The sequence below is a fragment of the Erwinia papayae genome (assembly GCF_058241465.1).
Genome location: NZ_JBZCHT010000009.1, coordinates 1 through 112210, shown reverse-complemented (window position 1 = coordinate 112210; position 112210 = coordinate 1). Strand labels below are relative to the sequence as shown.

Here is a 112210-nt window from a genome sequence, read left to right as displayed (position 1 = left end):
TCTGATGTCCGGCCAGCGTATTCTGTCCAGATACGCAGCTGCTCAAACTGTCCGTGGATCTTACAGACGGAAGAAACGGTTTCCTGCTGGTCAAAGCATTTGTCGATGGCCGGCACTTTACCGCCAGCGAATTCCAGTTCTTCTTGCAGGTTGCCCAGCTGTGCATTCAGTGAGGCGATTTCGCGGTTATGGTTGCTGTAGTTCACTTCTTCCCCCTTCCCCATACTGGTGTCTGAGTTTGTCCGTAGTCACGGCTGCCGAAATTGCTGTGTTTTTGCTGGGATGGTGTCTGGCGCTGTAGTGCTGGCGGTGCCTGCCAGGGTTCCTCAAAATGCCGATCCGGTCCGAAGAATGTGCAGGTCTGTTTGACGTACTCTGTCCCGGCTTTGCCAGTAGCAACGATGAAGGCTGCATAGCGCTGAACGCCTGCCAGCATGGTTTCAGGTGTTACCCCTTCACGAATACGGGCTGACCAGTGTTTCCAGGCAGTGGACTTCGGATTGCCACCTGCCCGTTTTGGGTAGGTCTGCCATGCCGTTTCAAATTCAGGTGAATACTCCTGAGAAGATCGCTTCGCAGGTGTACGGGCTTCAGCCTGTGCACCAATATCTTTTGTTTCAATGACAGGTTCTTTGACTGGTTCAAAAGAGTGACTGATTCTGGGTGCAGCTCCTGCACTACCCCCTAGTGAATCTCCTGCACCATCTAGTGAACGTGCTGCACTACGGGCTGCAGCTCCTGCACTACCCCCTAGTGAATTTCCTGCACCATCTAAAGCCAGGTAATAAAGATTGCTAGAATTTCCTTTCTTACCAGGACGCAGCTCTTTTTTCAGCAGGCCAAATTCACAAAGAGCATCAATGTGATTTATGACTGAACGGCGACTTATCTCACATTGATCGGCAATGTGCTGAAGACTGGGCCAGCATTCGCCTTTGTCACTGGCGTTGTCAGCCAACTTAAGCAGCACGAGCTTACGCAGCGGGTTACCGACCCTAATCTTCATTGCTTTGACCATCATTTCCATACTCATTGCAGGGACTCCTGAAGGTCGGTGTCGTGGGTGAATTTGCCGTCCCAGCTCTTTTTCATCGGCAGATTGCCTTTGAGGTAGTGCCGGTACAGCCAGACAGCGCCCTTACGCTTCAGAATTGGCTTGTAGGAATCGAAGCTTCCTTCATCGTCAGGTTCGATGCGCTGGCGGGTTTCACGCAGATACAGGTCACGCGCATAGGATTTCACGCGCCAGCCTGCTTTACGGGATTCAGGGCGCTCGTCGTAGAGCCAGTTATGTTCTGCCAGGAATGCGTTAACCTGGCTGACGTTCACGCCGTTAAGCAGCTTGCAGAACTGGAATGGTGACATACCCGGCTGAAACAGGTTTTCGAGGTGGGTGATATATTTGGCCTGGCGGTCAACATAGCCAACAGCACGGCGTTCGGCCTCTTTCGCATCTGCCCATGCGCGGGCAATGGCAACCGGATCATTGAAGTCAGGAATATCAGACGGCAAACCAAGACCATATGAACCAGTGGCACGGATGGAAGTCAGCACTTCGGCAGTGACCCAGCGTTTAAAGCGCTTGGCCTGCTTTTTGCGGCTCTTCAGGATGAGGGTGTAAAGGCCAGACTCATTGACCAGCATGGGCTTTCGACCCGAACCCGAATACTGTTCGTGTTCGCATTTGTCTTCAGCGTCAACGGTCAGCAACGCTTTGTTGGTATCGCTTAGATCAAGTGCCTGGCAGACATCGACAGCGAAGAACCACGGCGTGTTATCGATCAGCACCGTGCGAACCGATGCCAGCAGCTCACCAGCATCAGATTTGAAGTCGAAAGTTTTGATTGCGTTCACTGGCTGGCCTCCTGTGCGGGGGCTGGGCTTACCGGGTGGGGGAAGAGTTTTGGTTTATCAGGGCGCAATTCATGAGCTGGAACTCCAGTTAAAGCTGCAACATCAGGAACATGATCTACTCCAACAAGTCCAACCTTTCTCCAGCGAGACACAGAGGGTTGTTTAACGCCAACAGCACGAGCCAGAGCGTTCACTCCGCCAGCAGCATCAATAGCTCTTTCAATTGCATTTCTCATAGTTTTGCCAACTCCGCTAAGGGTCAATTGAAATATAATAGCAATTGCTATTGAAACGAGCAATAGACTTGTTTATCTTGCAGGGATAAAATGTAATAGCGGAGGCTATATACCATGCATGAAAGTACATTAAAGACGCTGGCAGACAGACTCAATTATGCAATGCATGAAATGGGAATGAGTCAGGGGCAACTGGCTAAAGCTGCTAACATGGCTCAGCCAACCATATGGCGCATTGCATCTGGTAATGCGAAAGGAACAACTAAAATATTTGAACTTGCGGATGCGTTAGGAATAAGGCCTGAATGGCTCTCTTCCGGCGCTGGTCCTATGAGAAATAAAGAGCAGCCCAAGCACCATCCTGACTCCACTATCCCACCAGAAAGCGAATGGGTAGGGGTTGACGCATGGGATAGCAACACTCCACTCCCCTCTGACGAGGTAGAAGTGCCATTTCTCAGGGATATTGAATTTGCTTGCGGTGATGGGCGCTGTACAGACGAAGACTATAACGGATTCAAGTTGAGATTTTCAAAAGCAACCTTGCGCCGGGTTGGCGCTAAAACGGATGGTTCTGGCGTTCTCTGCTTTCCAGCTCGTGGTGACAGCATGGAGCCAGTAATACCAGACGGAACAACAGTGGCGGTAAATACCGATGACAAAAAGCTCGTTGATGGGAAAATTTATGCCATTGCTCAAGATGGCTGGAAGCGTATCAAGATAATCTATCGCACGGGACCTGACCGCATCAGTGTCAGGAGTTATAACACAGCAGAACATCCCCCGGAAGAGTGTGATATATCAGCGATTGAAATCATAGGGCGCGTTTTTTGGTACTCTGTTTTGATTTAACATTCCAGGACTGATTCTTTAAAGCCGCCATCGCGGCTTTTTTTATAATTAAATCATAAACATAAATATCAATAGCAAAATAAATAGAATATGCTATTGAATTGATCGATAGCATATTCTATTATCATTTCATCGGCAAACAACGGAGCCTGTGAGATGACCAATAACGAAATCCAATCTGGAAATTCAACTCAAATAAAGAACCCCAAGGGGCTGGAGTATTATTTACTTTTTCAAGAATCAATTATTGCTGATGAAAATGATATCTCACCCTGGAAGATTTTATTTAGCAGAAGTCACAAATTATTCGCTTTATATCTTCTTTTTTCTGATGATGAAAAAAATAAATTTTATTTCTTACAAGATGTTTTTCACAACTACTGTGATGCAAGCCACCATACAATGTCAATGATTGACAACAGTCACGGAATGAAAGAAAAAATCAATAACTTTTTTAATTGATTTAAGTCGAAGCAAATTACAGCGCCTGCGCTGGGGAAGTCCGCATCAATTTAATGGGGTAATAGAAAATGAATGAGGAATTATCAAAAGAGATTCAATATCGCATGACCCAAATTTGCGATGCATTTTCAGCGCTTGAATTTGCGTACAGGAACTTTGATGGCAATAAAGATGCGTCTGATATGGTCTCAATAATAGGAGTTTCGACTAATTCCGGGATGGCAGCTTTCGAACATCTTAGTAACGCTCTGGATAAGGTAAAATAAAAATGAAAACTTCATTGAGTCCTTTAAGCCTAGTCAATACCAACGACGCCATCATCAATGTTGAACAGGACGGCGTTTATATAAATAGATCTGTCAATACGGCGCGTGTTGCAGCGAAATACGCCAGCCAGTTGAGCCATGAATATCACCATATATTGCACAGTCAACTGAAGAAATCCGCCCCTGATTTAGCAGCGAGATTTACACCACCCATTACCGAACTTACAACCATGACCGATGCCACTTATGAAAATGTGAGGTTAAATCGAAAATGAAAGTTATCAGCCGAAAGAAATATCAGCAGGCCTGCGCTTGCTTCATGGTTGGTCACTCCGTGATTGCCAACCTCTTTCTCCGTGCCGCTTATGGGATTAAATGATGGATATTTTTAAAACCAGACTCAATCTGGAAGATGCCGGGCGAATGTCTGAATCATTATCTGACCTTTTATGTGTATGTATGCGCAATGTGGACAGGACTGAGGATAGCGAAATCAAGTCAATTCTCCACATTGCATTTAAGGTCTCAGACGGTATTTCTCAGGAAATTAACAAAGCCGTTACAGATATTATTGAGGCAAATAAATGAACAGCCTTATTGAATGTACCCGTAACCGCCTCGTATTGGCTACCCTGTCAGACCTGATTGATAAAACGGGTAGCTATCACACAGCGGTAAAGCTATCAGATGGCTCTGTACAGACCGTTGAACTTGACACGGAAATTTTAACCAAGGCGCTAAAGAAGCTATTTGAGGCGCGAGTGTATGACATAAATAAACGTGCAGTGGCTGAGAAAGAAATATCTGACGTATACAGCGACTGCGTGAAAATAAAATCAGGGAAATTATCTGATAAGGGAGAAGGTTTTATAAATGCTGTTATTGAAAATCTGGTTGAGCTGGCATTTTACGAGCAGGTTCCATTTTCAGGCCGGGTAGATAAATGAGCCTGTCAGCATTCAAAGCGCCTGAATGGGTAATTATTCAGGCAACAAAGAAACTGAATCAATACCGCAAGCGCCGCGTATTTCCCTGCCGGATTATCAGTACCGGATATCTTAGTCTTGCAGTTAATCCACGCTGGAGGTTGCTCTCCCGGAACGGCGGTAAAGACTGGCAATTAATGACTCACGAAAAATATAACGGCATAAAGGACGGAAAATGAAACTTTCAGTAATCAGAGAAGATGCAATTGATGAATCATTTCGCATCATGCAATCACCCGTATTTGTTGTCAGCCGTCATGGTTATTCCAAACGCTGCCTGAGTCGCAGTGCGGCCATTAATAACCTTGCGCATTACATGGTGACAAAGACTTTTCGTCGATCTGGTATTTCAACGAACGAAGATTGTGAGCCTGTATTCGTTAACGGTGTGTTTGCCTATAAAGCTGGCGACCACACAGAGCAATATAACCTCGCCCACGACCGCACAGCCAGACGCATACGCCGCATTCTGGAGAAAAAACGGAAATATAAAAAATGGGAGCGCAGGCACGAAGCGTTAAAAAAGCAGTATGCCGAATTACTCAGCAATAAACCGTTTTGAGGTGAATCTCATGGATAACGCAAAGAACGCACAGGCAACTCCTGACGGGGTTTTAGATAACGGCAACGTCACAGGTTATTCGGCAATCATCCGCGCCCTGAATGACGGGAAATATGATGCAAATACTGTCAAAGCCCTTCGACTTCTCGCTTGTGTATGGGAGGCCGCTGAAAAGGGCTGGTACCGTCTCAGCGTTGCCAAAGAAATCATTCTCTGGCGATGGCTGGTAGTGACCGTTTTTGTCATTGAGCAGCGCGAACTTAATGGAATCGTAGATGTGCAAAATGATTCTGGCGGTACCGACAAGGCAATTATATACCGCAGCAAAAAAGGCGGCATGAGTATCTATCCCGGCCCGGAACGATTCTGTATGGCCAGCAACGTTGAAAGCGTCGCTATCGAGAAATACGGAGCCGATGTTGGGCTGGAGAAAGCTCTTCAAATCTATAAGGCAATGGTCGAATACGGTTCAAACGGATTCGAGCTATCAGCGTGGGGCCGCGATGCATTCCAGATCCTACATGACAGCTTCATCGAACAACTTCAAACCGAAGGTATGCCAGACATGCCGGTTATGCACTGAGGGATAAATAATGGAAAGAACAAAGTATATCGTCACTTTGATGGGCGACTACCCATGTGGACATCGCTATCCGGTGATTGTTACCACAACCGCAATCAACGCTGAGGCAGCGATCGAAATTGCGAATGACGCCATCAAAGACGATCGCATTGAATCCACCAGGCACGAGCTGATTTCAGTGATGCCGGAAAGCCCTTCACAGGCTATGTATGGCGATAACACCGATGGTGCACTGCTGCCCTGTCCGTTCTGTGGAAATCCTGAGCCTAAGCTGATGGACGCGTATTTTAATGGCGAGACGCAGTATTACGTCAACTGTGGCTGCTGCAATGCCACTCAGCACCCCGATAGCCGGGAGCGCTCCATCCATGACTGGAATCAGCGCAGTGAAGTGGGGGCAAGGCAATGAAGCCCACCAAGCATAGCGGGCTTATCCAGACTGTTGAGCAGGGCCATCAGCGGGCACTTGAGTTGCTTTCCGATGCTTATCTGTTTCACCTGGTCAGCCTGCATCGTCGCCCGGTCTACCGTCATCAATACGGTGATATCTCGCTTAACCAGCCATCAGTTCAGGGTTTCATTGACTCTTATCTTGCGGATAAAGGCTGGAATATTGAGCGCCGCTGGTATCGCTACATGCGCATTCTCGACCTGAGTGCATACATGCAGCGAAAAAACTCTGACTTTATCGACTGGGGAACAGTGCCAAAGCTAAAGGCCAGAGGAATCAGATGGCTGAATGCGTGCTTCCAGCAGTTGGGTGAAATGGTCAACGAACATGGCGGATGGGAGGCACATTTGAAATTACAGGAGGGTTTCCGCGATGAAGAAGGTATCTGAGCTTGTGATGCTCACCCTTTTCTTCTCCAGTCTGTCAGGGCTGGGATTAACAACGGGATTCTTCGCCTTTATTGGTGTGGCCAGACTGATAGCGAGGTTGATCGGATGAAGTTTAACTATCAGGACTTCGGCGCTGTCGCCAGTCTGACAATCACCAGCACAGCTTTCGAGTTCCGCTCTCACAACCGGGCGGTCGATGCCGCTCTGCTGTCCACCAGCAGTCTGATTGCTGAACGTAAAGGCTGCTTCTTCATGAAATCAGTGCTGTCCGGAAGAACGCCGGAAGTAATTAGGGCTTATAAAGTGGCAGGACGGGAGGCGGGACGATGAGCAACGAAGACATTTTTACGCTGACGCGGATTATCAAAGAGGCATGGGGAAATCCGGGTGATATTACCGGTGCTGTCTGGGGTGCGGGATACAGGAGGCCAGAACCAACAGCTGAAGAAGCTGCGATGCTCACCATCGACAGGTTGGGTGATTATGACAGTAACGGCATTCCGCGTGAGCACTGGCCTAAAAGCTATCAGGAAATTTTATCTCATGAGTTAAATAACCTGATATTTGACGCGACTTGGCCCGAACATACTTCTCCTGTCAGCGTCGCCAGAAAAATCATTGAAGCAGGATACCGTGAGGAGCCAGCCAGTGACTGATCACAATATGGCAGACCTCAACGACACGCTGGTTAAGGCCAGCGTCAATATCGATGACGGGCGGGACTGGTCCGGTTATCTCGCCTGGAAGATGAAGTCAAACTACAGGCGCAGTAACGGCATTGATACACCACCACCAGCGCGGCCACAGGTGGCAGCGGTAAGGATCCAGCCAAAGAAGAAGCCACGTAAACGTGGTTATCGTGTGGTTCAGCAGGCTATGGGGGCAGTATGAGCGACAGATACATGACAGAAAAAGAGGTCATGGATGAAATAGGCAAGGCCAGGACAGCATTATGGCGGTTGCGAAAAAATCACGGCTTCCCATCCCCGGTTTTAACACACCCAGCCCGATACAGCCGCCAGGCAGTACTAAAATGGATTGATGATGGTGGTGTTAACCGATCTGTTTAACGTGCCAAAAGACTTTATCAGCGTAAAGCTCATAAGCTTTGCGCTGGTCTTCCAGCCAATCATGCTTGTTATAGACGGCCATTACGCCTCCAAGTTCATGCCCCAGCATCTTTTCGGTGACATGGGGCATAATCCCCTCGCCAGATAAATTCGTGACCAGTGATCGCCTGAAGTCATGGGTTCGCCATTCAGGAATATCAATTTTACTCCTCAGGTTTTTCATATACAGATTCGATGATGAACGATCTATTGCTTTATCAAGTTCCTGCCCCGGAAACATAACCGGATTTTTCATAGCCAGCAGCCGCTCTACAAATGGCAACATCTGTTGAAATATAGGACGCCTGATAACATTACCCATCTTTGAATGAACAGAGGGCGTTGTCCAGATAAGATCTTCCATATTGAATTCTGTAGGGGTGGACAGGCGTAATTCTGACAATCTGGACCCCCAAAGTAAAAGCATCTGGTGAAGCAGCTTATTAGATGAAAATACTTTGTTATTTTCCAGTGCCAGCCAAATTTTTGCCAGCTCAGTATAGGTAAGCACCCGATCCCCTACATCCGGCTTTTTGCCAATATTTTTAACGCTGAGTTTCAGCACATCACACGATGGGATTAACTGCCTGCTGATACACCAGTTCATAACAGAGCGCAGTTGCAGCAAAAGCACCCTGGCTTTTTTCTTATTGTTCTTTTCGTGTTTGTCAAAGAACTGAACCCACAGTGATACGGGGATGCTTGCCACAGGCATATCGCGGAATTCTGTGTACATGGTGTTGTACACGACAGACCTGTAAAGAATGCGGGTGTTTTCTTTTAGCCCGGTAACATATTTTTCCCACCATTGATCCAGACATTCTCTGAGCGTCAGCTCTCCTGTGCTGCTGGCGAAATAGGTTTTTGGGTTAATACCCTTCATGTACAATGCCCGCATCTCACCAGCGGCAATCCGCGCATCCTTCAGCGTTTTCGACGGATAGCGACCAACAGTTATCCTCGTAGGGGCACCTTTCCAGCGGAAACGATACTGAAAAGTGATTGTCCCTGCTGGAGTTATGCGAACGCTAAGACCGTCCCCATCGGTTATTTCTGACGGGCCGCTGTATGGTTTGCCGTTGATGCTGCGAAGCCTGGTATCGCTGAGAGCCACGTTATATATCCTGTACACATCGTTATTTTGCATTCTGTACTCAATATGTACGCTTTGGCAAGTGAACGAAACGATAGCAAGCGGGGACACACAGAAACAAAGAGAAATGAAAAGGAACGTAACACTTGAAAAAAACTGAGAAATTACGATAAGATAGAAACACAGGCGAACGATTTGAAACGTAGCCGCTCAATGTCTCCTTAGTTAAATGGATATAACGAGCCCCTCCTAAGGGCTAGTTGCAGGTTCGATTCCTGCAGGGGACACCATACACACCTCTCCTGACATCTACCAAATTCAATAAAACCCTATTATAATCAGTGATAAACCCTCTATTTTGGCTATGCGACGTCAACTGATGTCTACCCATTTCAACGTGAATCAATAAACACTTGGGGGCCTTAGTGGGGGCTTATCCTGTTCAATGAAAAATGAGGCCCCCAAAAATGACCTTAAATGCCCGTCAGGCCGAGACTGCAAAGCCCAGAGACAAAGCCTATAAGCTCGCTGATGGCGGAGGGCTCTATCTCATGGTCAATACTAACGGTTCAAAGTACTGGCGCATGAAATACTGATTTGCCGGGAAAGAGAAAAAGCTCTCATTCGGAACCTACCCGGACATCTCACTTGCGGAAGCTCGCACTAAACGAGATGAGGCAAGAAAGGTATTGGCGAATGATAAAGATCCCGGAGAGGTCAAAAAAGCCACGCAATTAGCTAAAAAACTCTCGGTTACCAACACATTTGAAGCAATAGCTCTCGAATGGTACAGTGAAAAATTATCTGGTTGGTCAAAGAGTTATGCTGATTACGTCAAGCGAGCTTTTAAAAATAATGTCTTCCCCTATCTAAATAAGTGATCCTAATATCGCTACACTTTTACCCGTCCGTGTTTGCCACCCGGGAACAGACTGACGGTTTTCATAAATTGGCGTACTTTTTTCAACAACCGCCACATTGACCGGCACTGATGATTCCGGGTGATAGTTTCGTGCAGCGCCTGCCATAGCCTTTCAATGTGATTAACCCACGGCGAGTAAACAGGTTGATAAATGACTCTGAACTTTGGATTGCGCTTCAGCCAACGCAGCGTTTCTCTGCTCTTGTGAATAATATAGTTATCAACGATTAACGTGATGGTTTTTGCCCCCCGGTAAGTCGCTTTCAGGTGCTTCAGCAGGGTGATGAACAGCACCGAACTTTTACTGCTGCCACCCACATAACTGACCCGGCCGCTACTGCTGTGGAGTGCTCCCGCCAGATAATATTTTTCGTTCTGCCCCGGCGTGATAACGCGTTTCTGCTGGCCCCGTCTCTGCCAGTCTGCACCGATTTCAGGATTGAGATGGATATCCACCTCATCTTCGTAAAACACCGGATGCTCTGCACTGCATTCGTCCAGCGCTTTGTGGATTGCCGCCATTTTTTCATCTTTGTGCGGGTCGCGAATATGCAGTGTGGGCGCGGCTCTACGCCACACCAGACCGGCGGCGGGTAACCAGCGACGCACCGTAGAAGCATGCAGACAGCAGCCCGTTAACTCTCTGATTTTTATTGCCATCAGTTCCGTACTCCAGCGGGAACGCTGATAACCAAAATCGCCCGGCGTGTGTTTTATCAGTTCACGTAATAATGTGCAGATATGCTCAAATGGCCAGCGACGGGAACGTCCTGCGGGTAATGATTTCAGGCCTTCAACTCCTGACAGCGTGAACCAGTTAATCCGGCGGCCGACGGATGAACGGGCGCAACAGAGCGTTCTGGCTACGTCACTGACACGATCGCCCCGGTGCAACATCAGCAGGGCAGTGAGTCTGCGTGCATGATTTTTGTCACGCGTTTTAGGGATAGTTTTCTGCATCAGGCGTCGTTCAGTGCGGGGGATGGGTGTTATGATCGGCATCGCTCAGTCCGGTTGGTGGTTTGTTTCTTTTTGGCGATTGAGCAGATCGCACAATCCGGGCTGAGTTCCCCTAAAGTGATCTACTATTTGGAACGCTTATTTTGTCTGGCGGCAATCTCCTTTGTAGGCAGATTTCTGTAATGTTTTCCAGAAAGGCCTTCTCTTCACGGCCCCAGCTATTGCGACCGGTGATCCCTGCCAGGGAGGATTGTCGGAAAATAGCTTTGCGTGAACGCCCGGGTAACAGTGACATGACATACTCTATGCCTTCTGTATAGTGGGTCCGGAGCAATGCCAGCTCCTCTTCCGACCAGGGTGGCGGCATCCCCCGGGACAGACCGGAAAGCTGAAGAATCCGGGACACCCCATTGGCAGACCGGCCAAGTCGCTCCCCGATTTCACGGGCAGACAGCTGACCATAATGTTGTTCCACAAACGTAATTTCATCGACCGTCCACTGTACCCAGTGATTTCGGGGGGGTCCCTTTTTATCTGACATGCCCGACCTCCCTGCTGTCAGTCACGCTGTTTTTCCTGTGCCAGAGTAGATATTTGCGCCCGGAGTCGCTGCTCAGCCTGTTGGACCTGCTGCTGACGCTGCAACGAGTCTTCAGGGAGCAGCTTCAACTGCCGAAGCTGTTCTTCCACCGGCACGGTCTGCCGGAAGCTTGTCAGCATGCCAAAGACCTGCGATTTAAGTTCACTGACGGTGATGTATTTTCCCCTCTGACCATCAATCTTTCTCTGCCACCAGGTCCGCTTTAATAGCCTGACTGTCGGCTTTAAACAGTGACGGGTAGTCCGTGCTGTCGAAGGTCTTGCGGTCCTTCAACTGGTAAATACGCACCACTGTCGAAAGCGCAACCCCACCCGCATTGCTGTTAACGGCCTCCCGGGCGCGAATATCAAGATGCAGGGTTTTTACCTGCTTATAAAAAATCGATTTGGTCACGGCAACGGTGCCGTCTGTCACTTTTTGAGTCAGCCCGCACCCCGCCAGCATCAAGGTGATACCAGCGGCCAGTACAGCCAGAGAAAATTTACCAGCGGTAATCGCCATCGTCATCGGTCTCCCTGCGGTGAATATTTTCCTGTACCCGCTCATAGCGGCCAAGATTGATGGTTATAGTTTTGGGGTGCGTGAGGGTGTTTGCCGCATTCAGCGGCCGCATCACGGCGGTACGGCCCAGTTGCACTGCTCCGGCGTTGGGTTTAGTGCTCATTGTCGCGTCCGGCAGCAGGCTACGGTCGACACACAGCTGTAACCGCACATCGAGGCGGGAGCCAAGATAGATATGCAGCAGCGCCATTAAGTCACCGTGCAGTTCACCGCCGGGTAACCAGCCTTGGACTTCAACCGGGTTTGAGGTGGTCAGGCGCATCAGCACCTGGCTGTTCACGTCGGTGGCATAACTGCCCATCACCGGACGGTTTGTCAGGGTGACAGGCTGGCGCGCGCTCATGGTCAGGGGCTTCTTCAGGGGCACACGGCGTTTGTCATGGTGCCATATTTTTGCCTGCGTGCCGGGTGCCAGCAGACGCACCAGCGAAGCCATACCTTCGGCGGTATGTCCGGGCAATAACATTACCGGCAACAGCGCCAGAAAGCGTGAGGCCGGGGCCGCTATGCTGTCCGTGCAGCCGTCAATGCCGAGCCCGGCCAACGACCACTAAAAGCGCTGTTCCACTCAGCCACCACCGCCTGCTGCCACTGGGCATTGAGGCTCCCGGCCGCCGGGGTCAACACCTGCTGCCAGGCCTGTTCCATCGGGTTCACAAACATCGTGCGGCCAAAACCGCTCCACTCCTGACCCAGACCGGCGGCAATCAGGCTGCCGTAGTCGCGGGTTTCGGTCAGGTCCACGGCTTTTCCCTGGAATACCGTCTGGGCAATGGTCTGGGTCATCACCTGCGGGTCGGCGGCGTTGGTCACCTGCTGCAGACGCAGACGGACCTGGGTCACGCGGGTCAGGTACGACTGCAGACTCAGCGCCTGTACTCCGGTGTTACTTTTATCCATCAGCGCCAGTACCGGACCAAAGGTTGCATCCAGCGGACCATGGGCCCCGGCGCTCTGGTCAATGGCATCCTTGTTGTCACCGCTCAGCAGATTCTTCGCGGATTTCACCAGTGAGTCGGAAATCGCTTCACCAGTCTGTCCGGTACGCCCCTGCACGTTCAGGGTGTTCATCAGCGCCACCAGAGGTGACTGGCGCACATCGGCCATTAGCGTCAGCTGGTCAATAGAGTCCGACAGAGTCGCAGCCGGGTTCCAGCGCAGGCTGTTGAGAAACTCCAGCCAGGCACCGCCAAAATCGGCGAAGTAACGCTCCGTCAGGCGCTGCTTCAGCGCTTCCGGTGAGGTTTCATCCTGTTTATTCACCTGACGCTTACTGTCCGTGAGCACCCAGTCGAGTTCGTCCCGGCGTGCTTTCACCACTTTTTCGATTGCAGGCTGTACGGCCTGCTCCCAGGCCTGGCGGGTAAACATGCCCGGCACAATTTCAGTGGTGCTGAACAAACGGGATGCGTCGGTATCACCGGTCATGTCTTCCAGGTGCATATCGACATACAGGTGTGACACCTGTGAGAGCATCTTCTGGTACAGCGTTGATTCGCTGTTACGCACGCCCATCAGGCGAACCAGCAGGGAGCGCGCCTGGCTGACCATGTTTTCATCGGCACGGAGTTTCCACTCCGGGTGCGCAATCAGCTGCGCGCCATAGAACGACAGCAGCGACGGAGCCATCCCCTGCCAGACGCCATCTTTCACACCGTTACGCTTCGGCCAGTCATTCAGCAAAGCAGAACTGAACCAGGCGGCATCCATATGCTCCGGGCGCGTCAGCATCAGGTAGAGTTTGAGTTGGTCATAAGTGTTCTTTGCCATCTTCTCGCGCAGTGGGCTACCCGGTGGCAACGCATTAAAGGCATTCAACCGGGTCTGTAAATGGTCAGCTGTCGCATCCCGCAACAGCGGCAACGCGCTGTCAGCCCTGAAATTTGGCATGTCCAGCAGCATTGGTCGCAAGATGCGGGCAGAGTGAGGAAGATGGTATTTTTCAGCAACATCATCGCTGGTAAGTATCAACGCCGCGAGTGCATCGGAATACTGTTCAGCCCCCTGATTCTGCAATATCAGGATCAAATCAATATCGAAAACGGGATTTTTAAGGCGCTCTTCGATCCAGGCAAAAGAAAGGGCTTCACAACATGAAATCGAACCTGTCAGCGCCCGCCCTGGATAAATTTTTTCCCATGATTCACGAAACCGGGTCTCGAAGTTTGACGAAATCATGTCGCTCACAATGGTGACGTTGAACGGCACTGTCGCAGGCAACATCGCGACCGCGTTTTGTACACTGGCCAGACCCAGTCCGAGCAAGGAGGTGGACGTCGTCGATTTCGCATCAAAATGGCTGGTCAGTGAAAGAAATTGCGGCGCATCTGCAGCATCAGATTTAGCAATGGCGTCAGAGGTTACTCCGGAAGGTAGCAGTATGCTGCTTCCAAGCACAGCCAGATAACGTCCTGCCCAAACTTCCCACTGTTGCTGCCCGTATTCAGCTTCCTTCTGCAAAAACTGATGTTCGCTGACTGTTCTGCCCCACAGCCACCCTCGCAAACAAAACAGGAAAAACCAGCCAAGAACCGGGCTGGATTCCAGCCACCAGATATTGAATACAGCCAGTGCCTTAACCATGTCTGACGCATGCAGAATAAACAGCAAAATACCCGTAACCGCGGCAACACCGCCTGCCAACAGCCATCCCGTAAAAGATGGCTCACCAGGCAACTCCATTGTTGTTGCTTTCGTCCTTTCCCAGCCCATTGATTATCCTACTGTGCTGTTCTGAGCACTTGAAATTACAGTACAGCCGCACTGACATTTGCAGCCATCGACGACAACAGCGCGACCGTTAAATGTCCGGTGCGGTGATCCTTCCACGATAGGATTCGTTCCATGTCCTTCTATCGGGCAACTCACCATATCACCAACTAATGCGGCTTTTTTTCCGTCGACAGTAATATTGGAAGAGGCAGAGATCACTTTTCCACCGTGAGAAGTTTTGTCACCAAGCAAAACCAAGCCTTTTGTCATGTTGAATTCTCGAAAAAAATAAACAAAAATCATTTAACTTTCATTTTATCGATCTTATCAAAATCAGGGAAAAACGTTCTTTCAGGAGCAATACTTCTATCCGTACAAATAACATTTAGAGATTCACCTTTCATTTTCTTTTCTAACCCAACAAACCTTGTTATTTCCTCCTTATCTATTTAAGGGGGGGGGGGCATTGAACTAACATCACCAACACGCAATGATAGAAAGTCTCTCTTACCAAATAGCTATAAGCCATTCTCCCCCTCAACTTTTCTTTTTATATAAGGATAATGTTTAGGGGATAAATCTACATCCTCAATGACAAAGGTAAATTATCCATTGCGAGAAGCATAATTATCAAAGGCGAGAGTCACCCCCCCCCCACCGTGCTAGGAACAAGATCTTTGCCAAGAAGTATCGCATCTATATACTCGATACCGAAATTGACCGCACTCAACGTCCATTTACATGAACCACCACCAGCCATAGCAACTTTTGCTATCAAAATATCCCCGCTATCTTGCCGCATGAGGCCCCCAATAACGTTATAGCTTGGCTCTGTGATAATTGAGCCATCAAATCCACTGATTCTTTTTTTCATGCATTCATGCGAGATGTATCTGACCTCAAGCGGAAACTGTTTAGTGTAATGAAAGGGATTGTGAACTTCTATGGCTATAAAGTTGGCATCTACAGGCGGCAAGAGTACTCAATTGGTCACTCGACTGCCCCCTCCAGCCATAAAAACGGCCAGAAGCAGCATCATTAACTTTATCTTAGTAAGCAAAATCACGTCTCCCTCAAAGAGGGAAAACAAAGCTGACCAGCAGATTATTTCCCACCAGATCCGTTGACTTTGCTAAAATCAGGTGTTGTGTTTTTTGATGAAATGACGCTCCCATCAGGATAGACAAAAGAGTACATAGCATCTTTCCCCTTCTTATTAGGGAATATCATCAATACTTTTTTACTTTCGTCTATAGAGGGATTGTAATTTATTAAAACATTTTCGTTAGGTTTATAGTCCAACTTCACTTTCCAAAACGCATCTTCCTTACCGAAAAGATATAATTTAACCCGCATAGTAGACTGTGGGCTATCATTCCATTTTTTTATAAAAGGATAGTATTTTGGAGTGTAATTAAAATCATTCCGCGCCACTGTGTCAAATTGTCCATTCCGCGCAGCATCAGCATCAAAAGCAATAGTTACACCAACCGCAGTTCCAGGTACTAAATCATTCCCAAGATGTGTAGCATCTATATATTCAATACCCACATTGATTGCGCTTAAGCTCCATGCACACTCCCCCCCGCCAGTAATAGCGACTGTACCTTTCCATTTATCACCATTCTGCTGTTGTAAAGGTACTTTAATAACGTTATAGCTTAATTCCGCATCCACAGAACCATCAAATCCGTTTACTCTTTTTTTCTGGCATTCACGTGAAATATATCTAATTTCAAGAGGAAATGGTCTTGTGTATTTTGAAGGATTACTAACCTCAATAGTCACCCATTTGGTATCCGCTGGAGGGGAAATTGCATTGCTTGTGGCATGACTACAACCTCCGACTATAAAAAAGACAAGCGGTAAAAAAATGAATTTGTTTTTATTAAGCATTTTCAATCACCTCATCACCATAAATGGCAAATCGAACTAGCGCATCATTCCCATAAGATTCAGACAGAGTAGGAGATAGTGATGCCTTCAATAACCCTTCTATGTCAAGGAACATCTCATTTCTTTCATATTCCTTTTCAGGAATTTCATCTTTATGTTCCGACATTTGCTCTTTAAAACGATCTACATTATATAGATGCTCAGTAAAATTCCGGTTCTCAACCAATCCTTCATTATCTATTAGTTCCAATAATTTATTATTCATATAAGGCATATACGACGTCATGAAATGATCGCCAAATGTTAAATCTGCTCCACGGTCGGGGTTTTGTCCTTCAGGAAAAATCTCTTCCAGCTTGCTAGCCGTTAGTGACCTTCTGAACTCCTTTTGTTTACGGCCTGCAGTTTGCATCTCTTGGTCCGACAAAGAAGGAACAAGATATAATTTAGCTTTTATCGGAAGAAGCCCTTTTAAATTTATGCAACCAGCAGGTACGGGCAAACTTGTTTTACACTCTTGCCACTCACGACTTTGTGTCGCAGTTAGAAATACAACTGGATTACCATGGTGCCAAAAGCAATCCCCCCAAGATATAGCTTGGTAAGCCAGAAGTTCTCCAACAGACCACAGCATCCCTAAAGTTTTCCCAAGTGGTCCCCAGAGGTTATATAACGCATTATCTAGACTCGCTTCTGGTGGAACTGCTGGAACGGGATCATTATCATTTACATGACGGAAATGGGTGATTTCGGATAACTGCTGAACTGCCTCTTTGGTAAAGGTACGGGGCATACCATATGTGTAGAGCAAAGGTTTTTCAGACTTTAGTGCAGCAGAGTAAATTAATGCAATCGCTCCCCCCAAACTATGGCCGCAAACAAATAAATTTCGAGCTCTAATTAAAGTTAAGAGCTCATCAAACTCAGAAGAAAAAAGCCGTTCAGATCTACTATATCCACTTAGGAATCCATCGTGCACTTTTCCAGCAGGACTCAAGTTTGTGCACATAGTTTTATTTACATCACATACCTCAGTGCTAACAGGACTAAATGCCAGATCCGTTCCGACATCATACAACCCTGCAGTCCCTCTCCATGCGACAATGACTTTATCTGTATTGTAAACATAATACAGTTGAGTATCGCCTTCTGGTTTTGCTGAGTTCCCCCCTCCAGAGGTGCTGCCACTTTTATTATCAGTCTTCGAGGTGTCTCTAGAGGTATCCATGAAAACAGGAGGATTATATCGCTCGCTAAATGGTACATCCTGCACTAGTGTATTGTAACTAAAACCGCCTTTATGGAGCTGAGGTAAACGCGATAAATCTTGGCACTGGTTTATATAAAATCGTGTTATTGATTCCGGCCGGAGTGCTTTATCATCGGCATAAGCTAGAGAGGCACTTGCTCCGAGGTTGATGGCATTTGCCATTGAATATTCATCCTGGTGATGTAAAACCAATTCCCATGCTCTAAAAGGGCAAATTTCAATAATATGCCGCTTTTCAAGTTCATTTGTCCGGACGGTAAGCCCTTTGAAAGACTTGTTAGGTGGAAAATGGAAGGATGGTAAGGTTTCGCCTTTATGCAATTCGATATTAGGATAACCTGAACTAAGTTCACCGACTACGGCGTAATGCCAGATATGACCGGCATCTACTGCAGGCTGTCTAACTAAAGAATCGATTTCTGCATCTCTACCTAGGCGAAGCGCTCTCTTCTCCATTTCATTTACTAAAGCAGTCGATTCTAATTTCAGAGCCAATTCAAGTCCATGCGGCATATCAATGCGAATAAGCCCATCTGAGTCACTTTGACCTGTATACGTAAAGTTATCGACTGGCCCGGAAACAGGGTGTGAACTTTCAGCAGTCCATGGCATATTCGCCACAGGTTCGCCCTGCTCATCAACCAGTTGAAATTCTACCCAGTAGGGCTTCTGCTCTTCGCATGGAGCATGGGGGTTTTTACGGCAGAGTGAGGATACAGCTGTAGTCATTTTATTCGCCCTCCTGGCTATCAGCTATATTTCGCGGATATTCAATTTTTAACTGCGATGGCATAGAAGTAAATATTGGAGAAGTCTCTCCTTCTGCACCGGAAATGCCCTCATAAACGCCCCCTTCAGCCGTCGTAATTTTATATGTGGTGAAGGGCTTGACTGCCCCACTGGCTGATGACGTTGTGGTAAACCCTTCGCTGTACCCTTTAGGAAAAGTCACAGGTGGTGTATCTAAACTGGCAGGTCCGGTCTGATTGACATTGGCGGCTTTCAGTAAAATATTCCCCGGGCATCCCAGTTCAATATTCCCGCCGCTAAGCTTTATATAAGCGCCTCCACAACTTAAAACCAACTCCTGGCTGGCATTCACCTTTACACTCCCCTGACCACTGATAATGGTGATGTCCTGTAGCGCCGAGACATTCATGGCATCCGCCTGCGCCTGAATATCAACCTTCCCTGCCCCGGCAAACATTTTCATTCCTGCAGCCTGAGCAAACAAACTTACAGCCTCGCTGGCCGCAACAGTGAAAGATTTGCCTGTACTAATATCCGTATTTTTACCTGACATCAGGCCAATACTTGCCCCGCCTGAAGCAAGCCGGACAGCCTCAGGACTTAGAATGCCTATACCAGCAGGTGCACTGGCCAGCATCCCTGGCATTTTCAGATACTTCAGTGAGCTGTTAAGTGTCTTCTGGCTGTCGATGTCAGATACTGTTGCCTGTGCCCCTTTCGCAGCAGCCTGGAGGCTTCTTGCCAGCGTGAGAGCCTGCTCCAGTTGTTCTACAGCCCTGTCCATTTCAAGCATTTTACTGCCGACGTCAGGCTGAGCATCTGCAGTAATCATTACTCCCTTACCACCACGAACGCTGACCCAGTCGTTAGTGCGCAGCTCCGCCCCTTCGCCGCGAAGAACCCTTGAAGCATTGACGTTGTGTCCTAAATTAAGTTGGGTCTTACCCCCGTATTCGGTACTGAGCTTAATGTGCTCTTCGCCGCGCTTGTCCTCCATCCGCAGCTTGTTCAGTCCCGCGGTCCTGACAACGTTACGCGTGCTGTTGGCTTCAGTGACGTGGTCTACGTGGCGGGAGTCGTGGAGGGCATGGGCAATATACGGACGATCCGGATCACCCTCATGGAACGCAATAGCGACTTCAGTGCCCTGTATCAGCGGGAAGTGGAAGCCGTATTTGTCACCGCCATAAGGTTTGGCAAAGCGCACCGGCATACTTTCCATACCCTGGCGTTTCTCGTCGCGGTCAGCATCAAATTTCACCCGGTACATGCCCGATGCATCCTGCCAGGCGTAGATGTCGTTATCTTTGGCGCTGGTAACACGAGCCGTTAACGTTCCGCTGACCACAGGGCGCTTTTTAGCGGCAGGACGCCAGCAGCGGTTCTCGTAGTACGGCATGGCCGCCCATTCCACTTTCAGCGCGTTCTGACGGCTGGCGGAGTAACCCGCGCTGATGATGACAAGACCGTTTTCGGTTTCTCGCGGCAGCGTCGGCGGGATAGCTGTTTCGGTGATAGTCAGCACCTGAGCCGGGCCCAGGGTATGGTCGTTACTGCTACCGGTCACGGTAGTCTGGGTGGACAGAAAACGTTCATGCTCCAGGCGTGCCCAGAAGTTGCCTGTTTCCGCTGCGGGGGTAATTTTGTCTCCCCGTTCAAGGTGACGCGGGCGATAATGGTACACATCGCCGTAGGTGTTCCCTTCCCCGTCCCCGCGGGTCATGTCCGCCGGCACGGACGTCAGGACGTTCTGGGCTTCGCGGTGGTTGTAATCGCTGGCGGTGACCGAGCGCTCCACCACGTTATGCCACACGTGCACGTCCCACACCGAGTCGACCGCATTGTCATTCGCCCCTGACGGGCTGTTCAGCGGGAGTTTTTTACCAAACGTCCAGGCGCTCTGCTTGTCCGCAAAGTGCACTACTTCGGTCTGGGTATCAGGCTGCAGGGTGAAGAAGTAAAAAATCCCCACCTCCGCCAGCAGGCGTTCAATGAAGGCGAGGTCGTTTTCCTGATACTGGTTAATCTGCTCACGCTTTGGATAATCGGCTTTGAGGGTAAACTCAAACTCCCAGCCTTTCAGGCCATGCTCCGTGAGCACCTCTGCAACCACTTCCGGCACCGATTTGTTGACGAAAAAGCGATGAGTACGGAACTGATTCCCCAGTAATGCCAGGAATGGTTCCAGTACAATGCAGTACTGCGCTTCATCTGCTGAACCACCGGTACGCCCGAAACGGGTCACCACTCCGTGAACCACCTTACGCTCCGTCAGGGAAAGCAAATTGCCCGCGCCCATGGTCAGGGTCGCCGGCTTGCTCAGCATCTGACTGGCATCAATGTTCTTATCGGCACTGGTGAAGTTGATGGTGTAGCAGTAAAGCTCGCTCATCGCTTCTGAACCGCTGAAGTCCTCCACGTCGATATCGGCCGTGCAGGAAGGGATATCGAGGCGGCATCCGCTCATTACTCTCACGGCGCATGGCCATCAGACGCTTACGTCGTGCCTGCAGGCGAACCAGCAGATCACCCAGTTCGGTGGTCAGCAGCGGACTTGCAGAAATGGAAAGCATCGGCGGGATGAAAGCCGGGTCCCGGCTCCACTGTCCCTGCGCATTACGCACCAGACGGGCGACCGGACAGGTCAGGTATGCGGTATTTTCCTGCGTGGACAAACGCAGCGTGATGGCATTACGCAGAATGGCCAGTTCACCACTTTCATGTCCGGCCAGCTCCTGCACCACCACACGTTCGGCTTTCCAGCGACGTGGACGTTCACTGTCCTGTCCGTTATCGAGGTTGCCACCACTGGCGCTCAGCAGCGGCAGTGCGGCAACCACATCAACAGACTCTGAGCCGCTTGCGGTGGATAAATCACAGACTGGCGGAAGATTATCCGCCAGATCCGTGTCAACAATCGTGCCGTCCTGGAAACGTCCCACCAGACGGGTGGCATTCAGGCGAGACAGCGCCAGAGCGGCATCATCAAACTCTGCCGCCACCACGCCCCAGGGATGAGAAATACCCATCCGGGCGACCATGCTGGCAACGTGCTCACTCCAGCGGGCCTGCTGCTGGAACTGTTGCGGGGCCAGAGCGGCCCCATCCTCCCAAAGTGGGCGGTAAATTTTCATCCCTGATTTCCCCTTGCCTTACGATTTGGCTTTCGGCATCTGGGAAACCAGCGACAGGTTGACGTCCATGCCTTCTACCTGGAAGTGCGGCACGGCGTACAGCTTCACGCGGAAGAAGCCCGGGTTATCTTCGATGTCTTCCACCACCACTTTTGCATCACGCAGCGGGTGAGAGGCCTGCAGCTCGTCGCCCGGGTCGGTCATTTCGGTCACCAGGCTGCGTACCCAGGTGTTGAGCTCAAGCTCCAGCAAACGTCGGTCCTTGGTGGTACCAATGTTTTCACGCTGAATCAGCTTCAGGTAGTGGGCAATACGTGACAGCAGGAAGATGTACGGCAGACGGGCATTGATGCGGCTGTTTGCTGTGGCATCGGCGGTATCATAGATAGCTGGCTTCTGGGTAGAGTTTGCACTGAAGAATGCGGCAAAATCGCGGTTCTTGTAGTAGGACAGCGGGATGAAACCCAGATTGGCAAACTCAAATTCGCGGGTTTCCGGGATCATCACTTCTGACGGGATCTTGACCTGATTGCCGGTGCCCAGATCGTACAGATGGATAGGCAGATCCTGAACGGCACCACCGGCCTGCGGGCCACGGATCTGCACACACCAGCCGTTGTTGATGAAACTGCGTACCATATTGGATGCAAAAGCAAACGAGGCGTTGGTCCACAGGTATTTATCGTGATCCGGGCCTTTCACTTCTTCGACGTAGTTGAAGCTGCGTACGGGCACGGTGTCCGGGCCATACGGCAGGCGCCCCAGCACGCGCGGCATCACCAGACCGATATAGCGGGCATCGTCCGTCTCGCGGAAGGATTTCCACTTGATGTACTCCGCACAGTCAAAATAGTTGCCGATATCCTTGATGGCTGCCACTTCCTCCATGCTGTCTTTCAGGAAGAATTTCGGGCCAGCGGAGCCGATAAACGGCATATGCGCAGCGGCAGAGACTTTAGAGATGTTGCGCAGCAGCGTGACATCCTGTGCTGATGCATCAAATTCATACGCGGAAATCAGCGCCGCAATCGGCTCTCCACCCGGCGTATCGTACTCATCGATGTAGGTGTGTTTATACAGTCCGCACTGGATAATTTCCGGGCTGTCTTCGAAGTCCTGACGCAGGTCTTCTTTAGACATGTCCAGCAGCTCCACCTTTACGTTCTGGCGGAAATCGGTTTTGTCGACCAGGGATTTCACGCCGCGCCACAGGCTCTCTACCGCCTGGAACTCTTCGCTGTGCATGACCGCATCCAGCTGACGGCTAATCTGGTAGTCCAGCTCCGCGATATGGTGGTCAATCAGGTTTTTGTCGAGTTTTTCAACTTTTGAACCCGCTTTCGTCAGGCATTCCAGGAATACCTGCATCCCCGCCGTTAGACGCTCATCCGCAGTCGCATCCGACATCGCCTGTGCATCCTGCCAGATATCCAGCGCGCTAAGCTCGGACACCGGGTTCAGGTTGATTTTTTCAAACAGGGACGCATAAACGCCACCTGCTGCAGGACGTTCCAGCACCACGCTTTCGCCACCAGCCGCATTCTCATTTTTTACAGACATCAGCATCTTGCTTTATAATCCGTTAAATCATCGTGACCGTTATGGCTGTTTAGGTGCGAGAGCAGACAGCTCTGAGCGGAGTTCTAAGCTTAGTGCCGGGTCGAGCAGAATTTTTTCCAGTTCCTTTCGGAATGCCTGGTTATCCAGCAGGTTCGCTTTTAAATCGCGAAGCAGATTGCGCATGGACAGCATCGCCTTCAGCTGAGGTATTTGACGGGAGACCTGCTCCGGGGTGAAATCCTTCATGCCCTGGAATGTCAGTGAAACACTATCTTCGCTGCCGTCATCAGCCAGCGTATTTTTAACGGTCAGATTGACGTTTGGGGAATATTCGGATAACACTGAATCGAAATTATTTTTATTCAAATCAACTTTTTTGCGCTCAGACAGGGGGGCAGATTCCTGACCATTACTGAAGTCGCCCGCCACGAGCAATTTCAGGGGGAGCTCCGTTTTCTTGCTCGCGCCACCCGTGTGCAAATCAAGTTTTAAATTAATACGCGCTTTAGGGATTTCGGACTGAAAGGAAGAGTTAGACATGGCTGTCCCTGTTCTATGGAGTAATAGAAACGGTCAATGCCAGTGAGAAATAAATAAGAAAAAATTACCCTGCCAGAACAACTTTCCTGTTCACGTTATCCGACGTAAATAAAAACCCCGGAACTAAAAAAGCGGGCGCATTCCATCCACCAGCATGCCGACACTGTATTTTTGAGCATTTGTCTGAAATGGAAAATTTCGGATAAGGCCCAATAGCCGGAGTGTAGGAACGTTCCCTGCCAGATCGGAAATGAAAAAATGTAACAAAGATTTACATTTCTAAGTTTTAACAAAAAAGATCATCTTTCTGATTTATAAAAATTTTCTTGCGTAACCCCTTCAAGCCTTATGGGATAAGGGTGTGCATAAAATGATCAATTTAGCTTAAGGGGAGGTTTTGTTCAAAATACCACCAATCACGTGAAATATCTGATTTTGTACTTTTATCAAAAATGAGAAGCAGACGTGACTGAGCAAGTGAAAAATTGACGATATTTTCAGGTTTTCATCATTTCTTGTTATTCATTTTAATGGGACTTATTTGTTTTCGTCAGAAGAAAGGAAATTTCACGACAGCCTTTAACACATCCCATAATACCAGGAGGTGAGCACGATCTGGATACCTGCCATTCAGGGAATTTCAGATTACCTGATGCGTTGAGAATATTTGTCCTATTGCTCAGGTTGTAATGAGATCCTGTTCAACGCCATCATGACTGGCGGGAGGGCATGGGCCTGAAAAACCTCTGCACATGCTGACAGATTGCCCGTCACCAGAAACTCAACCGGCGCACGCAAGGGGAGCTGAGTGGGTTGGTAGTGACACGTTCCGGCTATCGTGTTCCCTCTGAGAAAATTGAAATTGTTGAAGCCTTTCAGCCTGTTCCTGATGAAGCCGGTTCAGAAGCTGCGAAGCATATTCTTTTTCTCGCTGAGGGACCAGGAGAAGAGGACACGTGTGTGCCTGATTTCAGGCGGAGGGTCAACGCTTTTACCGTTGCCCCTGCCGGGTATTTCCTGAGTGGATAAGCAACAAATCAATCGGGATTTGCTGTACTCGGGTGCAACCATCAGTGAAATGAATTGCGTGCGTCGTCATCTCCCGGCCATCAAAGAAGGTCATACTGGTTTTCAACCCCCGTTTCCCGAGACACTTTGTCATTAGGAAACGGGGTGTGGGTCAGATGCGGAAGGCATTGACCACTTCGCTTAAAGAGTGCGCCTGCCCGGAAAGAGACTGAGAGGCCGACGAGGACTCCTCAACTAGGGCGGCATTGTTCTGCGTCACCCCATCCATCTGGTTCACTGCAATGCTGACCTGTGAAATTCCCTGCATCTGTTCAGACGAGGCAAGCGAGATATTATCCATCGCCTCTGCCAGTTTGCCGACCATCCCCACGATATTGAGAATGCTCTGGCCAGTGCCGGTGGCAACAGCCACCCCGCTTTCAACCTGTTTTACCGCCTCTTCAATCAGATGCTTGATATCTCTGGCCGCTGTGGCACTGCGCTGAGCCAGCGTTCTGACTTCACCGGCAACCACAGCGAATCCGCGGCCCTGCTCGCCAGCTCTGGCGGCTTCAACTGCCGCGTTGAGCGCCAGAATATTGGTCTGGAATGAGATGCCTTCAATCACTGAAGTGATGTCGCGTACCTTGGTGGCGCTAAGTGAAATATCGTTCATGGTTTCAGACATACGCTGCATCTCCCGTTCACCCACGCGGGCAAGTATTGCAGCTTCACGTGCTGACTCCGCAGTTTGCTGCGCGCTGGCAGTATTGCTTTTTACCGTAGCGGTAAGCTGTTCCATACTAGCGGCGGTTTCCTGAAGCGCTGCTGCCTGCTGCTCGGTGCGGGAAGAGAGCTCCGAGTTCCCCTGAGAAATCTCATCGGCGGCCTGCGCGACTGAGGTAGAAGACTCTTTAATCTGCGACACCAGTCTGCGCAGATTAGTCTGCATACTGTCCAGGGAGGCGAGCAGACTGGTGGTATCACTCGGACGCAGATTTACTGGCGTGGTCAGATCCCCGGCGGCAATCGTTGCGGCTAGTTGCTGTGCCTCTGACGGCTCGCCACCCAGCTGACGTTTGATGCGGCGAGTAATCAGCCCGCTCATAACGAAGCCAAGAATAACAAACACAACCGTCAAACCAACCAGCGTCATATAAACACCAGACAGAGCCTGAGTCGATGTCTGCGCCGTTTTCAGCGTCACCCGCGCCTGATATGAAACCATGCCATTTACGGCAGCACGATATTGCGAAAATGCCGGAATCAGGTCACTGACAAGCTTTGCGTCTAATGAGGCCTCATTTTGCTGAAAGACATTCCGGGCAGTCTGGTTAACCGGTCCAGAGGTCATTTCAATTTTTTTCAACAGGTCGGAGGCCTCTTCAACTTCAGCAAGATTAATCCCTGGGATACTTTTGGCGCCGTTAATTAACGTCCGAAAATGCGCCGTAATAGCGTCACTGTTTTGCAGCAGTGAGAAAAACTCCGTTTGCAGGTTAGCCACCGTCTGCTGCTGATCGTGTGCGGCAACAGCCAGTAACAGGCTGGTTTGCTGAGTGAGGTTATCTTTCAGCGACTGAAGGGCCTGTAAGTCTGACAGTCGCGCGCTGGTTAAATCCTGTTGCTCGCTTGCCGTATTGAGTTTAAATCCGGCAAAGCCCGTGGTAAATACGCCCATGAGGATGACAATAAGAAACGCCAGTGTGAGCATGGCATTTAATTTTATTTTTCTGTTTCTGAACATATTAACCCAGCCTTTAATTCAGTGTTTTACTCCGGACGTTTACACATTATTGCCCGTCCCCATCAATCCGTTTATCGGCAAGCGCAGGAAAATTTCCAGCGAAAAATCACCCTTATTTTCTTTTTATTCTTCTGGCTCACAGTAAGAAAATCTTGCGCGGTGGCTGCTGAGGTGGCATTTCAGAAAGCCTGCCGGGGGCAACAGATTGAATTTACGAGAATGAAACCGCATCGGGTGACAGGCAGGATAATTAGTTGCGGATATAAAGTAATTCCGGTTTATTTTTAAAATCATCAATAACAACAAGTTAATCAGAATCATCGCCCGTTGCAGGGGATAATATTCAGCCATGTGCTCAACGTCTCCCCTTTTTCACTGAAATTTCAGCCCGATAAAAGCCTTAAAAATAGTATCGTCAGGGCATTGCGATGACGGCTTACAGCATCTGTTGAATCTGATTTTCCAGCCTGGTCTGATCGACGGCAAACAACCTTATCCCTTCAGCCAGTTTTTCTACCGCCATTGCATCCTGATTGTGTTGCCAGAGGAAGCCCGCCTCGGTCAGCGGACTGGGGCGGTTTTCTGTTACATAACCGGGTTCCAGCTGACGGGATAACGCACCTTCGCTGGCAGCCAGCTCATCAAGCAGTAGCGGGGAGATAGTCAGACGGTCGCATCCGGCCAGCCCCTGTACCTGCTCAATGCGGCGGAAACTGGCTCCCATCACCACAGTCTCGTAGCCATGCGACTTGTAATACTGATAGATCTGCCGGACAGAAACCACCCCCGGATCGCTGTCCACCCGATACGCCGTCTGTGGCTGATTTTTCTGATACCAGTCGTAAATGCGACCCACGAACGGCGAGACTAAAAAAACGCCTGCTTCGGCGCAGGCCCGTGCCTGAGCGAATGAGAACAGCAGAGTCAGGTTACAGTGAATGCCGTTTTGCTCCAGCTCTTCTGCTGCGCGAATCCCCTGCCAGGTGGCAGCGAGTTTGATCAGGATGCGTTCTGGTCCGACGCCGTTTTTTTCGTACATCTGAATAAGCTTGCGCGCTTTCGATACGCACATCCCACGATCCCAGGCAAAGCGGGCATCAACTTCGGTGGAAATACGCCCCGGTATGTGGCGCAACACTTCACAGCCGATATCCACCGCCACCTGATCGCAGGCGTTTATCAGCTGCGTTTCTGCGCTGCCGCCCTGCTGACGAGCTTTGCCGATAGCGTCAGCAATTAGCGACTGATACTGCGGCAGTTGCGCGGCCTTCAGTACCAGCGAAGGATTGGTGGTCGCATCCTGCGGGGCAAACTTTTTGATCGATTCAACATCGCCGGTATCAGCAACCACCGTGGTGTATTTTTTCAGTTGGTCTAACTGGCTCATAGTCTGTTCCTTACTATTACAATGGCGATATTAATCCCTGGCGTGCTGGTGTTCGTAATAATCAATACGTTCCACTTTCGGCGCGGAGCTACCGCCTTCATATTCAGATTCAAGCCATGCCTGAATAATGCTTTTCCCCAGTTCCGGGCCAATCACGCGCGCCCCAAGCGCAATGATCTGCGCATTGTTACTTTTGCGTGCCCGCTCAGCGGAAAAGGTATCGTGGCACTGGGCTGCACGTACGCCCGGCACTTTATTCGCCACAATACTCATGCCAATACCGGTGCCGCATATCAGGATGCCACGGTCGTGCTCACCCTGCTTAATCGACATCGCCACCGCATGGGCAACATCCGGATAGACCGCACTCTCCTCGCGTTTATCGCTGCTGTAATCTGCAACTTTTATTCCCCGCCCTTGCAGAAAAGCAACGATTGCGTCGCGAAAAGCCCAGGCAGCATCATCTGCGCCAATAGCAATGGTTTTCATGGTGGTTTCCTTAATTTAACAGTGCGTATTAACTGATATCGTGACAGAAAGAAATTCGATCTCCGATATGAATATATTGTGGTGACTTACCACAGATATGAACCATACCGGGCAGTTCGGCTGTTACAGCCGCGTCGAAATTTAATGTGATATGACCAAGCTGTTTTAAGTTTTCCGTTGCAAGACTGCCCACGGCGGTTATCTGATAAACGGTTTGGTTAATTTTTATAATCTGACCGGGTAACAACTCAGCTGTTAACTCACTCCCCTGATGTACCGCACAATACATCGCAATCTCATCAGAAATGCTGTCAGCAAATAAAATCAATTTCTGTTCCTGAAGGTAGTTTTCGACATATTTCCCAACATGGGTTATCCGCAGTGAACATAACGGCCCGGTCATGTTATTTATTTCCTTTTACTGCATGGGAGGATAATGTCACCTTTTCTTCGCTCTCTTCTTTTTTCAGTGGCTGAACGACCGGCTGATACTTTTTCAGACGCCTGTCGAACCAGGCGACCAGTACCGGTGCGGTGATCATGGTAATGATGCTCGCCGTCGCCAGCTGTGCAGTGGCGGCATCAACAAATCTCATCAACGCGGGGTCGGCCTGAGCCACCATCGCTGGCGTCAGCGCCGAGCTGGCGGCTGTGGTCCCCAGCGCAGCACCCAGTGCGGTTTTCTTCTTCAGGAACAGGTTGTAGACGAAATAGAACAGGAGGCCTGTCATCGCAGAAATCATGCCCAGTAACATCCCGGACAGGCCAGCGGTGAAGACGGTATGAATGCTGGAGTTCGCCCCGATAGCAAACGACATAATAATGATAATCAGCGGCTGAGCCGCAGCACAAAGCTGTTTAAAACGCTGATCGAGGTTGCCCCACAGCATCCCAATCAACAGCGGGATCAACATCGACAGCAGTGCGGCAAAGGGGATATTGGCCAGGCCGCTGACGCCCAGTACCATCATGGTAACAAACGGACCATCTTTTATGCAGAAGACGGAGATCGCCCCCGCATCGCTGGCATCACCGTAGTTACTGCACAGCGCGATATACAGCGAGCTGTTAGAGCTGGTTAAACAGGCGATTAAAGCCAGCGTGGATATACCCAGAAACCCCTCAGGGCCAAACATCGCCCCGGCAACCCACACGGCCAGCGCGCCGGCAAGACATTTAAGAAAAAGCAGCACCGCACCTTTATAAAGCGGCAGCCCCGCCTGGCGAATATTAATTGAGGTACCGCAAATCAGCAGAAAAATGCCCATCATCGCGCTTGAGCCAACTTTTAATAATGCGGTAGTCGGGCCACCAATGCCCAGAACGCCGGGTGCAAAGGTATTAATAAGAATCGCCATCAGCAAAGGGATAATAATTAAACCGCCTGGCACTTTATTCATCTTCTCAAGTATATTTATGTTCATAGGATGACTCGTAAATTATGATTAAACAGAGATAACGGCGAAATACCCCCCGAACGAACATTCCATCATTCTTTGTTAATAAACTTCTGATTTATTACTGTGATTCTTTATAAATTCTTGCAACAATCGTACTGATAATATTTTCCGGGCCGGTTAACCCTCCTTTCCCGACGCAAATTAATCCGTCGTAGTCCCCACCGATAATACGCACCATATCGGTTTGCGGTATTACGTAGTCGATCATTTCAATCCCGGTGGCACCAAGTTCTTGCAACACATTCACCATGGTGTCGCCACCGGTCATATACAGACCTTTGATTTTACCCGATGCGCAATGGAGCACCTCGCGCACAATATTCCCCAGGCCCTGGTTAATATTTTCTGCTGCCTGGCCGTGCGCCAGCCCAAAACGCAGCTCTTCCTCCTGAAGATTCAGTAATCGTCCGGTTAACGCCGATTCAAAAACAAACAGCGCATTCTGCTGTGCCGGAAGGCACTGCCGGGCATGTTGGACCACGCGCTTGACTTCGATTTCAGCCGCGTTTTTCTTGTCGATCAGCAGTTCGGCGTCAACAGGGATATGGCATACCCTTGCATCATTCGCGATAAGGTGCCCGAGCTGTTTTTTTGTTACCGGCGTTGCGCTGCCGGCGACGACCAGGATTGAGCCGTGCGGGTTGTCAGCGGCCACTGCCGTTGAGGCGTTGATGCGCCTTTCCCGCATCAGGTCACGACGCACCGCCAGCCGTTCGGTAAAGGGGCCAGGGTCAACCGCCAGAACGTTCCAGTTCAGTGAAACCACCGCTCCGGCAATGACCTCAACATCTTCAACGGTAATCGCATCGACGACGATAACCCGGACGCCACGCTGCTGCTACTGCTGTAAATCCTGCTGCATCTGTAGCTGGCCTTTCATCACTGAAAGCCAGCGCGATGTGCCCAACCTGATGACAGGTCTGCGCCGCCAGCAGTCCCGGTACCCATGACTCGGTGACCGGCGTACGCACATCGCAAGCCACATCGGTGCGCGAAAGCGCCACTGAATCAATGACCGAATAGCCGCCAACCAGAATGCGGCGCGACTGCGGCATCGCGGGCACCACGACAGCGATGGTTTCCGGCGGCAACAGTTCCAGCATGGCGTCAATTTCAAAGCCGATACCGCCGCGCAGTGTGGTATCAATCCGCTTGGTAAAATATTGCGCGCCGCGCGCCTGCAACTGTTTCACCGCTGCGCTAACCCGATACTGAGCTTCCGCTTTCGGCAGTGAACGGCTGTCGCTGCTGACCACCATCGCCGGATAGTCCACCTCACTGCTGGCGAAAGATTCGGTGTCGAAAAACGCCGCAGTTTTTAAACCACTGTGTGCCAGCAGCACCCCGACGGTAGTCGCCCCGGTCAGATCGTCGGCCACAATACCCAGCTTCGCGCCTTCCCCTTGCGGCCAGACTATCCCAATGCAGGCCGCCGTTACGCCGGAAACATAGATGCCTTCGTGGATAAACTCTGCCAGCGGGCCACTTTTACCAGTCGGATGAAGATTGATGGTCGGAATACCGCGTTTGGGATACAGACCGCAACGTAATGTGCCGCCGCAATCGATAACCATCAGGCCAATTTCCTCTTCCGGCGGCTCGCCGTTTTTAAAAACATCAACGGACGGCCAGCCGGTAAGTTCGCTGAGGCGTTTAACCACCGGCGGGCAAATCCCACCGGTAATGTAAGCAATCTTTTTCGCCTGACTGATATCAATGGTCAGCGGCCCACCCCAGCCCTTACTGCTCCTGCTAATCAACAGATGTTTTTCCATGCCTGTGTCCTCCGGATGCGCAGTAATGTCAGCGGTTACTGATGCTTCATTTTCCAGTAGCGGGCTGCCACCAGCGTGGACTCCAGCATACTGACGGTACCCGCTTTACCCGTGCCTGCGATATCAAATGCCGTACCGTGATCGACCGAGCTACGCACAAAAGGCAGACCAAAAGTGATGGTGATTGATCGTTCGAAGTCGAGTGTTTTACAGGCGATATGTCCCTGATCGTGGTACAGGGAAAGGATCGCGTCATAGCGCCCCTGTTTGCCCAGATGAAACACGGAATCTGCCGGGACCGGACCAATAGCGTTAATCCCCATCTCCTGCGCGGCTTTAACCGCCGGGATCAGGTTGTCGGCCTCTTCGTGACCAAACAGGCCGTTGTCTGAAGCGTGCGGATTCAGCGCGGCGACCGCAATGCGCGGATTGTTGATTTTCAGCGCGGTGAACTCATGGTGAATCTGCTGCACGCATGCCAGTACGCGCTCTTTACTGGCATAATCACAGGCAGCTTTGAGCGCCATATGGCGGCTGACGAAGAACACCCGCAGATTATGGACGTGGAACATGGTGAGGCCATAATCTGCACGCGTTTCAACCTGATAGATTTCGGTATGGCCCGGCAGTTTGCATCCCGCAAGCTTGATGGCTTCTTTATGAATGGGTGCGGTAGAGACCACGTCGATCAAACCGGCTTTGCCCAGCTCGATAGATTTCATTACGTAGTCCAGCGACATCTGCCCCGCCAGCTTTTGCACTTTGCCCCATTCAATGCTTTCGCAGTCATAATCACCGCTTTCCAGCACGTCCAGCGTTCCCCAGTTGAAACGGGCCTGCTGCGGATGGCTGATGCGATTGACTGGAAAATCACATCCCATGATCTTCATTGCCCGGTTAATAATCGGGATCGAGCCGATTAAAAAAGGTTTGCACTCGTCGTACACGCTTTTATCCATCAGGGTAGCGAGGGTAATTTCCGGTCCGATTCCGGCAGGATCGCCAAGGGTGATGGCAACAACGGGTTTTTTCTCTTGTGACATGGTGTACCTCTTGCAGGGAAGAACAGAATTGTTCATATGTTCACGCACAAATCATATGTTCATGACCTTACCTGATGGCCGAGAGGTTATTAGTGATTTTTGTCACATAAAACCATCCAGAGATTTATTTGATAAAAAAATGTGATCTAACATATGTTCACCATGCGATAAAAAGTTCAGTCACAGCGGCACGTGGTGGCCTGCTCACTACAAGCCGTTGATTTACCTGTAACGGAGAACAGAAATGAGACAGATATGGTTAGGAACCAGCTGGAAAATGAACAAGCCGTTGTCGGAAGCCATGACGTGGTGTGAGACGCTGACGGCGCGGCTGACGGGAAATTTGCACCCGAAGATCCAGCCATTTGTTATTCCTCCTTTTACCGCTATTCACCCGGTATGGATGCATCTGCAACAACACCAGCTTCGCTGTCTTGTCGGTGCGCAGAATATGCACGAAGCGGAAAACGGTGCCTGGACTGGCAAAATCTCCGCCGCCATGCTGGCTGAGGCCGGAGCTACCCTGGTCGAACTTGGCCATTCTGAACGCCGTGGGGCATTCAATGAAAGCGACGCTGCCATTAACCAAAAAGTACATAGCGCACTGCGCCACGGTTTGCGACCACTGATCTGCATTGGCGACAGCGCAGACGAGAAACGCTGGCGGGTGTCGAGAGAAAGCGTGGTGCGTCAGATGAAAATCGCGCTATACGGTTCAGACGAACAGCAGGTTTTACAGACCCTTATCGCCTGGGAGCCGGTATGGGCCATTGGTGAACAGGGTACGCCGGCCACTGCGGAACAGGCCGGAGAGATGCACCAGGCGCTGCGCCAGACCTTGTGCGAAATGTTTGGCAGTGAAACCGGGCGGCGCATCCCCCTGCTGTATGGCGGTAGCGTCAACGGGCAAAATGCCGTAGAACTACTGCGCCAGCAGGAGATTGATGGTCTGTTTATTGGTCGTTCGGCCTGGGATGCCAACAGCTATTGCGACATTGTTCAACGCGTTACAGAGGAATTTATTCTTCAGGCGCAGTAGTATCAGGAGAAATCAGAAATGGAAGCACCAGGCGATAACTATGACTGAACAAGACTCAGACTATGCGCTGCTGACAGAAATTGCCGTGGCCTATTACGATCAGGAACAGACTCAGGAAGAGATTGCAAAACGCTTTGGTATCTCGCGTATTAAAGTGGGTCGTTTGCTGAAAAAAGCCCGTCATGAAGGGATTGTCGAGATTAACGTCAAATACCATCCGGTGTTCAGTTCCCAGATAGAGCAGCAGTTTATTTCTCACTTCGGAATCAAACGGGCGCTTATCGCCCTTGACCATCACGATGAGGATGAGCAGCGCCAGCAGGTTGCGGCGCTGGTCAGCAACTATCTGGCGGGGATCCTCAAAAGCGATATGACCGTCACCGTTGGCCAGGGGCGTAACGTCGCCGCCGTCGCCAACCATGTGGGTATTTTTCCGGAACGGCACTGTCGCTTTATCTGCGGTATCGGTGGCACGAAACGCGACAATCAGCTGATTGATGCCGACCACATCAGCCGAAATCTGGCTCGCAAATTTAACGGTTACAGCGAAACACTCTACGCCCCGGCCTACGTAGAAACACCCGATCTCCGCGCGGCGTTTATGCAAAACCGGCTGATTAAGGCCACGCTGGAACAAGCCAGCAAGGCAGACGTCGCCATCATTGGCCTTGGTGATATGAATGAAAACAGTTTTATGGTGCAACTGGGCTGGTTCTCTCCGCAGGAGATCGCCAGCGCGCGTCAGGAACAGGGGGTGGTGGGCGATATTGCGGGCTACAGCTTTTTCAATATTCAGGGTACGCCGGTGGACACGGTGATGAATGACCGGGTGATCGGCCTCAGCCTTGAGCAGCTTCGCGCCATCCCATGTGTGATTGCTATCGCCGCCGAAAGCACCAAAGCGACAGCTATCCTCGGTGCGCTGCGCACGGGGGTGATTGACGTGCTGGCGACCAGCGCGTCAAATGCCAGGGCAGTGATTAACATGCAGAAAGCGCTGTAAAGCCTTTGTGAGGAAAGCGTGCAGAGCCGAATAACAGTGGTATCACGCCTGCCTGCTAAGCGGCTGTTTCAGGCTTAGCAGGCAGACGTTAATCATCCGTGCTGCCGAAACAATAAATCCCTGTGATATTGATTAACTCTGGCAGGGGTGACAGAAAAATCCGCCCTTGCGAGCGGATTTAAAACGAAATGCCTGAACGGTTATCTTCACCAGTAAAGGTCAGAAGTGTTCCCAGTTTTCCTGAAGATTTGTTTCGGTTTTCGCCGTCGGCAATGCCGGAAGCGATTTTATCGCCGGGCTGTTTGTCGGTCTCAACGTCGTCGGTGTTGAGGACGGCGCATTAATGATAAAGGCGGAAACCAACTGATTAAGGGTGCCTGCCTGCTCCATCAGCGAGCGGGATGCCGCTGACGCTTCTTCCACCAACGCGGCATTCTGCTGTGTCACATCATCCATCTGATTAACAGCCTGGTGGACCTGACCAATACCCAGCATCTGCTCCTGAGCAGCGGCAGAAATTTCATTTATCAGGTCAGAAACCTGACGAACAGCATCCTTCATGCGGTCCATGTTCTGCCCGACGTCCTCCGCCTGTTCTGAGCCGGTTTCCACATAACGCATGGATGACTCGATCAACTCTTTTATCTCACGGGCTGATGCGGAAGAACGCTGAGCCAGATTACGCACCTCACCTGCCACTACCGCAAATCCACGGCCCTGTTCACCGGCACGCGACGCTTCCACCGCAGCATTAAGCGCCAGAATATTGGTCTGAAAGGCAATACCTTCGATAAGGGATATGATGTCGGTAATTTTCGTTGAGCTGTTGCGGATATCAGACATCGTCGCCAGCATCGCCTGCACGCGGGTAAAACTGTTATCTGAAATTTCACGCGCATTTTGCGAAAGTTCAGTAGCCAGGCGGGTGTTCTCGGCGGTCTGCCTGACGGTTTCAGTCAGTTGAGACATGCTCGCTGCCGTTTGCTCCAGCGACGCAGCCTGCTCTTCAGTACGGGATGACAGGTCTTCATTGCCGGCGGAGATTTGTGCTGATGCGGTACTGACAGAGTCTGAAGATGCGCTAACCGAAGAAAGTGAACTGGCGACATTTTTCACCAGGTGATTGTAAGCCTGGGCTGTCAGGCCAATTTCGTCCCTGCGCGAGTCGTCAGCACGCAGCGTAAGATCGAGTGAGGTGCTGGCATTTTCCATGGTGGTGCGCATGGCATTAAGGCTTCTGCGGATACTGAGGATAATTTTTACCACCAGCGTTCCCAGAATCAGGATTACTGCGGTGGAGCCTGCAATCATGCTCCAGAAGGTAGTGTTGTAAATACGATCGTTGTCTTTTCTGAGCTGGTTACTGATATCGACGTTCAGCTTCAGCTGTTTCTGATAACCGACGATAAGATCCCTTGCTGACTGGCCGATACCGGCATTTCCCTGGAGTTCGCGCAACGATACTTTATCGTCCTGCGCCAGCGATCCCTGGATGAACACCGGTAACCTGTCTCTGATATCTTTGATCGTGGCAAAGCCCGCCTGGGTCATCTGACGATCTTCATCGCTGGATATATCGTGGTCCAGATAGTACTGATTGAGGGTTTGCAGTTTGTCGATCACCTCGTCAATCTGCTTTCCTAGCTGCGCCTGTTTATTCAGGTCGGTGGCACTCTGATGCCGATACAGCCAGATAATCAGTTCATTGCTGCTATCAACCTGCTTACCGAGGTCGATGATTGAAGGGATAGCATTGTCCTGGACATACTGAAATCGCGACTGAAATCCGGTCACGACAAACATGGCAACAATGACCACCGTAATCAAAGAGGCTGCAAGCAAGGAAAAACTCAGAAAAAGTCGCTGTGTAATTGTCATGAACATATCCACCTGAAGAGATGCGAGAAAAACCATACCAAAAACGGATTAACCGTAGCGGAACAAAGTTACTATCGGCAGCGCAGGCTTAATTATTAGTAATTTTATAATTAATCCAGTGACAAATATTGTTTAGTGACCTGAACAGATTGATGCAAAATGAAAAAATGCCAGCCCGTCAGCAGCAATAAGGCACATATCTCTGAGGAAAAGTGATATGCGGACAATTTCTGTCGGAGGTAAGAATACAAATAACCAACTGATCAACACTCGGCATTATGACATGACGTTACTACTTATTGCAGAATAATGTCGTTAATAATTCAGGTGCAGATTCGATCATAAGAAACACACTCATCTGTTAAACATAAAGCAGGATAATTGATTGAACAAATAAGATGATGCCGTTGCGTTTTCACACCCTGTTTCCTGATTACATCTGCACAGTTTTAAAGTAATAAAAACAGCGAAAAAATTAACTTTTACGCCCGGACAGATATTTTACCCCTTTACTGCCGAAATATTCCTCGTGCTGCTCATCAGTAACCAGATGAAAAGTCTGGCCAGCCGCATAAGTCACTTTCTCTGCGCTATTAGTAATGGTTATATCACCGTCAAGGATCAGGGCCATCGCTTCAAAGGGATGCGAATGCCAGTCCAGACGGCTGTTGGCGGCTCTCTCAACCAACACCGGCTCGCTGAAACCTTGCTGTTTCAGTATTGCCCGAAATTCACTCTCAGTCATATCGCCACCTTTTTTTCGATTCTGCAAGTGTAGTACAGGCTGTCAAAACTGACAGCTAAGCGCTCGATACGTATAACTATCCAGCCTGAGTCACCGTATTAAGGTATGGCAATGATTCTGGCCCCAACTTATTCCAGCCCTCAAAAAGAGGAATCCCGCGCTGACTCAGATTAAGCAGGCATGAGACGTTAAGAATAATAAGAATTTATCTTCATCCGGCCTTATCGTCTCATTTCTGTCATTTTGACGATGTAATAATATTTGACTGTAACCCATCTGAACTGTCCAGAGATGTAATCCATTCACTCCATTTCACAATATCTCTGGCGGCTGAAAACAGAGTATGGATGCAGTTCACCCTGTAATTAATATTCTGTGATATTCAGAATCAGCACTTCATTCATTTTGTCATCGCCCACTGCCCCGGATAAAGGTTGTCGGTAAAATCTCTGCGGATTTTAAAAGTCACCACCCACAGACAACGCTTTATTCCGATCAGATAACGGCAGACTTAAATTAATTTTTGCTTACTGAGATAAGAGCGGTGCTGTTCAGCACGGCAGAACGCAACGATAATAGCGTTATCCCTGCTCACATCGCTTATAAGGGCTGTCTTCATCGGGTGGCTGGCGCAAAACAAGCCTCAGGTATGTTGCGGACAGCAATCATCACTTACCGCGATCCTGATAAGGATCTTTTTTATGATCCTCACTGTCATCGCGCGTGCGAGGGATCTCACCGTGTTCAGCGGGATTATCTCTCGCCGGATGGTGCTTATCGGTTTTCTCAGGTTTTTGATAGTTAGCTCTGGACGACATCTCACCCTCCTGCTGTTTACATCACGTGAAATTGACTTTCTGTTACTATAGTCGGATTCAATCTGAGGTGGTGTGAATGAAAAAATATTTCTGCGTATTGATGCTTATTCTGGCAGTTGGCGGCTGCTCTTCTTCGTCGGGAGTAAATTTCGACGACGCGAAACTGGCTAAGATTCAGTATGGTTCCACAACCCGTCAACAGCTGATTTCGCTGTTTGGTCAGCCGACATCGGAGACACCTTACCCGGAAAATCATACCCTGATGATGTGGTCCTACAGTAAAGCTAACGCGATGAGCACCACAGATGGCAAGACGCTGACGGTACAACTGGATAATGGCAAAGTAAAAAGTTACACCCTCAGCAAAACCTGACCAGCAGCGGCTTAGTCAAACAGGTCCAGTTGTTGGTCGCCTTGCGGTCTGCTCTTATTGCGCATTTTCTTTTCGGGCGGCAGTGGCCGCTGCATTTCCTGCTCTAACCAGCGCATGATCACCGCCACAATATAAGCCTGTTGCGCTTGCGTCAGCGGCTGCTTGGCGGGAATCGCATGCCATTTGCTCAGACAGCCACGGCAGCATGTTGCAGTGGCATGTTGTGCGATAAACACCGGATGTCCGCGCATGGGGGTTTGTTTACCGTCGCTGGCAGGTACAGCAGGTGCCAGCCGCATATTGATAAATTCCTGCGCGTGGCGTCTGACTTCCGCTTCCCCCCGCTTATGGCAGTAATGATATTCCGTCTGCCCAAGGTGGAAACGCTGACGAAAAGCGGAAGCGGCCAGCCGCTGAAAAACATCATCGATGATCACGGCGATACAGCGTCCATTCTTCGACTCGTTCCCCGCCGGGTAAAGTGCAATAGCCTGTCTGTCCCTGTCCGGTGTTGACAATATCGAGGTTTCCACACTGGTTTACACACCATGCAGATGCCGGATTTGGCATCCCCAGTTTGGCTGGAGTGGCAGGTTTTTCTGGCTGCGCGGCACAACCCAACAGCGATGTTGCCCATATCAGTAAAAGGATATTTTTCATCTGTTTTCCCGGTTTAACAGCATCAACATGATGCTTTGTTCAGGGTGAGTTACCCAGTTTAACGCGTTGAACTTAAACCCTGATTCATTAAGATAGGTTTTTGCCCATCTCAACAGGAAGTTGCCCGCATGCTGAACACCCTTACCCTCCGGCTTACCCGCCATGTCAGCCAGTATCTGCTGCCCGACATGCGTGCACTGCTGCCCTCTGAATCCGTGCAGTTCTTTTGTAACGAACTGGATGAGGAGTGGCACTATACGTTGCTCTGTCGGCAAAACGAACATATCTGTTCGTTGACGGTATCGGCAATACTGGTGTGGCATCAACTCAGACATATACAGTCAATGGTCTGGAGTACAACGCAGGAACAGCAGGATGCCACGCATTACAGTGCCGCTCGGCTGTATGAACGCCTCATCACGCCAGGGGCAATACTTTATCTCTCCTGAAGGTTCTGTGACGATTTAGCAGCAGTTTTTTGCTGTATTCATCTGATTGAAATCTGCACTTTCCCGCTAATCTGGCACATATTCATCAAAGTGGTAGTGGAGTAACCTATGCCAGATAAAGACGCTGTCGTTGAACGACTGACTGTGGAAGTTCTCGCACTGAGACATATCGTGCAGATGCTTATCGCCTATGGCAATGTGCCAACCGGCGGCAAACTGAATAAGTATCTGCAAAAAGTGGCCGATGACGCCGAACATCGTGATGAGCGTGCGGCTAACAAAGCCATTGCCGATGCGATTCGCAGCTATATTCAGTAAAGAAAACGCGGAACAAAAATAATAAAACCGACACTGTTTGTTCACGGTTGAAAGGTTCAGGCTGTCTGTATTTCATAAGGAGACAGCCATGAAAAAACGTCCTGCTATGCTCACCGCGCTTTATCTTCTGTTCCGCCAGGAACGCCAGCCTCACAAATTGTTCGGTATGATTTATCTCTCACCGGAACAGCGCGCTGCCATCCTGCGCGAGCTTCTTTACCCCTGCGACCAGCCTGGCCGTTAGCCAGCTGGCAGTTTGATTTTACGCTTCCAGCCACGTTATCCTCCCCACCCCCGGCTTTGCAAAGTGGTCGGTTAATCACTGGAACAGTCTCAACACAGGGAACAGAAACAGATGTATCAGTATATTCTTGGCTGGCTTACAACTTTCGAACTACCTTATGCACCGCTGATTGCCCTGCTGGCAATGCTTGGCATAATTTTAATTATTTCCTTAATTGTCCACGGCTTGCTCCACCGTGCCATGCTGCCGTTTCTGCGCCGGCTTGCCGCAAAATCATCACGCCAGTGGCCTCACGTTATTTTCGACAGTAAATTGTTCAGCCGCTTCGCCCTGTTAATGCAGGGTGTGTTGTTACAGATTCAGTTGGAGATGTTTCTTCAGGGGCATGAACCCGTTTTCAGTATCGTTATGGTGGCAAGCCAGGTATGGATGATGATCTTCAGCCTGCTGATGTTTTTCTCACTGCTGGATCTTATCCTTGGGCTGTCGGAAAACAGCATGTTCGCCACACAATTACCACTGCGTGGCATCTTTCAGAGTCTGAAACTGATTGCTGCCCTGCTGATCGCGCTGATGATTATTTCGGTGCTGATTGGCAAATCCCCGCTGGTGTTACTGACCGGGCTGGGCGCGATGACCGCCGTACTGATGCTGGTGTTCAAAGATCCCATCCTCGGTCTGGTGGCAGGGATTCAGCTCTCGGCAAACAGTATGCTCAAGCTGGGAGACTGGCTGGAGATGCCGAAATATGGCGCAGACGGCTCGGTGGTGGATATCGGCCTGACTACGGTAAAAGTGCGTAACTGGGACAATACCATTACCACCATCCCGACCTATGCGCTGATTTCTGATTCGTTCAAAAACTGGCAGGCAATGTCTGAATCAGGTGGGCGTCGTATTAAGCGCAGTATCAACATTGATACCACCAGCATTCGCTTCCTCAATGAAGAAGACATCCTTGCTATGCAACGGGCGCAGCTGCTTACACCTTACCTGGATGGCAAAAAAGAGGAAGTCTCGGCGTGGAATGCAGGTCTGAACTGCGATCTCAGCACCCCTCTCAACGGTCGCAGAATGACCAATATCGGGACTTTCCGCGCCTGGCTGGAAGCCTGGCTGAAGGCGCATCCCCGGACCCATAAGGGAATGACGCTGATGGTGCGTCAGCTGGCTCCCGGCTCCGAGGGACTGCCAATTGAAATTTATGTTTTTACCAATACGACGGTGTGGCTGGAGTATGAAAGGATTCAGTCAGATATTTTTGACCATATCTTCGCGGTGTTGCCTGAATTTGATCTGAGAGTTCATCAAACACCTACCGGCAACGATATGCGCAATATGCGGCTGACCACCGGCTGATAATCAGGCTGACAGCGGGCTGTCTGTCACCCGCTGTCAGGCCTACAAAACTTAGCGACGATAAAACGGCTCGGCTATGCCGGCGACGCCGACCCGCACCGCGAAGAGATCGCCGGACTGGGGATACTCCGCCAGCTCCTGTGGCGAACGTTCCTCGCGTGAACTGGTAATAAATAACGTCTTCAGGTCAGCGCCTCCAAAAGCAACCATCGTTGGCCAGCGTACCGGGAGAGGGATTTCATCAACAAAGTCTCCATTGGCCGGATTGAGACGAATAACTCTGGCACCGTCAAACATGGCCGACCAGTAAAATCCTTCGCTGTCCACCGCCGCGCCGTCTGGTAAGCCTCCCTGTTGCTGTACAAAGCGCTGTACTACCTGTCGTGGCCCGATTTCACCCTGCTCATCCATCGGATAGCGATAGAGCACACCATTTGGCGTATCCGAATGATACATCCAGCGGCTGTCGGGTGAAAAAGCCACGCCGTTGGAAATCATAATATCTTCTGCCTGAACGGTCAGGGTGAGATTCTCATCGAGTCGACACAGCTTGCCGCCATTACGATCCTGTGGCTCCCACAGGCTGCCACACCAGAAACGACCAAAACGGTCAACTCGTCCGTCATTAAAGCGGCTACGCGCCGCTTCTCCGGGATTGGGTGCAATTCGTGCGGCAATTTTTCCGTGGTGATCGAGCATACAGACGCCGCTGCGCAAAGCAGCGACAAAACCGCCCTGCTCTCTCAGACCGAAACAACCAATATGTTCTGCCACCGGCATAACGCGATGTTCACCGCTAACAGGATCGAAACGGTGGATCGCCGGAGCGAGAATATCGACAAAGTAAAGGGCCTGCTCGCTCACCGACCAGACAGGACATTCTCCGAGTTCTGCCTGCACCGCCAGTACATTATCAACCTGATAGCGCATAAATTTCTCCTGAACACCCATGACAGCACTGAGTGTAATGCAAAAATGATTTTCTGCCGTGGTGAAATAAAGGGAGATAATAAAGTCCGGTTGAGCATCTCTTAAATATAATTAAGAGCATTCCTTCTGATGGAGCTTTTTTTTCGTCTTTTTCTTATTTATAATCCTCGCCATTGGGAACGAATTACATATTAAGAATTATTTTGAAATATTTAACTAAATAACTCTACAAAGTCGGCATTATTCCTTCACTTTTCAATTGTAAGCTTGTAGTCATTGAAAAAGCGCAGGAGCATTACCAATGAGAACATTAATTAAAGCCGTCTCTGTTCTGGGTGTGATAATGATGCTGAGTGGTTGTATTATTGATGATGGTTATCGTGGTGGGCCCGGCTGGCACCATGGCGGCGGTTATCATGGCGGCCCGCACTATGGCTACCGCTATGGGCCTGGCCCGAATCGCTGTTAAAATGCAGCCGTCTGAATAGCAGGCATTGAAGAAGAGTAAGATGTGAGATAGTGACAGGCAAAGCCTGCACACAGCAATAAAAAAGAAAGGCAACAACATTGGGTGGGAATTTTCCCGCCCTTTTTATTATTTAACTTTTAATACTGTAGTTACACTGATACCAGGCTTTCATTAATCCGGGAATGCGACTTTCCTGCGGTTTAATCGGTTCGACTTTATCAAAACCTCGCTCTGCACAATAACGTTGTACATCTTCCAGCATGGCTGTTTTATTTACCAGCGACGGATTAAAACGATATTGCACCGTATTTACTGCACGATCCTCATCGACTTTTTCAAACGCGCCTGGTTTGCTGGATGTACATCCCATTAATAAAAATGCACCGATCAGTAGTGTGTAAGTTAAAGATTTATTTTTATTCATTTTTGCTCCTTTTCCGCAGCAGTATCATAACAACGCGATTTCATTTCACTATCGGAAAAAACCGTATTTGCACATTTTTTACAGTGTGGATGCAAAATTTTGCCGATTGAATCAATCAAGAAAAACACCTGGTGCCTTTTTCTTATCGATGCCATGATGACTTCACAAAACGACATACCTGTACCACACTAGGATATTACTGTTATAACAATATGTTATGCCCGCGGCGAGCGGGCTTTTTTTTGCTACCAGTTGGCATTGCCGTCAAGAATGATACGCAGTACTTCAGCCGAGTGATTAACCGGAAGTGCCAGCACAGATCGATAAAGATCGATGGTCATTTCACAAAGTTTCGTCTTATCAGCCCCTGTTTCAGCCGGTGCATTAATTAATTGCAGATCACTTCCCCAGCGGCCGTACAGGCTGCGAACAATATTTCCCAGGTCTTCACGTCCCTGCAATGCATTACCGGTGTGTTCTGCCCCAAAGCTTTGTTGCAGAAAATAGTCCAGGGCTTCACCCTCCTTTTTACGCAACTCAACAGGCAGACTTTCTGTGGTGTTGATTCCTCCACTGACCTGCGGGAACAAAAATTTAAAACAGAGTTCGCTATTTTGCTGATGTAGCGCTTTCATCTGCTCCAGCGAAACCTGCATATAGCGGTACAATGCTTCATTACTGGCATAACTGATACGCTGACTGAGCAGGTCTGCCAGCATTGGCCGAAGATGTTCCAGCGCCTGCGCTTCGCTATCGCCCATTGCCACTGCCGCCAGATATTGCTGATGCAGCCTTTGGTATAGCGAAGGTTGCTGCACCTTCAGCGTGCGGTAAAGCGGCAGGCTGATAAAATAGTGTTCTGCTGCGTTCAGGCGGGCCTCGTGCTGCTGATGTGGCACCCTTACAGCAACGTAATAAGTACTGCTGACAGCAACAAGAACAATCGCCAGCCATACGGCCAGCGTTGTGCTGATTTTTTTGCGCTGGTGCAGCAGAATTAAAATGAAAAGCGCGGCAATGCCGCAAATAAAAACCATAAGCCCGGCGAAGAAAGTCAAAATTGCATCCTGAATAAGCGGGCCAGTCGGCGCAGCCCGGAAATATAATCAGTCGACGCGCACGTCAACCAGAACCGGGCAGCTGGCTCGTTCAATTACTGCGGCACTGACCGATCCTTTTAACAGACGATTAAAAGAAGACAGATGGCGACGCCCCATGATAATCATCGTTGCCCCCATTTCATTAGCCTGAGCAACAATGGTTTCAGCCGATTCCCCGGCAATGACTCTACCGGTTGCGTCAATCCCTGCCCCCTGAAGCTCCGCGAGTGCCTGACGGACAGCAGCCTCCGCCGTGTTCTGTTCGTCAAGTGCACTGCCAAAATCGCCGGGATCTTCCCCCGCTTCGATAATATAGTCACCCGTTGTGGCAGCGTAGCTGGCATCAACACAGCATAAAACCACCACCTGCGCAGCCAGTGCTCTGGCCTGCTGAACAGCCAGGGAGACGACTTTGCGGGCAATTGTTGAATTATCGACGGCAACCAAAAGTTTTTGCATTTCCCTCTCCTGTCAGTCACGTATTGACGCTTTGCCTATCTCATCCACCAGCGCCTCTTTGCATTTAAGGATTGCTTCACGGTAGAGCGCCTCATGCTGCTGAAAGCGGCTGGAAGGAACCAGTAAACTGATGGAATAGCGTCCAAGTATGGTATCGATAGCGACCGCCATCGTCGAAATCCCTGCCAGCGTTTCCTCGCGGTCATAAGAAACCCCCGTGCGGCGAATCTCCTTTAACCGCTCCAGCAACTCCGGAAAAGCTTTTACCGTGAGATCGGTAATGGCCTCAAATGCATCGCCAACCAGCGCTCTTGCCTGTTGATCGCTCTCCAGCGCAAGCAGGGCTTTTCCACCCGAGGTGCTGTACAACGGCAGATGCAACCCAATGCGCGGTACCACCCTCAACTCACGATCGGCAACCACTGAATGCACAATTGCCAGTTGCAGGCCACTGGCACGCGCCAGAGTTACCGTTTCGCCCGTGGCATCACTTAACGTCTGAAGCCAGGGCCGGGCGATGGCTACCACGTCGGTGTGAACAGTGGCAATCAGTCGCAGCAGGGCCGGACCAAGGCGAACACCGCCTGCGCCATGAATGCGCACCAGTTGCACCGAATCCAGCGCGGCGACAATGCGCTGTACCGTGGAGCGAGGGAGATCAACGGCCTGGGCAATTTCCCCCAGGCTCATACCATCGGGACGATTACCGAGAGCATCCAGAATTTTTGCGGCCCGCGAGATCACCTGGATCCCGCCGTTACGTTCGTCTTCACGTGGAATTGAAGATTCAGACATCAGCTTTCCTTCCTTGCTTGAGACCGATATTTTAGCACGCTATTGCGGTTACGGCTCAGTGTATCGCATTGCAATACACCCACTCACAAGGTAGTATGCACAGCAAATGTACCGTAATACGGTACAGTGAATCACATAATTTTCATCCTCATGGAGCCGTTATGTCTTCCCAGCCTGTTGCGGCCTCTCACCCTTTTACCCTGCGTCTGGCGCTTGGCCTGGTTGGCGTGCTGATTGCTGCCCTGACCTCTGGCCTCAACGATCGGGTTACCGATCTGGCGCTGATCGATATTCGGGCAGCAACCGGTTTTGATTACGATCGTGCCAGCTGGATCACTTCTGCTTATCAGGCTGCGGAGGTGGCGGCGATGATGATTGCGCCCTGGTTCGCCGTCACCTTTTCACTGCGCCGTTTTGCGTTGAGCGTGGCTGCGGTTTTTGCCATCACGGGCGCAGTACAGCCCTACGTACCCACTCCCGCACTCTTTGTTGCTCTGCGTGTCATACAGGGCCTTGCAGGTGGTGCTTTACCGCCACTGCTGATGACGGTAGCACTGCGTTTTTTGCCTCCCCCGATCAAACTCTATGGGCTGGCAGCTTATGCCCTGACTGCGACTTTTGGTCCCAACATTGCCGCTTCGCTGGCCGCATTCTGGACCGATTCAGTTGGCTGGCAGTTTGTATTCTGGCAGGTTGTCCCGCCGATTTTTGTCGCCTGCCTGCTGATGAGCTGGGGATTACCGCAGGATCCGCTGCGACCGGAGCGTTTCCGGCAGATTGACCTGATCGGCATGCTGACAGGTTGTAGTGGAGTGGCATTGCTTATTCTTGTGTTGAGCCAGGGAGAGAGACTTGACTGGTTCAACTCGCCGCTTATTACCAGCATGCTGCTGTTTTCTCTGGCATTGCTGACCGTTTTTTTCATTAATGAGTGGTATCACCCGCTGCCGCTGTTCAGATTGCAGATGCTGTCCAGGCGCAACCTGGCTCACGGCCTGCTGGCACTGGCAATCGTACTGCTGACAGCGCTCTCTGGTTCAGCCCTGCCGTCAGCATATTTTTCACAGGTGGACGGATTTCGCATTAATCAGTTTGCCCCGCTGGCGCTGGCTGTTGGTTTACCTCAGTTGCTTATTGCGCCACTGCTGGCAGCATTATTAAACCGCCGCTGGATCGACGGCCGTCTGATGCTGAGCAGTGGTGCCGCGCTGCTGTGCCTCTCCTGTCTGCTGGGTATGCAAATCACCGGTGACTGGGCGCGGCAAAACTTCTGGACAATTCAGCTGTTGCAGGCGTTCGGCCAGCCAATGATGATTCTGCCGGTGCTGATGAGCGCCACCAGTGTGGTTCATCCAACGGAAGGCCCCTGGGCCTCTGCGATGTTCAATACCGTACGTGGTTTTGCCAGCGTGGCGGCTGGGAGCCTGATTGAAAACCTGCTCACTTATCGTGAGAAATTTCATTCTCACCATCTGATTGACCAGATGGGTAATCACCTATGGCTCAGCATGGCGGATAACGCAGCCAGCGCCGGACCGCTGACACCTTTGTTGCCAGATGGCTCAGTCAGTTCAGCGGAAAATATTCGCCACTTCGCCACGCTGCTCAGACATCAGGCGCTGATCCTGAGCGTCAGCGATCTCTATTTACTGATAACCGGCTTTGCTCTACTGCTGGTGCTGCTGACCGCCTTGCTGGCGACGCGCGTTTATCCACCCCAGACACTGATGCAATCCGCAACCTCCACCACGAGATAATCACCATGCGCTTCACACCTGCAAAAAGAATTCTGATGCTGGCTCTGTCGTTACTATTGTTGCTGGCAGCCGCTCTGTTTGTCTGGTCTGCCATGAGCCGGCATCAGGCCAGCACTGAGGATGCCGTGGTGGCCGCCGATTACACCCTGGTGGCACCCAAAATTTCCGGCTACATTCGTGACGTTAATGTCGGTGATAACCAGGCGGTGAAAGCGGGTCAGTTACTGGCGACGCTTGACGATCAGGATTATCGCGTCGCACTGGAAAGCGCAGAGGCCAACCTTAAGATCGGTGAAGCAAAACTGGCAGGCGCAGAGGCCAGTCTGCAACAGCAACAGGCCGCCATTGCGCAGAGCGAAGCTGCCGTCAGCGCCAGCGAAGCCACCCTGGAATATGCCGGACAGAATGCCGATCGCTATCGTCGCCTGTTGAAAAGTGGAACGGCAACCGCCGATGAGCAGCAAAAAACCTATGCCACCCTGCGTGAAGCCACAGCAGGGCTACGGCAAAGCAAAGCAGCAGCTCTGGCGGCGCAAAATGAGGTGCCGGTGTTGCAGGCGGCGGTTAAGCAGGCTCAGGCTGACATCGCCGCAGCACGCGCCAGCGTTGACCAGGCACGTCTTAACCTCTCTTACACCCGTATCACCGCGCCGGTTGACGGTTACGTTGCCCAGCGTTCGGCTCGTCCCGGTGCCTGGGTTTCGGCAGGCACGCGCCTGATGGCGGTGGTCCCCTTACAGCAGAGCTATGTGCTGGCTAATTTTCTGGAAACGCAGCTAAAGCATGTGCAGACAGGGCAAGCCGTTTCTGTCAGGGTTGACGCGCTACCTGACGTCATACTTCATGGACATGTTGACAGCATCGCTCCGGCAACCGGATCCACATTTGCGGTGATTACCGCCGACAATGCCACCGGAAATTACACGAAAGTGGCGCAACGTCTGCCCGTAAAGATAGTGCTGGATGCCAGTCAGCCAGACCTGGCGCGTTTGCGCGTCGGCATGTCGGTAGTGCCAGAGATTGATATTCACTGAATCCGATAATTTCAGGGATCACTTTATTTTACCGGAAAGAATCAGTAGATTAGCGCGCGGTCCTGCCATGAACTGATGATGGCAACCCAGAGCGAATGGACGAGAATCTTTTCGCTTTTATTCTGTTCACGTGAAGAAGGCCACGAGCCGCCGCAGGGAGTTGTACGGTGAAATATGCTTTGATGGGAGTGTCTTTTATTCTGCTGGTGTGGGTTGGGACATTCTGTCTGATGTTATAAACAGCAGACTGGCGGGGCAGGCAAAAAAGCCTGCCTCTTGCTGTCAGACGGGTTCTTCCGGGGAAGCGCTGACACCTGGCAAAATACCATCAGCACGAAACATCGCTTTAATACCTCTGATCGCCTGACGTATACGGTCACTGTTCTCAATCAGCGCAAAACGCACGTGGGTATCACCATAGTCGCCAAAACCGATACCCGGAGAAACGCAAACTTTCGCTTCCTGCAACAAATGTCTGGCAAAATCCAGTGATCCCATTGACGCATAATGGTCGGGAATTTTCGCCCAGATATACATTGAGGCTTTAGGGATCTCCACCATCCAGCCAGCTTCATGCAAACCTTTAACCAGCACATCGCGACGGCGTTTATATTGCTCTGCAATATCCCGCACACACTGCTGATCGCCTTCCAGCGCCGCAATAGCCGCGACCTGCAAAGGAGTAAAAGTGCCGTAATCGTGGTAGCTCTTGATGCGAGCCAGTGCCGCCACCAGCTCTTTGTTGCCGACCATAAATCCGATACGCCAGCCAGCCATATTGTAGCTTTTTGACAGGGTGAAAAATTCAACGGCAACATCGCGGGCACCGGGTATCTCCATGATCGATGGCGCCTTCCAGCCGTCATAGACAATATCGGCATAAGCCAGATCGTGGACCACCAGCACGTTGTATTGCTTCGCCAGTGCAATGACCCGTGCAAAGAAATCCAGCTCCACACATTGCGCTGTAGGATTAGAGGGGAAACCGAGGATCATCATTTTCGGTTTCGGATAACTTTCACGAATAGCTCTTTCCAGTTCGTTGAAGAAATCAATACCCGCTACCAGAGGAACCGAACGTACCTGCGCCCCGGCAATCACCGCGCCATAGATATGAATCGGGTAACTGGGGTTTGGCACCAGCACCATATCCCCGTGATCAAGAGTCGCCAGCATCAGATGCGCCAGCCCCTCTTTGGAACCGATAGTGACTATCGCTTCGGATTCCGGGTCGATCTCCACCTGATAGCGATCGGCATACCAACGGGAAATCGCCCGACGCAGGCGGGGAATGCCTCGTGAAGTGGAATAGCCGTGAGTGTCCTCACGCTGAGCCACGGAACAGAGTTTTTCCACAATGTGCGGCGGCGTTGGGCCATCCGGATTACCCATACTGAAATCGATAATATCTTCGCCACGTCGGCGGGCGGCCATCTTCAGTTCAGCAGTGATATTAAACACATAGGGTGGAAGGCGCTCAATGCGGGAAAAACGACGTGCAGAGCTGATATCAGCCATAGAAACCTCTGAATTACGTTAGCGCCCGGACCGTCCGAGCGACGCTGACCACCAGTGGGTCAGGTATGAACATATCGCAGAGGTAAGCAGCCTGTCGAGAGGCCTGAAGAAATGTTTATCGGCAGGGCCGCAGGTAAATGACCGTTCACCAGGTCTTACAACGTTAACAGGAAAATAATTAAAGGCTGAGTTTTTAGTTTTCCCCTTTTAATTAGCAGGCTGGGAGAATCTGAATCTGCTCGGTAGTCAGCCGCTGATGACTGGTGTCATCTCCCTGATTGTTTACCGACGCCTTCAGCGCTAATCATCATGAAACTCTCTGTTTTAATGCAGAGAAGCTATAAATTTGCGGGGAGTTCGCGGCACATTGAAGAAGGATTTTCAGCGACTGAAGGCGCACTTAACACAGCAGACCATGAGGCGTTGCCTGGCAACCGCACCAGGGAAGATGACAAACGTTCACCTCAAAGTCTGTCAGAGAAAACCGTCAAATTCTGAAAAATGGCATCCCCTTTTATCTACCTGGATTTCCGTAATTACGCCACTCTCCATCCCAATTAAGCTTGCTGCTGATAACGCTTAATGCTTTGCTGATCAACACGTTGACGGAGAGTTACTGAGTTAGCGGCCGGGAGAGGTTGTAGAGAAAAAAACGCGATCACGATCCAGGAATAACCACCGGATAAGGGCCAGAAGAAGTCTGGCCCGCGAAAAATTACAGCACACTGCCCAGCGTCTGACGCAGATAGGCACCGGCGCCGAGCAGGCCTGGCTGATCGTGGGTGATCAGATATACCGGGATATCGCAGACATAATCGCGAAAGCGACCTTTGTCTTCAAAGGCGGCGCGGAAACCAGAGGCTTTAAAAAAGTCGAGGAAGCGTGGCACAATGCCACCCGCAATATAAACGCCGCCAAAAGTCCCCAGATTCAGCGCAAGATTACCGCCAAAACGCCCCATGATGACACAGAACAGAGAGAGCGCCCGGCGGCAATCCGTGCAGCTGTCGTCGAGTGCGCGCTGAGAAACATCTTTAGGTTTAAGGTTTTCCGGCACCCGGTCATCTGATTTGACAATTGCCCGGTACAGATTGACCAGCCCGGCTCCGGACAGGACTCGCTCCACCGAGACATGCCCCAACTCAGCACGTAACACTTCCAGAATCTGATCTTCTTCATCGCTGTTGGCGGCGAAATCGACGTGGCCTCCCTCCCCCGGCAGGCTCACCCAGCGCTTATCAACATGCACCAGATGCGCAACGCCCAACCCGGTACCTGCACCATAGACCGCTACAGGTTTATCCTTCACCGCCTCTTTACCGCCAAACTGCATGACATCCTCCGCAGACAGCACAGGGATTGCCATTGAAACAGCGGTGAAGTCATTAATGATTTCGAGATGCTCAAAACCGAGATTGTCTTTCATTTTGCTGGTTGAGAAAGCCCAGTCATGGTTGGTCATCTCGACCCAGTCGCCGGTGATCGGACAGGCGATGGCAATACAACCATCGGTCACATCCTGCTTTTGCTCGTCGAGATAGAAACGGATCACGGCTTCAAGATTGTCATAGTCTGCTGTGGGAAACGTTTTGGCTTGTGAGATGGCACCATTTTCAACATCACACAGTGCGAGACGGGCATTGGTTCCGCCGACATCACCTACCAAAGCATATTTAGTCATTATTGTTTTACTCCGCTTGCGTAATCAGAACACATCATAAATTTCCCCCACTCAAACGACAACGCTCACCTTACACGGGTGAGCGGAAAGTCACGCTGTAACCATTTACCATACCTTTCACATCAGCGATTGCCCACGGGCATCAATCTGAATTCTTTGCTCAGACTGGCACTATCAGTTGATATCAGGAACAAACGACGGCCTGTTAATTTTACCGGCAAAAATGCGGAGCAGTTGTGCTGAAGCGACCGGTTGATCAGATTGCGATCGGCAGCGCGATATGCTTCGATGTAAACGTATACACTGCTGTTTTCATCACTGATACCCACGTTATCGCACAGGATCTCTTCATGGTTTATCAACCGGACAGGAAACGCTACCAGACAATGACCTACCACCGCTGTGGACAAAGCGGGCTGAAGCTTCCCGCCGTGTCGCTCGGTTTGTGGCACAATTTCGGCGACAGCACCAGAGTCGACAACAGCCGCGAGCTGCTGCGACACGCATTTGATAACGGCATCACCCATTTTGATCTGGCCAATAACTATGGCCCGCCTCCCGGATCGGCAGAAGAAAACTTTGGCCGCATTCTGCGCCAGGATTTCCACGCGCTGCGCGATGAGCTGATTATCTCCTCTAAAGCAGGTTATACCATGTGGGACGGCCCTTATGGTGACTGGGGTTCCCGTAAGTATCTGATTGCCAGTCTTAATCAAAGCCTTAAGCGCATGGGGCTGGACTATGTGGATATTTTTTACCACCATCGTCCGGACCCGGAAACGCCACTGGAAGAAACGATGACCGCGCTGGACCACATCGTGCGTCAGGGCAAGGCGCTTTATATCGCCCTGTCTAACTATCCCGCTGAGCTGGCAGATAAAGCAATCGCCATGCTGCGCGAACTGGGCACCCCGTGCCTTATTCATCAGCCCAAATATTCAATGTTTGAGCGCACGCCGGAAAATGGCCTGCTGGATGTATTACAGAAACATGGGACAGGCTGCATTGCCTTTTCTCCGCTGGCGGGCGGTATATTAACCGATCGCTATTTACAGGGTATTCCGCAAGATTCACGCGTTGCCAGCGGCAGTCAGTTCCTCAATGACAGCCAGTTGACGCCAGAAAAGATGGATAAGGTGCGTCAGTTGAATACGATCGCTCAGCAGCGGGGGCAGAAACTTTCACAAATGGCGCTGGCCTGGGTGCTGCGTGGCAGTCGTGTTACCTCAGTACTTATTGGCGCCAGTAAAACCGCTCAGATTGATGATGCGGTGGATATGCTCCATCAGCGTGAGTTTAGTCAGGCCGAACTGGACAGCATTGAGGCGATACTGCGTTAATCTTTGCTCCGCCGTACATCGCGGCGGAGCGTTGCGGAAAATTCCCAATTCCACTCCCCTTTCGCCTTTTAAGATTTGCCCAGGCGTAACCATCGTTATCTCTTTTATATGCTGCCAGCACAGTGGGGATGTCACGCCGCTGATAAGGAGACAACATGAAACGACTCATTCTTCTGGCCACCTTACTGGCTGGTTTATCTCCGTTAGCGCTGCACACAGCACAGGCCGACAGTGCGAGAATAATGCTGGCACCCGGCGTTGAGTTACATATCGGCGATCGCGATCCTTACGGTCGCTACTGGGATGGTGGAGGCTGGCGCGACCCGCGTGACTGGCATGATAATTATCGTTACGACGAGGGACGCTGGTGGCGTTATCAGGAATGGCGTCGTCGTGAGGAATGGCGTCAACAGGAAGAGTGGCGCCACAATGAAGAGATGCGTCGTCGACACGAGTGGGAACGGGAGCACAGATGGCACGAACGTGACCGCTATTACGACGATCGTGATGAGGGTGGCTGGCGCTGATCCTTAATGATCAGAACCACATTTGCTGAGGAAAGCCGCCTTTAACCGGCGGCTTTCACCGTTGTCATCACACCATCGACACCAGCAGATAGAGATTTAGCGCCACCACCACGACCACGATCACCCTGCCGACATTTTGCATCAGAGGTGAATTAACCATATCGCCCATCAGCTCGCGATTGCCGGTAAAAGCCAGCAGTGGAACCAACGCCAGCGCAATGCCAAAACTGAGCAGAACCTGGCTCATCACCAGAATACGTGTCGGTTCCCAGCCCGCCATAATAACAATAAATGAGGGCAGCATGGTCACCACACGACGGACCAGCAATGGAATACGTATATGAATAAAGCCCTGCATAACCACCTAGCCCGCCATGGTGCCTACCACGGTGGAAGAGAGCCCGGCCGCCAACAGGCTCAGACCAAAGACCAGCGACGCCGCCCGACCCAGCAGGGGATCGAGTGTCAGATAGGCCTGGTCCAGATCGGCAATACCGGTGTGGCCGCTGAAATGAAACGCCGCCGCTGCGGTCGCCATCATCGCCAGATTGACAAATCCTGCGATGGTCATTGCAATCGCCACATCAAGTTTGGTGGAGGAGTAATGTTCTGCGCGCGTGCCACCATCCGGGCTTTGCGTCAACGATGAGTGGAGATAGATAACATGCGGCATGATGGTCGCACCCAGCACACCCGCAGCAAGCAGAACCGCGTCAGCGGTGGGTAGCGAGGGAACGACAACGCCCTGCATCAGGGCACCGATCTTCGGCTGCGAGAAAAACAGCTCTAAAACGTAGGCAGCGGCCACAAACAGTAAAAGACCGCCTATCAGCAGCTCCAGTGGCTTTTCCCCTCTTTTCTGGAGCATCAGAATAAGAAAAGTGACCACACCGGTTAACACCGCGCCCTGCAACAGGCTGATGCCAAAAATCAATTTAAAACCTATTGCCGCACCAATAAACTCAGCCAGATCGGTTGCCATGGCGATGATTTCGGCCTGCACCCAGTAAAACCATACGGCAGGAAGTGGAAAGCGGTCACGGATGTGTTCAGCAAGGTTCTTCCCCGTGGCTATCCCCAGTTTGGCCGACATCAGTTGAATGACCATCGCCATTATGTTGGCCCAGACCACCACCCACAACAGTTTGTAGCCATAGGATGCTCCGGCCTGGATATTGGTGGCAAAGTTTCCCGGATCGATATAGCCGATGGCAGCAATGAAAGCTGGCCCCATTAGCGCAAATTTTATTTTTCGGGAGCTACGAACCGTTTGCTCCACAGTGCGGCCTTCGGACATAGACTTACCCCTGCTATACACCTGATATGAGTATTGTCTTTAAAATGATAATGATTATCAAGCGCATTTAAACAGGTTTTCCTGATTGCTATGATAGCCAGTACTAATAAATATAGCATTGGCTATATTCACCGTTAAACTACGCCATTGCCAACAACTCAGCAACAGTTTTTACTTTAGGGTAAAAAAGATAACCTCACAACATGATGGGTGATTTTTTAAACAGCACATCAAAGTTACAAAATCAGATGATTCTCAACGGCGCGCAATAGGTAATTGTTATATTGCGGAATAGATCTCGTTTTTCTGTAACCCGTTACATAGAATGTGCAGCGAAATATAACAGCCTTCAAATTTGGAGCAATCATGTCCCGCATTCTGCATTTTGCTTTGGCGCTGGTTGTCGTGACCCTGCTGGCCTTACTGGTCAGCAGCGATCGCAAAAACATTCGCGTACGTTTTATTATACAGCTTCTGGTTATTGAGGTTCTGCTTGCGTGGTTCTTCCTGAACTCGGAAGTCGGCCTTGGATTCGTAAAAGGTTTTGCGGGTCTGTTCGACAAGCTGTTGGCTTATGCCGCCCAGGGTACAAATTTCGTTTTTGGTAATATGAATGATAAAGGGTTGGCCTTCTTCTGGCTGAACGTCCTTTGCCCGATTGTGTTTATCTCCGCACTGATCGGCATTCTGCAACACTTCCGCATCCTGCCGGTGATTATCCGCGCGGTGGGTACCGTGCTGTCGAAGATCAATGGCATGGGCAAACTGGAATCTTTCAACGCAGTAAGCTCGCTGATTTTGGGACAGTCAGAAAACTTTATTGCTTATAAAGATATTCTGGGAAAAATGTCACAACGCCGCATGTACACCATGGCCGCAACGGCTATGTACACCGTTTCGATGTCAATCGTCGGCGCGTACATGACCATGATCCAGCCCAAATATGTTGTGGCAGCGCTTATCCTCAACATGTTCAGTACTTTTATCGTCCTTTCATTGATCAATCCATACCGCGTGGAACACGAAGAAGACCTGAAGCTGAGTAATTTGCATCAGGGGCAGAGTTTCTTCGAGATGCTGGGTGAATACATCCTTGCAGGTTTCAAAGTGGCGGTCATCGTCGCCGCCATGCTGATTGGCTTTATTGCATTGATTTCAGGGATCAACGCCCTGTTTGATGCGATTTTCGGTATCAGCTTCCAGGGCGTGCTGGGTTACGTGTTCTATCCTTTTGCCTGGATGATGGGTGTACCGGCAGCGGAATCATTGCAGGTTGGCAGCATTATGGCGACCAAACTGGTATCAAACGAGTTTGTCGCCATGATGGATTTACAGAAGCTGGCTGGTCACCTCTCCCCTCGCGGCGAAGGTATCCTGTCCGTTTTCCTGGTGTCGTTTGCCAACTTCTCTTCAATCGGAATTGTCGCTGGCGCAATTAAAGGCCTGAATGAAGAGCAGGGTAATGTGGTATCGCGCTTTGGTCTGAAACTGTTGTACGGCTCCACACTGGTCAGTGTGTTATCGGCATCCATCGCAGGTCTTGTACTGTAAGCCATTGCAGAAAGACAAAGGCGGCCCGGCTAATCAGGCCGCCTTTTTTATTGCACTTTCCGTCTTGCATCATTTCTCTGATAATGGCTACAGGATGGCTGTCACCGATGGGTAAGTGACGATGGCGGGCAGTGAGATATAAAGCGGAAATCTGAACAGAGCTGATTGCTTAACGTATTATTTTGAATACAAAAAAACCCTGCCAGGCAGGGTTCTTTTTAAATCTGGTGGAGATAAGCGGGATCGAACCGCTGACCTCTTGCATGCCATGCAAGCGCTCTCCCAGCTGAGCTATACCCCCAAACTGATAAACCATGTCATCCTGACGGCGGGCATAATATGAAACAGGGCCGGTGGTGTCAACGGCAAATTATCATTCCAGGATCAATCGCTGAAAAAGACGTCAACACATTAAAAAAACCCGCTTTTTAAAATGCCTGCTGCAGTATGAATGTCTACAGCAACACGAATCCGCTGCAAAATGTAGCCCCCCAACCTGCAATCATTCTTTCTGTGCGGGCACGTTCTGGCTGAGGTAGAAATAATGTAAACAGGCGGTTATTTATATCTTTTTCGATGCTTGTTTTTGTTAATTCCTCATACAAAACTGCCCACATTTTAACATACCCTGACCCTTCCCAGGCTGGACGTGCGCTTTCTCAGCGCAACAGTTTCGTTCTTTTTCTTTTTAACACCGACTACACATTGTTCAGAGCGACTATGTCCCTCAATCAACCTGAAGAGATAGCGGCAGTCGTCATCCATTCTGGCGTAGCCAAAAGTCATTTATTTATTTCTTCCATACTGATCCTCGGTTTTCTGGCGAGTGCATTTATTGCCACCGGATTTCTGTTAGATATCCATGTAATTAATCAGCTGCCTGCCGACTGGGACTGATTTAGCAGTCTGTCAGGCGCGGTGGTGTTTCCGGTAGGTATTATCCCCACCATACTGGCCGGAGGAGAGCTCTTGATCGGCAATATGATGGTAATGCCGGTGGCCTGGTTTGCCTGTCAGATCGGTGTCTTAAGTGTGCCTGGTAACTGGTTTTGGGTCACCCTTGCCAACTTCATCGGTAGTGTGGCGGTAGCGTGGTTTTTTTTGCCATCTGCTGGGTATAACGGAAGGTGACTATCTTAAGAAGAGTGCCGCTATCGCTAATGCCAAAATACATGCGGATTTTATCCACGCATTTATTTCCGGTATCGGCTGTAACTGGCTGGTTTGCCTGGCAACCTGGCTGGCTTTTGCCAGTAAATATGTGATGGGTAAAATTTTAGGAATGTGGTTCCCGGTTATGGCATTTGTCGCTATCGGTTTTCAGCACGTAGTCGCCAATATGTTCATTATCCCCGCAGCCATTTTCGCCGGACAACTGAGCTGGGCTGACTATTTCCCTAATTTTGTCGCGGTATTCCTGGGTAATACCGTTGGCGGCGCTGTTTTTGTTGGCCTGGTTTATTACATGGCCTGGCGACCACAAAAAAGCTCTGCATCTGCCACACGCTGAGAGTTGACTCCCCTGCTAATAAACAGAGGGAGTCCTGTTTTTTCCCCTGTCATTCTGATTAGTCCTTTCTGTTAGTTGTTCACACAACAATTTGCTGTAATATGTACCTGTTACAAATCAACGCAAAAAGGATATTGCATAGTGAAAAAGGAATGGTTGACGCCTGAAGAACTGGCGCAGGAAACGGGTTTCAGTCGGCAGACGATCAATAAATGGGTTAAGAAAGAGCAATGGACAACGGTGCCTAAACCCGGTGTTCAAGGTGGTAAAGCCCGGATGATCCACATTGATGAAAATGTCAGAAACTTTTTGAAGTCGACCCGACACGTTGCTGAGCCAACCGCCACCTACCGCGTAACCCAAAACTCTCTGCCCGCTCTGTTGATGACCTCGATTCAACAAATGAACACGGAAGAGCAGGAACAACTTTACTCATTGCTGTTACGTGAAGGTATTCAGGGCATGCTGCTTCGACTGGATATAAGCCAGTCTGAAAAGTAGAAATGAACTGAAACAGATTGATCGGGCGGCAATGCCGAAATGAGAAAATCCGGAAATGTAGCATTTCCGGATTTTTTATATGCGTATGACGGAAATAATGCGCAAAGCAAAAAAAAGCCAGTCAGCTTTAACCGACTGGCATCAGCCCCTGAGAGCACTTTATTACTTTTGCCCGAATTAAGCCTGCGCTTCACGCTCCGCAATGAAAGCCAGTGCTTTTTCAATACGGGCAATGGCGCGGGACTGGCCTATTGCCTGTACCGTGACGTCCAGTGCCGGGGACTGACCGGCACCGGTCACTGCAACACGCAGCGGCATCCCCACTTTGCCCATGCCCACTTCCAACTGATCGGCCGCAGCCTGAATGGCCTGATGGACATTGTCAGCCGTCCATTCAGTAATGGCAGTCAGTTTATCCCGCACGACCTCCAGCGGCTGACGTGCTACCGGCCGCAGATGCTTTTTAGCAGCATCGGCATCAAACTCATTGAAATCTTCGTAAAAGTAACGGCAACTTCCGGCCATCTCTTTCAACGTTTTGCAACGCTCGCCCAGCAGTCTGACGAGTTGAGCCAGTTCAGGTCCGGTACGGGTGTCGATGTTTTCCTGTTCAATATGCCATTGCAAATGGGTGGCAACATATTCCGGGGCAAGGCTGTTGATGTAATGGTGGTTCAGCCACTGTAGCTTTTCCGTATTAAATGCGCTGGCAGATTTGCTCACCGCATCCAGATCGAATAGTTGCTTCATCTCTTCAGTGCTGAAAATTTCCTGGTCACCGTGGGACCAGCCCAGCCGTACCAGATAATTGAGCAGCGCTTCTGGCAGATAGCCGTCATCGCGATACTGCATCACGCCTACGGCACCGTGACGCTTGGACAGTTTTTTGCCGTCGTCGCCCAGGATCATCGAAACGTGAGCATATACAGGCACTTCAGCCCCAATCGCTTTCAGAATGTTGATCTGTCGTGGCGTGTTATTAATGTGATCTTCACCACGGATCACGTGGGTGATCTGCATATCCCAGTCATCAATCACCACGCAAAAATTATAGGTAGGCGCTCCGTCAGTGCGGCGAATAATCAGATCATCCAGTTCCTGATTGCTGAATTCAATTGGGCCACGGATCTGGTCGTCGAAAATAACCGAGCCTTCCTGTGGATTGCGAAAACGCACCACGCAGGGTTCATCATCCGCATGCGATTCGTGGCTGTCGAGGCAGCGACCGTCGTAACGAGGCTTTTCATTGTTAGCCATCTGCTCTTCACGCAGCGCGTCCAGACGCTCTTTTGAGCAGTAGCATTTGTAGGCCGTCCCCGCTTGCAACATCTCATCAATCACCGCGTTGTAGCGATCAAAGCGTTTAGTCTGATAGTACGGGCCCTCATCCCAGTCGAGGCTGAGCCAGTTCATGCCATCCATAATCGCGTCGATCGCCTGCTGGGTAGAGCGTTCCAGATCGGTATCTTCAATACGCAGCACAAACTCGCCGCCGTGATTGCGGGCAAACAGCCATGAGTAAAGTGCGGTGCGAGCGCCACCGACGTGCAGATAGCCGGTCGGGCTGGGTGCGAAGCGGGTTTTAATTTTCATTAACAGCTGCCTTAATTACGCTATCAGAATCGGCTGTCGCCGGAGGTTCTCATAAAGAACAACAAAAAGTGGGCCACATTCTATCACCTGAGGACGAATCCTCAACGGCATTACCCGGCTTCTGTCCAGTCTTTTCCGGAAAGAGTTCATGATGATGCGGTTTTTACATGAAAGCCCGGGCGTCTGTTTAATTTTAAGACGAACGCACTTTTTCGTTTTAAAAAGCGTTGACTCATTTCCCGCGATCCCTATAATGCGACTCCACACAGCGGGGGTGATTAGCTCAGTTGGTAGAGCATCTCCTTTACACGGAGGGGGTCGGCGGTTCGAGCCCGTCATCACCCACCATCTCAAATGAAATCTGTTATGAAGTCACGAAGTGGGTGATTAGCTCAGTTGGTAGAGCATCTCCTTTACACGGAGGGGGTCGGCGGTTCGAGCCCGTCATCACCCACCACTTCGGGTCGTTAGCTCAGTTGGTAGAGCAGTTGACTTTTAATCAATTGGTCGCAGGTTCGAATCCTGCACGACCCACCAGTGTAGAAAGGCACCCTAAAGGTGCCTTTTTGCTTTTATAAAATTGTTTTGCACTTTTTTTCCTGTTCCCGGTTATTAGCTCCCTCTGCATTTATAACCTGACCTTTACTTCTTCCTGTCAAAATTCTTACAATTTACTCATCAAGTCTGCTGCGACATATGCCGATAACCGATCTGGTCTATTACAAAGGAGAAGACGATGAGTACTATCAGTTCCAGCACCTCAATCGGTTCCGCAAGCACGGGCAGCAGTGGCTCAACGTCACAAATTGCCAGCCTGAACAAACAGATTGTTCAGCTACAGAACCAGTTAAAAAGTTTGGGTAACGACACCACCCTGACCGACGAGCAAAAGTCGGAGCAGGAGCAGATGATCGACAGCCAGATTCAAATGATTCAAGCACAGATAGCACAAATCGAGCAGCAACAGGCTCAGGCAGCACAGGAAAAGCAGGACATCAAGAAAGAGGCAGCAACCACCGCCACCACTAAGGCGGCCGATGGCGTTAATCGTCCAACGGCGACTAACTCGCTGGATGTGTATATCTAAAACGCTGGCATATTCTGGCGTTGTTGCGTCAGCAGCACAGCCTGCTGACGCACTTCCTGCCAGATAGCTTCAGCTGCCGGTGTCAGTGAGCGGTTCTTACGCCGTACTAACATAATCGTTCGGTTAATTTCCGGTACCATCCTTCTCACCAGTAGTGGTCTTCCCTGCGGTAAAGGTAGCGCCAGAGCAGGCAGAATACTGATACCAATCCCCGCTTCCACCATCGGATACAATGTCGCCGGATGCCCAATCTCCTGCACAATTTCCGCTTCGATCTGTTGTACTCGCAAAGCTTCGTCGATTAACACCCGGCTGCCAGAGGCATAATCCTGGAGGACCAACTGGCGTTGGTTGAGCATCTGCCAATGCACTGGATACTGTTCAGCCAGCGGATCATCCCGGCGGCACAGCAACAGAAAAGGCTCATCAAGAATGGCCTCACATGCAAAATCTTCAACCGGCAGCGGCCCGATAACGATGCCAAAATCAACTTCAGCATTACGGATGCTTTGCAACACCCACTGCTGGGGTCTATCGTGCAACATCACTTTTATCTCAGGGAAATGCAGTTGACTCGCTGCCAGGCATTGCGGCATCAGATGCGCAGAGATAGTCTGGCTGGCTGCAACGCGCACCGTGCCACTGCGCTGCTGCCCATAACTGCGCACATCCAGTAACGTTGTATTCAACTCTTCCAGCAGGCGTTCAAGACGGCTGGCCAGTTGTTTGCCTGCCTCAGTAAGGAGCACCTCACGTGTGGTGCGATCCAGAAGACGGATACCCATTTCCCCTTCCAGCTCTTTAATGCTGTGACTGACGGCTGACTGGCTAAGCCCAATCTGCTGTCCGGCCTGACTGAAGCTACCCTGCTGAGCGACAGCGACGAATACCCGAAGTTGACGGAGTGAGTAATTCATCTGTTTTTTTCATATATGAATTCAATAAATCAATTTTATTTCTAAACCCACTCGTCGCACAATAGCCGCATTGTTTAATTTAACCGGATATTAACAATGCGTCTTTTTCGTCTCGATCCTTTGATGGTGAAGCTTATCGTCACCGTGCTGCTGGCTTCTTTCCTGCCCGCGCGTGGTCATTTTGTCGATTTCTTTGAATGGCTCACCACTGCGGCTATCGCTCTGCTTTTTTTCATGCACGGAGCCAAACTGTCACGAGAGAAAATCATTGCCGGTGGCAGCCACTGGCGGCTACACCTGTGGGTGATGTTCAGTACATTTGTGCTGTTTCCGATGCTTGGTCTGCTGTTTGTATGGTGGCATCCGCTGCCGGTCAGCACAGAGATTTACACCGGTTTTCTCTACCTGTGTATTCTTCCTGCCACCGTACAGTCCGCTATCGCCCTGACCTCTCTTGCTGGTGGCAACGTAGCCGCTGCGGTATGCAGCGCCTCAGCATCCAGCCTGCTTGGCGTGTTCATCTCCCCTTTACTGGTTGGTCTGGTAATGAACGTGCATAACGATGCAGCCGGCGGCAACCTGGAGCAAATTGGCAAAATTATGCTGCAATTATTGCTGCCATTCGTACTGGGACACATCTCGCGCCGATGGATCGCCAACTGGGTGGAGAAGCATCGTGGTTTAATCGGTAAAACGGATCAGGCTTCAATCCTGCTGGTGGTTTACTCCGCCTTTAGCGAGGCGGTGGTCAATGGTATCTGGCATCGTGTGGGCGTCAGTACGCTGCTGTATATTCTCGCAGGCAGTCTGGGCCTGTTAGCCGTTGTATTAGTGATTAATCTGCTGGCGGCGCGCCTGTTCGGTTTCAATCGTCCTGATGAGATTACCATTCTGTTTTGTGGTTCAAAGAAAAGTCTGGCAAATGGCGTGCCCATGGCCAACATTCTGTTTCCTTCGGCGGCAGTTGGCATCATCGTGTTACCACTGATGATCTTCCATCAGGTGCAGTTGATGGTTTGCTCGATGCTGGCACAGCGCTATAAAAAGGCCGGAGAAAAACTGGCCGAGAAGCAGCAGGAGAAGAACAACGCCCCGGTTGAAACCCCGCGACAGGTGAAGCAGACGGACTAAAGTTCCGCCTTTAAACTGGTGTAAAACACCACAGACAACCCCGTCGCTTGTAGCACTGACTTGTCATTGCCACTTTGAGTGAGGTTTACACCCTCGCTTTCAGTGGCGTAATCAGCCCTTCAAGTCCTTCGGTTTTGATCGCCAGCGTCAGTTGCATCAGCTCCCCAAGGTGCCCGGCAGGGAATTCGCCCTTTCGGGCAAACCACAGCAGATAGGGCTCCGGCAGATCGATCAACATTCTGCCTTTATATTTACCAAACGGCATGGCGGTGTTCGCTATTTCCTTCAGATGCTCTTTTTCCATGTTAATCACCTAATAGTCGGATCATCTCTGCTTCATCGATCACTTCAATTCCCAGTTCCTGGGCCTTAGCCAGTTTCGATCCTGCGGCTTCTCCGGCAATAACCAGGCTGGTTTTCTTTGACACGCTACCGCTGACTTTCGCTCCCAGCGCGGTAAGACGATCTTTCGCCTCATCACGTGACAGTACCGATAAGGATCCAGTCAGCACAACCGTCTTACCGGCAAAAGGACTGTCGATTTCCTCAGCCTTCACCACGGTAACCGCAGGCCAGGTGATACCGGCGTCCTCAATCAACTGACGTATCACCTCACGATTACTCTCTTCGTCCATAAAATTACGCACATGGGCAGCGACTACCGTACCGACATCCTGAACGGCAATTAACGCCTCTTCATCCGCAGCTAAAATCTTCTCCATTGAGCCGAAATGTGCCGCAAGATTACCTGCCGTAGCCTCACCAACTTCGCTTATCCCCAGCGCATACAGAAAGCGCGCCAGCGTGGTGTGCTTTGCTTTTTCCAGTGCATTAACCACATTCTGTGCCGATTTAACGCCCATTCGGTCAAGGCCGGTCAGCTTGCCGGGGCTGAGAGTGAACAGGTCCGCCGGCGTTTTGACGTATTCTTTATCCACCAACTGGTCGATGATCTTGTCACCCAGGCCATCCACATCCATCGCACGACGTGAGACAAAATGTTTTAACGCCCCCTTACGCTGTGCGCCACAAATCAATCCACCAGTGCAGCGCGCCACCACCTCGCCCTCCACGCGTTCGACGTCTGAACCACAAACAGGACAGTGCGTTGGAAAAACCACTTCCCTTGCATCATCCGGACGTCCGGATTCAATAACACCCACCACCTGTGGAATAACATCACCGGCTCGCCGGATAATTACCCGATCGCCAATGCGTAGCCCCAGCCGATCAATTTCATCAGCGTTGTGCAGCGTGGCGTTACTGACCATGACGCCGGCCACCTGCACCGGCTCCAGACGAGCCACCGGCGTAATTGCTCCGGTACGTCCAACCTGAAACTCCACATCACGTACGGTAGTGATCTGTTCCTGGGCCGGAAACTTGAAGGCCACAGCCCAGCGAGGAGCACGAGCGACAAATCCCAGCTGTTCCTGTTGTGCCAGAGAATCAACCTTAATGACCACCCCGTCGATATCAAACCCCAGCGCAGCGCGCTCTTCTTCGATTCTACGGTAAAACGCCAGTACCTCTGCGGGAGAGCGGCACAGGCAGATACGGTCACTGACCGGCAGTCCCCAATCTCGCAGTTGTTGCAGGCGTGCGAGGTGACTGCCCAGCATCTCGCCTCCTTCACGTAATCCCGTGCCATAGCACAGAAAGGTTAACGGACGACGTGCGGTAATACGGGGATCAAGTTGCCGCAGTGAACCGGCAGCAGCATTGCGGGGATTAGCAAAAACTTTACTGCCCGTTCGCCTTGCCTCTTCGTTAAGTTTTTCAAAACCGGCCTGGGGCATAAATACTTCACCGCGAACCTCAATTCTCTCCGGGATATTTTCACCCCTGAGCCGCAGAGGTATTGCAGCAATAGTACGAACATTCGCGGTGATGTTTTCGCCAGTAGTACCATCTCCACGGGTTGCCGCCCGGATCAACACCCCGTTTTCGTAAAGCAAACTGACAGCAAGACCATCCAGCTTCAGCTCACAACAGAAGATGATGTCATCGGTACTTTTCAGACGGTCCTGTACGCGCTTGTTAAAAGCAAGATAGCTTTCTTCATCGAAAGCATTATCAAGTGAAAGCATTGGTACTTCATGACGCACCTGCTCAAAGGCCGTGAGTGGTTCAGCACCCACGCGCTGAGTGGGAGAGTCTGGCGTAATCAGCTGTGGATTCGCCGCTTCCAGCTCCCGCAATTCGTTCATCAGGCGGTCATATTCAGCGTCCGGAACCACAGGCTCATCAAGGACATGATACTGATATTCGTAATGCCGCAGAGTGGTTTGCAGGGCGATAATTTTGTCTTGAACAGATTGCATAACGGCACCATAGCGATAAAAAACCCCCGACAAGCGGGGGTTCTGAAAATTGAGGATTAAAACGCCCTTGGAAGACTATCAGGCATTGGCCTCAGTCACTTCACGAATACGGCTTTTGTAAGTTTCCAGCTTCTGTGGGGTCATCATACGCCGCTCATCGTCAAGCACCACGCCGCCAACGTCGTCAGCGATGCGCTGAGCGGATTGCAACATCAGTTTAAAGTTCTGGTTTGCATCACCGTATGAAGGCACCATCATAAATATCGAGATGCCTGGGGTGGAAAAATCAGCCATTTCATCAGGATTGAATGAACCAGGCTTAACCATGTTTGCCAGACTGAACAAAACAGGGCCACTGCCAGCGGGATTCAGATGGCGGTGAAAAATGTTCATTTCGCCAAACTGAAAACCTGCCTGAAGGATACCCTGAAGCAGAGACTCGCCGTTCAACACACCACCAACATGCGCACCAACATGAAGGACCAGTACGGTCTCTTTCAGACGTTCCTGCGGAGGTCTGGTTACAGCAGGCACTGCTTTTGACTGCTGCGGCTCGGGAAGCGGATCAGGTTTCGGCTGATGATGTGCCTCTGCCGGAGTCGGCCTGACAGGCTGAGCTGGTTTTGGGGCAACCGGCTCTGTAACCTGGCGTGGGGCAGGCTCAGGCGGTAATTCAGCGCCAAACAAAGGGTCAAGTTCAGGCTGCTGATCAACCACAGGCACATGAGGAGGAGTGGATTCCGGCGGCACACGCAACCTGGCTGGTGCAGGTCTTTCGGGTACTTGCTGATGTTCAGTCAACTCATGCTCATGCTCGTCTTCAGCACGCGCGCGAACAGGCCTGGCGCGAACATTTTCACCAGGCTCATCAATGTCGTCGAACGACTCTTCTCTTTCCTGCTTTAAGCGTTTGTGCGGACGATCACGAAAAACCGATGAGCGCTCTTTACTGCTGGTCCACAGGCCATGAACCAGAAGCGCTATTATAGCGATCGCGCCAACAACAATTAATATCAGACGCAAATCCTGCACCATTGTACTCTCTGTCTTCCAATACCTTGCCAACACGGCAAACTTTATCCTCTAAATGTATTTGCCCTGGTGCACAAGTGCAAGTCCGTGCAGTATTTTCTGACAAATAAGCGTGAGTCGACACATTTTTTTGCTGTTTTTTTGTCCAAAAACCACCCTTCCGGTATTAACACTCTGTATGTGGTAGCATCGCCTGGCCAATAAATAAGGAAAGCAGCCGATGACCACTCACTCAACAGCAACCAACGCTAATGGTATCCACTATTTTTTTCAGGGTTGGAAGCTGATAACACTGCCGGGGATTCGCCGCTTCGTTATCGTTCCTCTGATAGTGAATGTTTTGCTAATGGGAGGAGCCTTTATCTGGTTGTTCCAACAGCTGGGGCACTGGCTGCCAGCCCTGATGTCTTCGGTTCCCGGTTGGTTACAGTGGTTAAGCTATTTGCTCTGGCCACTGGCGGTTATCTCAATTCTGCTGGTTTTCAGCTACTTTTTCTCGACGGTGGCAAACTGGATAGCCGCACCGTTTTGCGGTTTGCTGGCTGAACAACTGGAAGGCAGGCTGACGGGAAAACCTTTACCAGACATTGGCTGGATGGAGATATTGAAAGACATCCCTCGCATCATGAAACGCGAATTGCAAAAGCTGGCATGGTATTTGCCAAGAGCTGCCGTACTTTTACTGCTCTATTTTATTCCGGGATTTGGTCAGACAGTCGTACCGCTTCTGTGGTTTCTGTTCAGTGCCTGGATGCTCTCAATTCAATACTGTGACTACCCGTTCGATAATCACAAAGTCAGTTTCAGACAAATGCGCAGCGCTTTAAAGCAGCACAAAACTGACAATATGCAATTTGGTGCGCTGGTCAGTTTGTTTACCCTGATCCCGCTACTTAACCTGATTATCATGCCGGTGGCCGTCTGTGGCGCAACGGCGATGTGGGTTGATCGGTATCAGAGCCTGTCCAGCCGCAAACCCTGAGCCTTATGCCTTTTGATTACCCCTTATTGCTGCATTACATATATATATGCAATTTCTTTACTTCTCAGGAAATATGAACAGGGTATGCTCTCAAGGTTGCCAATATTTCATACAGTTAAGGATGGGCCATGAGTAAGATCTACGAAGACAACTCGTTAACAATCGGTCATACGCCGCTGGTTCGACTGAACCGCATTGGTAATGGTCGCATTCTGGCAAAAGTTGAATCCCGCAATCCAAGCTTCAGCATTAAATGTCGCATTGGGTCAAACATGATCTGGGATGCGGAAAAACGTGGCATTCTCAAACCCGGCGTTGAACTGGTCGAACCGACCAGCGGTAATACGGGCATAGCCCTGGCTTACGTTGCTGCCGCTCGCGGTTATAAGCTGACCCTGACCATGCCTGAAACCATGAGTGTCGAGCGCCGTAAGTTGCTGAAAGCGCTGGGCGCGAATCTGGTGCTAACCGAAGGGGAAAAAGGCATGAAGGGTGCCATCAGCAAAGCAGAAGAAATTGTTGCCGGCAACCCTGACAAATTTATCCTGTTGCAACAGTTCAGCAATCCTGCCAATCCTGAAATTCATGAAAAAACTACCGGCCCTGAAATCTGGGAAGATACCGACGGCAACCTTGATGTATTCATTGCCGGAGTGGGCACGGGCGGTACACTCACCGGCGTCAGCCGTTATATTAAAAATATCAAAGGTAAAAAAGATCTGTTGACCGTGGCCGTCGAGCCAACCGATTCACCGGTGATTACGCAGGCTCTGGCGGGCGAGGAGATTAAACCCGGCCCACATAAAATCCAGGGTATTGGTGCAGGCTTTATTCCGGGAAATCTTGATTTGAGCCTGGTTGATCGGGTGTTGACCATCACTAATGACGAGGCCATTTCAACCGCGCGTCGGCTGATGCAGGAAGAAGGCATCCTGGCAGGTATCTCTTCCGGTGCGGCTGTGGCAGCGGCACTGAAATTGCAGGAAGAAGCCGCATTTGCCGATAAAAACATCGTTGTCATCCTGCCCTCTTCCGGCGAGCGTTACCTGAGTACTGCTTTGTTTGCCGATCTTTTTACCGAGAAAGAGTTGCAGCAGTAATTTCCGAAATGCGAATTTTCTAAAAAAGCACCCATTCGGGTGCTTTTTTGTGGAGCAGGTCAAAGTTTTGCATCCCTGCCGATTGCTTTTACCCCTGGGTGTCTGGTATCAAAGCTTCCAATTATTTCGAACCACAAAATTAATCGCTCCATGAAATGGATCAAGCTGAATCGATTTACTGGTTTGGCGGAGCTGCGCAAATCGCGGCATAATAGGAAAGGAAAACGTTAGTCGGAAGGCATAAGTGCCCGTTCGCTTCCTCCTGACCTTTATCAGCGCATTTTTTGGCGCGTCATTGTACGCAGGCCAGCGCGACACATCCAGACTAAAGTACAGCCCACGGCCAGACTTTAGAACGACGACACAAAACCTAATTAAGTTGGGGAAACATAATGTTCCAGCAAGAAGTTACCATTACCGCACCTAACGGCCTCCACACTCGTCCCGCCGCTCAGTTCGTGAAAGAAGCGAAAGCTTTTGCTTCTGAAATCACCGTCACCTCAAATGGCAAATCCGCCAGCGCGAAAAGTCTGTTCAAGTTGCAGACGCTCGGCCTGACTCAGGGAACGGTTGTTACTCTGTCAGCTGAAGGCGAAGACGAGCAGAAAGCCGTTGAGCATCTGGTTAAACTGATGGCAGAACTCGAATAAGCCCTGGTTTTCCAGTGCGGGCTTAAGAAATTTTTGCAACCATTTCTGTCGCGGGCTATATGGTCCGCGCTGTTGCTTTCATCTAGTCCCCCTCGGTGCCAGTCGTGAGTAGCCAGCCTGTTGCAGCAGTGGTAACGGCGTTCTACCTACGTTTATGTGGCCGACAGATTCAGAACGACAGCCCTGGCAGTTGTCCGTTATTAAAAAGGTAGGATTATGATTTCAGGCATTTTAGCATCACCGGGTATAGCTTTCGGCAAAGCGCTTCTACTTAAAGAAGATGAGATCGTCATCAACCGAAAAAAAATCTCTGCCAATCAGGCCGGACAGGAAGTCCAGCGTTTTCTTGATGGTCGTAACAAAGCTGCCGCACAGTTGGAAGCGATCAAAATCAAAGCCGGAGAAACCTTCGGTGAAGAGAAAGAAGCCATCTTCGAAGGCCACATTATGTTGCTGGAAGATGAAGAGCTGGAGCAGGAGATCATTGCCCTGATCAAAGACGACCTTGCTTCTGCCGACGCGGCTGTTCACTCTGTAATTGAAGGTCAGGCTAAGGCCCTGGAAGAGCTTGACGATGAATATCTGAAAGAACGCGCAGCTGACGTGCGTGATATCGGTAAACGCCTGTTACAGAATATTCTGGGTCTGCATATTGTCGATCTCAGCGCCATCGCTGAAGAAGTTCTGCTGGTGGCTAAAGACCTTACACCTTCAGAAACCGCGCAGCTGAATCTGGATAAGGTGCTGGGTTTTATCACCGATTTAGGTGGGCGTACATCACACACCTCGATCATGGCGCGTTCTCTTGAACTGCCAGCCATTGTCGGCACCGGCAATGTTACCTCTGAGGTTAAAAATGGCGATTTTCTAATCCTCGACGGCGTAAATAACAATATTTATGTTAATCCGTCGCAGGAGAAAATCGACGAGCTGAAGGCAATCCACAATCAGTATGTGACCGAAAAAAACGATCTGGCCAAGCTCAAAGATCTGCCGGCTATTACGCTTGACGGTCATCAGGTTGAAGTCTGTGGCAACATCGGTACAGTACGTGACGTGGCAGGGGCTGAGCGAAATGGAGCTGAAGGTGTCGGCCTGTACCGAACTGAGTTCCTGTTTATGGATCGTGAGTCACTGCCGAGTGAGGAAGAACAGTTCCAGGCTTATAAAGCCGTCGCAGAGGCAATGGGACAGCAGGCGGTCATCGTGCGCACCATGGATATCGGTGGTGACAAAGATTTGCCGTATATGAATCTGCCAAAAGAAGATAACCCGTTCCTTGGCTGGCGTGCGATTCGTATTGCCATGGATCGCCCGGAGATTCTTCATGCCCAGTTACGCGCTATTCTGCGTGCTTCCGCGTTTGGCAAACTACGCATTATGTTCCCGATGGTCATCTCTGTTGAAGAAGTTCGCACGCTGAAAGCAGAGCTGGAAAAATTAAAAGCGCAGTTACGTGAAGAAGGTAAAGATTTCGATGAAAGCATCGAAGTTGGCATCATGGTGGAAACACCCGCCTCTGCTGCGATTGCTCATCACCTGGCGAAGGAAGTTGATTTCTTCAGCATTGGCACCAACGATTTGACCCAGTACACGCTGGCAGTTGATCGTGGCAACGATCTGATTTCTCATCTGTACAATCCAATGACCCCTTCAGTACTGACGCTTATCAAGCAAGTTATTGATGCATCTCATGCTGAAGGAAAATGGTCCGGGATGTGTGGTGAGCTCGCTGGCGATGAACGTGCTACACTACTTTTATTGGGAATGGGGCTGGATGAGTTCAGTATGAGTGCCATTTCTATTCCGCGCATCAAGAAAATCATCCGAAATACGAATTTCGAAGATGCAAAAGCGTTAGCAGGGCAGGCCATGGCTCAACCGACAGCGGACGAGTTGATGAACCTGGTCAACAAGTTCATTGAAGAAAAGACACTCTGCTGATACGTGGTGACGCTAGCCCAATATTACTGCTTAGGAGAAGATCATGGGTTTGTTTTCAAAACTTTTTGGCGATAAATCAGATAGCGCATCTGGAGCCATTGAGATCGTAGCGCCGCTGTCCGGTGAGATAGTAAATATTGAAGACGTACCGGACGTCGTTTTTGCGGAGAAAATTGTTGGCGACGGTATCGCTATCAAACCTGCTGGCAATAAAATGGTAGCGCCGGTTGATGGTACCATCGGAAAAATCTTCGAAACTAATCATGCTTTTTCCATTGAGTCTGACAACGGCATTGAGTTGTTTGTCCATTTCGGCATCGACACTGTCGAGCTGAAGGGCGAAGGTTTTAAACGCATTGCCGAAGAAGGCCAGAAAGTGAAAAAAGGTGACGTCGTCATCGAATTCGATCTGGCCTTGCTGGAAGAAAAAGCAAAATCAACGCTGACGCCGGTTGTCATCTCGAACATGGATGAGATTAAAGAACTGGTGAAACTGACAGGCAGCGTTGTCGTAGGCGAAACACCGGTTATTCGTATCAAAAAGTAATCCGACAGCGAACTCACACAAGCTTCCTGAACAAATCAGGGAGCTTTTTTTTGCTGCATACCAGGCACTTACCCTGCCAGTGCATCGCGCAGGCTTAATTTATCCGGGGCAATTTCACGCAGGTCCAGCTGCTGTTCCAAGCGGTCAAGATGTTCTGTCATCGCCTTCTGCGCCAGAACCTGGTCTCCCACCCTTAACGCCGCCACAATATCATCATGCTCGTCACACTGGCAGACCGAAAGATCATTGCGTTGGTAAAGGGCAACGATCAATGAGCTGCGTACCATCAGGTTGTTAAGAATTTCTTCCAGTACCTTATTGCCGCTTATTTTTGCCAGTAGCAGATGAAATTCACACAGTTCTCGCAACACCTCGCGACGGTCACCGCGGAAAACGGCCTCCTGCTCAATTTTTTGCCTGGCGTGCAATTCATCCGCAAATTCAGTGATTGCCTGAGGAGTGATACAGGAAATGATCGCACACTCAATAGCACGGCGGGCAATAAAAACCTCCCGAGCTTCACTGGCTTCTGGCCGGGTCACCATCGCACCACGATTAGGCTCAATGGTGACAATATGTTGCATTGCCATGCGCTGTAATGCAGTCTGAACGTGATTGCGATTAGCCCCCAGCACTTCCACTATCTGCGTCTCAATCAGGCGCATTCCCGGCTTCAGCCGGTGCTGAGCAATTGCCAGCGACAAAGCTTCGACAATACGCTGAACTTCCTGCTTCTTACTGGGAGCCGCTTTACTCATCCCTTACCTCATTAAGGTGAACACAAATGCTGAAAGGCAGAGATGATAGCATTCGGTCAGGTGCTTAAACCACCCAATGCGGCAGACGAAGCGTCAGTTCCAGCCCACCGTCCTTACCGTTAACGGCACTGACTTCACCCTGATGTGCCAGCAGAACTTTGCGTACTATTGATAATCCCAGACCGTAGCCTTTGCCCGATAAAGGTGAATTCACCCGGACGAAAGGATCAAAAATACTGGAGAGTTTATCGGCGTCCACACCCGGCCCCTGATCGCTGACGCTGATAGCCAGCCATTTTCCTGACGCAGGGTAATTTTCACCTGTTGACCGTGCAGTGAAAAACGCAGAGCGTTGCGCACCACATTTTCCACCGCCGAGCGAATCAGCTTCGCATCGCCTTTAACTGTATAATCACACTCCTGCTCGGCAACTAACAGAATCTCCACTCCGGGGATCTGAGCTTCATAACGCGCATCATTCGCGACCGCCTCAAGTAATCCCAGCAGATCAAAATATTGCTCATCAGGCAACGTCTCATGTTCGGCACGTGACAGTGTCAACAACTCGCCAATCATCTTATCCAGCCGACGGGCTTCATCATCAATACGGTCCAGCGACTGCGTCAGCATTTCGGGCGTCTGCCGGGCAAGGCCGGTTGCCAACTGTAAACGGGCAAGGGGTGAACGCAGCTCATGAGAGACGTCATGCAGCAATTCCTCACGTGCCTTAACCAGCACAGAAAGACGCTCAACCATGGCATCAAAATCCTGAGCCACCACCGACAATTCATCATAGCGGCGGCGCATTTTTGGAAATAAACGTACCGACAGATCGCCTTTTGCAACGCGATCAAAACCACCTCGTAGCTGACGCATCGGTCTGGTCAGATTCCAGGCAAGAAAAAGGCTGAACAGTAATCCCCCACCGCCACCGATAAAAAGAAAAGGTTCAGGAACATTCAGGAAACTGCGGCGTGGGCCACCCATATTGCTGTCTTCACGCAAAGCCTGCACGTCGTAACGCAATTGATATTGCTGACCATCCGCGCCGGTCACCCATTCGATAACTTCCTTCGGGAATTCGCCAGGACGTAAATTACGATCAAGATTGCTTCTGGGCTGCTCTTGTGGTGGCTTCGGCATTACCCGTACCGAGAAAAAACGCCTGTCGCTATTGGACCAGTCCGCCATCATGTCATTCAGCGCTTCCATCCCGCCTCGCTGCAACACTGAAACGGCTGAGGTCATTTGCAGATTAACGATACGCCGCGCCGCCAGATTTTCTGGTGGTTCATGGTGTTTGCCGTATACCTGAAAACCCAGCCATAACAGCTGACTCATCAGCAAAAACGTCAGCCAGAAGCCGAGCAGAATTTTCCAGAACAGAAAACCGGGGTAACCTGCTTTCATCTGATGCGATAACCTATACTACGCACCGTTTCAATGTTGACGGCATCGTTAGTGAGGGCCGACAGTTTCTGGCGGATATTGCTGATATGCACATCAACACTGCGATCGTAGGCTTCACGTGGACGCCCTAACCCCTTCTCAGAGAGTTCATCTTTTGAAACCACCCGATCGGGTGAGCGCAGAAGCAGATCCAGCAGATTAAACTCTGAAGCGGTCAGGTCAAAGGGCTGCTTCTGCCACTCACTGATGCGCGTCGCCGGGTTCATCGTCAGCTCTCCCCAACTGACCAGCTCTTTGCTCTGAATTTCGACCGGATGCTCATCAATACGGCGCAGAACCGCACGCAAACGCGCCACCAGTTCACGAGGATAACAGGGTTTAGGCACGTAGTCGTCTGCACCCATCTCCAGGACGATGACCCGGTCAATATTATCGCCCTTAGCCGTCAGCATGATGACCGGCAAACGGCAGTTCTGCCGTACCTGTCGTAGCACGTCAATACCACTCATATCAGGCAGCATAATATCCAGGATCATCGCACTGTATTCTCCCGACATCGCCCCCTCAATGCCCGCCTTACCGTTCAGCACCAGCGAGGCGTCGAATCCTTCGGCTATCAGATACTGACTGAGCATGGTTCCCAGCTCAAGATCGTCATCAACCAGTAAAATTTTCATACTTATTCTCTCAGGATAGTTGCCGCCATTTTCACCCGTTGTGGCAAGTTTCGCAGCACATTTTACCCAATCCTTACAGTGTATCAGTCAGCCTGTAAGGTGATAATTTCAAAAACAGGATAAAATAGCGAAGAGGGCAAAAAACGGACACACAGAAGGCATGAAAGAGGGTGAATTTTAACCTGGCTAACCGGAATAGCTGACTGAACAATTCCGGCTTTAATGTTACGAAAATTAATAAATTCCGGTCGAGATATAGCGATCCCCACGATCGCAGACAATAGCCACAATCACACTGCCGGGCTGTTCCCCGGCAATGCGTAAGGCACCTGCTACCGCGCCGCCGGAACTGACGCCCGAAAATATGCCTTCTCGCTGCGCCATTAAGCGCATGGTCTGCGTTGCTTCCGCCTGTGTGATATCCATAACCCTGTCAACCAACTCCGGACGATAGATTGCAGGCTGATAGGCGGCAGGCCAGCGGCGAATTCCCGGAATACTGCTTCCTTCTGCGGGTTGCAGACCAACAACGGTCACCCGGCCACTTTGTTCCTTGAGATATCGCCCTACTCCACTAATGGTGCCTGTGGTTCCCATGCTGGAGACAAAATGTGTCAGCCGCCCGGCTGACTGCTGCCAGATTTCCGGACCGGTACCACGATAGTGTGCCAGTGGGTTGTCCGGATTATTAAACTGATCCAGCACCTTTCCTTCCCCCCGGGATTGCATGGCGTTCGCCAGATCGCGTGCGCCTTCCATCCCCAGATCACGGCTGACCAGTAGCAGCTCCGCCCCGTAAGCTCGCATCGCCGCCTGGCGCTCAATGCTCATATTTTCCGGCATCAACAGCTTAATCCTGTACCCTTTTAACGCCGCGATCATTGCCAGCGCGATACCGGTGTTGCCACTGGTTGCCTCAATCAGCACGTCGCCAGGACGAATTTCACCCCGTTCTTCAGCCATCTGGATCATTGATAGCGCCGCACGATCCTTTACTGAGCCTGCGGGGTTATTACCTTCCAGCTTAAGCCAGATTTCGCTACCGTTAGCCGGGGTAAGCCGTTGCAATTTAATCAGCGGCGTATTGCCAATGGTCTGTTCCAGGGTATTCACAATGCAGATGTCCACGCAAAAGGCAGGATAAAAAAAGGCCAGGCAAGCCCGACCCTGTTCTGCCCGAAAATATCAGGCACTTTGTGCAAACGCAACCTGCCGCAAAGGTGTCTCTCCTTTGTAAAGTCGCGCCTGCTGTAAACCGGCAAACAGCCGTTCACCGCGAATCGGAGACGTCTGGTTACCCTCCATCACCAGCGTCACCGGCTGTTGGCTCCAGCCAACAGGCTGGACAAGCAGTTGCCAGTAGTGCCCACGCGGGCTGACCTCGAGTACCTGAACCGGGAGCGGCGTTTCAAGACTGCTCTGCCGGCTGACATCGATTTCCCATGGGCGCAGGAACAATTCCACTTCCCCCTGATGTGCCGAGGTATAACCGAGCGGCCAGTGATGTGCCCCCACATGGAACTGAGAACCGTGAACTTCGCCGTCAAAACGGTTGACTTCGCCGAGGAACTCAAGCACAAAGCGGGTGGCCGGATCGCGCCAGACTTCATCCGGCGTCCCCACCTGTTCAATATTCCCCTGACTCATCACCACCACACGATCGGCCACTTCCATAGCCTCTTCCTGATCGTGAGTAACAAAGACGCTGGTAAATTTCAGCTCTTCATGTAACTGCCGCAGCCAGCGACGCAACTCTTTACGTACCTGGGCATCCAGCGCGCCGAATGGCTCATCAAGCAGTAAAATCTGCGGCTCGACCGCCAGCGCCCTGGCCAGGGCCACACGCTGCTTCTGGCCACCAGATAGCTGTGCCGGAAATCGTCCCGCCAGGTGACCAAGCTGCACCATTTCCAACAGCTGGTTTACCTTTTCTTTGATCGCCGCAGAAGACGGACGCTGCCGACGGGGTAACACGGTCAGACCAAAGGCAATGTTATCGAATACCGTCATATGGCGGAACAGAGCGTAATGCTGAAACACAAAGCCGACGTGGCGGTCGCGGGCATGCAGATCACTGACATCGTCACCATGAAAGCTGAGGCGGCCACTGTTCTGATTCTCAAGACCGGCAATAATCCTCAGCAGCGTGGTTTTGCCCGAACCGGATGGCCCCAGCAGCGCCACCATCTGACCAGAGGGGATATCCAGTGAAATATCCTTAAGCACGCGAGTGGCACCAAACGATTTGTTAATGTTAGTAATTTCAATGCTCATGATTCCCCCTCCTGATGCTGGCGACTATTCTGACGTTCCAGACGCCATTGCAATGCACTTTTCAGAAACAGAGTGACAATAGCCATCAGGGTTAACAGACCCGCCGCGGTAAATGCGCCTACGGTATTATAATCCTGATGAAGTAATTCAACCTGTAATGGCAGCGTATAGGTTTCGCCGCGGATCGATCCGGACACCACCGATACCGCACCAAACTCACCAATTGCCCGGGCATTGGTCAGCACCAGCCCATAAAGCATGGCCCAGCGAATATTCGGCAGCGTCACCCGCCAGAACATTTTCCAACCGGAAGCCCCTAATAACACTGCCGCTTCGTCTTCGTGGCTACCCTGGCTAAGCATCACCGGGACCAGTTCGCGAACCACAAACGGGCAGGTAACAAAAATGGTGACCATTGCCATGCCTGGCCATGAGAACATCAGCTGAATGTTATGCGCATCCAGCCAGCCACCGGCCGGACCATTGACGCCCCAGAACAACAAATACATCAGCCCGGCCACCACAGGCGACACGGCGAAAGGAATATCGAATAGTGTCAGCAGTAACTGTCGTCCGGGAAAGCTGAACCTTGTCACCAGCCACGCCAGCAGCGTACCAAACACCAGATTCACCGGCACGGTGATCAGCGCCATCAGCACGGTTAACCAGATTGAGTGCAGCATATCGCCATCTTTCAGATTGCTGAACATCGCGACCATGCCCTGCTCAAAAGCACTGGCGAAGATAGCGATAAGCGGCACCACCAACAGGCCAACAGAAAAGATCATCCCCAGCGCGATAAGCAGCCACTTGCTCCAGCTGCTACGGCTTCGTGCCGATGGTTTGAGTTCAGTAATATCAGCCATTAGTGACCTCCGAGACGTCGGCCAAAACGGCTTTGCAGGATATTGATTGCAAACAACAGCAACAGCGATGCGGCAAGGATCACCGACGCGATAGCGCTGGCAGCCGGATAGTCAAACTCCTGAAGTCGGACAAAAATCATCAGCGAAGCTACTTCTGTTTTCCAGGCGATATTGCCGGCGATAAAAATTACCGCGCCGAATTCACCAATACTGCGGGTAAATGAAAGCGCCGTTCCCGCCAGGAGCGCCGGGGCCACTTCGGGCAGTACCACACGACGAAAACTCTGAAACGGGCTGGCGCCAAGGGTTTCAGCCGCTTCTTCATATTCAGGACCCAGCTCTTCCAGTACCGGTTGCACCGTGCGGACCACAAACGGGATGCTGGTGAAGGCCATCGCCACGGCAATACCCAGCCAGGTGTAAGAGACTTTAATGTCGAACTGCGCCAGCCACTGTCCATACCAGCCATTGACCGAAAACAACCCCGCCAGCGTCAAACCGGCAACCGCCGTCGGCAGAGCAAAAGGAAGATCCATCAGCCCATCCAGCAGTGCCCGGCCAGGAAAACGGTAACGGGTAAGGATCCACGCCATCAGCATGCCAAAAAAAGCATTAAAAACAGATGCCACAGCCGCCGACAGCAGAGTGACTTTGTATGCCGCGACCATCTGCGGATTGGTTACCACCTCCCAGTACTGTGCCAGCGTCATGTGCGAGAGCTGCATTAACAGTGCACTGATCGGCAGAAGCAGGATCAGACAGGTGAAAAACAGGCTGCTGCCCAGACTGATACCAAAACCTGGCAATACGCGCTTATTTTTGCTGGCAAACATTACTGATGTCCCGCTGCTAACAACTTATCCAGTTCACCACCGTTAGCGAACTGCGTTTTCATTACCTGCTGCCAGTCACCGAACATTTCCTCTACCTGAAACAATTTGACAGGAGGAAAACGATCGCCCTGCGCCGCCATCAACTCATGGCTGTTCACCCGATAGTAAAAGTCGGTAATAATCTTTTGCGCAGTCGGGCTGTAGAGGTAGTCCAGATAGGCTCTGGCCACTTTCTCGGTATGATTTGCCGCAACGTTTTTATCAATCCACGTCACCGGAAACTCAGCCAGAATATTGTTCTCAGGCACCACCACCTCGTAACCCTCTGCGGCGTATTGATGACGAATATTGTTTACTTCCGATTCAAAACTAATCAGCACGTCGCCCTGACCACGCTCAACAAAGGTGGTGGTGGCTCCACGCCCGCCGGTATCGAAGACCTCGACATTTTTTAACAGCCGCGTCATAAACTGCGCCGTTTTAGCACTGTCGTTACCGTCAGCCAGCTTTGCTGCACCCATTGCGGCCAGGTAAGTATAGCGACCATTACCGGAGGTTTTAGGATTTGGAAAGACAAGCTTAACGTCACTTCGGGTCAGATCCTGCCAGCTGTGAATGTTTTTAGGATTTCCCTTGCGCACCAGGAAAGCCATCGTCGAATAAAATGGCGAACTGTTGTCTGGCAGACGTTTCTGCCAGTCGGCCGGGATCAGATTGCCGCGATCGTGAAGGATCTGTACATCCGTCACCTGATTGTAGGTCACCACATCCGCCTTAAGACCCTGCAAAATAGCCAGCGCCTGTTTTGACGAACCGGCATGTGACTGGCGGATTGTCAGCCTGTCGCCATTATTTTCTGTTGCCCACTGCTGCTCAAAAGGCTTATTAAGCGCGACAAACAGTTCACGGGAGACATCATAAGAACTGTTCAGCAGTTCTGTTGCCTGCACGGTACCGGCCAGCAACAGGGTAACAGCGGCACCACCAAGAAATTTTTGCAATATCGCTAACGTCATTTTCTACCCTGTATTCAGTCCGGAACCTGCCTTCAACAGTCGCCAGTTTATTTATAACCCGAGAAAAACCTGTAACGCTTTTATATACCGTTTGGTGATTTGCAAGCTTAAAAAGCTATAAGCGGATGGAATTGTTTATGCAGGAGTCAGAAAAAGAGGAATTAAAAAAGCCGTCAGATGACGGCCTGTTGCGGACATTATTTACGCCAGATAATTTTGCTGATGGTCCATTTTTTGAGCGTCTCATCGGCAGGAAGTAATCCTTCAGGACCATGCCACTCTCCGCTGAAGACGTAGCTGATGTGCTGGCTACCAGGCGCTTTGCACTCAACACCTTCGCTACCGGACATTTTCAGACAGGCACCAAATGCCTTGCTGTACAGCTCGCTAAAAGGGGTACCCATTTTTTTACCGTCTGAAGTGGTAATGGCAGGATCGCTCACTTCAATCTGGCTGACCGTCGTCGTGCCGTTAACCACAATCCTGACTTTCTTATCTTCAACGCCCTGGAAGAACGTCACCACGCTGCCATTTTCACCGCGCATCCCTTTGCGTATCTGATAGTTATTCTTCAGCGCGGCACTGATCGCTTCTTCATTCATGGGCGTAGCGGCGTTCAATGTGCCGATACCCTGCTCAGTGACCTGTAAGGAGGAACCAAACCAGTTCCAGGGTGCGGCGGCTGACCAGGACCAGCTGAGCGGGTTCCACCAGCTTGCGCCACTGTCAGCGCCCCGGGCATCGCCAGAACTGGCACAGCCGGCAATCATTAATGCGGCGGCAATTAATAGTGGGCGAACAGTCTTCATTACGGCTCCGGTTAAAACAGATAACGTTAATTTAGTGGCTTGGAGTGCGTTTCAGCTAAAAAGTTTTATCCGGCAGACAACGCCGGGTCAAAACAGTCTCTGATGCGGCGACCAGACGCCAGATAAATCAGTCCCGTAAGGTCCAGCAAGGTAAATAACACCACCAGGGGGGCCACTGGCTCATTCTCCTGCCACAACCGCACTCCCTGCTGAGCCACTATCGCCAGCAAGGTCAGGCAAAGTACCCATCTCCAGGCCTGCCACAGACGCGGAAAGCGCTGTCGATATCCCGTCAGCAACAGCCCCAGTACCGCCGGGATCCCCAGACCAATACCCGTCCAGAATGCCTGCGTATCCGGGTAAAATAATGCCAGTAGCTCTGCCCCCTGCTGTCGCGACGCGCCAGCCATCACAAACAGCACCCAGGTCCGGGCCTGAAGCAATAAAATCATCCAGAAAGCAGCAGGTAACCTGAGCTGTCCACGGGCATCATAATCATCCGGAGAATAAATCAGTTTCATTGGCTCACAGCGGGGGAAGGCTGGGTGACGGCAGGTCACCCGGACGGTTAATATTCACGGTCTTCAATCAGACGTTTGCCCAGCAGCAGGCTGTCCTGCTGTTCATAGTCCAGCTTTTCATAGAAACCCAACACGGCGTCGTTTTCTTCACGCACCATGACATTGATTTTCGGGCAACCACGGGCAATCAGCTTTTTCTCCAGCCGGTTGATCAATGCATTAGCAAATCCGCGTCCCTGATAATCAGGATGGACGCCAAGATAGTAAGCCGAGCCGCGATGACCGTCGTAACCGCCCATCAGCGTGCCAACAATTTCTCCGCCCACCACCGCCACCAGAAACAAATCAGGATCATGATTGAGCTTACGCTCAATATCCATTTCCGGATCGTTCCACGGGCGCAACAGATCGCAACGCTCCCAGAGGGTGATCACTTCTTCAAAATCGTCCTGGTTGAATACGCGGATTTCAATGACGTTACCCCAGATGTTAATCATAATTTGCTGATTATCACGCTTTCCTTCGCCGGTGCAAGCCTGGCAGGAATTAATCATAAAAAAAGCCGTTCAATGCCCGTCTCTGGCTGTCTGGTTTTTTCGCCGGTTCAGAAAAGAGAGACATCACTGGAATATGCTTTACAGAGGTGCATACAAACAATCCCATCAAACATTTGACCGCCATGGGGCGTCTCGTCATCTGTTAGCCTGCTGCAATACAGTAAGACGTTGAAATAGTTCCTTTCTCGCAGCTACGTTAACCTTGCGCTATAACAGTAAGCACTTTATGCGCTGAGGATGTAGTAATGAAAAAGTTTGGCCCGTTGACCCCACTTACCAGCCGTCGCAATCTGCTGCTATCCGGTCTCGCACTGGCATTGCTGGCTAACAAGCCGGTCAGGGCTAAGGAAGAGCATAACGTTTTTAAAGGTAGCTCCCCGGGCAGCAATGCCCCAACCGTTGCCAGTAACGGGAAAAAAATCGTGATGATTGATCCCGGCCACGGCGGAATTGATTCAGGCGCGGTGGGCGAAGAAGGTTCCGAAGAGAAGCATGTGGTACTGGAAATTGCCAGCCACATCCGTCATCTGCTCAGCACCCATCCACATATTGAAGCGCGACTGACCCGTGAAACCGACCATTTTATTCCGCTGGGTGAGCGCGTTGAAATTGCCCACCAGCACGGTGCCAGCCTTTTTATGTCGATTCATGCCGACGGGTTTACCAGTCAGGATGCCAACGGCGCATCCGTCTTTGCTCTTTCCAACCGGGGAGCCAGCAGCAGTATGGCCCGCTATCTGTCCCAGCGCGAAAACGCGGCGGATGAAGTCGGCGGAGTAAAAGCAGCGCAGAAAGATCACTATCTGCAACAGGTCCTGTTCGATCTGGTGCAAACGGACACGATTAAGAACAGCCTGACGCTGGGAAAACACGTGCTTAATCAGATCCGTCCCGTGCACCATCTGCACAGCCAGCACACTGAACAGGCCGCCTTTGCCGTACTGAAATCGCCTTCTATCCCCTCGGTACTGGTAGAAACGTCTTTCATTACTAATCCGACAGAGGAACGCCTGCTGGGCACCACCGCCTTTCGTCAGAAGATTGCCAGTGCCATCACCGACGGAATTATCAGCTACTTTAACGAATTTGATGCAAATAACCGTCGCCCCGGCTGATCCTTTTTCCGTATACTACGCGCATTAATTTTTAACTTAAGGTTGGTTATGAACGTTCCCGACACCGCTCAGGTTAAACAGTTTTTGCTGGATTTACAGGACCTTATTTGTCAGCAACTGGCTCAGGCTGATGGCAGCGCGTCCTTTGCTGAAGATAGCTGGAACCGCGAAGGCGGCGGCGGTGGACGCAGTCGCGTCCTGCGTAATGGTGCCGTTTTCGAACAGGCCGGGGTTAATTTCTCTCACGTCCACGGCGATCAAATGCCCGCTTCCGCTACGGCACATCGGCCAGAACTGGCTGGCCGGAGTTTTGAGGCAATGGGCGTATCACTGGTGATCCATCCGGAAAACCCCTGGGTGCCAACCAGCCATGCCAATGTCCGTTTTTTCATTGCTGAAAAACCCGGCGCCGATCCGGTATGGTGGTTTGGCGGCGGCTTTGATATGACACCCTATTATGGTTTCACCGAAGATGCGGTGCACTGGCATCAAACCGCAGCCAGGCTGTGCCAGCCTTTTGGTGAAGATGTCTATCCACGTTATAAAAAATGGTGTGACGATTACTTCTTCCTTAAGCACCGTAATGAGCAGCGCGGTATCGGCGGCTTATTTTTCGACGATCTTAACAGCCCCGATTTTGACTACGGTTTCCGGTTTATTCAGGCCGTAGGAAGAGGTTTCCTCGACGCTTATCTGCCCATCGTCGCCAGACGTAAAGATTTGCCCTGGGGCGAACGCGAACGTCAGTTTCAGCTTTATCGGCGCGGGCGCTATGTTGAATTCAATCTGGTATGGGATCGTGGCACGCTGTTCGGCTTGCAGACCGGCGGTCGTACTGAGTCAATTCTGATGTCACTGCCACCGTTGGTACGTTGGGAATACGACTATCAACCAGAGCCAGGTACGCCAGAAGCCGCGCTTTACAGCGATTTTCTGACGGTTAAAGAGTGGATCTAAACCGCAGGCGTGGCGCTCTTCGCTCCTGCCACGCTAAATCCCGACCAACCCGCTATCCGGCCTGCTCCTCCTGTGGCCGGATTATGTCAGCCAGGCTTGCTTAGCCTAGTGGTTTACTCTGGCACGACCGCCCGCCCCTCCGTCATTCTCAGCCGTCAGTAACAACGCAGCACCATCTTGTAAAGCGAATACACGCATAAATCCGCTGCGCGTCACACTATTGCTGACAGTGGGATGACAGGATAGTCAGCGGCCGTGCCAGCGCGCAACTTCACAGAGCTGCTATAGTTAACTGTACTTTTGTCTGCCCGCCGGCCATTCATTGGACCAACCCATTGCAACAATCAGAGAAAACGCATTCCCATTACCGAATGTCTGATGCACTGTCTGGTCTGAAAAATTCACCGTGTCGGGGAGTACCGGCGCTGCCCTGATGAAAATTCCCTCCTCCGCGCGGCCCTGTTTGTTTTTGCACATTGCACATCAAGGAGCTATGAGATGAACCAGCTAGACGCACTGAAACAACACACCACCGTGGTGGCTGACAGTGGCGATATCGAATCAATCCGTAACTACCATCCCGAAGATGCCACCACCAACCCCTCTCTGATTCTTAAAGCTTCCGGTCTGGACTCTTATAAACATCTGATTACTGATGCAGTTGATTACGCCAGAAAACAGGGCGGTAGCAAAGAAACGCAAATTATTAATGCCAGTGATAAAGTGGCCGTCAATCTGGGTATGGAGATCCTGAAAAGCGTGCCGGGTCGCGTCTCCACCGAAGTGGATGCCCGCCTCTCTTTTGATCGCGGCATGTGCGTCAGTAAAGCCGAAAAACTGGTACGGATGTACGAAGACAACGGGATTGACCGTTCACGTATTCTGATCAAGCTGGCCTCAACCTGGGAAGGGATCCGCGCCGCAGAAGAGCTGGAAAAGAACGGCATCAACTGTAACCTTACCCTGTTATTCTCTTTTGCTCAGGCGCGTGCCTGTGCGGAAGCGGGCGTGTTCCTTATTTCGCCGTTTGTCGGGCGTATTTATGACTGGTACAACAGCCGCAAACCTCAGCAACCCTACGTAGTTGATGAAGATCCGGGTGTGGTATCCGTGCGAAAAATCTATGAGTACTACAAGCAGCATCGCTATAACACGGTGATCATGGGGGCCAGCTTCCGTAAAACGGAGCAGATCCTCGCACTTGCCGGTTGTGACCGCCTGACCATTTCACCTGACCTGCTGAAAGAGTTGCAGGCCAGCGATGCGCCGGTTGAACGTAAACTGACGCCATCAACTGAGGCCTTCCACCACCCAGCTCCGCTTTCAGAAGCCGAATTCCGCTGGGAACACAACCAGGATGCCATGGCAGTCGATAAACTGGCAGAAGGTATTCGCCAGTTCGCCGTTGACCAGCAAAAGCTGGAAGATGTGCTGTCTGCTAAGCTGTAACGTTATTCAGAATGAGCAGGCTTTGCCCTGCTCTCCGCCCCAATTGCAGGGAGAAAAATATGTCTTCACGTAGAGAACTGGCTAATGCAATCCGTGCGCTGAGTATGGATGCCGTGCAGAAAGCTAATTCCGGCCATCCCGGTGCCCCTATGGGTATGGCAGATATTGCTGAGGTATTGTGGCGTGATTTTATGCACCATAACCCGGCAAATCCGGCATGGGCCGATCGCGACCGTTTTGTCCTGTCCAACGGCCACGGCTCAATGTTGCTGTACAGCCTGCTGCATCTCACCGGCTATGATTTGCCGATGTCTGAGCTGGAAAACTTCCGTCAGTTGCACTCCAAAACCCCCGGTCATCCGGAGTATGGCTACACCGCAGGGGTGGAAACCACTACCGGTCCTCTGGGGCAGGGTCTGGCAAACGCGGTGGGCATGGCGATTGCAGAACGTACCCTGGCCGCACAGTTCAACCGTGAAGGTCACGACATTGTCGATCACCATACCTGGGTATTTATGGGTGATGGCTGTCTGATGGAAGGGATTTCTCATGAGGTCTGTTCCCTTGCCGGGACGCTGGGCCTTGGCAAGCTGATTGGTTTTTATGACCACAACGGTATCTCAATCGACGGTGAAGTGGAAGGCTGGTTCACCGACGACACCGCCGAACGATTTGAGGCCTACCACTGGCATGTCATTCGCGATATTGATGGTCACAATCCCGATGCGGTCAGTAAAGCTATTAAAGAAGCGCAAAGCGTTACCGACAAACCCTCATTACTGATCTGTAAAACGACCATCGGTTTCGGTTCTCCAAATAAAGCCGGTAAAGAAGAAGCACACGGTGCGGCACTGGGCGCAGAAGAAGTCGCGCTGACCCGTAAACAGCTGGGCTGGAATTATCCTCCGTTCGAGATCCCGAAAGAGATTTATGCTCAGTGGGATGGCAAAGAAGCCGGTGCGAAATACGAAAAGTCATGGAATGAGAAGTTTTCAGCTTATCAGGCGGCATTCCCGGAACTGGCGGCAGAATTTACCCGCCGGATGCACGGTACTATGCCCGATGCCTGGCAGCAGGAGACGCAGAAGTTTATCGCCCATTTGCAGGCCAACCCGCAAAAAATTGCCAGCCGTAAGGCTTCGCAAAACACCCTGGAAGCCTGGGGCAAAACCCTGCCAGAGTTGTTGGGAGGCTCTGCCGATTTGGCACCGAGTAATCTGACAATCTGGTCAGGCTCAAAGTCCATTAATGAAGATCATGCCGGGAATTACATCCACTACGGCGTTCGCGAATTCGGCATGACGGCAATCGGCAACGGTATTGCGCTGCATGGTGGTTTTATCCCTTACACCGCCACCTTCCTGATGTTTGTTGAATACGCCCGAAATGCCGTGCGCATGGCGGCGCTGATGAAAGCACGTCAGATACTGGTCTACACCCATGACTCTATCGGACTGGGGGAAGATGGCCCCACCCATCAGCCTGTTGAGCAGCTCGCCAGCCTGCGCGTAACGCCGAATATGAGCGTATGGCGTCCCTGCGATCAGGTGGAAACCGCAGTGGCATGGCAGCAGGCAATTGAGCGTCATCATGGTCCGACCGCACTGATCCTCTCCCGCCAGAATCTGGCTCAGCCCGCACGTGACGAACAGCAGTTACAAAATATTGCTCGTGGCGGCTATGTGCTGAAAGATTCGCAGGGCACGCCCGATGTGATCCTGATTGCAACCGGTTCGGAAGTGGAAATTACGCTGCTTGCAGCGGAAAAACTGAGCGTCAGTGGTCACCAGGTGCGCGTGGTTTCCATGCCGTCCACCGACCTGTTCGACAAGCAGGAAGTGGCCTACCGCGAATCAGTGTTGCCATCAACGGTCAGCGCCCGCGTAGCGGTGGAAGCCGGAATCGCAGATTACTGGTTCAAATATGTTGGTCTTAATGGCGCCATTGTTGGTATGACAGGTTTCGGCGAGTCAGCTCCGGCAGACAAACTGTTTACCGAGTTTGGCTTTACGGTAGAAAACATTGTCAGTCATGCTGAAGCACTGTTGAAACCTCGCTGATAAACAGGGATTCGTCCCCGACTGAACGTTGCACCTGACGAATGGGCGTCCGCATTCTCAGGTGCATTTTTTATCTCGCTGACTGGTCTCATTCCACGCCATAAACGACAGTTCAACAGTCATCAACCGCTGGCGGATGCGCCAGAATCAAAGTGTACAGGCCATTTCCCGCAGAGAGGGCGGCCAGTCGCCAGGCCAGACATAATGGTCTTTTAAAATCCGGGCGCTGTACTCAAGACAGATCCTGACGGGCAATCCTGGATAAATTCTGTCTATCTCCGCGATGAGCTGCCGACTGTTCTCCGTCCGATGTAATGCTTTGATAAAATCACCAATATACCGGCGGGTGAAACCAATTGCCGAAGGAGAGAGTGAGGATCTGATGGGCGAATGACCGGGGATCACTGTCTTAGCGCCCAGCGCCTCAAGCCTGTCCAGACTCGCCATCCATCCTGCTATTCGCTCCGGCGTACGCATGTCGGCCATCCAGACATGCGCATCGGAAAAGACCACATCATAAGCAATCAGAGTGTGGATCGAGGGGATCCATAAAGGCGTGACGGTTATGCAGTCACCGCTCATCACACCAACAATTTTAATCTGCTGACCTTCCAGTAGCAGCGTATCTTCTTCAATCTCTCTGATGGCAAATTTGCGGGTGGCACCGTTTTCTTTCAGCACCTCCCTGCCCCAGTAATCGATTTTAAAATCCCAGGCATCACTGACATCAGCAGCGACCTGCTTATATGCGATCACTTCAGCAGCAGGAAAGACAGATTTAATCACTTCCACCCCAAGGAAATGGTCCGGGTGCAAATGAGTAATGAAGATGCGCGTCAGGTTCCGGCCAGTTTCGATGATTTCCGCCACCAGCCGGTGCGCATTGGCAAGGGTGAACTGTGCGTCAACCAGTATGGCTTCATTCTCCCCCAGAATGATCGTTGAACTCACGCCAAAGCCATTGTGGTTATCACTGCTGATAAATACTTTCGTCGTCAGTTGCATGTATATGTTCCTTATAACAATGAAAGCGCATCCCGCTCTTTCCTCTTAAAGATTGTCTGGAAAATTCGCGGGCAGCTCGCTGGCCGGACAGTCAATGACCGTCTCGTTGTCTTTGCCACAGTTGCGGACAAAGGTGATGGTTGCAAATTCATCAATCACTTCAGTGGGATATGCTGGTCCCTGCTCACGATAGCTGGCCATTTCCGATAAATGGTCATTCTGAAAGCAAACGGTTTTTTGTGGCTCATTCATTACCCAACGAGGGAAAAAAATGGTGCCATGAAATAATTTATCCCCCAAATTAGCAATCAGGCTGACATCCGTGCCGGTTGGCTCACTCCAGGAAATTTTATAAATATCCTCCGCAACCCGTACGATATAAACATGCTGATTTTTCACCCAGCGATTACCCACCATACCGCTGTGAATGCGGTAATCAACCGTGTTTTCATTTTTAATATACAGCTCGTAATTCCAGCCGTTGTCATAGGTGTAAACCAGATGTTTGCCAGTAATGCCATCCAGATTCTGTTTATCAAAAGTGTTCATCTTTTTCTCCTCATCTTTGCAATGAGATAAGGTTAATGCTTCACTTTATGAATAAAAAACGCTAATTTTCGATAAAATTCATTCAAAAATCAGATCAAAATGCATAAAACGACGCTTGAACAGTGGAGCCTGCTGAGTGAAGTTGTCGATCAGGGCAGCTTTGCCAGAGCAGCAGAAGTCACCCATCGCAGTCAGTCGTCTGTCAGTTACAATCTGGCTATTTTGCAGAAAAGGCTGGGCGTAACACTGCTTGAACCACAGGGGCGCAGGGCAGTGCTGACTCCCGCCGGAGAATTGTTACTGGCACAGGTACGGCCGCTACTGGCAACCTTTCATTCGGTGGAAGCCTGGGCCTCATCCGTTCGCGAAGGTTTCCGTACCCGCCTTGATTTGCTGGTTGATACTATTTTTCCCCGCAGCATCCTGTTTTCGGTGCTGAGACGTTTCCAGCAAATTCATCCCCATACCCAGATTAACCTCAGCGAAGTTCTGGAATCACATGCCAACGACAGCAGTGATGCAGATGTGATGATTGTGACCCGCAGGCAGGATTTGACCGGGCGCGGTGAATGGCTGATGAATGTTAATTTCGTCGCTGTTGCACAGCGGGATCATCCCCTGCTACAGCAAGATGGCCCAATACACGAGGAGTTACTTGCGCAGTATCCCCTGATTCGTATCGCCGACAGAAAAGAGATCGCTCATGGCAGTGGTGAATCCTGGTCATTTTCCACTATTGAAGCAGCCATTGAAGCCGTAATGCATCAGGTGGGATATGGCTGGCTACCAGCAGAACGAATCAGTAACGAACTGACCTCGGGTCAGCTGAAACGTCTGCCGCTACAGAGTGGCGTGCTCAGAGCAACACCGCTACATTTGCTGGTCAAAAAAGATCTCATTACGCTCGACCCGCAAATGCTGACGCTGCTCGATCTGTTCAGGGAAGCGGTTAAAGAGAACGGCGATTAAGAATCAGCGGCCCTGGGATGCAATCAGGGACTCATCTCCACTTCCCCCACCACGGTGCGGGGCTGTGTCAGGCTGGTCCACATTGTCGGCCAGTCATCGCTACCATGCCAGGCATCACAGGTCTGTTCCTGAGCATATTCCACCAGTACAAATTCACTGCCGGTGTATTGCCAGCGTGACGTTACTCCGCAATCACCCAATCCCCTGCCTTTACTGAAGGTCACCAGTTGACTGGTATCAGGATCGAAGGCGGCATTGACCAGCTCCATCTGTTTGTAAGTATTGCCGGGTGGTGCAAATGGTAGCGTCAGAGTGATCTGCTGTAGCACATAAGGTTCACTGCGGGTTACTTCGTAAGCCCTGTCGATAACGTTATATGCCCCCATTTCACAGCTCACCAGTAACAAGGCTTTTTTGTCATTTAAGGGAGAAACGCTGACTTCACGCCGCTGGGGATCAAGCGAACACTCATCGGCATTAATCCGCCATGTACCGAAGTCAATCAGGCCGGTACTTTCACTGCGCGTCAGCGCCTGCGGCGGATTCACAGGTGGAACAATCACTGGCATCGATGGTTCGGGGGGCACATCGCTGGCAGCACGGCTGCCCTGTTTTACCCAGGCACTCATTCCGTTCACCCGGCCCTGCACTTCATCCATCAGCAACAGTGAGGCCTTCAGACCATGTAGCGAGATGGCAGCGGCGGGTCGATATAGCAGCTGGATGTTATCGGCATTCAGAGTCTGAACCAGAAATTCGTCGATGGCGATCGCATGTGCCGTCGTCAGATGGTGAGGTTGTACCTCCCAGTGTTTGAGATCGGGTTTCAACCGTCGCCCGTCCAGAAGAAGGCTGTCTTTCAACGCGGCACCACTTAGTTCATTAGCATATGGACTGCCATAATCAATGCGCAGCAAAGGACGGTCATTACTCCCCGCATGACGGGCAATAGTCATCACCAGACCATTATCTGCCGGGAAATTACGCGCCACACAATAATTAAGATTATTACAGGTAATTTGCCAGTCAGAAAAAATTTTTTGCAGTGGTTGCGCATGTAGCGAAGCTGTGAATAGCAACATCGCTAAAAGGCAGTTCATCCAGTAGCGCATTGATAACAGGGTTCCCTGAATAATAAAGAAGAGTAAATATAGCGTAATAGCTGACCTTCAGCAGAAGGTAATTATCTGAACCCACAAAAAACGCGCATTGATTCGCTTAATAAGCGACACATGCCTCTTTAATATGCAATTGCGTAATCGTTGCATCATGCCGGGAGGGAACTGTCTGCACAATCAGATTAATCGGACAAACTTTGGTGCCTGCTCAGGGTAATCAGCACCTGGAATCGAGACAAAATTCTTTTTTATCAGTGATTAACCCCCCTTTCTTTATTGCCGGAGGTGGTACTGAAATGATGATATTCTTGTGATCAGAATCACTATCTGGAATGCAAAAAAAAGAATCTTACATTATTTATTGCTGAAGACTGAATAAATACAGATTAACAAAATCTGGCACTTAATAAGTTCCGTTAAAAAAGACCGCCGTTTTCAAAGAAGATTTTTAATTAATCCATTCCAGTATATCACCTGAACCATCCCTTCTTGATTTTAAGCAGACAGGAAAAAGATCGATGATTGCCACAACGGTCTAAAGCCATCCGAATGGAGCCAGCACACTTATTATTTCATGCGAAGAAATAATCTGTTGAGCGCTGTCTGCTTAATGCGACGGCACTCCTGGGCCAACGAAGCAACACGCCATCAGAAACGCAATCCCGGTAGTTGAACCTGAAACCTTTTAAACCCTGGGGCATCAAGATCAGGTTTCTGTGAGAAACAGCGCCAGTTCCCGCATGACCAACGATGGTTTCAGTCTGCTTAAACCAGTTTCAACCAGCCTTCGATTAACGCCTGCTGTAACAGCATCACCGTCTTGCCATCTTTGATCCGCCCGCTTTTGACCATCGCCCAGGCCTGAGGAAAAGTGATTTCCATCACGTCAATATCCTCATCATCAACGCCTCCACCCGCATTAGCGCGCAGGGAGTCATTGTATTCTGCGGCAAAAAAGTGAATTAACTCGGTTACGCCGCCGGGTGACATATACATTTCAAACAGCTTTCTTACTTCTCCCACCTGATAGCCGGTCTCTTCAATCGCTTCTTTACGGATGCAGTCTTCAGGCGAGTCATCATCCAGAAGTCCGGCACAGGCCTCGATCAACATCCCGCTCTCGTTACCGTTTACCCAGGTTGCAATGCGGAACTGGCGTGTAAGAATGACGCTGTTTTTTTCCCGGTTATATAACAGGATGGTGGCACCGTTACCCCGGTCATAGACTTCACGTTTGTGGCGGAGGGTTGAACCATCGTTGGCAATGAGATCGTAAGTAAAATTACGCAGGACGAACCAGTTATCTGACAGGATTTTGTTTTTGATGACTTCAATTTTGGCTGACATACAGGCTCCGTAGCGTTTGCGGGAGCCTGTCATCATAGAGCGCGTGCCCCAGGAAAACCAGCCTGCGGCTAACTGAATGCGGTAACAACCCGGCCACCGTATCCGCGCAGACCAACGCTTTCCTTACGCTGGTCTGCTGCCAGCGCAGCGCGTCCGGCAGCGGGCACTCTTATTTCTTAACGTCTTCTTTTACCTGCTGGTGTTCCGTCTGCGCCACCTGATGAACACGCTTACGCACGCCAAACCAGCCAAGGATCAGAATCACAGCAATCAGCGGTACGGAAGCAATAGTCCAGGTGCCATTCGGGTAGTCAAACGCCATCAGAACCAGCACGCTGGCCAGAAACAGCAGTGTCAGCCACGATGTGAACGGTGCCCACGGCAGTTTGAAACTGACATCTTCAGCACGACCTTCTTTTATCGCTTTACGCAGACGCATCTGACAGACCACGATAAAGGCCCAGAAAGAGATAATCCCCAGAGAAGCCACGTTCAGTACAATTTCGAATACCCGTGATGGCACGATGTAGTTAAGCCATACACCGATAATATAAACACCGATGGTAACCAGAATCCCCATGTAAGGGACTTGCTGACCGCTCATTTTTGACATGAACTGCGGCGCAGATCCGCCCATAGACATCGAGCGCAGAATACGCCCCGTGGAATACAAGCCAGAGTTGAGGCTGGACAACGCGGCACTGAGTACCACAATGTTCATAATACTGCCGACATAAGGTACACCGAGTTTCGTAAAGAAGGTGACAAATGGGCTCTGACCGGCCTGGTAGGCATTCCACGGTAACAACAGCACCAGCAACACTACCGATCCAACATAAAACAGACCGATGCGCCAGATCACACTGTTGATAGCTTTTGGCAGCATGGTTTTTGGGTCTTTGCACTCACCTGCGGCGGTGCCCACCAGTTCAATAGAGGCAAAGGCAAACACCACCCCCTGAACCAGTACCAGTGCGGCCATCAAACCATGAGGGAAGAAGCCGCCATTATCGGAAATAAGATGGAAGCCAGTGGCATTACCATCCAGCGGCTTGCCACTTCCCAGAAATACCACGCCAACAATCAGGAAGATGACGATAGCCAGTACTTTGACCAGCGCAAACCAGAACTCCATTTCAGCAAACCACTTCACACCGATCATGTTCATGGTTCCGACAATGGCCAGCGCACCCAGGGCAAACACCCACTGTGGTACATCGCCAAAAGCTCCCCAATAGTGCATATACAGCGCCACTGCGGTGATATCGACAATGCCGGTCATCGCCCAGTTGACAAAGTACATCCAACCGGCCACATAAGAGGCTTTTTCACCAAGAAACTCACGAGCGTAAGAGACAAAGCTACCACTGGAAGGACGATGTAATACCAGTTCGCCGAGGGCGCGAAGTATAAAGAAAGAGAAGATACCGCAGACTAAGTAGACAACAGCCAGTGCAGGACCGGCAATCTGTAAACGGGCACCGGCACCAAGAAAAAGCCCCGTCCCAATCGCCCCACCAATAGCAATCATCTGCACATGACGATTGTCCATCGCTTTCTGATAGCCGGAATCATGAGAATTTAACCAACGTCTTCTTGCGGCGCGTTTCTCTGCAACCGCCTTTTTATCAGCTTTCATTTTCTATCCTATTATCCTGTCCACAGTGATACGGCAGCCCATCCCGGGTGTTCTGGTTTACACATGCCAACCAAACGTTTGCGTTACTGCGCAAACGTCCGGGCAAGCCACTGCTTCCTGTAGTTATCTTCTTAACGGAAGCAGGTAAATTGCGGCGATGCATCCTAACCGTTCTGTAATGTTGACGCAAAAAATCTGGAGCGGAAATCGTGACCTTTTGTAATTTTTGCCAGACAGCGCAAAAAAAAAGGCCGCACCAGGCGGCCACAAGGCAAGGAAGGGTAAATCTGAGCTACATGGGAGGGATATCTGAATTAGCGGTAGATCTGCGCAGTGCCAGTCCACTGACTTGAGTCACCAGGGTTGTCAACGCCAATGATGCGATAGTGGGATGCCCCCATCTCTTCGGCTTTCTGTCTCAACTTATGGGTGGCATCATCAATGGAGCCACGCACACCGGAAACGGAAACTACCCCTATCTCCTGTAAATCCTGGCTCTGGCTCTGATCAATCTGGGTTGCAGCAAGTGTGGAAAATGAGGTGGCAGCAACAACGGCAGCAGCGAAAAGTACCGGGAATTTAATGTTCATAGAATCGTCCTCGTTGAGTTCTGTCAGGGGTTGTATCTGATAACGGGGATAATTATGAACAGGCTAATGAAAAACTGCGTTTGTGTGACGTAAATGCGTTAAAGGATTGTGATGCAAGTGAAGCGCTCTACCAAGAATCGTCAACTTAAGTTGCTTTTTATTGTAAATGTAACCTGATATGAATATGGAACAGATCGCTGCTGATTAATTGCCAACTTATCGGCATATTCAGGTCATTTCAAGCAAACATATTCACTTTTCTGCCGCCCCATTTAACAAAGCAGATACTGGCCGACGCCTCTGATAAAGCGCTGGCCAGATACAGAGTCATCAGTACGATAATTTACACTTTCTTCTCAATTTCTCCACGATTATCCGGGGTATGGCAGGTAAAGTGAGTTGATGTCGAAGCATATTGAATAATCTGAAAAATTTGTTCCGGCAGCGTCTTCAATATTCATATCCGACGCGATGTGCGTCCATTTCCCGATAAATAGCCTGGAGTTAAAAATTCAATGGCGAATTTTTTTATCGACCGCCCGATTTTTGCCTGGGTGATAGCAATTTTGCTTTGCCTGACCGGCACTCTGGCTATTTTTTCACTTCCGGTAGAGCAATACCCCGATCTCGCGCCGCCCAATGTCCGTATCACCGCCAACTATCCTGGTGCGTCGGCTGAAACGCTGGAAAATACCGTGACTCAGGTTATCGAACAAAACATGACCGGTATCGATAATCTGATGTATATGTCCTCTCAGAGCAGTAACACCGGGCAGGCCACCATTACCCTGACGTTTGTTGCCGGTACTAATCCTGATGAAGCGCGACAGCAGGTACAAAATCAGTTACAAACCGCGCTGCGTAAACTGCCTCAGGATGTTCAGTCTCAGGGCGTCACCGTCACCAAAACCGGCGACACAAATATTCTGATGGTGGCCTTTGTCTCGACCGATGGCAGTATGGATAAACAGGATATTGCTGACTACGTCGCCAGCAACGTGCAGGATCCATTAAGTCGTATTGACGGGGTCGGCCAGGTTGACGCTTATGGTTCGCAATATGCCATGCGTATCTGGCTCGATCCCAATAAAATGGTTAATTATTCGCTGACGACCTCTGATATCGTCAGCGCCATTGAATCGCAAAACAGTCAGGTCGCCGTCGGCCAGTTAGGCGGTCTGCCCTCGGTGGATAAACAGGCGTTGAATGCGACCATCAACTCTCAGTCACTGCTCACCACACCCGAACAGTTCCGCAATATTACTCTGCGGGTCAATCAGGATGGATCCGAGGTAAAACTCAGCGATGTGGCAGAGGTGGCTCTGGGTGCAGAGAAGTATGACTATCTGAGTCAGTATAATGGTCAACCCGCCTCAGGTCTGGGGGTTAAACTGGCCTCAGGTGCTAACGAGTTAAAAACCGATAAGCTGGTGCGGGCGCGCATTGCCGAGCTCTCCCACTACTTTCCTCACGGGCTGAAAGCCGAGATTGCCTACGAAACAACACCTTTTGTAACTGCTTCGATTGAAGACGTAGTAAAAACGCTGATTGAGGCCGTGCTGTTGGTGTTCGTGGTCATGTATTTGTTTCTGCAAAATTTTCGCGCCACGCTCATCCCAACTATCGCCGTACCGGTAGTGCTTCTGGGCACCTTTGCCACCCTCTCCGCCTGTGGTTTTAGTATCAATACGCTAACCATGTTTGCCATGGTGCTGGCGATAGGCCTGCTGGTGGATGATGCCATCGTGGTGGTGGAAAACGTCGAAAGGATCATGAGTGAGGAGGGCCTGTCGCCGAGAGATGCCACGCGAAAATCGATGGGACAGATTCAGGGCGCGTTGGTTGGCATCGCGCTGGTGCTGTCGGCGGTATTTATTCCGATGGCATTTTTTGGTGGCACCACGGGCGCTATCTATCGTCAGTTCTCCATCACCATCGTTTCCGCTATGGTGCTGTCAGTACTGGTGGCGATGGTTCTCACCCCTGCCCTGTGCGCTACACTGCTTAAGCCGCTTCCGAAGGGGCATCATCACGGCCGACGTGGTTTTTTTGGCTGGTTCAACCGCACCTTTAACAATAATGCCGCACGCTATGAGCGCGGGGTGGCCAGAATTCTCGCCAGAGCCGGACGCTGGCTGATGCTGTATATGCTGATTATTGGTGGCATGGCATTTCTTTTTCTGCATCTGCCCACCTCCTTTCTGCCGCTGGAAGACAGAGGCGTCTTTACCACGCAGGTGCAATTACCGCTAGGAGCTACCCTGCAACAAACCGCAAAGGTAGTGAACAAGGTGGAGCAGTACTATCTCACCAGTGAGAAAGATAATGTTCTGTCAGTGTTCTCAACCATCGGGGCCGGACCCGGCGGCAATGGTCAGAATGTGGCCCGCATGTTTGTCCGCCTGAAAGACTGGGCAGACCGGCCAGGAAGCGAAAACAGCTCTTTCGCCATTATCGAGCGAGCCACCCATGCTTTTAAAAAAATTAAGGAAGGACGGGTCATTGCCAGCAGCCCGCCTGCAATTACCGGAATGGGTAACTCAGCAGGTTTTGACATGGAGTTACAGGACCATGCCGGAATGGGACACGATGCACTGATGCAGGCTCGCAATCGCTTACTGGCGCTGGCAGACGAGAATCCGGCGTTGACTCGCGTTCGTCATAACGGACTGGATGACACCCCGCAGTTGCGTATTGACATAGACCAGCGCAAAGCACAGGCGCTCGGCGTGGCGATTGATGATATCAATAACACGCTACAAACCGGCTGGGGTTCAACTTATGTCAATGACTTCCTTGACAGGGGGCGAGTCAAAAAGGTTTATGTGCAGGCTGCGGCTCCTTTCCGCATGTTACCGGACGACATCAGTAAGTGGTATGTCCGCAACAGCAGTGGCGGCATGGTGCCGTTCTCAGCTTTTGCCACCACCCGCTGGGAAACGGGTTCGCCACGCCTGGAGCGTTATAACGGCTACTCAGCGGTGGAGATTGTCGGTGAATCTGCCTCAGGTGTGAGTACCGGTACGGCAATGGACATCATGGAAAAAATTGTCAGTCAGCTGCCCGGTGGCTTTGGTCTGCAATGGACCGGGGCCTCTTATCAGGAGCGTCTCACCGGCTCTCAGGCTCCTGCGCTGTATGCTATCTCACTGCTGGTGGTGTTCCTTTGCCTCGCTGCGCTGTATGAAAGCTGGTCAATTCCTTTCTCAGTCATGCTGGTGGTGCCGCTGGGCGTGGTAGGCGCGCTGGTGGCAACCTGGGCGCGAGGCCTGGAAAATGATGTTTACTTTCAGGTCGGTCTGCTGACGGTAATCGGTTTGTCGGCCAAAAACGCCATCCTGATCGTCGAGTTTGCCAATGAAATGAACAGTAAAGGCCGCGACCTGTTGGAGGCTACGCTGGAAGCTTCGCGCCAGCGCCTGCGTCCCATTTTGATGACTTCCCTGGCATTTATCTTCGGCGTACTGCCGATGGCCATCAGCGCTGGTGCAGGATCCAGCAGCCAACATGCGGTAGGCACCGGGGTGATGGGCGGAATGATTTCTGCAACCGTGCTGGCAATCTTCTTCGTTCCTCTGTTCTTCGTGCTGGTCCGTCAACGCTTTCCGGTAAAAAGCGGACCTCAGAATTGAGGTAAAACCTGCCCCGGATGAGCATCTGCTAATGGGGGGGTATCGGGCAGTAAAAAGGCAGCCAGTGGCTGCCTTTTTGATTACACTCTTCGGATGACCCAACCAAATCTCCAACACTGCCAGTAAGTTACCGACGCGCCAGCATAGCTTCGATAAAGTCTTTCCAGTTCCCCAGTTCTCTGTCAATCATCATAATCATCTCTCGTTATTGTCAGTTCGTTATGCAAGGAATGCTACCACAGAGTGAACATAATGTGCCCACTTACTGCTATCGGCAGTACCGAACAAAACTGTAATGGATGATATGACAGGTAAAGGCAAAATTCTCCAGGAACAGGACGAACTTCACCGAAAACAGGATGATGGGGTAAAAAGCGGCACTTGGATATCTGACAGCGGTAACAGTTACTGCCGCGAGGGAGAAGTGTTATCTCCTCCCCAGCCTGACGATACTATTTAAGAACAATGACTTTATCGTAGCCGCCACTGTCGCTGTCGATATGGGTTTTGGCATCGGGATGCTCAGCCAGCACGGCTTCAACAACGTGATTAAAATCAGCACAGCGCGTCTTTTTCTTTCTCACAATGACAATCATCGACTGGGTTTCTTCAACCGTATGGGCGGAAGACGCTTTCATATAATTCATCTTGTTCCTCCTCTTTGCGAAAAGCTGCTTTCAGGCCCTGACCGGATTATCTCTGCTGCGGTTACTTATCCTTTTTACCGTCAGCAGGCTGACCACCTTATCCGAATCTCCTGTCAATCCGGATTACTTTACCAACGCCCGTAAGACACCACTACCACACAGCGGGCAACTGAGCCTTCGAATATAGTTGAAACCCACAGGAAAAAGAAGGGAACAATAGTGCCAGATTTTTCATCGCACAACGGCCTGACACGGTAAAAAAGGTCAGTAAATAAAGGGGAAATTTAGCGATTAAACAGGCTGTTAAAGATTAAGCTTATCCTGACTGACCTGACTTGTCCGCTGCCAGCCGCAGCGCGCCCCTGTCACCGTTTAAGATAAATCCTTTCCCTTATCAGCAACGAAGCCGTTCCTTGCTGCCAGACTGCCCCACTGTTTTACTCATCTGAATATATTAATCATTAATCAAATGCTTATCATGAATTTCCATTATGGTTTTCACGCTTTATGATCGCCTGTATGCTACCACCTTAATCAGACAGAACACGGTAAATCAATATGGAAAACCCTACAAAAGCTGAGCTCGTCCTGTACGGCATAAAAAACTGCGATACCGTTAAGAAAGCACGGAAATATCTGGAGAGCCAGGGCGTGGATTATCAGTTTCATGATTATCGTACTGATGGGCTGGATGCCAGTCTGCTGGACGATTTTATAACCCATACGGGATGGGAAGCGCTGCTTAACACACGCGGCACTACCTGGCGTAAACTGAGCGAAGAAACCCGTAATAATGTGAATGATGCAAAGAGCGCCGCAGAACTGATGCTGGCACAGCCTGCAATGATTAAACGTCCATTGCTTCGCAGCCATGAAGGCGCGACGCTGCTGGGTTTCAGTGAATCCACTTACCAGTCATTTATTGCGGAGAATGCCTGATCATGTTCTGTCCGGTCATTGAGCTGACGCAGCAGCTTATTCGTCGCCCTTCCCTCAGCCCGGATGATGCCGGTTGTCAGTCCATTATGATTGACCGCCTGCTGGCGCTTGGTTTCACCGTGGAGCCATTTAACATTGGCGACACCCTCAACTTCTGGGCCTGGCGCGGCACCGGTGAGACCCTGGCTTTTGCCGGTCATACCGATGTGGTACCCGCAGGAAACGTCAGCCGCTGGATCAATCCTCCGTTTGAACCCACCATTCGCGATGGCATGTTATATGGCCGTGGCGCGGCGGACATGAAAGGCTCTCTGGCCGCGATGATCGTCGCCGCAGAACGCTTTGTCGCCACTCACCCAAATCACCGGGGTCGTCTGGCCTTCCTGATAACGTCTGATGAAGAAGCCAGCGCCACCAATGGCACGGTTAAAGTGGTTGAGGCGCTGATGGCGCGTAGCGAGCGGCTGGATTATTGCCTGGTTGGAGAACCGTCCAGCACGGAGATTGTCGGTGATGTGGTGAAAAATGGTCGTCGCGGTTCGATGACTGCCAACCTGACGCTGCATGGCGTTCAGGGGCATGTTGCCTATCCGCATCTGGCTGATAATCCGGTTCATCGTGCACTGCCCGCCCTGAATGAGTTAGTGGCAACCGAATGGGATAACGGCAATGCCTTTTTCCCTCCGACCAGTATGCAGATTGCCAATATGCAGGCCGGAACAGGCAGCAATAACGTTATTCCTGGTGAATTCTTTGTGCAGTTTAACTTCCGCTTCAGCACTGAACTGACTGAAGAACTGATTAAGCAGAGCGTACAGGAGCTACTGGATCGCCACCAGCTGCGCTACACCCTGGAATGGCAGGTTTCCGGCCAGCCGTTTCTCACCCCAAATGGCAGACTGGTGGATGCCGTGGTTAATGCCGTTGAGCACTATAATGAAATCAAGCCACAGTTGCAGACCACAGGCGGCACCTCAGACGGGCGTTTTATTGCCCGAATGGGAGCACAGGTCGTGGAGTTAGGGCCGGTAAACGCAACCATTCATAAAATCAATGAGTGCGTAAAAGCGGCCGATCTGCAACTGCTGAGCCGCATGTATCAACGCATCATGGAACAGCTGATAGCATAGGGGATGATATGGAATGGTTAAAAGAGTACTGGTGGTTACTGGTGATTGTGTTGATGGTCGGCGTACTGATGAACGTTTACAAAGATCTGAAACGCATCGATCATAAAAAATATATGGATAACAAGCCGGATCTGCCGCCTCACCGTGATTTCAATGATAAATGGGACGACGACGACTGGCCGAAAAAGAAATAACCGTCCCGATTGGGGCCAGACCTGGCCCCTCCTCCCTGACATCCTGGGATCCCCTCTCAACGGCTGGTCAAAACAGCATGGCGGCATCCTGAAGTCTGACGACATAAGCTCAGAAAGTATTGCATTAAAGATCCCAGGCAGGGACGTGCGGCGTTCAGTTCAGTGAGCGAATAAAATCCTGCCAGCTGATGCTGCGCGCCGCGTCCAGCGCCTGTAGTGCCTGCTGAGCCTCGCGTCGCCAGCCTGCCAGCAGCGCTTTTCGGCCTGATAAACCAGACTGTAGGCACAGCTCCCTGTCAGAAAGCTGTTGCAGCAATGCGCCCTGTAACAAAGGCAAATCTTGCGTCCTGCTGACCAGACGGCCCAGCGCCGCCATGCTCGCCTCAAAGGGCCGCTGGCCCCAGGCAAATCCGGCCAGTTCACGCCACTCGTCCTCCTCAATAATGGATGCGTCATGCTCAGGCAAATCGATATCAACACCATCAAGCAGACGTTGCAACCACGGCCAGTCTCGCGCCAGACGCTGTGCTGCATCGGTGGCGAGTTTTTCTCCCTGCTGGCTCAACGGCAGCACAGCCATCGCGGTATAACAGCCACTGCTGGCCTCTGGCTTGCTACCCAATCGCACCAGCCTGAATCCGCATCTCTGCCAGAACTGCCACAGGGAGGCAGTAAAGCCAAAGCTGACGGAGACAAAATCCAGCCCGTCAGCCCGATTAACGCTTTGCCTTACCATTTCATGGCCGATCCCCTGCCGACGCAATGCTGGTGCGATAGCAATACGACTGATGCGCCGCGATCGCAACATAGCGGCCAGCGGAAAGCCGCCGTGGGCTGCCAGAGACTGCGCCACCAGGTTTCCGGCCGGTCGGCGGAATCCTGCCCAGACGGCCTGAGCCAGGCTCTCTTCCAGGCCGCCTTCATCCACCAGCCACAACGCCCCCTGCACACTTTCACCCTGTAACGCAGCACTGAAATGCATACCCGGCGCATCCATCATTCGCCGCAGGTCCAGTGGTGAGGTTCGATAGTGAGCACTGGTCAGCAGCTGATACATCCCTTCCGGTAACCAGGGCTGACTCTGCCATTCAGCCTGTACGGGAAAGCAATAATGCACTTCAGACCTGTCAGTGACGATGTCGGGCTCACTAAACAGCAATGCCCGGTTGATAAACCGCTCCAGCAGATCCTCTGTTGACCAGCGCAGCGGTGGGGTCAGCTCCAGCACCGTCGCGTTGGCAAGGCTGGCACAAAACTTCAGCAAAAAGCCTCGTCCGGTGCCTTCATACCCCTGCGAGGTGGTGGTCAGCAGAACGCGGGGGGCAACAGCAACCAGTTGCTGTAATACCGCCGCAGGAATGGCCGCAGCTTCGTCTATCAGCAGCCAGTCAATATTCTGCGGCCGCTCAGCTGGCTGCAAAGCCAGCAGATGGTCGGGGGCGATAAACTCAACGGCTTCACCCGCAAATTTCATCAGCACGTGGGTTGACGTTTTTGCCGGAGCGGTGACCAGACAGCGTCCGGGCCAGCAGCTCGCCAGTAAGCCCGCCAGTGCCGATTTTCCCCGGCCACGCGGCGCAATCAGGACAAAGATGCCAGGCTTGCTGGCCAGTAATTTGTGCAGAAGGTGTTGTTGTTGCGAAATCGCATCCGGCTGCCACTTCCCGGCAGGTTCTGGCTGCGGCAGATGGAAGGAAGCGTGTTGACGGAACAGCACCACCTGCGGATCCTGGAGAACTAATTGTTGCCAGCGCAATATGAAATTGGGGGTGGCGACAGCGGCAGGCATCTCGCTCCAGCGTACAGAGTCACTGTCAGCCTGCTTCGCCCAGTGATGCCACGCCGGAGCCAGCATCACCAGCCAGCTTCCTGCCCGCAAGGTGCCGCTCAGCGCCGCCAGCGCATCAGCATTAAACCCTGTCCGCGCATCAAATACCGCATGTAAAAACTCCTGTCCCAGCAGCGTACGCAACGCTTTCGGCGAACAGTGCAACGGACTGTGCGGCACATCGCCCAGCCACATCCAGTCTCCCGGTAGTGCAGCCATCCATAATGCCACCTGATCCAGACACCACGAGGGATCGCCACTCAGGATCAGCAATTGCCGCTTTCCCTGCTGTTGAAGGGTGGCGGTATGCGCAATAACTTCTGAAAAATCAACCATCAGTGGCCACTGAAGGTATCGCAGCGTCCCGGATTGCCGCTGTCGAAGCCAGTTTTGAACCAGCTGTAGCGCTGCTGTGATGTACCGTGAGTAAAGCTGTCCGGCACCACCCGCCCACGGCTCTGCTGTTGCAGACGATCGTCACCAATCGCTTGTGCCGCATTCAGCGCCTGCTGCAAGTCCCCGGCCTCCAGCACATTCTCCTGTTGCATGTAGTGACCCCAGACGCCGGCAAAGCAATCCGCCTGGAGTTCCATCTTCACCGACAGCTGCCTGGCCTGAGTCTGCGTTGCGGCCTGTTGCAACTGGCGAACTTTCGGTTCGATCCCCAGTAAATGCTGCACATGGTGACCGACTTCGTGAGCTATAACATAGCCCTGAGCAAAATCGCCACCGGCTTTGAGTTTGTTTTTCATCTCGTCATAGAACGAGAGATCGATATAGACGGTCGTGTCTGCCGGACAATAAAACGGGCCCATGACTGACTGGCCGTTACCACAGCCTGTGGACGTTGAACCACGGTACATTACCAGTCTGGGGGGCGTGTAGGTTTTACCCATTTTCTGAAAAATTTTCGACCAGGTATCCTCGGTGGTAGCCAGTATCACTTTAGTGAATTTAGCCGCTTCATCACCGCTGGCATCACTGCCCTGATGGGTGGTCTGCGAACGGGAAAGTGAGCTGCCATCACCGGTCAGCAGTGGCGTTAAATCGTAGCCGTAGTAACCGGCGAACATAACAATGAGCAGCAGAATAATTCCACCTTTGCCGCGTGGAATACGTATGCGCCCACCGCCGCTGTAACCACCAGATTCATTCCGACGGTCCTCCACATTGTCGCTTTCGCGCCTCCCCTGCCAACGCATAAATCACTCCTGGATACGGTAAACCTGCTGATAGAGGCATGATTTTAGTCGGCAACCGGAGCCGACACCAGACCAGAGAAATCTGGCTACATCGGAAGCCGGGATTAGCAGGCCGTTTTCATTGCCATTGCGCACCTGAACGCTGGTCGTCATCTGCACCCGGCATCTTTACGCTCTGATGAGTCGTGTCCGGATTGGCGACAGCAAGATATGCTGATGGAACAGACAGTTATCCGTGGAAAAAGGAATAAAAGCAGGTTGCCGGAGAGGGAGGTTGAGGATGATCCCTCCATGTCTTTCAAATAACACGAAGGGACAAATGACATTTGTTGTGCTGCAGCCGTTCAGTAACGGGTAGTCAGTCCAGTTTGACCCCAAGACGGTTAGCCACTTCTTCATAAGCTTCGATCAGACCACCCAGGCTCTGGCGATAACGATCTTTGTCCATTTTATCCAGGGTTTCGGTGTCCCACAGCCTTGCGCCGTCAGGAGAAAACTCATCCCCCAGCACTACCTCTCCCTTATACAGACCGAATTCCAGTTTAAAATCCACCAGAATCAAACCGGCATCGAGGAACAGCTTGCTCAGTACGTCGTTCGCCTGGTAAGTCAGCTCACGCATACGGGCCAGATTCTCTTTGCTCACCCAGCCGAAGGTTTCACAGTAAGATTCATTGACCATCGGGTCGTGTTTCGCATCGTCTTTCAGAAAGAGATCAAACAGCGGCGGATTGAGGATCATTCCTTCTTCCACGCCCAACCGTTTCACCAGCGAACCCGCCGCACGATTACGCACCACGCACTCCACCGGGACCATCTCCAGTTTTTTCACCAGCGCTTCGTTGTCAGAAAGCAGCGCCTCCATCTGGGTTGGGATGCCAGCTTCCTGCAATTTGCTCATAATGAAATAATTGAACTTATTATTAATCATCCCTTTACGATCAAACTGTTCGATACGCTCACCGTCCAGTGCTGATGTATCGTTTCGGAATTCGAGTACCAACAGATCCGGGTTTTCGGTGCTGTAAACGGTTTTCGCTTTGCCGCGATACAACTCAGCTTGCTTTTGCATCTTGTTAACTCCACATGAGAACTGAAAATATTAGCCGCGACTATTGTACGTTCTGCGATGAAAAAATCGAAGCAATCGTTTACGTGGCAAAGCAAAAATCGCTGTTGCCCCTTTAGCAGCGCGCAGAGATGAATAACGGTTTTTGCCTGACAGGAAATAAAACACCCTGCCAGCGTAGCGCCGACAGGGTGTGGATAAGCATCTTCATTCAGGTCGGAACAACCTGACCTGAGCGGCTATTTACTGAACGCAGCCTGGAAGACTGCCACCAGCGCATCGTTTTGCGACTGGGTAAGAGTGTGTCCTTTCGGATCAAGGAATTGCAGGCTACTACGGTTATCCAGATCGCCTACCTGGATTTTATAATCGCCCTCGGTCAACTGCGGATCTTTTGCACCCAGCTGATCCCATGTTTCACTGTCCGGTGCCTTATAGGTGACACTCAGGCTACCCTGCGAGCGATTTTTATCCTTAACCTTCATGCCAACGCGTTCCAGCGCGTTCGGCAGGCGCTCCCACACGGTATTAAACGGCGCGCGCACGATCAGATTAGGCAGACCAGTGTCATCCGCTCCACTCTGCACATCAATCTGCGCTGCACTCCGCTTCGCAGCCGCATTTTCGCGACTGGTTTCCATCTTATCCAGACCGCTGCTCAGCTCATTGAGCATCTGCGCGGTGTAGCGCTGGAGCTGAACAGGGGAATTAACGACTTTACCTTCCTGTTGCAACTCTAAAAGTCTGACATTCAGCGCCTGCTGATATCCCTGCTGCTGGACGCTTATCTGATAACGACCACGATACTGGTGATCTTCATCTGCGCGATTCCATTGGACCCAGTCAGTGGTCAGCGTCTGGCTGGCGTCTGTGCGGCTGGCAACTGGATAATTGCGCGCCTGAATCACATCCACGACCTGTGGCCATAAAGCACCGCTGCGGTCATTGTCCAGCAGCAGCACACCACTGTTACCGGCAAACTGGGTACGGGTGCCGTTCATCAATGCCAGCGGCTGAGCGGGCGGGCGGATGTCCAGTTGCTTACCAATCGCGCCGTTGGCGCTGGCAGAAGGAATGTCAAAGTCCCCGTTTTGCAGCGGCAGAACAACGCCTGCTGGTGCCTGCAATTCGCTGACGTCAGCGGCCTGCAGATAGGATTCATCACCACTGACCTGACGCTTGTATCGCTGATCGCTGGAACAGGCGGCCAGCATCATCACAATCGATAAGCCAACGACTTTCGCAATGGTGGACTTTTGTACTGAATAAGCCATTAACTCTCCCTAAATTTCCAACAGGCCTGCGCATTTAAGAGCCTGCTCAACAACCGGACGACCGGCATCAGTCATCGGCGTCATTGGCAGACGCAGCGTGTCGGTTGCAATTAATCCTAATTTTTTCGCCGCCCATTTTACCGGAACGGGATTAGGTTCAATAAATAGCTTCTGGTGCAACGGCATCAGTCGCTGATTAAGGCGGCGGGCTTCAGCAAAATTACCCTGCTGAGCCAGTGTACAAACCTGTACCATTTCGCGCGCGGCGATGTTAGCCGTGACGGAGATGACCCCCCGACCACCCAGTTGCATGAAATCCAGCGCAGTGCCGTCATCGCCACTGACCAGAATGAAGTCATCATCAACCAGCTCTTGGATCTGGCTAACCCGTGATAAGTTCCCGGTAGCTTCTTTTATTCCGATAATATTTTTGATTTTAGCCAGACGGCCGACTGTTTCTGGCAACATATCGCAACCGGTGCGGGACGGGACGTTATACAACATTTGCGGCAGATCGGTGCTTTCAGCAATCGCCTTGAAGTGCTGATACAGCCCTTCCTGAGTTGGACGATTGTAGTAAGGAGTGACGGTCAGACAGCCCACCACGCCACTTTTTTCAAACTGGCGGGTCAGCGAAATGCCCTCAGCGGTGGCGTTTGCCCCGGTGCCGGCAATCACCGGAATCCGACCATCGGCCAGATCCAGCGTCATCATCACCACGTCACCGTGCTCGTCGTGACTTAATGTGGCTGATTCTCCGGTAGTCCCTACCGAGACAATTGCCGAGGTTCCGCTGGCAACATGATAATCAATTAGTTTTTTTAAACTCGCACGGCAGACATACCCTTTGTCATCCATCGGCGTGATCAGTGCAACAATACTTCCCGTGAACATTAGCCGTCCCCTCCACAAACAAGTGCTTCATGGTACGTTTGACGGCTATTGAAAAGCAAGCAGACAAGCCGCCAGGCCCCTTGGCAGAGGGAATTTTTTATGTTTACCTTAGCGTCATCACAATTGCTAATCATTATGACGGACAGGACGCATTATTTTGCCGCAGTCTCAGCAACATCATCTGGTTATCACCGCCCTTGGGGTTGACCGTCCGGGAATCGTTAATGCGATTACCCAACACGTCAGCAGCTGCGGTTGCAATATTGAAGACAGCCGCCTTGCTATGCTGGGTGATGAATTCACCTTTATTATGCTACTTTCCGGTAGCTGGAACGCCATCGCGTTGATTGAATCAACGCTGCCGTTAAAAGGTGCAGAGCTGGAACTGCTGATCGTCATGAAACGCACCACTTTTCGTGAGCGACCGCCAATGCCTGCTACCGTATGGGTTCAGGTGGAAGTCACCGACTCAGTGCATATTATTGAGCGCTTTACCGATCTGTTTGATTCGCACCAGATGAATATTGCTGAGCTGGTATCACGGACACAACCGGCACAAGAAAATCAGCCGCCGTTGCTCTATATTCAGATCACAGCACACAGTCCGGCCAGCCGGGATGCGGCAAATATTGAGCAGGCATTTAACCATCTCTGTACAGAGTTCAAAGCGCAGGGCACTATTAGCGTCGTTCAGTATCCACCGCATGATGACAAAATGGAGAGTAGTGATGAATCCACTGAAATCCGGTGATTTAGCACCGAAATTTAGCCTGCCAGACCAGGATGGCGAACAGGTCAATCTGACCGACTTCCAGGGACAACGCGTTCTGGTCTATTTTTATCCGAAAGCGATGACACCGGGTTGTACCGTTCAGGCCTGCGGTCTGCGTGACAGCATGGATGAAATGAAAAAAGCGGGCGTCGAAGTTCTGGGGATCAGCACCGACAAACCCGAGAAACTCTCAAGATTTGTCGAGAAAGAATTGCTCAACTTCACCCTGCTTTCAGATGAAGATCATCAGGTTTGTGAGCAATTTGGTATCTGGGGCGAAAAAACCTTTATGGGGAAAACCTATGACGGTATTCACCGCATCAGCTTCCTGGTGGGCAGCGATGGCAAAATCGAAAAGGTTTTTGATGATTTCAAAACCAGTAACCACCACGATATCGTGATGGATTACCTGAAGTCAGCCTGAGTGCCATTAACAGGGTAGCCGGAGACAGTCATTTCGCGCCGGCTGCCACTGCCAATGTTAAAATCCGCACAGTGACTGCCTCTTTTCAGCCACCCTCATCCGGTCGGCTAAGTCAGTAATTCAACTTTCATGCTGCTCAAGTTCCAGCGCGTCAGCATTATGTAAATGATTGACAATCACCCGATTTCGTCCGGCATTCTTAGCCTGATACAGTGCATCATCAGCGAGCTTGAACACCCGCTCAAAGGGCATTTCATCAGCTGACCAGAAGGCCACACCGATAGAAATGGAGATATGGCCGACAGAAGGCAGCTTTTCAAGCTCAATTTTCTTACGCACCCTTTCGGCAATACTCAATGCAATGTCACGCTCAGCACCCGGCAGGATCATGAGAAATTCTTCGCCGCCATTTCGGCTGACCACGTCCGTTTGTCGGGAGCTTCTCTCCAGTTGCAGCGCCACACTCTGGATCACCTGGTCGCCCACATCATGACCCCAGGTGTCATTAACCCGTTTGAAGTGATCGATATCCAGCGCCAGTACGGCAAAAGGCTGGCGTGTGGCAAGAAAGTACTCCAGTACGGCGTTCAGCCCACGACGATTAAGCAGCCCGGTTAAGGGATCGGTCTGAACTTCAAATTTCAGGCGGCCAATTTTATCCTGCAATAAACCGATCCCTGCCAGCATCGCACGCTTGATTTGCGACGCCTCGTAATACCACGAGCGAATACCATTGATATCTTTTGATACGCCCTGCGCATCCATCTGGCTCGCCTTGCGTGCCAGTTGCCACAACGGCAACGCTATCAGCCTGGCGAGAATCCAGGCGATGATCAACGTCAGCAGGGCGAAAGGAACGGAATGCTGTAAGACTTTCATCAGCAGGCTACTGAGCGGTGCGAGTGTGGTCTGCGTCGGCTTCAGTGCGATAATGGTCCAGCCGGCAGTCGGCACAACAGCATAACCCGCCAGCATCGGTTCCCCCTTTTCTGTACTGACCTGCAAAAAACCGTTGCTGCTTTTCCTCTTCTGTTCATCACTGACCAGCGGCGGAATTTTTTGTCCAATCAGGTTGACATCCTGATGATAAAGCACCCGGTTATCATCATCGACGACAAACAATGAAGAACCGTCGCGGTAGAACTGTTCACCCAGCAGTTCGTTAAGAATACTTTTCTTTTTCAAGTAGATGGAGCCACCAACAAAGCCAAGATAGCTGCCGGTGGGCGACCAGACGGGAGAGGAGACGAAGACAATCAAATTGTTGGCGGCAGAAATACCCGGCTTGCTGATAAGTGGCCTGCGCTCCGCCAGGGCCTGCCTTGAGGTGGACGTTGTCAGATGCACTCCTTTCAACATCAGGGATTCAGGAGAGATAGCCCTGACCCAACCGTCAGCATCAGCGATCACCACCGAGTTAAAGCTGTTGGTCTGAAGTCGCAACCGTTCAACCTCACTCTGCATCGCCTCATCGTTATCCATACCCTTGCTCAGGTTCTGAGCACTCCAGGCAAGCTGTGACTGAGCCATCTCAAAAAACATTTCCGTGGTTGAAGCCAGCTTGGTGGCATAAACACGGTTAGATTCAAGGGTATTGTTAATCAGCACGTCACGCTGCACACGCCAGCTGGCGTACAGTGAATTAGCCAGCGTGATCACAATGCTGGCGACGGCTAATAAAGTAATCAGTGTTCGCAAGTCCGTTTTTGGGCGAATCAGCCTCAGCATGGACTTACCTCAGTGAAAAGTTTCATCATGTAGCGCCTTATTTTTCTGTGCGCGTTTGTGTTAAGTACGTGTTATGCCCTGGTCAAGCATCCGCTGATTGTACACCTCTCGTGCTTTTTGGGAATAATCGGAAGCCAGGAAAAACAGGAAATATCTGAATTAATCGCCGCTGGCGGCTGCACCCCGTAAAGGAAGCAGTGAATGCCACTTTGCCTGAGTTAATCAGGCATCTTCTGCCCGGCTTCGCCATCCAGCAAGGTGGTGTCGCTGAGGCCTGGCGAGGCCAGTTGCAGCCTGAGTTTATTGATGAGGTTACGGTAGATGAAGGTTGCAGAAATCATGTCAACCAGCGTCACTGTGTTGCTGCTGAAACCTTTCTGATAAGTGAAAACAGATAAATTTCCGACAGAATGCAAGGACAGCTGGCACAATTCATTTTTGCCTGGACAGGCAAGGCGCGAAGAAAATGAGATGAAATTCCCGGCCACGACCAGGAATTGACTGATCTGAAATGCAGAATTAAGACTCTGTTGTTGATTCAGAATGGCGACCTCTTAAAAAGTTAAGATGGTCAAGCAATCCTTGTTGATACTTTTTCTCTACTTTATCTCCCCTGTCGGCAGCATTTTTTAATCTTACACGTATTTGAGTTTCAATCTGTTCTTCAAGATTCATTGTCGCGAAAGAGAGTTTCCTTCTCAGCCGTTTTGTCTCAGAAAAAACCAGTTGATCGCCATCAATAATATAAAGATTATTTTATCATCGACCAGTATATTGCCTGGTACATTGAGGTCATGCATACAGACCACGCGATTCAAGGAGGTTGTCGGCGCGGTCATATTCACTGTCCTTTGCGATATCCAACTCACAGCCTTTAACATACTTTGAAACCAGTACATCAACTTTTTATCATTCCAGACGGCTTCAGCCGGGCGTGAAAAGTCAGCATCGTCATTGGCTATATTAAAATATTTACTGACCCGAGCAGGCCGGGCGTTGCTACTTTGTTCAGAATTCCAGCCGACTAAATTTCCACTACAGTTAACCTGGACTTTAATTACGAAACCATCACATTTAAAGCATGTTCCATAAGAGCCCCCACCGATTTTTTGCTGCGATTTAATAGTTATGCTTGCAACCCTGTCAACAAAGCTATCTATTGAATCAGATGACGCTACTTCAGGGCTGAGATGCATGTCAGGAGCCGGCGTCGATAACACAGGATTTTTTCCTGAATTCCTCAAAAAAGACATTTCATCATGCATATTAATAGCTGACGAAAAAGGCAATGAAATTTCTTTATTTTTTAACCCCTCATTTGAACCAGAACAATGTGTTTTTTGTATTTCGGATGCTGACGATGGTGCAGAGTTAACCATTATAATCTGTCCTCCAGGTTTAAAAATTTAACTTTAGTTATCTGTCTGCGTTTATTATATAAAAAACGATAAAAACCTGAGCAAAACTAATCCGACAATCTTCAGAGCAATGTTTTATCTTGTCAGTACAGAACACCTTATCTTTTATGATAAATAATTTATTCAGAATAAGATAACTCACAAAAATGCAATTAAAATTAAAAACAATCACAAGGCTGACTGAAAAGTCATACTGTTGTGCAGTATCTTACATTGATGCAACGCCATGCTTTACGTAACGAGAAATCGACTTACAGGAAATATTATTAAAATCAGACACTGCAATTCCCTGCCAATTATTATTCTTTTTTCTGCAAACTTATTTAGTTGAAGGAGTGATATCCGGATGGTGGATATTTTCAATAAAAAAGTCAGAATAAAATATGTTTCCTGGTGACAGATTTAAAATATCTGCATTGATTTTGACAAACAGGACAATGCATGACGATGTTTTCAAAGCGAAGCTCAGTTAGATATGCAAATGGTTCTTTTAACTTACGCAAAACGGTTCAGTTATGCTAACCCACAAGATAGTGCTGATATTTTTGTTACCCGTTTGACCTGAATCGCTTCCTGCAACAGTTTATCACGCCGTCAGCGGTTTCCTTCCCTGACACCTGTGGTTAAGATACCCTGCGCAGAGGCGGCTGTCTGTCAGGCATTTGCTTGCAGAAGAGTAAAAAGAAGAGGACATCATCAGAATGGGATTCAGCATGCTTAACCGATTGAAAACATGTGCACGATTTTCATTTCTGGTTTTAATGCTTTCTCATGCTTACCTAGTTTGTATGTTTAT

At 50.8% G+C, this 112210-nt stretch carries 115 protein-coding genes, 5 tRNA genes and 10 pseudogenes (1 of these 130 cut by a window edge); 57 read left to right on the top strand and 73 right to left on the bottom strand.

Going from position 1 to position 112210, the window contains the following annotated elements; all coding sequences use genetic code 11:
* The 4 genes in view from AC3RPL_RS05305 to AC3RPL_RS05290 are tightly spaced (each overlapping or abutting the next) and all read right to left on the bottom strand, a layout consistent with a single transcriptional unit that may run on beyond the window.
* Positions 1–206, bottom strand: the 5' portion of a protein-coding gene (locus AC3RPL_RS05305) for an ATP-binding protein (RefSeq protein ID WP_490739219.1). Its footprint begins 670 nt before the window's first position; 206 of the gene's 876 nt are visible here — the first part of the coding sequence; it begins with the start codon at positions 204–206; its stop codon lies beyond the left edge, outside the window.
* Complete coding sequence (locus tag AC3RPL_RS05300) at positions 203–1033, bottom strand: helix-turn-helix domain-containing protein (protein ID WP_490739218.1); 831 nt, start codon at positions 1031–1033, stop codon at positions 203–205. Before AC3RPL_RS05300 ends, AC3RPL_RS05305 begins: the two co-directional genes overlap by 4 nt.
* Positions 1030–1854 carry a BRO-N domain-containing protein gene (locus tag AC3RPL_RS05295; protein WP_490739217.1) on the bottom strand — a complete coding sequence of 275 codons (825 nt, stop codon included), beginning with the start codon at positions 1852–1854 and terminating at the stop codon, positions 1030–1032. Before AC3RPL_RS05295 ends, AC3RPL_RS05300 begins: the two co-directional genes overlap by 4 nt.
* On the bottom strand, positions 1851–2090 hold the full coding sequence (locus AC3RPL_RS05290) for a transcriptional regulator (protein WP_490739216.1): 240 nt from the start codon (positions 2088–2090) through the stop codon (positions 1851–1853). Before AC3RPL_RS05290 ends, AC3RPL_RS05295 begins: the two co-directional genes overlap by 4 nt.
* Before the next feature lie 114 nt (positions 2091–2204).
* Here AC3RPL_RS05290 and AC3RPL_RS05285 point away from each other — a divergent pair, with 114 nt between their 5' ends.
* From AC3RPL_RS05285 to AC3RPL_RS05210, 16 genes are all read left to right on the top strand, one after another.
* Positions 2205–2942 carry an XRE family transcriptional regulator gene (locus tag AC3RPL_RS05285; RefSeq protein ID WP_490739215.1) on the top strand — a complete coding sequence of 246 codons (738 nt, stop codon included), beginning with the start codon at positions 2205–2207 and terminating at the stop codon, positions 2940–2942.
* Between the two features lie 156 nt (positions 2943–3098).
* Positions 3099–3404, top strand: a complete 306-nt coding sequence (locus tag AC3RPL_RS05280) for a hypothetical protein (RefSeq protein ID WP_490739214.1) — start codon at positions 3099–3101, stop codon at positions 3402–3404.
* Positions 3405–3472: 68 nt separating this feature from the next.
* Positions 3473–3670 carry a hypothetical protein gene (locus AC3RPL_RS05275; protein WP_490739213.1) on the top strand — a complete coding sequence of 66 codons (198 nt, stop codon included), beginning with the start codon at positions 3473–3475 and terminating at the stop codon, positions 3668–3670.
* A gap of 2 nt (positions 3671–3672) precedes the next feature.
* On the top strand, positions 3673–3945 hold the full coding sequence (locus tag AC3RPL_RS05270; protein WP_490739212.1) for a hypothetical protein: 273 nt from the start codon (positions 3673–3675) through the stop codon (positions 3943–3945).
* 100 nt (positions 3946–4045) lie between these two features.
* Positions 4046–4258, top strand: coding sequence for a hypothetical protein (locus AC3RPL_RS05265; RefSeq protein WP_490739211.1), 213 nt, complete (start codon positions 4046–4048; stop codon positions 4256–4258).
* Positions 4255–4617 carry a hypothetical protein gene (locus AC3RPL_RS05260; protein ID WP_490739210.1) on the top strand — a complete coding sequence of 121 codons (363 nt, stop codon included), beginning with the start codon at positions 4255–4257 and terminating at the stop codon, positions 4615–4617. The genes AC3RPL_RS05265 and AC3RPL_RS05260 overlap by 4 nt, the downstream gene beginning before the upstream one ends.
* Positions 4614–4835, top strand: a complete 222-nt coding sequence (locus AC3RPL_RS05255) for a ParE family toxin-like protein (RefSeq protein WP_267443875.1) — start codon at positions 4614–4616, stop codon at positions 4833–4835. Before AC3RPL_RS05260 ends, AC3RPL_RS05255 begins: the two co-directional genes overlap by 4 nt.
* The gene (locus AC3RPL_RS05250; RefSeq protein ID WP_490739209.1) at positions 4832–5218 is read left to right on the top strand and encodes a hypothetical protein; all 387 of its coding nucleotides are present in this window, start codon (positions 4832–4834) and stop codon (positions 5216–5218) included. The genes AC3RPL_RS05255 and AC3RPL_RS05250 overlap by 4 nt, the downstream gene beginning before the upstream one ends.
* Before the next feature lie 10 nt (positions 5219–5228).
* On the top strand, positions 5229–5801 hold the full coding sequence (locus AC3RPL_RS05245; RefSeq protein ID WP_490739208.1) for a hypothetical protein: 573 nt from the start codon (positions 5229–5231) through the stop codon (positions 5799–5801).
* A 10-nt stretch (positions 5802–5811) separates the two neighbouring features.
* Positions 5812–6210, top strand: coding sequence for a Lar family restriction alleviation protein (locus AC3RPL_RS05240; protein ID WP_490739207.1), 399 nt, complete (start codon positions 5812–5814; stop codon positions 6208–6210).
* Positions 6207–6641: a hypothetical protein gene (locus tag AC3RPL_RS05235; protein WP_490739206.1), complete on the top strand. Its 435-nt coding sequence runs from the start codon at positions 6207–6209 to the stop codon at positions 6639–6641. Before AC3RPL_RS05240 ends, AC3RPL_RS05235 begins: the two co-directional genes overlap by 4 nt.
* Positions 6625–6750, top strand: coding sequence for a sodium:solute symporter (locus AC3RPL_RS05230; RefSeq protein ID WP_490739205.1), 126 nt, complete (start codon positions 6625–6627; stop codon positions 6748–6750). The genes AC3RPL_RS05235 and AC3RPL_RS05230 overlap by 17 nt, the downstream gene beginning before the upstream one ends.
* On the top strand, positions 6747–6971 hold the full coding sequence (locus AC3RPL_RS05225) for a hypothetical protein (RefSeq protein WP_490739204.1): 225 nt from the start codon (positions 6747–6749) through the stop codon (positions 6969–6971). The genes AC3RPL_RS05230 and AC3RPL_RS05225 overlap by 4 nt, the downstream gene beginning before the upstream one ends.
* Positions 6968–7297, top strand: a complete 330-nt coding sequence (locus AC3RPL_RS05220) for a hypothetical protein (protein WP_490739203.1) — start codon at positions 6968–6970, stop codon at positions 7295–7297. Before AC3RPL_RS05225 ends, AC3RPL_RS05220 begins: the two co-directional genes overlap by 4 nt.
* Positions 7290–7532, top strand: a complete 243-nt coding sequence (locus AC3RPL_RS05215; protein WP_490739202.1) for a hypothetical protein — start codon at positions 7290–7292, stop codon at positions 7530–7532. The genes AC3RPL_RS05220 and AC3RPL_RS05215 overlap by 8 nt, the downstream gene beginning before the upstream one ends.
* Positions 7529–7711, top strand: coding sequence for a helix-turn-helix transcriptional regulator (locus AC3RPL_RS05210; protein ID WP_410764659.1), 183 nt, complete (start codon positions 7529–7531; stop codon positions 7709–7711). The genes AC3RPL_RS05215 and AC3RPL_RS05210 overlap by 4 nt, the downstream gene beginning before the upstream one ends.
* Here AC3RPL_RS05210 and AC3RPL_RS05205 read toward each other — a convergent pair.
* Positions 7695–8864, bottom strand: coding sequence for a tyrosine-type recombinase/integrase (locus tag AC3RPL_RS05205; RefSeq protein WP_490739201.1), 1170 nt, complete (start codon positions 8862–8864; stop codon positions 7695–7697). The two genes, AC3RPL_RS05210 and AC3RPL_RS05205, sit on opposite strands and share 17 nt — an antisense overlap.
* A 194-nt stretch (positions 8865–9058) precedes the next feature.
* Between AC3RPL_RS05205 and AC3RPL_RS05200 the strand changes: the two genes are divergently transcribed.
* Both AC3RPL_RS05200 and AC3RPL_RS05195 read left to right on the top strand, forming a co-directional pair.
* A tRNA-Arg gene (locus AC3RPL_RS05200) sits at positions 9059–9133 on the top strand.
* A gap of 177 nt (positions 9134–9310) precedes the next feature.
* Positions 9311–9715 (top strand): annotated as a pseudogene (locus tag AC3RPL_RS05195) (tyrosine-type recombinase/integrase); the annotation flags it as partial.
* A gap of 20 nt (positions 9716–9735) precedes the next feature.
* Here AC3RPL_RS05195 and AC3RPL_RS05190 read toward each other — a convergent pair.
* From AC3RPL_RS05190 to tssB, 14 genes and pseudogenes are all read right to left on the bottom strand, one after another.
* The gene (locus AC3RPL_RS05190; RefSeq protein WP_490739200.1) at positions 9736–10767 is read right to left on the bottom strand and encodes an IS630 family transposase; all 1032 of its coding nucleotides are present in this window, start codon (positions 10765–10767) and stop codon (positions 9736–9738) included.
* A gap of 70 nt (positions 10768–10837) precedes the next feature.
* On the bottom strand, positions 10838–11266 hold the full coding sequence (locus AC3RPL_RS05185) for a hypothetical protein (RefSeq protein ID WP_490739199.1): 429 nt from the start codon (positions 11264–11266) through the stop codon (positions 10838–10840).
* Between the two features lie 17 nt (positions 11267–11283).
* A complete protein-coding gene (locus AC3RPL_RS05180; protein ID WP_490740635.1) occupies positions 11284–11481 on the bottom strand; it encodes a VasL domain-containing protein in 198 nt (65 codons plus the stop codon).
* Between the two features lie 22 nt (positions 11482–11503).
* A pseudogene (gene tssJ / locus AC3RPL_RS05175) lies at positions 11504–11827 on the bottom strand (type VI secretion system lipoprotein TssJ); the annotation flags it as partial.
* A pseudogene (locus tag AC3RPL_RS05170) lies at positions 11808–12431 on the bottom strand (type VI secretion system baseplate subunit TssG); the annotation flags it as partial. The pseudogenes AC3RPL_RS05170 and tssJ, both read right to left, overlap by 20 nt.
* A pseudogene (locus AC3RPL_RS05165) lies at positions 12425–13759 on the bottom strand (ImcF-related family protein); the annotation flags it as partial. The pseudogenes AC3RPL_RS05170 and AC3RPL_RS05165, both read right to left, overlap by 7 nt.
* 843 nt (positions 13760–14602) lie before the next feature.
* Entirely contained in the window at positions 14603–14869 is a 267-nt protein-coding gene (locus AC3RPL_RS05160) for a PAAR domain-containing protein (protein WP_071601076.1), read from the bottom strand.
* A 373-nt stretch (positions 14870–15242) separates the two neighbouring features.
* Positions 15243–15473 (bottom strand): hypothetical protein, encoded by a 231-nt coding sequence (locus AC3RPL_RS05155; protein WP_280029481.1) that lies wholly within the window; start codon positions 15471–15473, stop codon positions 15243–15245.
* 230 nt (positions 15474–15703) lie between these two features.
* Positions 15704–16495: a hypothetical protein gene (locus AC3RPL_RS05150; protein ID WP_490739198.1), complete on the bottom strand. Its 792-nt coding sequence runs from the start codon at positions 16493–16495 to the stop codon at positions 15704–15706.
* Entirely contained in the window at positions 16488–18494 is a 2007-nt protein-coding gene (locus AC3RPL_RS05145) for a lipase family protein (RefSeq protein ID WP_490739197.1), read from the bottom strand. The genes AC3RPL_RS05150 and AC3RPL_RS05145 overlap by 8 nt, the downstream gene beginning before the upstream one ends.
* A gap of 1 nt (position 18495) precedes the next feature.
* Positions 18496–20982 (bottom strand): type VI secretion system Vgr family protein, encoded by a 2487-nt coding sequence (locus AC3RPL_RS05140; RefSeq protein WP_490739196.1) that lies wholly within the window; start codon positions 20980–20982, stop codon positions 18496–18498.
* Positions 20972–21649 (bottom strand): annotated as a pseudogene (tssK, locus tag AC3RPL_RS05135) (type VI secretion system baseplate subunit TssK); the annotation flags it as partial. The pseudogene tssK and the gene AC3RPL_RS05140, both read right to left, overlap by 11 nt.
* An 18-nt stretch (positions 21650–21667) precedes the next feature.
* Positions 21668–23215: a type VI secretion system contractile sheath large subunit gene (gene tssC, locus AC3RPL_RS05130; protein ID WP_490739195.1), complete on the bottom strand. Its 1548-nt coding sequence runs from the start codon at positions 23213–23215 to the stop codon at positions 21668–21670.
* Positions 23216–23248: 33 nt separating this feature from the next.
* Positions 23249–23749, bottom strand: a complete 501-nt coding sequence (gene tssB / locus AC3RPL_RS05125; protein WP_490739194.1) for a type VI secretion system contractile sheath small subunit — start codon at positions 23747–23749, stop codon at positions 23249–23251.
* An 819-nt stretch (positions 23750–24568) separates the two neighbouring features.
* Here tssB and AC3RPL_RS05120 point away from each other — a divergent pair.
* The gene (locus AC3RPL_RS05120; RefSeq protein ID WP_490740634.1) at positions 24569–24778 is read left to right on the top strand and encodes a DUF4147 domain-containing protein; all 210 of its coding nucleotides are present in this window, start codon (positions 24569–24571) and stop codon (positions 24776–24778) included.
* A complete protein-coding gene (locus tag AC3RPL_RS05115) occupies positions 24771–24914 on the top strand; it encodes a DUF4147 domain-containing protein (protein ID WP_490739193.1) in 144 nt (47 codons plus the stop codon). Before AC3RPL_RS05120 ends, AC3RPL_RS05115 begins: the two co-directional genes overlap by 8 nt.
* A gap of 15 nt (positions 24915–24929) precedes the next feature.
* Here the strand turns inward: AC3RPL_RS05115 and AC3RPL_RS05110 are convergent, their stop codons facing one another.
* From AC3RPL_RS05110 to pdxA, 7 genes and pseudogenes are all read right to left on the bottom strand, one after another.
* The gene (locus AC3RPL_RS05110; RefSeq protein ID WP_490739192.1) at positions 24930–26504 is read right to left on the bottom strand and encodes a methyl-accepting chemotaxis protein; all 1575 of its coding nucleotides are present in this window, start codon (positions 26502–26504) and stop codon (positions 24930–24932) included.
* A gap of 436 nt (positions 26505–26940) precedes the next feature.
* The gene (gene tal / locus AC3RPL_RS05105) at positions 26941–27891 is read right to left on the bottom strand and encodes a transaldolase (protein WP_490739191.1); all 951 of its coding nucleotides are present in this window, start codon (positions 27889–27891) and stop codon (positions 26941–26943) included.
* A 30-nt stretch (positions 27892–27921) separates the two neighbouring features.
* Positions 27922–28380: a ribose 5-phosphate isomerase B gene (gene rpiB / locus AC3RPL_RS05100; RefSeq protein ID WP_490739190.1), complete on the bottom strand. Its 459-nt coding sequence runs from the start codon at positions 28378–28380 to the stop codon at positions 27922–27924.
* Between the two features lie 28 nt (positions 28381–28408).
* On the bottom strand, positions 28409–28783 hold the full coding sequence (locus AC3RPL_RS05095; RefSeq protein WP_490739189.1) for a PTS glucitol/sorbitol transporter subunit IIA: 375 nt from the start codon (positions 28781–28783) through the stop codon (positions 28409–28411).
* A 1-nt stretch (position 28784) separates the two neighbouring features.
* Positions 28785–29804 carry a 2-keto-3-deoxygluconate permease gene (locus tag AC3RPL_RS05090; protein WP_490739188.1) on the bottom strand — a complete coding sequence of 340 codons (1020 nt, stop codon included), beginning with the start codon at positions 29802–29804 and terminating at the stop codon, positions 28785–28787.
* 94 nt (positions 29805–29898) lie between these two features.
* A pseudogene (locus AC3RPL_RS05085) lies at positions 29899–31615 on the bottom strand (four-carbon acid sugar kinase family protein).
* Positions 31616–31650: 35 nt separating this feature from the next.
* Entirely contained in the window at positions 31651–32658 is a 1008-nt protein-coding gene (gene pdxA / locus AC3RPL_RS05080; RefSeq protein WP_490739187.1) for a 4-hydroxythreonine-4-phosphate dehydrogenase PdxA, read from the bottom strand.
* Between the two features lie 244 nt (positions 32659–32902).
* On the opposite strand from pdxA, the gene AC3RPL_RS05075 reads away from it, so the two are divergent.
* Together AC3RPL_RS05075 and AC3RPL_RS05070 are read left to right on the top strand one after the other, a co-directional pair.
* Complete coding sequence (locus AC3RPL_RS05075; protein WP_490739186.1) at positions 32903–33697, top strand: triose-phosphate isomerase; 795 nt, start codon at positions 32903–32905, stop codon at positions 33695–33697.
* A 40-nt stretch (positions 33698–33737) separates the two neighbouring features.
* Entirely contained in the window at positions 33738–34700 is a 963-nt protein-coding gene (locus AC3RPL_RS05070; protein ID WP_490739185.1) for a sugar-binding transcriptional regulator, read from the top strand.
* Between the two features lie 219 nt (positions 34701–34919).
* On the opposite strand, the gene AC3RPL_RS05065 is transcribed toward AC3RPL_RS05070, so the two are convergent.
* From AC3RPL_RS05065 to AC3RPL_RS05055, 3 genes are all read right to left on the bottom strand, one after another.
* Positions 34920–36578 (bottom strand): methyl-accepting chemotaxis protein, encoded by a 1659-nt coding sequence (locus AC3RPL_RS05065; RefSeq protein WP_490739184.1) that lies wholly within the window; start codon positions 36576–36578, stop codon positions 34920–34922.
* A 475-nt stretch (positions 36579–37053) separates the two neighbouring features.
* Complete coding sequence (locus AC3RPL_RS05060; protein WP_490739183.1) at positions 37054–37323, bottom strand: cupin domain-containing protein; 270 nt, start codon at positions 37321–37323, stop codon at positions 37054–37056.
* Positions 37324–37991: 668 nt separating this feature from the next.
* Positions 37992–38141 carry a hypothetical protein gene (locus AC3RPL_RS05055; protein ID WP_490739182.1) on the bottom strand — a complete coding sequence of 50 codons (150 nt, stop codon included), beginning with the start codon at positions 38139–38141 and terminating at the stop codon, positions 37992–37994.
* A 76-nt stretch (positions 38142–38217) separates the two neighbouring features.
* On the opposite strand from AC3RPL_RS05055, the gene AC3RPL_RS05050 reads away from it, so the two are divergent.
* Complete coding sequence (locus AC3RPL_RS05050; protein ID WP_261640039.1) at positions 38218–38514, top strand: hypothetical protein; 297 nt, start codon at positions 38218–38220, stop codon at positions 38512–38514.
* 11 nt (positions 38515–38525) lie between these two features.
* Here the strand turns inward: AC3RPL_RS05050 and AC3RPL_RS05045 are convergent, their stop codons facing one another.
* Together AC3RPL_RS05045 and AC3RPL_RS05040 are read right to left on the bottom strand one after the other, a co-directional pair.
* The gene (locus AC3RPL_RS05045; RefSeq protein WP_490739181.1) at positions 38526–38951 is read right to left on the bottom strand and encodes a DUF4186 domain-containing protein; all 426 of its coding nucleotides are present in this window, start codon (positions 38949–38951) and stop codon (positions 38526–38528) included.
* Positions 38938–39174 (bottom strand): putative hemolysin, encoded by a 237-nt coding sequence (locus tag AC3RPL_RS05040; RefSeq protein WP_490739180.1) that lies wholly within the window; start codon positions 39172–39174, stop codon positions 38938–38940. Before AC3RPL_RS05040 ends, AC3RPL_RS05045 begins: the two co-directional genes overlap by 14 nt.
* A gap of 128 nt (positions 39175–39302) precedes the next feature.
* On the opposite strand from AC3RPL_RS05040, the gene AC3RPL_RS05035 reads away from it, so the two are divergent.
* The 4 genes from AC3RPL_RS05035 to AC3RPL_RS05020 all read left to right on the top strand — a co-directional run bounded on the left by AC3RPL_RS05035 (position 39303) and on the right by AC3RPL_RS05020 (position 41544).
* A complete protein-coding gene (locus AC3RPL_RS05035; RefSeq protein ID WP_490739179.1) occupies positions 39303–39623 on the top strand; it encodes a hypothetical protein in 321 nt (106 codons plus the stop codon).
* A 108-nt stretch (positions 39624–39731) separates the two neighbouring features.
* Positions 39732–39941, top strand: a complete 210-nt coding sequence (locus AC3RPL_RS05030; protein WP_261640035.1) for a hypothetical protein — start codon at positions 39732–39734, stop codon at positions 39939–39941.
* 88 nt (positions 39942–40029) lie between these two features.
* A complete protein-coding gene (locus AC3RPL_RS05025; protein ID WP_490739178.1) occupies positions 40030–40185 on the top strand; it encodes a hypothetical protein in 156 nt (51 codons plus the stop codon).
* 111 nt (positions 40186–40296) lie between these two features.
* Positions 40297–41544 (top strand): mechanosensitive ion channel family protein, encoded by a 1248-nt coding sequence (locus AC3RPL_RS05020; RefSeq protein ID WP_490739177.1) that lies wholly within the window; start codon positions 40297–40299, stop codon positions 41542–41544.
* Positions 41545–41595: 51 nt separating this feature from the next.
* Here the strand turns inward: AC3RPL_RS05020 and AC3RPL_RS05015 are convergent, their stop codons facing one another.
* Positions 41596–42474, bottom strand: a complete 879-nt coding sequence (locus AC3RPL_RS05015) for an SMP-30/gluconolactonase/LRE family protein (RefSeq protein ID WP_490739176.1) — start codon at positions 42472–42474, stop codon at positions 41596–41598.
* A 301-nt stretch (positions 42475–42775) separates the two neighbouring features.
* Between AC3RPL_RS05015 and AC3RPL_RS05010 the strand changes: the two genes are divergently transcribed.
* A complete protein-coding gene (locus AC3RPL_RS05010) occupies positions 42776–42943 on the top strand; it encodes a hypothetical protein (protein ID WP_200871620.1) in 168 nt (55 codons plus the stop codon).
* 130 nt (positions 42944–43073) lie between these two features.
* Here the strand turns inward: AC3RPL_RS05010 and AC3RPL_RS05005 are convergent, their stop codons facing one another.
* The 4 genes from AC3RPL_RS05005 to AC3RPL_RS04990 form a co-directional block, all read right to left on the bottom strand.
* Positions 43074–43367, bottom strand: a complete 294-nt coding sequence (locus AC3RPL_RS05005; RefSeq protein ID WP_490739175.1) for a hypothetical protein — start codon at positions 43365–43367, stop codon at positions 43074–43076.
* A gap of 245 nt (positions 43368–43612) precedes the next feature.
* The gene (locus AC3RPL_RS05000; RefSeq protein ID WP_490739174.1) at positions 43613–44425 is read right to left on the bottom strand and encodes a hypothetical protein; all 813 of its coding nucleotides are present in this window, start codon (positions 44423–44425) and stop codon (positions 43613–43615) included.
* Between the two features lie 48 nt (positions 44426–44473).
* On the bottom strand, positions 44474–44926 hold the full coding sequence (locus AC3RPL_RS04995; protein ID WP_034938224.1) for a universal stress protein: 453 nt from the start codon (positions 44924–44926) through the stop codon (positions 44474–44476).
* A gap of 12 nt (positions 44927–44938) precedes the next feature.
* Complete coding sequence (locus AC3RPL_RS04990; RefSeq protein WP_034938226.1) at positions 44939–45721, bottom strand: IclR family transcriptional regulator; 783 nt, start codon at positions 45719–45721, stop codon at positions 44939–44941.
* A 161-nt stretch (positions 45722–45882) separates the two neighbouring features.
* Here AC3RPL_RS04990 and AC3RPL_RS04985 point away from each other — a divergent pair, with 161 nt between their 5' ends.
* The 3 genes from AC3RPL_RS04985 to ypdK all read left to right on the top strand — a co-directional run bounded on the left by AC3RPL_RS04985 (position 45883) and on the right by ypdK (position 48751).
* A complete protein-coding gene (locus tag AC3RPL_RS04985) occupies positions 45883–47478 on the top strand; it encodes an MFS transporter (RefSeq protein ID WP_490739173.1) in 1596 nt (531 codons plus the stop codon).
* Positions 47479–47483: 5 nt separating this feature from the next.
* Positions 47484–48512 (top strand): HlyD family secretion protein, encoded by a 1029-nt coding sequence (locus AC3RPL_RS04980; RefSeq protein ID WP_490739172.1) that lies wholly within the window; start codon positions 47484–47486, stop codon positions 48510–48512.
* A gap of 167 nt (positions 48513–48679) precedes the next feature.
* A complete protein-coding gene (gene ypdK, locus AC3RPL_RS04975) occupies positions 48680–48751 on the top strand; it encodes a membrane protein YpdK (protein ID WP_152542785.1) in 72 nt (23 codons plus the stop codon).
* A 43-nt stretch (positions 48752–48794) separates the two neighbouring features.
* Here ypdK and alaC read toward each other — a convergent pair whose 3' ends face one another.
* A complete protein-coding gene (gene alaC, locus AC3RPL_RS04970) occupies positions 48795–50030 on the bottom strand; it encodes an alanine transaminase (protein WP_034938231.1) in 1236 nt (411 codons plus the stop codon).
* Between the two features lie 715 nt (positions 50031–50745).
* Positions 50746–51711, bottom strand: a complete 966-nt coding sequence (glk, locus tag AC3RPL_RS04965; RefSeq protein WP_490739171.1) for a glucokinase — start codon at positions 51709–51711, stop codon at positions 50746–50748.
* Between the two features lie 350 nt (positions 51712–52061).
* Between glk and mgrA the strand changes: the two genes are divergently transcribed.
* Complete coding sequence (gene mgrA, locus AC3RPL_RS04960) at positions 52062–53051, top strand: L-glyceraldehyde 3-phosphate reductase (RefSeq protein ID WP_490739170.1); 990 nt, start codon at positions 52062–52064, stop codon at positions 53049–53051.
* A 155-nt stretch (positions 53052–53206) separates the two neighbouring features.
* Positions 53207–53578: a DUF2502 domain-containing protein gene (locus AC3RPL_RS04955; protein WP_490739169.1), complete on the top strand. Its 372-nt coding sequence runs from the start codon at positions 53207–53209 to the stop codon at positions 53576–53578.
* 67 nt (positions 53579–53645) lie between these two features.
* On the opposite strand, the pseudogene AC3RPL_RS04950 reads toward AC3RPL_RS04955, so the two are convergent.
* Positions 53646–54875, bottom strand: a pseudogene (locus tag AC3RPL_RS04950) (Nramp family divalent metal transporter).
* A 366-nt stretch (positions 54876–55241) separates the two neighbouring features.
* Between AC3RPL_RS04950 and AC3RPL_RS04945 the strand changes: the two are divergent.
* Positions 55242–56426 (top strand): NupC/NupG family nucleoside CNT transporter, encoded by a 1185-nt coding sequence (locus AC3RPL_RS04945; RefSeq protein WP_490739168.1) that lies wholly within the window; start codon positions 55242–55244, stop codon positions 56424–56426.
* 225 nt (positions 56427–56651) lie between these two features.
* On the opposite strand, the gene AC3RPL_RS04940 is transcribed toward AC3RPL_RS04945, so the two are convergent.
* Positions 56652–56727: transfer RNA gene (locus AC3RPL_RS04940), tRNA-Ala, on the bottom strand.
* A gap of 419 nt (positions 56728–57146) precedes the next feature.
* On the opposite strand from AC3RPL_RS04940, the pseudogene AC3RPL_RS04935 reads away from it, so the two are divergent.
* Positions 57147–57936 (top strand): annotated as a pseudogene (locus AC3RPL_RS04935) (formate/nitrite transporter family protein).
* Positions 57937–58077: 141 nt separating this feature from the next.
* Positions 58078–58437, top strand: coding sequence for a YfeC-like transcriptional regulator (locus AC3RPL_RS04930; protein WP_034938239.1), 360 nt, complete (start codon positions 58078–58080; stop codon positions 58435–58437).
* A gap of 177 nt (positions 58438–58614) precedes the next feature.
* On the opposite strand, the gene gltX is transcribed toward AC3RPL_RS04930, so the two are convergent.
* Positions 58615–60030: a glutamate--tRNA ligase gene (gene gltX, locus AC3RPL_RS04925; protein ID WP_490739167.1), complete on the bottom strand. Its 1416-nt coding sequence runs from the start codon at positions 60028–60030 to the stop codon at positions 58615–58617.
* 272 nt (positions 60031–60302) lie between these two features.
* Here gltX and AC3RPL_RS04920 point away from each other — a divergent pair.
* The 4 genes from AC3RPL_RS04920 to AC3RPL_RS04905 all read left to right on the top strand — a co-directional run bounded on the left by AC3RPL_RS04920 (position 60303) and on the right by AC3RPL_RS04905 (position 61117).
* Positions 60303–60378: transfer RNA gene (locus AC3RPL_RS04920), tRNA-Val, on the top strand.
* Between the two features lie 33 nt (positions 60379–60411).
* Positions 60412–60487 (top strand) — tRNA-Val (locus AC3RPL_RS04915).
* A 4-nt stretch (positions 60488–60491) separates the two neighbouring features.
* Positions 60492–60567 (top strand) — tRNA-Lys (locus AC3RPL_RS04910).
* 199 nt (positions 60568–60766) lie between these two features.
* A complete protein-coding gene (locus tag AC3RPL_RS04905) occupies positions 60767–61117 on the top strand; it encodes a FlxA-like family protein (protein ID WP_034938245.1) in 351 nt (116 codons plus the stop codon).
* On the opposite strand, the gene AC3RPL_RS04900 is transcribed toward AC3RPL_RS04905, so the two are convergent.
* Complete coding sequence (locus AC3RPL_RS04900; RefSeq protein WP_490739166.1) at positions 61114–62034, bottom strand: LysR family transcriptional regulator; 921 nt, start codon at positions 62032–62034, stop codon at positions 61114–61116. The genes AC3RPL_RS04905 and AC3RPL_RS04900 overlap by 4 nt on opposite strands.
* A 96-nt stretch (positions 62035–62130) precedes the next feature.
* Between AC3RPL_RS04900 and AC3RPL_RS04895 the strand changes: the two genes are divergently transcribed.
* On the top strand, positions 62131–63165 hold the full coding sequence (locus tag AC3RPL_RS04895; RefSeq protein ID WP_490739165.1) for a bile acid:sodium symporter family protein: 1035 nt from the start codon (positions 62131–62133) through the stop codon (positions 63163–63165).
* An 85-nt stretch (positions 63166–63250) separates the two neighbouring features.
* Here the strand turns inward: AC3RPL_RS04895 and AC3RPL_RS04890 are convergent, their stop codons facing one another.
* The 3 genes from AC3RPL_RS04890 to zipA form a co-directional block, all read right to left on the bottom strand.
* Positions 63251–63469, bottom strand: coding sequence for a DUF3820 family protein (locus tag AC3RPL_RS04890; protein WP_490739164.1), 219 nt, complete (start codon positions 63467–63469; stop codon positions 63251–63253).
* A 1-nt stretch (position 63470) separates the two neighbouring features.
* Positions 63471–65489 (bottom strand): NAD-dependent DNA ligase LigA, encoded by a 2019-nt coding sequence (gene ligA, locus AC3RPL_RS04885; RefSeq protein ID WP_490739163.1) that lies wholly within the window; start codon positions 65487–65489, stop codon positions 63471–63473.
* Positions 65490–65567: 78 nt separating this feature from the next.
* Entirely contained in the window at positions 65568–66524 is a 957-nt protein-coding gene (zipA, locus tag AC3RPL_RS04880) for a cell division protein ZipA (protein WP_490739162.1), read from the bottom strand.
* A gap of 217 nt (positions 66525–66741) precedes the next feature.
* Between zipA and cysZ the strand changes: the two genes are divergently transcribed.
* The 5 genes from cysZ to crr all read left to right on the top strand — a co-directional run bounded on the left by cysZ (position 66742) and on the right by crr (position 71744).
* Entirely contained in the window at positions 66742–67503 is a 762-nt protein-coding gene (gene cysZ / locus AC3RPL_RS04875; protein WP_490739161.1) for a sulfate transporter CysZ, read from the top strand.
* A gap of 128 nt (positions 67504–67631) precedes the next feature.
* Positions 67632–68603 (top strand): cysteine synthase A, encoded by a 972-nt coding sequence (gene cysK / locus AC3RPL_RS04870; RefSeq protein WP_490739160.1) that lies wholly within the window; start codon positions 67632–67634, stop codon positions 68601–68603.
* A 392-nt stretch (positions 68604–68995) separates the two neighbouring features.
* Positions 68996–69253, top strand: coding sequence for a phosphocarrier protein Hpr (gene ptsH / locus AC3RPL_RS04865; protein WP_034916267.1), 258 nt, complete (start codon positions 68996–68998; stop codon positions 69251–69253).
* A 216-nt stretch (positions 69254–69469) separates the two neighbouring features.
* Positions 69470–71197, top strand: a complete 1728-nt coding sequence (gene ptsI / locus AC3RPL_RS04860) for a phosphoenolpyruvate-protein phosphotransferase PtsI (RefSeq protein ID WP_490739159.1) — start codon at positions 69470–69472, stop codon at positions 71195–71197.
* A 43-nt stretch (positions 71198–71240) separates the two neighbouring features.
* Positions 71241–71744, top strand: a complete 504-nt coding sequence (crr, locus tag AC3RPL_RS04855; protein WP_034938258.1) for a PTS glucose transporter subunit IIA — start codon at positions 71241–71243, stop codon at positions 71742–71744.
* Between the two features lie 68 nt (positions 71745–71812).
* Here the strand turns inward: crr and AC3RPL_RS04850 are convergent, their stop codons facing one another.
* The 11 genes and pseudogenes from AC3RPL_RS04850 to AC3RPL_RS04800 form a co-directional block, all read right to left on the bottom strand.
* The gene (locus AC3RPL_RS04850) at positions 71813–72502 is read right to left on the bottom strand and encodes a GntR family transcriptional regulator (protein WP_490739158.1); all 690 of its coding nucleotides are present in this window, start codon (positions 72500–72502) and stop codon (positions 71813–71815) included.
* A 64-nt stretch (positions 72503–72566) separates the two neighbouring features.
* Positions 72567–73912: pseudogene (locus AC3RPL_RS04845) on the bottom strand (ATP-binding protein).
* A complete protein-coding gene (locus AC3RPL_RS04840) occupies positions 73909–74589 on the bottom strand; it encodes a response regulator transcription factor (RefSeq protein WP_490739157.1) in 681 nt (226 codons plus the stop codon). Before AC3RPL_RS04840 ends, AC3RPL_RS04845 begins: the two are co-directional and overlap by 4 nt.
* 234 nt (positions 74590–74823) lie before the next feature.
* On the bottom strand, positions 74824–75702 hold the full coding sequence (cysM, locus tag AC3RPL_RS04835; RefSeq protein ID WP_490739156.1) for a cysteine synthase CysM: 879 nt from the start codon (positions 75700–75702) through the stop codon (positions 74824–74826).
* A gap of 72 nt (positions 75703–75774) precedes the next feature.
* Complete coding sequence (cysA, locus tag AC3RPL_RS04830; protein ID WP_490739155.1) at positions 75775–76863, bottom strand: sulfate/thiosulfate ABC transporter ATP-binding protein CysA; 1089 nt, start codon at positions 76861–76863, stop codon at positions 75775–75777.
* Positions 76853–77729: pseudogene (gene cysW / locus AC3RPL_RS04825) on the bottom strand (sulfate/thiosulfate ABC transporter permease CysW). The gene cysA and the pseudogene cysW overlap by 11 nt, the downstream one beginning before the upstream one ends.
* Entirely contained in the window at positions 77729–78562 is an 834-nt protein-coding gene (gene cysT, locus AC3RPL_RS04820) for a sulfate/thiosulfate ABC transporter permease CysT (RefSeq protein WP_490739154.1), read from the bottom strand. Before cysT ends, cysW begins: the two are co-directional and overlap by 1 nt.
* Positions 78562–79578, bottom strand: a complete 1017-nt coding sequence (locus AC3RPL_RS04815) for a sulfate ABC transporter substrate-binding protein (RefSeq protein WP_490739153.1) — start codon at positions 79576–79578, stop codon at positions 78562–78564. The genes cysT and AC3RPL_RS04815 overlap by 1 nt, the downstream gene beginning before the upstream one ends.
* Before the next feature lie 197 nt (positions 79579–79775).
* Positions 79776–80387, bottom strand: a complete 612-nt coding sequence (locus tag AC3RPL_RS04810; protein ID WP_490739152.1) for an RpoE-regulated lipoprotein — start codon at positions 80385–80387, stop codon at positions 79776–79778.
* 65 nt (positions 80388–80452) lie between these two features.
* The gene (locus tag AC3RPL_RS04805; RefSeq protein WP_490739151.1) at positions 80453–80908 is read right to left on the bottom strand and encodes a DUF2919 domain-containing protein; all 456 of its coding nucleotides are present in this window, start codon (positions 80906–80908) and stop codon (positions 80453–80455) included.
* A 47-nt stretch (positions 80909–80955) separates the two neighbouring features.
* Complete coding sequence (locus tag AC3RPL_RS04800; RefSeq protein WP_034938690.1) at positions 80956–81381, bottom strand: GNAT family acetyltransferase; 426 nt, start codon at positions 81379–81381, stop codon at positions 80956–80958.
* Between the two features lie 329 nt (positions 81382–81710).
* Between AC3RPL_RS04800 and amiA the strand changes: the two genes are divergently transcribed.
* The 4 genes from amiA (at position 81711) to tkt (ending at position 87046) form a co-directional block, all read left to right on the top strand.
* Positions 81711–82580 (top strand): N-acetylmuramoyl-L-alanine amidase AmiA, encoded by an 870-nt coding sequence (gene amiA, locus AC3RPL_RS04795; protein WP_490739150.1) that lies wholly within the window; start codon positions 81711–81713, stop codon positions 82578–82580.
* A gap of 48 nt (positions 82581–82628) precedes the next feature.
* Positions 82629–83537: an oxygen-dependent coproporphyrinogen oxidase gene (gene hemF / locus AC3RPL_RS04790; RefSeq protein WP_490739149.1), complete on the top strand. Its 909-nt coding sequence runs from the start codon at positions 82629–82631 to the stop codon at positions 83535–83537.
* A 498-nt stretch (positions 83538–84035) separates the two neighbouring features.
* A complete protein-coding gene (gene tal / locus AC3RPL_RS04785; RefSeq protein ID WP_490739148.1) occupies positions 84036–84986 on the top strand; it encodes a transaldolase in 951 nt (316 codons plus the stop codon).
* Between the two features lie 59 nt (positions 84987–85045).
* Positions 85046–87046 (top strand): transketolase, encoded by a 2001-nt coding sequence (gene tkt / locus AC3RPL_RS04780; protein WP_367166673.1) that lies wholly within the window; start codon positions 85046–85048, stop codon positions 87044–87046.
* A gap of 147 nt (positions 87047–87193) precedes the next feature.
* Here tkt and AC3RPL_RS04775 read toward each other — a convergent pair whose 3' ends face one another.
* Both AC3RPL_RS04775 and AC3RPL_RS04770 read right to left on the bottom strand, forming a co-directional pair.
* Positions 87194–88051, bottom strand: a complete 858-nt coding sequence (locus AC3RPL_RS04775) for an MBL fold metallo-hydrolase (RefSeq protein WP_490739147.1) — start codon at positions 88049–88051, stop codon at positions 87194–87196.
* A 45-nt stretch (positions 88052–88096) separates the two neighbouring features.
* The gene (locus AC3RPL_RS04770) at positions 88097–88600 is read right to left on the bottom strand and encodes a phenolic acid decarboxylase (protein WP_490739146.1); all 504 of its coding nucleotides are present in this window, start codon (positions 88598–88600) and stop codon (positions 88097–88099) included.
* 99 nt (positions 88601–88699) lie between these two features.
* Here AC3RPL_RS04770 and AC3RPL_RS04765 point away from each other — a divergent pair, with 99 nt between their 5' ends.
* Positions 88700–89569 (top strand): LysR family transcriptional regulator, encoded by an 870-nt coding sequence (locus AC3RPL_RS04765; RefSeq protein ID WP_490739145.1) that lies wholly within the window; start codon positions 88700–88702, stop codon positions 89567–89569.
* 23 nt (positions 89570–89592) lie between these two features.
* Here AC3RPL_RS04765 and AC3RPL_RS04760 read toward each other — a convergent pair whose 3' ends face one another.
* The 4 genes from AC3RPL_RS04760 to AC3RPL_RS04745 form a co-directional block, all read right to left on the bottom strand.
* Positions 89593–90681: a DUF1176 domain-containing protein gene (locus AC3RPL_RS04760; RefSeq protein ID WP_490739144.1), complete on the bottom strand. Its 1089-nt coding sequence runs from the start codon at positions 90679–90681 to the stop codon at positions 89593–89595.
* A 771-nt stretch (positions 90682–91452) separates the two neighbouring features.
* Positions 91453–92034 (bottom strand): GDP-mannose pyrophosphatase NudK, encoded by a 582-nt coding sequence (nudK, locus tag AC3RPL_RS04755; protein WP_034938291.1) that lies wholly within the window; start codon positions 92032–92034, stop codon positions 91453–91455.
* A gap of 169 nt (positions 92035–92203) precedes the next feature.
* Positions 92204–93673: an L-asparagine permease gene (gene ansP / locus AC3RPL_RS04750; RefSeq protein ID WP_490739143.1), complete on the bottom strand. Its 1470-nt coding sequence runs from the start codon at positions 93671–93673 to the stop codon at positions 92204–92206.
* Between the two features lie 314 nt (positions 93674–93987).
* Positions 93988–94263, bottom strand: a complete 276-nt coding sequence (locus tag AC3RPL_RS04745) for a YdgH/BhsA/McbA family protein (protein ID WP_034938294.1) — start codon at positions 94261–94263, stop codon at positions 93988–93990.
* Positions 94264–94778: 515 nt separating this feature from the next.
* On the opposite strand from AC3RPL_RS04745, the gene acrD reads away from it, so the two are divergent.
* A complete protein-coding gene (gene acrD, locus AC3RPL_RS04740; RefSeq protein ID WP_490739142.1) occupies positions 94779–97895 on the top strand; it encodes a multidrug efflux RND transporter permease AcrD in 3117 nt (1038 codons plus the stop codon).
* A gap of 127 nt (positions 97896–98022) precedes the next feature.
* Here the strand turns inward: acrD and ypfM are convergent, their stop codons facing one another.
* Together ypfM and AC3RPL_RS04730 are read right to left on the bottom strand one after the other, a co-directional pair.
* Complete coding sequence (gene ypfM / locus AC3RPL_RS04735; protein ID WP_152542787.1) at positions 98023–98085, bottom strand: protein YpfM; 63 nt, start codon at positions 98083–98085, stop codon at positions 98023–98025.
* Between the two features lie 262 nt (positions 98086–98347).
* On the bottom strand, positions 98348–98542 hold the full coding sequence (locus AC3RPL_RS04730) for a hypothetical protein (protein WP_034938298.1): 195 nt from the start codon (positions 98540–98542) through the stop codon (positions 98348–98350).
* A gap of 558 nt (positions 98543–99100) precedes the next feature.
* Between AC3RPL_RS04730 and AC3RPL_RS04725 the strand changes: the two genes are divergently transcribed.
* From AC3RPL_RS04725 to AC3RPL_RS04715, 3 genes are read left to right on the top strand one after another with little or no spacing between them, the layout of a single operon-like run.
* Positions 99101–99481: an ArsC family reductase gene (locus AC3RPL_RS04725; protein ID WP_034938299.1), complete on the top strand. Its 381-nt coding sequence runs from the start codon at positions 99101–99103 to the stop codon at positions 99479–99481.
* A 2-nt stretch (positions 99482–99483) separates the two neighbouring features.
* Positions 99484–100611, top strand: coding sequence for a succinyl-diaminopimelate desuccinylase (dapE, locus tag AC3RPL_RS04720; RefSeq protein WP_490739141.1), 1128 nt, complete (start codon positions 99484–99486; stop codon positions 100609–100611).
* A gap of 8 nt (positions 100612–100619) precedes the next feature.
* Positions 100620–100805, top strand: a complete 186-nt coding sequence (locus AC3RPL_RS04715) for a YpfN family protein (RefSeq protein ID WP_124231505.1) — start codon at positions 100620–100622, stop codon at positions 100803–100805.
* Between the two features lie 154 nt (positions 100806–100959).
* Here AC3RPL_RS04715 and AC3RPL_RS04710 read toward each other — a convergent pair whose 3' ends face one another.
* From AC3RPL_RS04710 to dapA, 6 genes are all read right to left on the bottom strand, one after another.
* Positions 100960–102969 (bottom strand): tRNA(Met) cytidine acetyltransferase TmcA, encoded by a 2010-nt coding sequence (locus tag AC3RPL_RS04710; RefSeq protein ID WP_490739140.1) that lies wholly within the window; start codon positions 102967–102969, stop codon positions 100960–100962.
* On the bottom strand, positions 102969–103835 hold the full coding sequence (gene ypfJ / locus AC3RPL_RS04705; protein WP_490739139.1) for a KPN_02809 family neutral zinc metallopeptidase: 867 nt from the start codon (positions 103833–103835) through the stop codon (positions 102969–102971). Before ypfJ ends, AC3RPL_RS04710 begins: the two co-directional genes overlap by 1 nt.
* A gap of 3 nt (positions 103836–103838) precedes the next feature.
* Positions 103839–103988 carry a hypothetical protein gene (locus tag AC3RPL_RS04700; protein ID WP_490739138.1) on the bottom strand — a complete coding sequence of 50 codons (150 nt, stop codon included), beginning with the start codon at positions 103986–103988 and terminating at the stop codon, positions 103839–103841.
* A 205-nt stretch (positions 103989–104193) separates the two neighbouring features.
* Entirely contained in the window at positions 104194–104907 is a 714-nt protein-coding gene (gene purC / locus AC3RPL_RS04695; RefSeq protein WP_490739137.1) for a phosphoribosylaminoimidazolesuccinocarboxamide synthase, read from the bottom strand.
* A 236-nt stretch (positions 104908–105143) separates the two neighbouring features.
* Entirely contained in the window at positions 105144–106178 is a 1035-nt protein-coding gene (gene bamC / locus AC3RPL_RS04690; RefSeq protein WP_034938308.1) for an outer membrane protein assembly factor BamC, read from the bottom strand.
* 9 nt (positions 106179–106187) lie between these two features.
* Positions 106188–107072, bottom strand: a complete 885-nt coding sequence (gene dapA / locus AC3RPL_RS04685) for a 4-hydroxy-tetrahydrodipicolinate synthase (RefSeq protein WP_379889673.1) — start codon at positions 107070–107072, stop codon at positions 106188–106190.
* A gap of 157 nt (positions 107073–107229) precedes the next feature.
* Between dapA and AC3RPL_RS04680 the strand changes: the two genes are divergently transcribed.
* Both AC3RPL_RS04680 and bcp read left to right on the top strand, forming a co-directional pair.
* Positions 107230–107823, top strand: a complete 594-nt coding sequence (locus AC3RPL_RS04680) for a glycine cleavage system transcriptional repressor (protein WP_490739136.1) — start codon at positions 107230–107232, stop codon at positions 107821–107823.
* Positions 107801–108268: a thioredoxin-dependent thiol peroxidase gene (gene bcp / locus AC3RPL_RS04675; RefSeq protein ID WP_490739135.1), complete on the top strand. Its 468-nt coding sequence runs from the start codon at positions 107801–107803 to the stop codon at positions 108266–108268. The genes AC3RPL_RS04680 and bcp overlap by 23 nt, the downstream gene beginning before the upstream one ends.
* A gap of 120 nt (positions 108269–108388) precedes the next feature.
* Here the strand turns inward: bcp and AC3RPL_RS04670 are convergent, their stop codons facing one another.
* From AC3RPL_RS04670 to AC3RPL_RS04660, 3 genes are all read right to left on the bottom strand, one after another.
* Positions 108389–109996: a sensor domain-containing diguanylate cyclase gene (locus AC3RPL_RS04670; RefSeq protein WP_490739134.1), complete on the bottom strand. Its 1608-nt coding sequence runs from the start codon at positions 109994–109996 to the stop codon at positions 108389–108391.
* Between the two features lie 218 nt (positions 109997–110214).
* A complete protein-coding gene (locus AC3RPL_RS04665; RefSeq protein WP_490739133.1) occupies positions 110215–110352 on the bottom strand; it encodes a hypothetical protein in 138 nt (45 codons plus the stop codon).
* 342 nt (positions 110353–110694) lie between these two features.
* The gene (locus AC3RPL_RS04660) at positions 110695–111375 is read right to left on the bottom strand and encodes a hypothetical protein (protein ID WP_490739132.1); all 681 of its coding nucleotides are present in this window, start codon (positions 111373–111375) and stop codon (positions 110695–110697) included.
* Positions 111376–112210: the final 835 nt, after the last annotated feature.

Excerpts from the sequence above, each read along its gene's own strand:
- AC3RPL_RS05150 (WP_490739198.1), bottom strand. The coding sequence starts at position 16,495 with ATGCTTAATAAAAACAAATTCATTTTTTTACCGCTTGTCTTTTTTATA.
- AC3RPL_RS05210 (WP_410764659.1), top strand. The coding sequence starts at position 7,529 with ATGAGCGACAGATACATGACAGAAAAAGAGGTCATGGATGAAATAGGC.
- cysZ (WP_490739161.1), top strand. The coding sequence starts at position 66,742 with ATGACCACTCACTCAACAGCAACCAACGCTAATGGTATCCACTATTTT.
- AC3RPL_RS05230 (WP_490739205.1), top strand. The coding sequence starts at position 6,625 with ATGAAGAAGGTATCTGAGCTTGTGATGCTCACCCTTTTCTTCTCCAGT.
- pdxA (WP_490739187.1), bottom strand. The coding sequence starts at position 32,658 with ATGTCACAAGAGAAAAAACCCGTTGTTGCCATCACCCTTGGCGATCCT.
- tssC (WP_490739195.1), bottom strand. The coding sequence starts at position 23,215 with ATGCTGATGTCTGTAAAAAATGAGAATGCGGCTGGTGGCGAAAGCGTG.
- dapE (WP_490739141.1), top strand. The coding sequence starts at position 99,484 with ATGTTCTGTCCGGTCATTGAGCTGACGCAGCAGCTTATTCGTCGCCCT.
- AC3RPL_RS05245 (WP_490739208.1), top strand. The coding sequence starts at position 5,229 with ATGGATAACGCAAAGAACGCACAGGCAACTCCTGACGGGGTTTTAGAT.
- AC3RPL_RS05185 (WP_490739199.1), bottom strand. The coding sequence starts at position 11,266 with ATGTCAGATAAAAAGGGACCCCCCCGAAATCACTGGGTACAGTGGACG.
- AC3RPL_RS05070 (WP_490739185.1), top strand. The coding sequence starts at position 33,738 with ATGACTGAACAAGACTCAGACTATGCGCTGCTGACAGAAATTGCCGTG.
- AC3RPL_RS05035 (WP_490739179.1), top strand. The coding sequence starts at position 39,303 with ATGCTGAACACCCTTACCCTCCGGCTTACCCGCCATGTCAGCCAGTAT.
- AC3RPL_RS04725 (WP_034938299.1), top strand. The coding sequence starts at position 99,101 with ATGGAAAACCCTACAAAAGCTGAGCTCGTCCTGTACGGCATAAAAAAC.
- AC3RPL_RS04710 (WP_490739140.1), bottom strand. The coding sequence starts at position 102,969 with ATGGTTGATTTTTCAGAAGTTATTGCGCATACCGCCACCCTTCAACAG.
- AC3RPL_RS04895 (WP_490739165.1), top strand. The coding sequence starts at position 62,131 with ATGCGTCTTTTTCGTCTCGATCCTTTGATGGTGAAGCTTATCGTCACC.
- tssB (WP_490739194.1), bottom strand. The coding sequence starts at position 23,749 with ATGTCTAACTCTTCCTTTCAGTCCGAAATCCCTAAAGCGCGTATTAAT.
- tal (WP_490739191.1), bottom strand. The coding sequence starts at position 27,891 with ATGAGCCAGTTAGACCAACTGAAAAAATACACCACGGTGGTTGCTGAT.
- AC3RPL_RS05240 (WP_490739207.1), top strand. The coding sequence starts at position 5,812 with ATGGAAAGAACAAAGTATATCGTCACTTTGATGGGCGACTACCCATGT.
- acrD (WP_490739142.1), top strand. The coding sequence starts at position 94,779 with ATGGCGAATTTTTTTATCGACCGCCCGATTTTTGCCTGGGTGATAGCA.
- AC3RPL_RS04745 (WP_034938294.1), bottom strand. The coding sequence starts at position 94,263 with ATGAACATTAAATTCCCGGTACTTTTCGCTGCTGCCGTTGTTGCTGCC.
- AC3RPL_RS05110 (WP_490739192.1), bottom strand. The coding sequence starts at position 26,504 with ATGTTCAGAAACAGAAAAATAAAATTAAATGCCATGCTCACACTGGCG.
- AC3RPL_RS05260 (WP_490739210.1), top strand. The coding sequence starts at position 4,255 with ATGAACAGCCTTATTGAATGTACCCGTAACCGCCTCGTATTGGCTACC.
- AC3RPL_RS05235 (WP_490739206.1), top strand. The coding sequence starts at position 6,207 with ATGAAGCCCACCAAGCATAGCGGGCTTATCCAGACTGTTGAGCAGGGC.
- AC3RPL_RS04955 (WP_490739169.1), top strand. The coding sequence starts at position 53,207 with ATGAAACGACTCATTCTTCTGGCCACCTTACTGGCTGGTTTATCTCCG.
- cysK (WP_490739160.1), top strand. The coding sequence starts at position 67,632 with ATGAGTAAGATCTACGAAGACAACTCGTTAACAATCGGTCATACGCCG.
- crr (WP_034938258.1), top strand. The coding sequence starts at position 71,241 with ATGGGTTTGTTTTCAAAACTTTTTGGCGATAAATCAGATAGCGCATCT.
- AC3RPL_RS05095 (WP_490739189.1), bottom strand. The coding sequence starts at position 28,783 with ATGACCGGGCCGTTATGTTCACTGCGGATAACCCATGTTGGGAAATAT.
- bamC (WP_034938308.1), bottom strand. The coding sequence starts at position 106,178 with ATGGCTTATTCAGTACAAAAGTCCACCATTGCGAAAGTCGTTGGCTTA.
- AC3RPL_RS05020 (WP_490739177.1), top strand. The coding sequence starts at position 40,297 with ATGTATCAGTATATTCTTGGCTGGCTTACAACTTTCGAACTACCTTAT.
- AC3RPL_RS04770 (WP_490739146.1), bottom strand. The coding sequence starts at position 88,600 with ATGAACACTTTTGATAAACAGAATCTGGATGGCATTACTGGCAAACAT.
- tkt (WP_367166673.1), top strand. The coding sequence starts at position 85,046 with ATGTCTTCACGTAGAGAACTGGCTAATGCAATCCGTGCGCTGAGTATG.
- cysA (WP_490739155.1), bottom strand. The coding sequence starts at position 76,863 with ATGAGCATTGAAATTACTAACATTAACAAATCGTTTGGTGCCACTCGC.
- AC3RPL_RS04980 (WP_490739172.1), top strand. The coding sequence starts at position 47,484 with ATGCGCTTCACACCTGCAAAAAGAATTCTGATGCTGGCTCTGTCGTTA.
- AC3RPL_RS05265 (WP_490739211.1), top strand. The coding sequence starts at position 4,046 with ATGATGGATATTTTTAAAACCAGACTCAATCTGGAAGATGCCGGGCGA.
- AC3RPL_RS05250 (WP_490739209.1), top strand. The coding sequence starts at position 4,832 with ATGAAACTTTCAGTAATCAGAGAAGATGCAATTGATGAATCATTTCGC.
- AC3RPL_RS05030 (WP_261640035.1), top strand. The coding sequence starts at position 39,732 with ATGCCAGATAAAGACGCTGTCGTTGAACGACTGACTGTGGAAGTTCTC.
- ligA (WP_490739163.1), bottom strand. The coding sequence starts at position 65,489 with ATGCAATCTGTTCAAGACAAAATTATCGCCCTGCAAACCACTCTGCGG.
- ansP (WP_490739143.1), bottom strand. The coding sequence starts at position 93,673 with ATGAAAGCTGATAAAAAGGCGGTTGCAGAGAAACGCGCCGCAAGAAGA.
- AC3RPL_RS05140 (WP_490739196.1), bottom strand. The coding sequence starts at position 20,982 with ATGAGCGGATGCCGCCTCGATATCCCTTCCTGCACGGCCGATATCGAC.
- hemF (WP_490739149.1), top strand. The coding sequence starts at position 82,629 with ATGAACGTTCCCGACACCGCTCAGGTTAAACAGTTTTTGCTGGATTTA.
- AC3RPL_RS05225 (WP_490739204.1), top strand. The coding sequence starts at position 6,747 with ATGAAGTTTAACTATCAGGACTTCGGCGCTGTCGCCAGTCTGACAATC.
- AC3RPL_RS04995 (WP_034938224.1), bottom strand. The coding sequence starts at position 44,926 with ATGCAAAAACTTTTGGTTGCCGTCGATAATTCAACAATTGCCCGCAAA.
- AC3RPL_RS04765 (WP_490739145.1), top strand. The coding sequence starts at position 88,700 with ATGCATAAAACGACGCTTGAACAGTGGAGCCTGCTGAGTGAAGTTGTC.
- AC3RPL_RS04815 (WP_490739153.1), bottom strand. The coding sequence starts at position 79,578 with ATGACGTTAGCGATATTGCAAAAATTTCTTGGTGGTGCCGCTGTTACC.
- purC (WP_490739137.1), bottom strand. The coding sequence starts at position 104,907 with ATGCAAAAGCAAGCTGAGTTGTATCGCGGCAAAGCGAAAACCGTTTAC.
- AC3RPL_RS04810 (WP_490739152.1), bottom strand. The coding sequence starts at position 80,387 with ATGAAGACTGTTCGCCCACTATTAATTGCCGCCGCATTAATGATTGCC.
- alaC (WP_034938231.1), bottom strand. The coding sequence starts at position 50,030 with ATGGCTGATATCAGCTCTGCACGTCGTTTTTCCCGCATTGAGCGCCTT.
- AC3RPL_RS05005 (WP_490739175.1), bottom strand. The coding sequence starts at position 43,367 with ATGAATAAAAATAAATCTTTAACTTACACACTACTGATCGGTGCATTT.
- AC3RPL_RS05025 (WP_490739178.1), top strand. The coding sequence starts at position 40,030 with ATGAAAAAACGTCCTGCTATGCTCACCGCGCTTTATCTTCTGTTCCGC.
- AC3RPL_RS04900 (WP_490739166.1), bottom strand. The coding sequence starts at position 62,034 with ATGAATTACTCACTCCGTCAACTTCGGGTATTCGTCGCTGTCGCTCAG.
- AC3RPL_RS04660 (WP_490739132.1), bottom strand. The coding sequence starts at position 111,375 with ATGGTTAACTCTGCACCATCGTCAGCATCCGAAATACAAAAAACACAT.
- AC3RPL_RS05190 (WP_490739200.1), bottom strand. The coding sequence starts at position 10,767 with ATGCCGATCATAACACCCATCCCCCGCACTGAACGACGCCTGATGCAG.
- rpiB (WP_490739190.1), bottom strand. The coding sequence starts at position 28,380 with ATGAAAACCATTGCTATTGGCGCAGATGATGCTGCCTGGGCTTTTCGC.
- gltX (WP_490739167.1), bottom strand. The coding sequence starts at position 60,030 with ATGAAAATTAAAACCCGCTTCGCACCCAGCCCGACCGGCTATCTGCAC.
- AC3RPL_RS04670 (WP_490739134.1), bottom strand. The coding sequence starts at position 109,996 with ATGCTGAGGCTGATTCGCCCAAAAACGGACTTGCGAACACTGATTACT.
- nudK (WP_034938291.1), bottom strand. The coding sequence starts at position 92,034 with ATGTCAGCCAAAATTGAAGTCATCAAAAACAAAATCCTGTCAGATAAC.
- amiA (WP_490739150.1), top strand. The coding sequence starts at position 81,711 with ATGAAAAAGTTTGGCCCGTTGACCCCACTTACCAGCCGTCGCAATCTG.
- AC3RPL_RS05060 (WP_490739183.1), bottom strand. The coding sequence starts at position 37,323 with ATGACTGAGAGTGAATTTCGGGCAATACTGAAACAGCAAGGTTTCAGC.
- AC3RPL_RS04850 (WP_490739158.1), bottom strand. The coding sequence starts at position 72,502 with ATGAGTAAAGCGGCTCCCAGTAAGAAGCAGGAAGTTCAGCGTATTGTC.
- AC3RPL_RS05300 (WP_490739218.1), bottom strand. The coding sequence starts at position 1,033 with ATGAGTATGGAAATGATGGTCAAAGCAATGAAGATTAGGGTCGGTAAC.
- AC3RPL_RS04715 (WP_124231505.1), top strand. The coding sequence starts at position 100,620 with ATGGAATGGTTAAAAGAGTACTGGTGGTTACTGGTGATTGTGTTGATG.
- AC3RPL_RS05275 (WP_490739213.1), top strand. The coding sequence starts at position 3,473 with ATGAATGAGGAATTATCAAAAGAGATTCAATATCGCATGACCCAAATT.
- AC3RPL_RS05040 (WP_490739180.1), bottom strand. The coding sequence starts at position 39,174 with ATGAAAAATATCCTTTTACTGATATGGGCAACATCGCTGTTGGGTTGT.
- AC3RPL_RS05015 (WP_490739176.1), bottom strand. The coding sequence starts at position 42,474 with ATGCGCTATCAGGTTGATAATGTACTGGCGGTGCAGGCAGAACTCGGA.
- AC3RPL_RS05270 (WP_490739212.1), top strand. The coding sequence starts at position 3,673 with ATGAAAACTTCATTGAGTCCTTTAAGCCTAGTCAATACCAACGACGCC.
- AC3RPL_RS05160 (WP_071601076.1), bottom strand. The coding sequence starts at position 14,869 with ATGACAAAAGGCTTGGTTTTGCTTGGTGACAAAACTTCTCACGGTGGA.
- AC3RPL_RS04985 (WP_490739173.1), top strand. The coding sequence starts at position 45,883 with ATGTCTTCCCAGCCTGTTGCGGCCTCTCACCCTTTTACCCTGCGTCTG.
- AC3RPL_RS04775 (WP_490739147.1), bottom strand. The coding sequence starts at position 88,051 with ATGCAACTGACGACGAAAGTATTTATCAGCAGTGATAACCACAATGGC.
- AC3RPL_RS05280 (WP_490739214.1), top strand. The coding sequence starts at position 3,099 with ATGACCAATAACGAAATCCAATCTGGAAATTCAACTCAAATAAAGAAC.
- AC3RPL_RS04805 (WP_490739151.1), bottom strand. The coding sequence starts at position 80,908 with ATGAAACTGATTTATTCTCCGGATGATTATGATGCCCGTGGACAGCTC.
- AC3RPL_RS04730 (WP_034938298.1), bottom strand. The coding sequence starts at position 98,542 with ATGAATTATATGAAAGCGTCTTCCGCCCATACGGTTGAAGAAACCCAG.
- AC3RPL_RS05055 (WP_490739182.1), bottom strand. The coding sequence starts at position 38,141 with ATGTCGTCCAGAGCTAACTATCAAAAACCTGAGAAAACCGATAAGCAC.
- tal (WP_490739148.1), top strand. The coding sequence starts at position 84,036 with ATGAACCAGCTAGACGCACTGAAACAACACACCACCGTGGTGGCTGAC.
- AC3RPL_RS05155 (WP_280029481.1), bottom strand. The coding sequence starts at position 15,473 with ATGAAAAAAAGAATCAGTGGATTTGATGGCTCAATTATCACAGAGCCA.
- AC3RPL_RS04945 (WP_490739168.1), top strand. The coding sequence starts at position 55,242 with ATGTCCCGCATTCTGCATTTTGCTTTGGCGCTGGTTGTCGTGACCCTG.
- AC3RPL_RS04700 (WP_490739138.1), bottom strand. The coding sequence starts at position 103,988 with ATGACGACCAGCGTTCAGGTGCGCAATGGCAATGAAAACGGCCTGCTA.
- mgrA (WP_490739170.1), top strand. The coding sequence starts at position 52,062 with ATGGTTTATCAACCGGACAGGAAACGCTACCAGACAATGACCTACCAC.
- AC3RPL_RS05220 (WP_490739203.1), top strand. The coding sequence starts at position 6,968 with ATGAGCAACGAAGACATTTTTACGCTGACGCGGATTATCAAAGAGGCA.
- cysT (WP_490739154.1), bottom strand. The coding sequence starts at position 78,562 with ATGTTTGCCAGCAAAAATAAGCGCGTATTGCCAGGTTTTGGTATCAGT.
- AC3RPL_RS05065 (WP_490739184.1), bottom strand. The coding sequence starts at position 36,578 with ATGACAATTACACAGCGACTTTTTCTGAGTTTTTCCTTGCTTGCAGCC.
- AC3RPL_RS05010 (WP_200871620.1), top strand. The coding sequence starts at position 42,776 with ATGAGAACATTAATTAAAGCCGTCTCTGTTCTGGGTGTGATAATGATG.
- AC3RPL_RS04990 (WP_034938226.1), bottom strand. The coding sequence starts at position 45,721 with ATGTCTGAATCTTCAATTCCACGTGAAGACGAACGTAACGGCGGGATC.
- AC3RPL_RS04840 (WP_490739157.1), bottom strand. The coding sequence starts at position 74,589 with ATGAAAATTTTACTGGTTGATGACGATCTTGAGCTGGGAACCATGCTC.
- AC3RPL_RS04905 (WP_034938245.1), top strand. The coding sequence starts at position 60,767 with ATGAGTACTATCAGTTCCAGCACCTCAATCGGTTCCGCAAGCACGGGC.
- AC3RPL_RS05255 (WP_267443875.1), top strand. The coding sequence starts at position 4,614 with ATGAGCCTGTCAGCATTCAAAGCGCCTGAATGGGTAATTATTCAGGCA.
- AC3RPL_RS05090 (WP_490739188.1), bottom strand. The coding sequence starts at position 29,804 with ATGAACATAAATATACTTGAGAAGATGAATAAAGTGCCAGGCGGTTTA.
- AC3RPL_RS04760 (WP_490739144.1), bottom strand. The coding sequence starts at position 90,681 with ATGCGCTACTGGATGAACTGCCTTTTAGCGATGTTGCTATTCACAGCT.
- AC3RPL_RS05285 (WP_490739215.1), top strand. The coding sequence starts at position 2,205 with ATGCATGAAAGTACATTAAAGACGCTGGCAGACAGACTCAATTATGCA.
- dapA (WP_379889673.1), bottom strand. The coding sequence starts at position 107,072 with ATGTTCACGGGAAGTATTGTTGCACTGATCACGCCGATGGATGACAAA.
- ptsH (WP_034916267.1), top strand. The coding sequence starts at position 68,996 with ATGTTCCAGCAAGAAGTTACCATTACCGCACCTAACGGCCTCCACACT.
- AC3RPL_RS05145 (WP_490739197.1), bottom strand. The coding sequence starts at position 18,494 with ATGACTACAGCTGTATCCTCACTCTGCCGTAAAAACCCCCATGCTCCA.
- AC3RPL_RS05290 (WP_490739216.1), bottom strand. The coding sequence starts at position 2,090 with ATGAGAAATGCAATTGAAAGAGCTATTGATGCTGCTGGCGGAGTGAAC.
- zipA (WP_490739162.1), bottom strand. The coding sequence starts at position 66,524 with ATGGTGCAGGATTTGCGTCTGATATTAATTGTTGTTGGCGCGATCGCT.
- AC3RPL_RS04890 (WP_490739164.1), bottom strand. The coding sequence starts at position 63,469 with ATGGAAAAAGAGCATCTGAAGGAAATAGCGAACACCGCCATGCCGTTT.
- bcp (WP_490739135.1), top strand. The coding sequence starts at position 107,801 with ATGAATCCACTGAAATCCGGTGATTTAGCACCGAAATTTAGCCTGCCA.
- glk (WP_490739171.1), bottom strand. The coding sequence starts at position 51,711 with ATGACTAAATATGCTTTGGTAGGTGATGTCGGCGGAACCAATGCCCGT.
- ptsI (WP_490739159.1), top strand. The coding sequence starts at position 69,470 with ATGATTTCAGGCATTTTAGCATCACCGGGTATAGCTTTCGGCAAAGCG.
- AC3RPL_RS05075 (WP_490739186.1), top strand. The coding sequence starts at position 32,903 with ATGAGACAGATATGGTTAGGAACCAGCTGGAAAATGAACAAGCCGTTG.
- ypfJ (WP_490739139.1), bottom strand. The coding sequence starts at position 103,835 with ATGCGTTGGCAGGGGAGGCGCGAAAGCGACAATGTGGAGGACCGTCGG.
- AC3RPL_RS05050 (WP_261640039.1), top strand. The coding sequence starts at position 38,218 with ATGAAAAAATATTTCTGCGTATTGATGCTTATTCTGGCAGTTGGCGGC.